This window comes from Pedobacter ginsengiterrae (assembly GCF_039537385.1).
Classification (GTDB): domain Bacteria; phylum Bacteroidota; class Bacteroidia; order Sphingobacteriales; family Sphingobacteriaceae; genus Pedobacter; species Pedobacter ginsengiterrae.
Window position 1 is genome coordinate 346,029 of record NZ_BAABAK010000001.1, and the last position, 115,343, is coordinate 461,371.

Consider the following 115,343-nt stretch of genomic DNA (forward strand, 5'->3'; position numbering starts at 1 on the left):
ATTCAAACGCCTCCAGGTTCAACACTTGAGCGTACTGACCAGATTGCAGAAAAACTACAAAAAATGTGCGAAGGTATTGATGGCGTAAAATCAGTATCATCATTAGCTGGTTACGAAATTTTAACAGAAGGTACAGGCTCAAACTCCGGAACTTGTTTAATTAACCTGAAAGATTGGGATGAACGTAAAAACTCTGCTCAGGAAATTATCAAAGAACTTGAAGAGAAATCAAAATCAATTCCTGGAGCAACAATAGAGTTTTTCCAACCACCAGCAGTACCTGGTTATGGTGCAGCAGGCGGCTTCGAACTTCGTCTTTTGGATAAAGCAGGTAGTGGTGATTATAAAAAGATGGAAACCGTAGCTAATGATTTCGTTAGAGAACTTAACAAACGAAAAGAGTTATCATCGGTATTTACATTCTACAGTGCAAGTTTTCCTCAATATATGTTGAAGATCGACAATGATATTGCACAGCAAAAAGGAATAACAATTGATAATGCGATGAATACGCTTTCAACTTTTGTAGGTAGTAATTATGAAACGAGTTTTATTAAATACGACCGACAGTATAAAGTTATGGTACAAGCCTTGCCACAATATAGAGCCTTGCCAGAGGACATTCTAAAATTATCTGTTAAAAACGATAAAGATGAAATGGTTCCATTCTCTGCATTTATGAAAATGGAAAAGGTTTATGGTCTTTCGGAAATTACCAGACACAATATGTATAATGCTTCTGAGATCAGCGGTCAATCGGCACAGGGTTATAGTTCTGGTGAAGCAATTAACGCAATTACAGAAGTAGCTAAGAAAACACTACCAAGAGGTTTTGGTATCGATTGGGCTGGTATTTCTAAAGATGAGGTATCAAGAGGCAATGAGGCAATTTACATCTTTTTAATCTGTTTAGGTTTCGTTTACCTTGTGCTTGCAGCCCAATATGAAAGTTTTATATTGCCTTTATCGGTAATCCTTTCTTTACCTGTTGGTATTTTCGGGGCCTTCTTATTCTTAAAGCTTTTGGGCTTAGAGAACAACATTTATGCACAGGTTGCAATGGTTATGCTAATTGGTTTGCTCGGTAAAAACGCCGTACTAATTGTAGAGTTTGCAACACAACGACATGCTCAGGGCGCGACCATACTTAAAGCTGCTATGGAAGGTGCCAGTGTACGTTTCCGTCCGATTTTAATGACATCCTTTGCTTTTATTGCTGGTTTAATACCATTAATGATTGCCAGTGGACCAGGTAAAATTGGTAACAGGACTATTGGTTCAGCGGCAGCAGGTGGTATGCTTTTCGGTACCATTTTCGGAGTAATTATTATCCCGGGATTATACTATGTATTCGGAACAATAGCTGCCAGACATAAGCTTATTAAGATTGAAGAAGAACATCCGTTAACTGAAGAAATAGAAGATAATGTTTAAGAAAAATATTTATAAGTACGTTGGTTTAATGTTGATATGCGCTGCATACTCAGCATGTAAAGTACCTGAGTTTGCTCAACGTAGTGAAAATAAAAATGTACCTGCGAGTTTTAACAACTCGCAGGATAGCACAAATACCGCAAGCTTAAAATGGCGTAGTTTCTTTACTGATCCAAAGTTGGTTAATTTGATTGATACTGCATTGAAAAATAATCAGGAGTTAAATATAACCTTGCAGGAAATTGAAATTGCCAAAAACGACATAAGAGCTAAAAAAGGCGAACTTTTGCCAATGGTTGGTTATGGTGCTGGAGCAGGATTCGAAAAAGTTGGCCGTTATACCAGTTCAGGTGCGGGTGATGCTTCTACCGATATTACACCAGGCAAAGAAGTACCAGATATATTACCAGATTACAGATTTGGCTTGCAGGCTAATTGGGAAGCCGATATTTGGCATAAGTTAAGAAATGCTAAAAAAGCAGCTGTAACACGTTATTTATCTACAGTTGAAGGTAAAAACTTTGTTGTAACTAACCTGGTGGCCGAAGTTGCCAATTCCTATTATGAATTGCTTGCTTTAGATAATCAGTTTGATATTGTTAAGAAAAATATCGCTTTGCAAAGTAATGCATTGGAACTTATGAAAGTTCAGAAGCAGGCTATGCGTACTACTGAATTAGCAGTAAGAAAATTTGAGGCAGAGGTTTTAAGTTCTAAAAGTTTAGAATTTGATATTCAACAAAATATAACAGAAACTGAAAACAAAATTAATTTCCTGTTAGGTCGTTATCCACAACCCATTCCAAGAGATAAAAGTAATTTTATCAATCTAGTTCCGCCTACCGTTCAGGTAGGTTTGCCAGCTCAGTTATTGGCTAATCGCCCTGACATTAAACAAGCTGAGCTTGATTTAACTGCAGCTAAACTCGATGTTAAAGTTGCAAAGGCGCAGTTTTACCCATCTTTAGGCATTTCTGCGACCATTGGTTATCAGGCTTTTAATCCATCTTACTTATTGAGAACGCCTGAATCTTTAGCCTATTCTTTGGCTGGAGATTTAGCTGGACCACTGATTAATCGTAACGCAATAAAAGCAGAGTATTTAACTGCTAATGCGAAACAGTTACAAGCTGTTTTTAATTACGAGAAAGCGATTTTAAATGGTTACGTTGAGGTTGCTAATCAATTATCGAACATCAGCAACCTACAAAAAAGTTACGATTTGAAAGCAAAACAAGCCGAAGCACTTACGCAATCTATTGATATTTCTAATGATTTATTTAAAGCAACCAGAGCTGATTACTTTGAAGTTTTAATGACCCAACGCGATGCGCTTCAATCAAAATTAGAATTGATTGAAACTAAAAAACAGCAGTTAAATGCTGTGGTAAACATTTATCATGCTTTGGGTGGTGGCTGGAACTAATGTAATGCAATCGTTCCAACTTATTTAATATTCCTTTTTACGAAGAAAGCCTTTTAAGTAATCTTAAAAGGCTTTTCTTTTGTGTTTTATAAGCTAATTAGCTTTTGATTTTTCTTTTGTAAAGTATGCAGTTAATTTAGTTTAAAGCAAATATCCAAAAGGAAAATCTTACTAGGCAAGTCTAACGTTTGTTGCAGTTGGACCTTTTTTACCTTGAGAAATTTCGAATTCTACTGTATCGTTTTCAGCGATTTCATCTACTAATCCAGTTACGTGAACGAATACTTCAGAACCGTTATCGATTGTTATAAATCCGAATCCTTTTTCCTTGTTGAAAAATTTTACTTTACCTTGTGCCATTTCTTTGATAGATTTTGTTTTTAATAATTTTCTCCCAATATAGAATAAATAAGTACATCTTGCAAGTGAGTTAAAAAAGTTAATTATTTGATTTCAAATTCATAACTACCTGCTGATATTTCAGTCTTGTTTTGAATCGTTTTACCATTCAGATAAACCTTTTTGCCTTTCACATTAGGAATTTCCAAACTTGCCGTAGAGTTTGCTGGAATTTTAACATTATATTTTATTCCTTCTCCTACCCTTTTCCATGAGGAAAGAATTTTACCGTACGGACCATCATGACTTGCTGTAAAATGATCTAAACCTGCTACAAAATGAGGGTGCAGCAAAATGTTTTTAAAACCAGGGTGTTTTTCGTCGATTTTGATGCCGCTAATGCCTTTAAAAAACCATCCACCAATTTCACCAAACATCATGTGGTTATCAGAAATATCTCTTTTTGCTTCCATATCCCAGTTTTCGTGCAAAGTTGTAGCGCCATTTGCAATCCACCATCCCCATCCTGGATAAGTATCTTGTGCGGCAAGTTTATAAGCTGTTTCTGCTTGTCCGTTATCGCTCAAAGCATTTAACACCGCTTTTGCACCCAGAACGCCAACATCAATGTGCATACCATCTGCAGCAACACGTTTTGCTAAATTTTCAGCAACTTTTTGTCTGTATTCATCAGCTACAATATTCCATTGTAAGGCCATACTTAATTCTGTTTGTACACCAGAACCATAAATAGCAGTTTCAGCATGAAAAAATTTAGCATTAATTGCCTTTTTAATTTTTTCAGCTAAAGCACTGTACAGCAAATAATCGTTCTGGTTACCAAATATTTTAGCGGTTTTTGCTAGAATATCTGCATCAACATAGAAATAAACGGATGAGGTATATTCCAAATTAGAAGTTGATTTAACAGGAACCCAATCTCCGCGACCAAAAGTAGTTAAACCATCTACGCTTATGCTGTTCACATAATTTACATATTGTTTTATGTTTTTGTAATTATCTGCCAATGCTTTTGTATCGCCATAAAACATATAAATATTCCATGGAATTATAGCAATTGTACTGGTCCAGTCTGTTCCGTTTGCTGTTCCATAACCCCAACCACCTGTCGGAATAATATCGGGCAATACTCCATTGGGCTGCTGTTCATCACGGTGGTCGCCCATCCATTTTTCATAAACTGTTATTCCATCGAAATTGTAAAAACCTGTTTCAACAGCAAAATGTCCGTCACCTGTCCAACCATTTTTTTCCCGTTGCGGGCAATCTGTTGGAAAACCAAAGAGATTGGATAGATAAGAGTTATTCGTTGCCGACCAAATTTTATCAATTAATGGGTTTGATGAGGATATTTTCCCTGCAGCTGGTACATCGCTATGCATAAAATATCCAGTAAGATTTTGAGCTTCAAGCTTTATCGGATTACTTGTTGTTACTTCAACATATCTAAATCCTTTGTAATTAAAAAGCGGCATAAACTCTTCTGTTCCATTTCCGTTTAAAATGAAAATATCGGTTTGAAAAGGGTCAGTATCATCCTTCGGGCGATAATAAACATCAATATTAGATAAATCTGCACGTCCGTTGGCGTATAAGCGCTCGGTATGTTTTAAACGGATTATAGTTCCTTTAGGTCCAGCAACTTTTATTTTAGATACGCCTGCAATATTTCTACCCAAATCAAATAGATAGGTTGTATCATTAAATTTGCGCATATCCTTAACCTTTATTTCCTCTACATTGCGTATTGGATGCATGGTTTGTGAAACAATATTAGTTGAAGGTGTTGCCCTTAAACTAACACCACGCCATTTCGAATCGTCGAAATCGGCTTTGTTCCAACCTTTTTGTTCTAACCTCGCATCATAATGTTCGGCAGTATAAATATTATTTGAAACAATGGGACTTAAACTTGTTTTCCAATCGCCACCAGAGGTAATAACTTCAGTTGAACCATCGGTATAAGTAATTCTTAAATCTAAGCAAAAAGCGGGTCTTGCCCGCCATGGCGCCTTATCGAAGTTCCAAACAGCTAAGGCCTGGTGATTATACCAACCATTACCTAGTAAAACACCTACTGCATTTTTTCCCTGCTGAAGATTTGCAGTTACATCATAACTTACGTACAAGTTTCGTCTGTCGAAACGAGTGTACATTGGGTCTAATCGGTGGTCGCCTACTTTTTTACCATTTAAATATAACTCATACAAACCTGCAGCCACAACGTATGCTCTGGCAGATTTTATCTGTTTTACGGGTTCAAAAACTTTTCTAAAATAAGGAGCTGGTCGAGTGTTGATATCATTTCTATCGCTAATCCAAGTTCCTTTCCAATTCTCCATCCCCATCATCCCAGTTTCAAAACTTGATGTAGAAGCAGTTATGCTTTTGTTGTTTTTATCCCAAAGTTCAAGCTTCCAGAAATATTTAGTAAACGGTAATAATGCCCTGCCTTTATAGGTTATCAAATTATCACCTGAAGTAATTTTACCAGAATCCCATTGAATATCTTGCTTAGCAGATAACTGAGTGGAATCGGTACCAATTACAATTCGATATGCAAGCTGAACAGCTCCTTTCCTGTCATCATCCATTATCCACGATAACCTTGGTTTTGGATTATCTATTCCAATTGGCCTGATTAAATGTTCGCATTTTAAACCAGTTATACCAATTGCCCAGGAAGATTTACCGCTGATAACAAGTAAAAAAGAAAGAAGGAAAAGTTTGAAGAAATTTGATTTGAATGTGTTCATGTTCTTGTATTAGCAATAATAAATTTGGTTATAGTGTGTTTTTACTTAATTATTTTGATACCCTTTGGTGCAGAAATATCACTTTTTATTGTTCCGTTTACTATTTTGGTATGTTTTATTTTTACAATTCCTAATGGAGTTGGAAAGCTTCCTTCTACAAATTTTAAATCACCAAGATGAGGCTCGATTTTAATTATTCTGCAACCTGGAGCCATGATTTTAACACCCAAAACATTTTCGGTAAGCCATGCCGTTGGGCCTGATGCCCATCCGTGTGCAAGACTATTACGATAACCTTTATAGCTATATGAACCATATTTTGCATGTAAATCGATTTTACCCTTAGGTACAAGCTCATCAATTCTGCCTGCATTTGGGATCCAATCCATATTAAAATCTTCCCAAAAGCTGGTTGCACCTAAGTTTAGCATAGCGCCCCAAAACTCTCTTATGTTATCTATTCCACCCTTATAATTACCTGCCTTGGCCTTTGCTTTAAGCATGTAAAAGCCATAAAATGTAGAAAAATCTTTTACGCCCCCAGCAGATATTATTTTATCTGCTTCTTTAGGAGGTAACAAACCCGACAAGGATAATAGTGAAGCAACTTGTTTAGAACCTCTAGAATCTGGAACATTCGTTTTAAGTCTTTTAACTGTTGCTAAACATTTTTCAGCAGTTTTTTGATCACCTAGAATAATGCTTAATTCTGCGCCAGCTTCGAGTGTTATTAAAAGCATAGCTTGCAAACCTCCGTGTATCGCTTCTGGATTATCACTTGTTGGCCAATCTAAAAAACGCCAACCTTTGGTTAGCTTTTCGCTATTTTTATCATCGATTTGTGCAGCAAAATGATTCAGCAAACCAGAAAGATATTGTTTTTGCTTTTTAAGATATTCTAAATTGCCATTTTGCATATACCAGTCTTTCTGAATAATTACCCACCACATCGAATAAGAAGATATACCATTCATATAATCGGGCAGCGGTGTTAAATCTCTAACTAAATCCAGGCTTTTGGGTACAACCTCATTATTGCCAAAAACAGCTGCAATTGTGGAGGTCTCAGGATGCATATCTCCTATCCATACTAATCTATCTCTTTTTATTCCATCCCATAAGTGCTCCTGCATATTCAAATGAGCGGTATAAGCCCCTGTCTGCCAGATTTTGTTTAGCAAAGTATCGTTACTTACAAAAGAACCCAAATACGGAATATCGCGAAAAACAGCAATTGCATTAACTTCTTTAAGTTTTAAAGCTACACCTGTTTCTAAAAGGTCTATACGAACAAATCGAAACCCCGTATTTCCAACTTCGAGTTTCCCCAACCAAGGTAACATGGCTTCAAAATCACGCATAGCATGGTCATTTGTTGCGTTATACATAGAATCTATTTCTGACATAGCTTCAGCTGCAGATTCTCCGAAGCGTATTCTAACCTTTATAGGTTTATTTCCTTTATAAATTCCTGTAATTAATTGTAAGCCTCCATGAATCTCTTTTCCAAAATCTAGTAAAATGGCCGACTGAGAGGCGCCTTTATTTTCCATAGAACAAATGATATCTGAGGAAATTTCTGCTTGCCCGTTTCCTTGTTTTAGAAGCTTATCTTCATGTTTAACATCTCCGTTTTTCCATAAAATTCTTGTTGGTGTAACAAACCTTCTCACCATTTCTTCATTCCTTATAAGTTTGCTTTTTTCAAATGCTCGCTGTTGAGCACCTACTGGATTTAGATAAGCAATACCACACATTAAGAAAAAAGTGATGAGAAAAAACTTCATAAATTGTTTTTATTATTTGAGTTAGCTTAATTTATTAAACAAGTAAATCGTTTTATTAATTGTATAAATAAACAAGTTTTCGGCTTTCATATTTGGTTAACTGTAAATAATAATGATATTTTATGTTGTTTAATTACATGCAAAGCACGGCTTAATTTCTAGAAAAGTAATTAATACTGATTAGTATTCAATATCATAATATTTTAAATTTTTCTGGCATCTGTAGCATTAATGTTTCTTATCAACTAAAATTCTTTTTCCTACGCTCAAAAATATATTTCTCCAAAAAATAAAATTAGATTATTTTATTAATCTCGGTTTTAATTTTTTGGCAATTCGACTATACATTTTGATATTTAAATCAGCAGCTGAATTTCAAATCCCCTTGTCCAAAATATATATTTCATTTATCAAATTATCTATTTATAGCCTCGAGTGATTGCCATAGTTTTGATTTCAAAGTAAAACCAAATAATTAAATAATATGAGTAAAAACAACACCAGCATACACTCAAAAGTTAAAGTTGGTTTATTTGGCATTGGTCTTCAGGCTTACTGGGAACAATTCTCAGGTTTAAAAGATAGGTTAACTGGTTATATAAATATTATTGCAAATGGGTTAGAAGCCTTTGATGCAGATATCATAAACCTTGGCTTAATTGACACGCCAGAGATGGCTTTCGAATCGGGTAATAAGTTTAAAGCGCAAGATGTGGATATCTTATTTTTATATGTTTCTACTTATGCACTCTCTTCAACAGTGTTACCCGTTGTAAAAAAAGCTAAGGTTCCTGTTATCGTATTAAATTTATCGCCAGAGGCGAGCATTGATTATAAAACTTTTAATAAGCTCGAAGACCGAACAAAGATGACTGGCGAATGGCTGGCTTATTGTTCGGCCTGTTCGGTTCCTGAAATTGCAAACGTTTTTAACCGATGTAAAATTCCCTTTTTCCAGATTACGGGTATGTTACATAACGACCCTCACATTTGGAAAGATATCGAAGAATGGGTTGAAGCCGCTAGAGTTGCTAAAATAATGTACTACAACCGATTGGGCATAATGGGCAATTATTATGGCGGCATGATGGATATTTATACCGATTTAACTTTACAAGCTGCAACATTCGGAGGCCACATGGAAGTTTTAGAAATCGACGAACTATCGCATTTGCGTACAACCGTAACCAATCAAGAAACGGAGTTAAAACTTCAGGAAATACATAATCTGTTTGATGTACAGTCAGATTGCGCCGAAGACGAACTTAACAGAGCTGCCGTAACTGCGGCTGCATTAGATAAACTTGTTGCAAAATATAACCTTGGGTCTTTAGCTTATTATCACAAGGGTACTGGAAACGAAGCCAACGAAAACACCGCGACTTCGGTAATTTTAGGCAACTCTATTTTAACAGGAAAACATATTCCAGTTGCTGGAGAATATGAAATTAAGAACGCACAGGCCATGAAAATTATGGATAGTTTTGGTGCAGGTGGTTCTTTTACCGAATATTATGCCATGGATTTTAATGATGATGTGGTATTAATGGGTCACGACGGGCCGTGCCACCCCCAAATAGCAGAAGGTAAAATAAAGGTTAAACCATTACAAGTTTACCATGGCAAAGTTGGAAATGGTCTTTCAGTAGAAATGTCGGTAAGCCACGGGCCAGTTACCTTACTTTCGGTTGTTGAAACTGGAGATGGTGACTTAAAATTATTAGTGGCAGAAGGAGAATCTGTTCAGGGCGATATATTAGAAATCGGAAATACAAATAGCAGATACAAATTTTCTCTCGGCGCACGTAATTTTGTAGAAGCCTGGAATAATGAAGGTCCTGCGCACCATTGTGCCATTGGTAAAGGTAATATCGCCTCAAAAATCCATAAACTTGGTAAAGTCTTAAGTATCAAAACGGTTCAGGTTTGTTAATCTAAACTGTTTCGCAGCAGGTTATTACTTTAAATCATAATACATTTTCATTAACCACAAAATACTAACATAATTAGTAAGAACAAAAGAAAGATTGTACTTTTGGGTTCAATTGCATAGGCTTTTATCTATGCTTAAATTCGATAGATTCCCATTTGATGCACGAACACCAGCTTATTCTTGATTTCTTAAAGTCGACCAATCAATCTATTTTTCTTACGGGAAAAGCAGGAACTGGAAAAACAACCCTGCTTAGACACATAAGAGAAACTACAAAAAAGAATTTTGCTGTTGTTGCGCCAACTGCTGTAGCCGCAATAAATGCAGGTGGAGTTACCTTACATTCCTTTTTTCAAATACCTTTTGGGCCTCTTATTCCAAATCCCGACGCTGGTGAAGCTATAAAATATTCTGCTGATAAAATAAAATTATTAAAGTGCCTTGAACTGCTAATTATTGATGAAATTAGTATGGTTAGAGCAGATATTTTGGATTTTATTGATCACGCATTAAGAAAAACCAAAGCATCTCAATTGCCATTTGGCGGTGTGCAGGTTTTAATGATTGGCGATTTATACCAGCTTTCGCCTATTGCGCACGATGCGTGGCATATTCTTCGAAATTATTATACCAGTCCTTATTTTTTCGATAGTTTGGTAATCAAATCAAACAAGCTTACTACTTTTCAACTTGATAAAGTTTACCGTCAATCCGATCCAATATTTTTAGATATTTTAAACGGGATAAGAGAAAATACGCTTAGTGTTAATTTACTTGAAAAACTGAATGAACGCTACGATTCGGAAATGAATGAGGTTAATAAAGAAGAGTACATTACTTTAACCACGCATAATAATCTGGTTACGCAAATCAATCAAGAGTATTTAGAAAAACTTGATGGAGAAACCCATCTTTTCAATGCAAAAATTACAGGAGATTTCCCTAAAGATGCTTATCCGGTTGATGAAGTTTTAGAACTTAAAGTTGGTGCAAGAGTCATGTTTATCAAAAATGATTCTTCGGGTAAGAAGCTTTATTACAACGGTAAGGCCGCTGTAATTACAAAAATCAATAATGATGGCATAAAGGTTCGTTTTAATGATGAACATAGCGATTTGGATGTAAATCAAGAAGAATGGCAAAATATAAAATATAACCTCAGCCCTACCGATAATAAAATTAATGAAGTAAATACAGGGAGTTTTGCTCAATACCCTTTCAAACTGGCATGGGCAATTACGGTTCATAAAAGTCAGGGTTTAACTTTCGATAAGGCAATCATTGATGTTAGTTCGTCTTTTACACATGGCCAGGCTTATGTGGCTTTGAGTCGTTGCAGAAGTTTGGAAGGTTTAATTCTGAAATCGCCAATTAAGGTAGAAAACATTATTACCGATGATAAGGTGATCAAGTTTACTAATGAGGCCGTTTTCACAAAACCTGATGCTGTTGCTTTAGAAAATGCAACTCAAGCATATGAATGGAGTCTTATTCGTGATTTGTTAGATTTTGAATCTTTAAGAAGAAACTGGATAATTTTAAAAAAATCGAGCTTTGGAAATAACTCTGGCAACACCGCATTTCACGAAATTGTTGATAAAAGTGCTAAAATTTTGGAAGAAGAAATCATTAGTGTTGCTGCCCGATTCATTAAAAAAGAGTTAACAGGAGTTGTGAGAACCAAATCTGTTAACGAAGAAGAAGAGTTTATAGACCGATTAACAAAGGCTTCAACCTATTTTATTCCGAAGTTAGAAACGGTTTTAAACGATATTGATAAATTTAACGAACTGAATGTTTATATCGACGAGCGCTCGGAAAAGATTTTAAACAGGATTACAGATTTATTAAATGAACTCACCATTAAACTCACTCTATTTAAAATTCAGTGGAATGATTTTACTGTTGATGAATATACGAGAATCTATCATCGTGCTGGCAGCAGATATGAACCCGTTCAAACTGGACGGGCGCCAAAAGTTATTATTCCAGCTAAAGAAATCGCAAATTTAAAATTGTTTCTGGAGCTTACAGCTTTAAGAAAAACAATAAGTGACCAAAGAAATGTTGCAGAGCACAATGTACTTTCTGATGTTGCGCTACAATCTATCTCAGCCAAATTACCTAAAACTACCGAGCAGCTTGCAGCAATTAAAGGCGTTGGCATCGGCAATGCAGTAGAAATCGGGAAAGAAATTTTAAAAGCAGTAAATAATTATTTAGGTACAAGCGAGTTATTTTAAGTAAATAAGCCTTTTCTATTTTTCTCGATTAAATAGCATTAAGGCAAATTTATTATAATTGGTATTTTTTTATGCTGAGCTTATTGAAAAGTACTTAATGTGAGGCATTTTGACAGGCGCCATGTAATAAAGAGAAATTTTTCAAAGATTCTCGACTACGCTCGAAATGGCGGTTTTCTTAAAACAACAATCGATAATTTATAGGCTTACCGAAGTTTTTTAAACCCGGTAGAAGCGGAAATACTTTTTGTTGCTAATACTTTAAAAAACCCATTTACGATAATAAAAAGATTGAAGCGAATGGCGGGACTATCTGAACCGAAGAGTTACTGGAACTGCTTTTCAAAAAAAATATAAATTTTTAAAAGAAATCTTTGAGTCAATAAATTAAACTCAAAGATTTCTCGGTTTCACTCGAAATGATGGTTATGAAATCAACCTAAAAAGCATCAAACCAAAGTTTGGTGGTTAATAAATCAGCGCCTTGACTACCCACAGCGTTTTTGTAACTCTGTCCGTTTAGCGATTGCTCGGTACCTGGATAAATAAAGCGAACAGGAATTTGTCCGTTTAGCACCGTATTAACCGATGCAGTTAATTGTGGATAATCTAATCTTCTTCTCTCTGCCCAAGCTTCCAAACCTTGACCAAATAGTGCAAGCCATTTTTGTTCGCCAATAGATTTTTTATAGTTAGCGGCATCGTATTGAGCGGCTGGCTGCGCAACATAGGTATTTGCTAAGGCATCAGAAATGTTGTATTGTTTTAACGATGCTTTAATTGCCTGTTGATATAAATCTGCTGCGTTTTCTGTTGTAAAACCTCTGGCCGCTGCTTCTGCCCTATCGAAAAGTAACTCTGAATAACTAAAAATTACAGCTGGTGCCTGAGGCAACAAAAAGTAAGCGCCTGGTTTAGATGTTTTTGCAAAACCAAGAATACTAGCTTCAGAGTTTGTTAATCCATTAGGTACACCGATATATTCTTCGGGCGTAGCCGTTTGGGTTTTACTTGCATAAATAGGAAGCCTCGGATCATTTAAAGCAAAAAGCTTATCAACAATTGTTTTGCTTATACGATAATCATCTCTGGTTTCGAACAAAGCACTTACGGGGTTTTGCTGTGGAGAAGTTAAGTACACAAGCTGTGCATTATCTGCATTATCGCTTATGTATGCATCACCTTCAGCTTTAATTTCATCTAAAACCTGCTTAGATTTTGCAGGCTCTTTATCGGCAATACGCAAAGCGATTCTAAGTCTTAAAGAGTTTGCAAGCTTCTTCCACCTGGCAATGTTACCATTATAAATTACATCGCCTAAAATAGCTTTCGAAGCAGGATCTAAACTCAGTTTTGCTGTTTTTAAATCGTCTAATAAACCAAAATACACATCTTTTTGCTTATCGTAGGCAGGTGTTATAAACTCGCTAATTTTGCCAGCCTGCGAGTAAGGAATATCGCCATAAGCATCGGTAAGTAATAAAAAAACCCACGAACGTAACACCAAAGCCACACCTTTATAGTTTGGATTTGCCTGTGCATTTCCTAATTCAATAATTTTGTTGAAAGCAGTTATACTTTGAGAATATCCGGTAGACCAAAGTGCTGTAAAACTACTATTTGAATAGATAAATCGATCTTCTTCGGTATATTGAATTTTAGACCAGTGCTGTACAAACAACGAACTTGAATTCATTGTATTTGTTGTACTCCAATACGCATCGGTTGTATTTTTTATTGCCCCTGTTAACAAATAATCGGGTTGTGCATTTTCGGTTGCATTTGGGTTAATATTAACCTTATCTAATTCTTTGCTGCAAGATGAAACTGCTAATGTTAAAATTGACAACAAGTATATTTTATAATTTTTCATGTTAAAACGATTAAAATTTGATATTAAGGTTAAGACCATAACTGCGGGTTGTTGGATTTGAAAGACTTTCCAAACCTTGTCCGTTACCCGTGTTAAAGGCAACTTCAGGGTCAATATCTTCTACATTTCTATGAATAATCCAAAGGTTACGACCAACTAAAGAAACCGAAGCGCCCTGAAGGCTAAGAGAACGAATCCATTTAGACGGTAAGTTGTAACTCAGTTTAACCTCACGAAGTTTTACATAAGAAGCATCAAAAATATTGGCTTCATCTATGGTACGAAACGACTTATAATATTGTTGAGCTGGTAATATTTTTTCATTGCGTTTTCCATCAGCAGTTACGCCATCGAAAACAATACCATCATCATAAACGGTTACGCCTGCTGGGGCTGTTCCATTTACTCTAACCGTACCGTTTGCTTTTACGTTTCCAGGATAATAATAAGAAATACCTCCATATTCTGCAGCTCTACCTGGGAGTGTTGAAGCAAGTACCCCAGTATATGTTCCTGTTGCATAAGTACCATTGTAAATAGAACCTCCAAAACTTGCATCAATTAAAACACCTAAACTCAAGCCTTTGTAACTAAATGTATTGTAAATGCCACCAATCCAATCGGGCGTATATTTACCTAAAACCCTTTTAGTTGGATCAGTTTGGGGCGCACCAGTTGCGTTAACTACAATATTGCCGTTTCCATCACGTAAAAAAGCATTGCCAAACAAAGTTCCATACGGCTGACCAACAGCTGCTATCACCTGAGCAGAGTTTGTTGCAACAACATAATTCTGCAGCAAACCAGCTTTATCTAACTCGATTACCTTGCTTCTGTTTGCCGCATAATTCACATCGATATCCCAGGAAAATTGCTTTTTAATTGGTGTTAAGCCCAATTGAATCTCAATTCCTTTATTATTAATCTTTCCTGCATTTAAAAGTTTTGAACGGAAACCTGTTGACGGACTTACATCAACGCTTAAAATCTGATCGTAACTATTGGTATTGTATAAGCTTAAGTCTAAACGTACTCTTTTACTAAAGAAGGTTGCTTCGGCTCCAAGCTCTGATGAAGTTGTTGTTTCGGGTTTTAAATTTGGATTTAAATCTGTTGTAGATGCCGTAAGTTGTGGATTTGAACCAAAAGGCGCACTAAAAACGTAAGTATTAACCGAACGATAAGGGTCTGCATCTTTACCAACCTTCGACCAGCCACCACGAATTTTTGCGTAATCAAGTACTTCGCTCTTAATATCTAGTGCTTCAGTTAATATAAAACTTCCATTAAATGATGGATAGAAATAAGAACGATTTTGAGCCGCTAAAGTAGACGACCAATCATTACGAGCGGTAATGTTTGCGTATAAATAATTTCTAAAACCGATTTGTGCCGAAGCATAAACGCTATAAGATTTTAGCTTACTATAATTATTAGAAGAAATAAGCGGGTCTCTGGAATTACTCAAGGAATATAAGCCTGCTACGGCTAATCTTGGCGCACTTTGATCGTTTTGCTCGATATAACGTGTACGAATGTTGCTACCTGCTAATGCCTCTAAGCTAAAATCTTTATTTAGTTGTTTGTTAAAATTCAAAGTTGCATCCGTGTTATTCTCACTAACTGTAAATGCACTTTCCGAATAAGAGCCAAATGGTGTTCCATTTGTACCATAAGCAATTTTTATTTTACGGCGATCGTTATAATAATCTGTTCCCGAGCTGAAGTTAAATTCCAAGCCATCAATTATTTTATAGTTTAAACCTAAACTACCAATAATACGTCCACGCTGCTGAGAAACCGTATTTTCGTAGGCTACCCAATATGGATTGCTATAATAGCTATTATTCCAGTTAAAGGTATTTCCGTTTTCATCAAGGTAATTTTTTAATTGATTAATATCGACCTGACGACCAAACCAGGTAAACTGCAACATCGTACTGGTCGATCTTGAACCACCAGTTCCAGGCAAGTTATCGGAGTTTAGTTTGCTATAATTTGCGTTAGCTGTAACACTTAGTTTTGGCGTTACCCTTAAAGTTGTGTTTAGGGAGAAAGTATTTTTATCCTGACCAGAGTTTGGAACAATACCACCTTGTTGTAAATTATTGTATGATAAGCGGTAATCGAATTTTTCAGATGCATCAGCTATTGCAATGCCATTACTTAAAGAATATCCCGTTTCAAAAAAATCGCGAACATTATTTGGGTTTGCAACAAAAGGGACTGCTACACCTTTAGAGAAAAACTGAGGAATTAATCTACCATCTAATTTTGGTCCCCAACTTTCATCAACACCATCATTAATGCCTCCTCCTTTACCATCAACGTAACTAAATTTACCTTCAGAGCCTTGTCCGAAAGCATTTTGGTAAACTGGAAGTGTTAGCAAACTTTCTGCAACAATGTTCGAATTAAGGGTAATCCCTAATCCTTTTTTGTTTTTACCCGTTTTTGTTTTAATAATGATTACACCAGCTGCTGCTCTCGAACCATACAAAGCGGCAGCATTTGGGCCTTTTAATACACTTATCGATTCAATGTTATCTGCATTAATATCAGAAATTGTATTTGCATAATCTCTGGCTCCACCAGAATTTAATTGAGAATTATCTACTGGAATTCCATCGACTACGAAAAGTGGTTGATTATTACCTGAAATCGAAGTTTCTCCACGAATCACCACTCTCGACGAACCCATATCGCCCTGGCTATTGGTAACCCGAACACCAGCAATTTTACCTGCAAGAGCATTAACTAAATTAGATTCTTTTGCCTCTGCTAAATCCTGCCCTTTTAACTCCTGAACGGCATATCCTAAAGATTTTTTTTGTCTGGAAATACCCAAGGCGGTTACAACAACCTCGTTTAAGGCATTTTCGCTCGATTGAAGTGTAACAACTATAGCGCCCGAATTTTTATTGATTTGAATTTCCTGCGTTTTAAAGCCTATGTAAGAAATAACCAATGTACTTTTATCTGGAGCATTAATCGAGAATGCACCTTTAGCATCAGTTGCAACAACTTGTTTGGTTTCTTTCAGTAAAACTGAAGCTCCAGGAATGCTTTCTCCAGATGTTTCTTTAACCGTTCCAGTTACAACTATATTTTGCGCTGTAAGTTTTTGCCCTATGAAAAGCAAAAATACAACCAGCGGTAGTTTTAAATTTTTAAACATATTTTTTTATTAATGATGAGTTAATGTTCGTAATAATTAGGCATAGCAAGCCCAGCACAGTTTTAAACTGTATTTTTTTGATTAAAAATATTGAGGGCTATTAAGAGCGCCTGTTAAAACTAAGAAGCTTTAACAGGGCTTACACATTCGGAAGAACCCGATATGTTTAATTGAAATGTTTTTTTTGAATTTGCGCTCGTCTGTCTTTTTCATTTGAATGGATTTTAATTAATACTACTTATCAGAATAGCGGGCAAAAAAAAAGCACCCCGTAAATCAGAAGTGCTCCACTTATTGTGTGGGTTTATCGCAACTGACTTAACTACCCGACATTCCTGCCAGATGGAATTAGCACCATTTCCTCATAATAAGGATGGTTGCTAAGGTTTCGTAGGGCCATTCCCTCCACCTTTCTTGATAAGTATTTTAAAATAACTGGCGCAAAGATATAATTAATCACATATACTCTATAGTTTTTATAGATTTTTTTATAAATATTTTTTCTTTGGGAAATAGCTCCTTATATTTGTCGACTAAATTAGTAGATAAAAATATCCCAATGTATAATAAATCCCTATATATTCCCTTTGCAATTGCTTTTGCAATTCCATCGATTAGCTTTGCCCAAGGGCAAAAGGCCGAATCTATTGTTCATGCAGATGCACAAGCACATAAAAATTATAACCAAAAATCTGCCGCATTTTCGCCGAATGGAAACTGGAGGGGTGTATTTAAAATTAAACCCGACCTTGACATTCCATTTAATTTTGAGATAAAAGATAAAGACGGCCTGAAAAAACTGTATTTCAGAAATGCAGAAGAAAGCTTTGAAGGTGGAGTGATTAAGCAGACGGCAGATTCTATTTTTGTAAAAATTGATCAGTTTGATAACGAACTTGCACTTGGCATTAATGGCAATACCCTTAACGGCAGTTTAAGAAAACAAAATGGTACGGGCAAAGCCACACAAATTTCTGCTGAGAAAAAAGATTACCGTTTTGAGCCAAATGGTAAGGCTGCAGCGGGTAATTATTCTGGCAGTTACGATGTGATTTTTAAATCTCCCGATGGGAAAGAAGAGAAGACTGTTGGTTTGTTTAAGCAAACTGGCAATAAAATTACTGGAACTTTCCTACGTGTAACGGGCGATTCACGTTATTTGGAAGGAACTGTTCAGGGAAATGAATTTCAACTTTCAGCATTTATCGGCTCTTCCCCTTCTTATTACAAAGGAAAATTTGAATCGGATGGAACTCTAACTGGTGAAATTTTAAGCGCAAGAGGAAGTCAGCCATTTACGGGAGTTAAAAATAAAGATGCTGCGCTTCCAGATGCATACAAATTAACCTATCTGAAAGAAGGTTATAAAACTCTAGATTTTTCTTTACCTGATGTAAACGGGAAGAAAATTTCGTTGAAGGATGATAAGTATAAAAACAAAGTAGTTGTATTAACGATTACTGGCAGTTGGTGCCCAAATTGTATTGATGAAGCTGGTTTTATAGCACCTTGGTATAAAGAAAATAAAAAACGAGGCGTAGAAGTAATCGCTCTTCATTATGAGCGTCAAACCGATGCAGAATATGCTAAAAAAGCATTAACAAATTTCCGAAATCGTTTTGGAATTGAATATGACCAGGTAATTGCGGGCAAGGCTGATAAGCAAGCTGTTGCCGAGTCTCTTCCGGCTTTAAATTCATTTGTATCTTTTCCTACAACCATTTTTATTGATAAGAGTGGTAATGTAGCTAAAATACACACAGGCTATAATGGACCAGCAACGGGTAAGTTTTACGATGAGTTTGTCAAGGAATTTAACAGCGAAATTGATGAACTGCTGAAAAAGTAGCTGGTATAACCGCTAGCGATCATCTGTTTGTAATTCATCATTGCGAAGCACAAAATATTCCTAATTTGATGGTTTTCCTTTTAAGAATGCTTCTAACCTTGCAATGACTAAAGTTTATCCATTTTGCTGGCACATTCACATAAATTAAAAAGGTTTGTTTCGATATCGAAACAAACCTTTTTTATAAGCGTTAATTTATAAAATATTTTGAGAAACTATTTTTCTGATTAAGAAAGATGCTTTGATAAGTCTTCGATTTTTTCGCAGCCAACCTGATCCATTACTTGCTTAAGCTGAGTTTTAAGCATCGACATGGTATGATTTCCTCCTTTATCACCCAATGCACCAACTCCATACATAAAGGTTCTACCTAAAAAAGTAAATTCTGCACCAGCAGAAATTGTTCTGGCAATATCCGGACCTGAGCGAATTCCACTATCCATCATCACTTTAATTTTATCTTTATACTGCGATGCAATTTGAATTAACGGCTTAATCGCAGATTGGCCAGCATCTAATTGTCGGCCACCATGGTTGGAAACAATAATTCCATCCAAACCTAGATTAATCGCCATTTGTGTATCTTCCTCTGTTGCAACACCTTTCAAAACCAACTTACCTTTCCATTTATCTCTAATAGAAGCAATCCTATCGGCATTTAATCTGCCCGAAAAGGTTCTATTCATATACAAACCAAGTTGTTTCATATTTAAACCTTTTGGCATATATGGCTTCATGGTTTCGAAAGCAGGTTGGCCATGAAATAAAGTTCTTAATGCCCATTCAGGTCTACCAACAATTTGCAACATATTTCTAACCGACATTTTTGGTGGCATAGCTAAGCCGTTACGAATATCCCTCGGTCTGAAACCAAAACTTGGTACATCACAAAGAATAACCAAAACCTTACAACCAGAAGCTTCTGCCCTATTAATTATATCATCTTTTATCAATTCTTCTGCTGGATGATATAACTGATACCAGGCATTACCTTCTGTAATTTCCATAATTCTTTCAATCGAAGCCGTACTAACCGTACTCAAAATGAAAGGAACGTTATGCTCAAAAGCAGCTTTTGCTAAAATTTCTGGTGCATTCGGCCATATTAAGCCTTGTAAACCTACAGGAGCAACACCAAAAGGGGCATCATAAGTATGCCCGAAAAGTTCTGTTTTTAACGATGCTTCTTTAAAATCTTTCAGATAATAAGGTAAAAGTTCTAAAGCTCTGATATCATCCGTATTGCGAAACAGATTTACATCTTCATTACAACCACCATCCAAATATTCAAAAGCAAAACGTGGCATTTTCGATTTTGCTTTATTTCTTAAATCATCTACAGATGGGTAATCACTATTGTATATCCAACTCATGGGTATATTTATTATTTAGGCTTCAATACTTCGCTGCAAAGCGGAGTAGTATTTTAATTGAATAATATCACTCGGTGCAGGGTTTTCATTCCAGGCATCGTGAATGGCTAAAGCAGTACCTATTGAGGTAGCTTGCGATACCGAAGAAGCGTAAACTTCTATATCTGGGATAGCGGTTGCCAACAGATGCATGTAAATTGCATTTCTTCCAAATCCACCATCTACAAAAATTCTTTTTACACCTTGATTTAGGATTAGTTTTAAAGAGTAAACCTGTTGCTTTACTAAATCTAAAATTAATTGATGATAAGCTTCTTCGGCAGTTTTAAAAAGATTTAAATCTCGATCTGGAAATGCAGAATTAGCCGAAAATTCAGTCTGGATTACCGCATTTTCAGGGATTTTATTTGCAAGATTTAAAACTAAACCAGCATTAAACTTTAAGTGCTTAAATAAATAAGCTGCCCGATCAAAATGCTCTGCAATTCTTTTCAATTGAACCTCATGTTCGTAACCTGCAAAAATCCTTGAGGCTTTAACTGCTTTTCCTTTAAAATGCATATAACAAAGGCAATCTTGCTTAAGTTCTTTTTCTGTTAAAACATCTTGATTAAAAGGATTTAAACTAATGCACCAAGTTCCGGTAGAAAGCAGAACAAACGGAGTTGTAAAATTTGCAAGATATGGTATTAAAGCTGCAGAACTATCGTGTAAACCTACACCAACATTAAATTCTTTACCTTCAAAAGTTGCTTTAACACTAGAATCAGCGGGTGTAAATTCTCCGAATTTTTCAATGAGTCCTTCAGCAGATACCCATTTATGGTACTCATTTTTACCAAAATCCCATAGCTGCGTATGGCAACCAATACTGGTAATATCGCTCATACCTTTACCTGTAATCAGATAACTTAGATATTGTGGCAAATGAAGGGCATACTTTACCTTATCAAAAATTTCAGGTTTTTCCTTTTTTAAACGATAAAGCTGCATTCCTGAATTCAGACTACCTAAAATTGGCGACGCTGTTTCTAACGAAATTTTTTCTTCACCACCATAAGTAGAATAAAACTCTTTTTTTAATTCTTCGGGATACTCCTTTAAATAATTATAAAGCGGCGTAAGTGGTTCGCCTTTTTCATCAAGATAAACAAAACTAGCGCCGTAAGTAGAAAAATTAATCGCCTTAATATCGTATTCTTTAAGTTGTAAAACCTGATTTAAAGAATCGAAAACCGAAGAGCGAAGACTTTCCAAATTCTCGCAAACTTCTCCATCCTCATCTTTTGTTTCTACAAAACGGGCCGAACGCTCGTAAACGATGTTGTAATTTTCATCGATTAAAAACAATTTTTTGTTTGTTTTCCCTACATCAAATATAGCTACAACAGCTTTGGGCATCTTTATTTCTCCTAAATTATAATCCTGTTGCAATTGTATTTAAACCTCTTGTGTTAACTAAATTTTTTCTACAATCTAAATCACGATATAAACTAATTGGCGATAATGCTGCTCCAGTTCTTAATCTAGCTTCGGCAACCAGCGCTCTCAAATCGCTACGGAAAGTATTTTGAAGAATTTCTTGTGCAGCAGCAACATCGTTATTATCCTGAGCAGCATTTAAAGCTTTTCTATCAACCAATAATGCCTGTGCATAAGCAATCATAATCGCTTCTACCGATTGTAATAAATCTTCTAACGGATCTTTCACATTGTGAGAAGCATCGATCATCCAGCCTAAATCTTTTGCATGATTCATTCCTTTTGCATCCATTCCCTCCACAAGTTCGTTAAAAATTAAGAACAATTGATAAGGCTTAATACTTCCAGCAGTTAAATCATCATCTCCGTATTTAGAATCGTTGAAATGGAAACCACCCAGTTTACCTTCCATTAAAAGTAACGACACAATCTGCTCGATATTTGCATTTGGTAAATGGTGACCTAAATCTACCAGCGTGTAAGCTTTTTTACCCAATTTATTTGCATAAAGTAACGATTGTCCCCAATCGCCGACAGTTGTAGAATAGAAGTTTGGTTCGAAAGCTTTATACTCGACAAACATTTTCCAGTCTTCTGGCAAAGCCGAATAAATTTCCTGTAAACTTTCTAAAGTATTTTCAAAAGCCTTGCGAAAATTTAATTGTCCTGGAAAACAAGAACCATCTGCTAACCAAACCGTTAAAGCATTTGACCCTAAAGCTACACCTTGTTTTATTACTTCGATATTGTGTTCAATTGCTTGTTTACGAACTGCTTTATTTACATTTTGAAGGGAGCCAAATTTATAGCTGTGTGCCGAACCAGCCTGATCCTGAAAAGTGTTGGAGTTCATGGCATCGAAGGTTAAACCATAACCTGAAGCTAAACTTTTTAAAGCTTCGGCATTTTGAGGTATATCCCATGGAATATGTAAAGAAATTGCGCCACTTGCACCGTTTAAAGCATGAAGTAAACCCACATCCTCAATTTTTTCTTCTATGGTGCGCGGCTCGCCACCAGTAATGGCAAAGCGTCCAAAACGTGTTCCTCCAGTACCTAAAGCCCAGCTTGGTATCGCGATTTGAAAATCGACAAGTTTTTGAATTATGCTTTCTAAATCAACATGCGACCACTCTTCTTTTAAAAAATTAAGCTTACGCTGATGCGAACTTATAAGGGAATCGTTATGTTTTTCTAATTGGTTCTGTTCGATATTCATCGCAATATTTGGTTAATACAACTCGTAAAATACAAGTCGTGGTTAGGTAATTTATTCTTTTTTGTTTCGAAAATATTTCAATTTAAAAGTTATTTCGGCCCGCAATGAGCCACGGGCCAGTGAAACAACTTACTAAAACTAACTTTATTATCGTACAAATGCCATGGCTACACCGCCATCAACGTTTAAAACGTTTCCTGTCGATTTTTGAAGCAAACCGCCAACAAAAGCGAAACATGCATTTGCAATATCATCAGGTAAAATAATTTGATTTAACAAAGTACGCTTTGCATAATAAGCAGGTAATTCTGCAACGGTAACTCCATAAGCTTTGGCTCTACCTTCTGCCCATCCGCCAGCCCAAATGTTACTATCGCTAATAACGGCATCTGGATTTACAACATTAACACGAATATTATCTGCGCCTAATTCTGCAGCATTTAATCTACTTAAATGCAGTTGAGCTGCTTTTGCACTTCCGTAACCTGCATTATTAGGTCCGCTTACTAATGCGTTCTTACTTACAATATTAATAATATCGCCACCAATACTTTGCTTTTGCATCGTATTTGTTGCAGCCTGAGAGATAAAAAACTGACCTTTTACCAAAACATCGTATAATAAATCCCAATCTTTTTCGGTATGATCGCCAATGGTTTTAGAAATTGATAAGCCAGCATTATTTACAACAATATCAATGCCCCCAAAAGCTAAGGCGGCAGCATCAAAAGCTGCATTAATATCTTCCTGACTGGTTACATTTAAAATTGCTGTAGCGTAAGAATCTTTACCAAATTGAGCCTTAAACTCTTCTCCAGCCGCTTCTAAGCGTTCTGCATTCATATCGTTTAAAATCACAACGCCACCTTCTGCAACAAACTTTTTAGCAATTGCTTTTCCAATTCCACCAGCACTGCCAGTAATTAAAGCAATTTTACCAGTTAAAGGTTTTGGTTTTGGCATACGCTGAAGTTTAGCTTCTTCGAGCAACCAATATTCGATATTAAAAGCCTCTTGATGCGGTAATGAAGTATATTCAGAAACAGCTTCTGCACCTTTCATTACATTAATTGCGTTTATGTAGAATTCGGCTGCAACTCTGGCTGTTTGTTTATCCTTTGAGAAAGTAAACATACCAATGCCTGGATACAAAATTACAACAGGATTGGTATCGCGAATTGCTGGACTATTGGAATGTTTACAGGTTTCGTAATAGTCTGTATACATTTTACGGTAAGCCTCAAACGCAGGCTCCAAAGTTTCTTTTAACGATTGATTATCAGATAAATCTGCATCAGCTGCTAAAGTTAAAACTAAAGGACTAATCTTAGTTCTTAAGAAATGATCAGGACAGCTGGTTCCCATTGGAGCCAAACGAGATAAATCATTTGAATTTATGAATTCTAAAACACGGCTATCATCAGTAAAATGACCAATCATATGTTGTTTTGAAGAACATAAACCACGTAAAACAGGTGCTAAAGTAGCTGCTTGTTTTTTACGTTTATCAGCTTCAGCACTTTCTATTTTTTGTCCGCCAAAAACCAAACCTTTTTTACCATAGTTTTCTTCCACATAAGCCGAGCAAATCTCAATAACATCTAAAGTATTTACATAACTTTCGTAGGCTGTTTTTCCCCAGGTAAATAAACCATGCGAACCTAACATAATACCACGAATGCCTGGATTTTCATCTAAACATTTCTTTAGCGTCAAACCTAATTCAAAACCAGGTTTCTTCCATTCTACCCAACCAATTGTACCACCAAATAACTCTTGCGTAATTTTCTTTCCATCTTTGGCTGCTGCAATTGCAATAGCTGCATCAGGGTGCAAGTGATCGATATGTGCAAATGGTAAAAATCCGTGTAACGGTGTATCAATTGAAGGTGCTTTTGAACTTAAATCGAAAATACAGTGATTAAATAATTCAACCATTTCATCTTCATGCTCAACACCTCGATAAATGTTTTTTAAACTACGAAGACGATCTACATAAAGTGCAGCTAATCCACTTTTCTTTAAAGTACCTAAATCGCCCCCCGAACCTTTAACCCACATTACTTCAGTTTCTGAACCTGTAAGCGGATCTTTTTCTAATAATTTACATGAGGTATTACCTCCGCCGTAATTGGTTAATCGTAAATCGGCACCTAATAAATTGGAGCGATAAATTAACAATGCAACTTCATCGCCAGCTAATTTTGCGGCCTCTTCTTCATCCCATAAGTAACTTACGTACTTATAATTTGTTTCTTTAACAGACATGTATATTAATATTTTACTTTTTTAAAATTTATTTAATTGAATTACCGTACCCAACAATAAGTACGGATACGATAATGGTTAAAATACCTGCAAAAACGGTGTACATAGTTTTTTTCGACACGCCTTTCCACTCTTTTAAAATTAAACCCCAAACGTTTGCAATTAAAATGATGAATGCCATGTGCAAAATCCAGGAACTGGCGCCATTACCCATTTTACTTTCGCCCATGCCGTAAAAGAAAAACTGTAAAAACCAGGTTGTACCAGCAAGTGCCGAAAAGATGTAATTTTTTAGGAGTGGTGTGCTCGATTTTGTATAATCGCCAAAGGTTTTATTACGGGCGTTAAGAATCATACACCAAATAAAATTGGTAGATAAACCACCCCAAAGAACAACAACATAAGTTACATTATTCTGAAAAAGAAAATTTCCAGTTTCCGAAGGATTAGCAGCCTTCCAGATTGCATTTGCAGCATCGGCCATTGGTTTACCCGCCTCAATACCGAAATTAAAACAAGCACTTAAAACACCTGATACGATTCCAACGAATAAGCCTAAACCAAATTTAAACTCGGTTTTCACTTCCATTCCATGTGGATCAGTAACGTCAGCTTTAATTTCTTTTTCTTTCATCATTCCTGCTTTTCCACAGATTATGATACCCAATACGCAAACAATAAGTCCGAGCATAACCATTCTTCCCCAATCTGTTTGCAAGAACATGGTGAAAGTATCTTTACCAGTTTGAGGAAAGAAATCGAAGTAAATTGATGGTAAAATAGAACCTAACACCATGCATAATCCTAAGATAATACTGCTTCCAAGGGATACACCAAGGTAACGAACACCTAAGCCATAGGTTAAACCACCTATTCCCCACAGTATCCCGAAGAAATAAGTTAATAATAAAATTTTGCCGTTTGTACTGGCTATTATATCTGTAAAGTTCGGAATGGTTAAAAATGCAGCTAAAGGGGGAACAATTAACCACGAGAATACGCCACCAACAATCCAATAGCTTTCCCAGGCCCAGCCTTTAACTTTTTTATACGGAATGTAGAAACTACCGGAGGCAAAACCGCCGATGAAATGAAAGATTACGCCTAAAATTGCTTGCATTATAATTGGTTTTATATTTGGTTTTCGAAAGTATCGATTGATTCAAACTTAACTGTTATGTACTGTCATGCTGCATAAGAAATGTGTTTTATTATATTTGAGAAATTTAATTCCTGAACCGTGAAGTCTGATAGTTTAATTAGCCATATCCTTATTGACGAATATTCTGCAACCCCAAAGTATAAGCAGCTGGTAAATGCAATTTTGTATGCTATTGAAACTGGAAAAATTGAGAAAGGAAATTTGCTCCCTTCTATAAATGAACTCAGTTTTGTTTTAGAAATATCAAGAGATACTGCTGAAAAAGGATATCGGAGATTGCGCAAGTTGGGTGTTATCGAATCCATTCCAGGCAAAGGCTATTTTGTAATCAACACCGATTTTTCGAGAAAATTAAAAATCTGTTTGCTTTTTAATAAGCTCAGTACCCATAAAAAAATCATTTATGATTCGTTTACAAAAGCAATTGGCGAGCAAGCCGCGATAGATTTATATGTTTATAATAACGACTTTTCACTTTTCAGAAGTTTATTAAATAATAAGAAAGACGACTATACGCACTATGTTATCATTCCTCATTTTAACGAGGGCGACGAAAAAGCACAGGATCTAATCAATGCAATACCAAGAGAAAAACTGGTTATTTTAGACAAATTACTTCCAGGGATTTCTGGAGATTATGCAGCTGTTTACGAAAATTTCGCATTAGACATTTACAATGCTTTAGAACAAGCACTTGTCCCGCTTTCTAAATACGATACATTAAAAATTATCTTCCCGAAAAGCAGTTATTTTCCTAAAGAAATATTAGATGGATTTTATAAATTTTGTCAGCAATATGCCTTTAATCATCAAGTAGTAGATAAAATTATTGATGAGGAAATTAATAATGGTGAAGTTTATATCAGTTTAATGGAAGATGATTTAGTTACACTTATTGAGAAAATCATCTCACTGGAGTTGGAAGTTGGTAAGGATGTTGGTGTAATATCATATAACGAAATACCTTTAAAAAGAATAATTCTTGATGGGATAACCACTATCTCTACAGATTTTGCAATGCTTGGAACGCAAGCTGCAAATTGTATTTTAAACAACATCACAGAAAAAATTCATGTTCCATTTTACTTGAGTTTGAGGAAGTCGCTTTAGTTTCTCATAATTTCCAGCAGTTTTAAAATGATTTTCTTTCTTATCTGCGAAAATCTGCGTTCCTATATTTTTAATCTGCAAAAAACACCTTCAAACATCGCCCAAAATCATTGTTAAAAATTATAAACGTCAAAAACACGTTAAAATATTTTTTAATTCAAATAAATAAACGTTAATTAGACATTTATTTATTGTTAGTTATGAGCACAGCAAACTATGTAATCGGTGTAGATTACGGGACGGATTCTGTCCGCTCCGTTCTGGTAGATACCGCAAACGGAAAAGAAATTTCAGCTTCTGTATTCCTTTATCCCCGATGGCAAAAAGGTTTATATTGTAAACCTTCCCTTAACCAATTCAGGCAACATCCTTTAGATTATGTAGAAGGTTTAACCCATACAATTAAAGATTGTATTGCTAAAGCTGGCGGTGAGGCTATCGTTCCATTTATAAAAGGAATTTCTGTTGATACCACGGGTTCTAGCCCTGTTGCAGTTGATGAAACAGGAACGCCACTTGCATTAAAGCCCGATTTTGCTGAAAATCCGAATGCAATGTTTGTGTTATGGAAAGATCACACAGCTGTTCAGGAAGCCGCAGAAATTAATAAACACGCCGAAAAATTTGAAGTGAATTACCTGAAGTATGTGGGTGGAATATATTCATCTGAATGGTTTTGGTCGAAATTGCTTCACATACTAAGGGTTGATACTCAAGTTAGAAAAAATACAGTTTCGTGGGTAGAACATTGCGATTGGATTCCCTTTTTACTTTCTGGTAAAACGGATGTTAAAGAAATGAAACGCAGTCGTTGTGCAGCTGGACATAAAGCTTTATGGGCAGAAGAATTTGATGGATTGCCTCCTGAAGAATTCTTTAAAACCTTAGATCCATTGTTGAAAGGATATAGAGATTTATTATTCAAAGATACTTATACATCTGATGTTTCTGCAGGAAACTTAAGCGCCGAATGGGCCGAAAAGCTTGGCCTTAATACCGACATAGTTATTGGTGTTGGCGCTTTCGATGCACACATGGGCGCTGTTGGCGGCCAGATAGAACCCTATTATTTAAGTAAAGTAATGGGCACGAGTACTTGCGATATTTTAGTTGCCCCTAATAAAGACCTGGAAGGTAAATTAATTAACGGTATTTGCGGGCAAGTTGATGGTTCTGTTATTCCTGATATGGCTGGTTTAGAAGCTGGCCAGTCTGCGTTTGGCGATGTTTATGCCTGGTTTAAAAATCTGATCAGCTGGCCAATCAATAATCTCTTATCAGAATCGACCATAATTGATGAGCATACCGCTAATGCTTTAAGAGAAGAACTTGAACACAAAATACTTGCAAATTTAGCTAAGCAAGCTTCAGAATTACCCGATGATGATTACTCGGAACTGGCTGTTGATTGGTTAAATGGTAGAAGAACACCCGATGCAAACCAAGAGCTAAAAGGTGCCATTACTGGTTTGGGCTTAGGTACCGATGCTCCAAGATTTTTCAGGGCGTTAGCCGCTGCAACTTGCTTTGGTGCTAAAGCAATTGTAGATCGGTTTAAGGAACAAGGCGTACCCGTTAAAGGTATTATTGGTATTGGAGGTGTGGCTAAAAAATCGCCATACATTACGCAAATGATGGCCGATGTTTTGGAAATGCCAATCCGCATACACCGTTTTGAGCACACTTGTGCTTTAGGTGCTGCCATGTTTGCGGCTGTTGTTGCAGGTATTTATCCAGATGTTGAAACGGCAATGAAAGCGATGGGAACTGGTTTCGAAAAAGAATATCATCCTAATATTAAGAAACAAAAACTTTATCGTCAACACTATCAGCAATATTTAAGCTTGGGTAGATATTTAGAAAAGTTTAATAAAAAAGATGTAAAACCATATTTATCATGAGCAACTATCAGGATATAAAAGAGCAGGCTTATGCTGCTAATATGCAATTGCCAAAGCTAGGTTTAGTGCTTTTTACTTTTGGAAATGTAAGTGCTGCAGATAGAGAAAAAGGTGTTTTTGCAATTAAACCAAGCGGAGTTCCTTATGATGAATTAACAGTTGATAGCATGGTGATTGTGGATTTCGATGGCAATACTGTTGAAGGAAACTTGCGCCCATCATCTGATACCAAAACCCACGCTGTGCTTTACAAAAACTGGGAAAACATCGGCGGTATTGTACATACACATTCTACTTATGGAACAGCTTGGGCCCAGGCGCAAAGAGCCATTCCAATTTTTGGCACCACGCATGGCGACCATTTAACCGTAGATATTCCTTGTGCGCCGCCAATGGATGATGAAATGATTAAAGGAAATTATGAATATGAAACTGGTTTCCAGATTATGAATCATTTTGATAGCCTTGGTTTAAGCTATAAGGAAGTGGAAATGATTTTAGTTGGCAACCACGCTCCTTTTACCTGGGGAAAAACAGCAGACAAAGCTGTTTACAATAGCGCTGTTTTAGAAGCAGTTGCGCAAATGGCCATACTTACCGAGCAAATTAATGCGAATGCACCGAAGTTAAAGGACTCTTTAATAAAGAAACATTACGAGCGAAAACATGGCTCGGATGCTTATTACGGGCAGAAGTAGATTAGAAGTTTTTAGCACCATTTTAGGTTAAATAAACCTGATTGAAGTGAGAATGAAGGCTAATTTTTTATTAGCCGAATAAAACGAAAAGCAGGACTATCGGAACCGATAGAAAGCCGAAGCTTGCTTTTCAAATAAAATATAAAGATTATAACTAAAAATATAAGAGCAATGATTGATTTAAAAAAATTACAGGTTTGGTTTATTACGGGTACGCAGGATTTATATGGCGAAGAAACTTTAAAACAAGTTGCGATTCATGCAGAGCAAGTTGCAAAATCGTTAAATAACAACCAAACAATTTCTGTTTCGGTAGTTTTCAAACCAATTGTTAAAAATACCGATGAGATTTTTGAAACCCTACAAAGCGCTAATACCGATGAAAATTGTATTGGGGTTGTAACTTGGATGCACACTTTCTCGCCTGCTAAAATGTGGATTAGAGGTTTAAATGTTTTACAAAAGCCATTGCTTCATTTACATACTCAATTCAATCGTGATATTCCTTGGAATACCATTGATATGGATTTTATGAACTTAAACCAAAGTGCGCATGGCGATAGAGAATTTGGTTTTATGGTTACGCGGATGCGAAAAGATAGAAAAGTTGTTGTTGGCCATTGGGAAGATGAAGAAGTTGCTTCGCAAATTGATACCTGGTGCAGGGCTGCTGCTGGATGGCATGATTGGCAAGGCGCAAAATTTGCCCGTTTTGGTGATAATATGCGTTATGTTGCGGTAACGGATGGCGATAAGGTTGAGGCTGAAATGAAGTTTGGTTTCTCGGTAAATACTTATGGTATTGGCGATTTAGTTGCTGTAATTAATGCGGTAAGTGAAGATGATATCAAAGCTTTGGTACAAGAATACGAAGCGACTTATGATATGGCTGATGATTTGAAAACTGGTGGTGCGAGACATTCTTCAGTTTATGATGCCGCTAAAATTGAGTTAGGTTTAAGGAAATTTTTAAAAGATGGGAATTTTAAGGGTTTCTCGGATACTTTTGAAGATTTACATGGAATGATTCAGTTACCAGGAATTGCTGCGCAACGTTTAATGGCCGATGGTTTTGGTTTCGCTGGTGAAGGCGATTGGAAAACCGCAGCTTTAGTGCGTGCTTGTAAAGTTATGGGCGCTGGCTTAGCGGGTGGAAATGCTTTTATGGAAGATTACACTTACCATTTCGATCCTGCAAACTCAATGGTTTTAGGTTCGCATATGTTAGAAGTTGATGCTTCGTTAGCAAAAGGTAAAGCAAGTTTAGAAGTTCATCCTCTAGGTATTGGTGGCAAGGCAGATCCAGCTCGTTTGGTTTTTAATGTTGCTGGCGGCGATGCTTTAAATGCTTCACTAATTGATATGGGCAATCGTTTCCGTTTATTGGTGAACGAAGTTAAAGCTGTTGAAGCCGAAAATGATTTACCAAACTTACCTGTAGCTCGTGTACTTTGGAAACCACTTCCTGATATGAAAACTGGTTGTGCAGCCTGGATTTATGCTGGGGGCGCGCATCACACAGCTTATAGCCAAAATTTAACAACTGAGCACTTATCTGATTTCGCAAATATTGCAGGTATTGAGTACATTAATATTGGCCCTGAAACTAAAATAAACCAATTTAGAAATGAGCTTCAATGGAACGAAGTTTTCTATAAATAATTAACTATAACCAAATTAAAACCAAATTATGAATAATTTTTCGACGGTCGATTACGCCGTTTTTATCTTTTACTTTATCCTAATCTCCAGTTATGGATTTTGGATATACAGTAAAAAGAAAAATAAAGCTACATCGGGAAGTCACGACTTCTTTCTTGCCGAAGGCTCTTTAACGTGGTGGGCCATTGGTGCCTCACTTATTGCGTCGAACATTTCTGCCGAACAATTTATTGGCATGAGTGGTCAGGGTTTTCAGGTGGGTATGGCGGTTGCAGCTTACGAATGGGTTGCCGCAATTGCATTAATTATTGTTGCAGTTTGGTTTATTCCAGTTTATCTGAAGAATAAAATCTTTACAATGCCTCAATTTTTGCAAACGAGGTATAATGAAACCGTGAGCTTGATTATGGCCATTTTCTGGTTATTCTTATACATTTTTGTAAACCTTACCTCGATTTTATACTTAGGTTCGATTGCCATTAGCAGCATGATAGACCCTGCATATTTTAAATATATAGTTATCGGTTTAGCTGCATTTTCTTTAATTATTACGCTTGGCGGAATGAAGGTAATTGGCTTTACAGATGTAATTCAGGTTATTGTTTTAATTGCTGGCGGTTTGGTTACCACTTACATTGCCTTAACTATGGTAAGTGATCACTTTGGTTTAGGTAAAGATGCTATTGCAGGTTTTAAAATGCTGATGAAAGATTCTCCAGATCATTTTAAAATGATTTTAGACAAACCAACAGCAAACTCATCGCAAGAATATGTAAATAAATATTTAGCGCTTCCTGGTATTGCCATGTATTTTGCTGGTCAATGGATTGTGAATTTAAACTATTGGGGTTGCAACCAATACATTACACAAAGAGCGTTGGGTGCGGATTTAAAAACAGCCAGAACAGGTATTTTATTTGCAGGATTTTTAAAATTAGGTATGCCAATTATTGTAATGTTACCTGGTATTGCAGCTTATGTTTTACACAGAAATGGTGCATTGCAGCATGAAATGGCTCCAGATGGTAAAGTAATCGCAGATAACGCATACTCTGCGGTATTAACTTTTTTACCTAACGGATTAAAAGGTTTATCATTAGCAGCTTTAACGGCAGCCATTGTTGCCTCTTTAGCTGGTAAAGCAAATAGTATTTCTACCATTTGGACATTAGACATTTATAAAAAATACATAAATAAAAATGCAGACGAGAAAAAGTTAGTTGTTATTGGTCGCTTAAGCATTTTAGTGGCAATTGTAATGTCGGTAATTTTAACCTGGGATGATTTATTAGGTATAGGTGGCGAAGGTGGATTTACCTTTATCCAAAAATATACAGGCTTTATTAGCCCTGGTGTATTTGCAATGTTTCTTTTAGGGATGTTTTGGAAGCGTACTACAGGTACCGCAGCAATTGCAGGCTTAGTTACTGGATTCTTGCTTTCAGTAGTTTTTAATAATTATGCACCGATATGGTTCGGTCACGAAAACTTTTTATACACGGCTTATCTAAACAAAGATGGTGTTTATGAAATTCCATTCTTAATCTGTATGGGCTTATCGTTCTTATTTACCATGATTGTAATGGTTGGATTAAGTTTATTAGGTCCTAAAGTAAATCCTAAAGCATTCGAATTAGATAAATCGATGTTTAAAGTTGCGCCATCTACACTTGTGTTGATTGTTGTAACCTTACTCTTAATTACACTCATTTATGTTAAGTTTTGGTAGCTTGTGATTAAAATAAAAAAGGGCAATTTCTTCGTCAGAAATTGCCCTTTTTTATATATCCCAAAAGATGCTAAAATAAATCTACCAAAAAGAAAAACTAATCCTCCATCTTAACCATCGCTTTAATTACACCATTTTTCGGATCTAACCAGCTTTCGAAGTTATCTTTCACTTTATCAAAATCTACCTTGTGGGTAATGTAAGTTGTAGGTTTTACTAAACCAGCTTTCATTGATTTAATTACATGCTCGAAATCTTCGATATTGGCATTTCTACTGCTCATTAAAGTCGATTCTCTTTTGTGAAACTCTGGATGATTAAATATTAAATCACCTTTTTGAAGGCCAATCAATACAAATCTTGCGCCATGAGCCATGTAGTTAATGGCATTGTTTATTGCTTTTTGATTTCCAGTTGCATCGATTACAACTGTTGGCATATCGCCATTTGTAATTTCACTTAATTGCTCGGTAACATCTGTAGATAAAGCATTTATGATATGCGCTACGCCTAATTTTTCTTTACAGAAAGCTAAACGGTCGTCGTTAATATCTAAGGCAATTACGTGTCCACCAGCAATTCTTGCGAATTCCATTGTACCTAAACCAATCGGACCAGCACCTATTATTAATACAAACTCACCTGGCTGAATATCAGCTCTGCGAACACCATGAGCGCCGATAGCTAAAGGTTCTACTAAAGCTAATTCATCGTAACTTAAACCTTCACCATGCAAAAGTGTTCTAGATGGAACTTGCAAATACTCACGCATTCCGCCATCGACATGAACGCCGCAAACTTGCATTTTTACGCAACAATTGGGCTTATTCATTCGGCAGGCAATACATTCGCCACAATTAAAATATGGAATGAATGTTACAGCCTCTCCTATTGAAAAACCATCAGCACCATCGGCTTCAACTAATTCGCCAGAAAGCTCATGACCTAAAACTCTTGGATAATTAAAGAAAGGTTGCGTGCCTTCGAAGGCATGTAAATCCGTTCCGCAAATGCCAATTCTTTTAATTTTCATAATGGCGTGGTCTTTTTTCAATTCAGGTTTATCAGTTTCTGAGTATTCAAAAGTTCCAGGTGTTGTACAGGTAAGGGTTTTCATTTTTTATCGTTTTTGTCAGCTTGATTTTTTTGATCATTGCGAGGCATGAAGCAATCTCCTTAGTTAAGTAAAAGGAGATTTCTTCCTGCCTCACCATCACGACAGCAGATTAAAGATTTACTAATTTATGCGTTTGCTAAAGCTCTATCTAAGTGAACATAACCACCATCAACATGGATAATTTGTCCTGTGGTATGGCTTGATTTATCAGACATTAAAAAAACCGTCATATTTGCAATTTCTTCAGCCGTAGTCATTCTGTTTTCCAACGGAATTTTTGAAGTTATTTCATCTAATTTGGCTTGAGCATCTGGTAAAGTTTCAATCCATGTTTCGTAAGCTGGTGTCCAGCATTCGGCTACAACCACTGCGTTTACACGAATTCCATATTTTAAAAGCTCAACTGCCCATTCGCGGGTTAAAGCATTTCGTCCTCCATTTGCCGCCGCATAGGCTGAAGTATTTCCTTGTCCTGTTTCCGCTGTTTTTGAAGTGATGTTTACAATTGCACCTTTACTTTTAATTAATTCTGGCAAAGCATGATGTGCCATTAAATAGTAATGCACTACATTTTTATGCAACGAAGCCATGAAATCTTCATAGTTTCCACTTTCTAAACCTACACCGTCGTTTACACCTGCATTGTTCACCAAACCATCAATCCTACCGAATTGGTTTATAATTTCAGCGACTACTTTTTTGCAATCATCAGGATTGGATAATTCTGCTACAAACTGAGCTGCCTTACCACCTTGTTCCTCAATTGCATCAACCACTTTCTGGTTATCGTTGGCTTTTCTTCCTACAATAACTGCAACAGCGTTTTCTTTTGCAAAAACCTCTGCTATGCTTCTACCAATGCCTTTTGCAGCGCCAGTAATTATGATAACCTTTTCTTTTAAATTTAAATCCATTTCAAAATATTTTTATTCTTTATCAATTCGTCTTCCTGCTCCCAAAGGGGATAAAAGATGCTAACCTTGCAGAGTTTTATTTCAATTCAATATCACAGATATGAGCACCAATTAGCAACATGTCCCTTTTTATCTGTGGTTAATTTATTTAATCATATTCATTACATCTGCCTTTCTTGATTCTGGCAATACTTTTAAATCTATTAATTTCCCATCTTTTAATGTTCCCTCAACCGTAGTTTGATAAGGTGCATGCAGTTTGAAATGCACATTCCAATCTTTTGGCCATGCAGGGAAAAGAAAAATTTTCTTCCCATCCACCTGCATTAACATTTCCTGTAAGCCAATCATTCCAGAACCGCCCCAATTATGATCAGGTGTCCAATCGAAACCTGGCCCCCAAAATGCTGGAAATCTTCTACGTGAATCTTTTAATTTATCTGTTGTTAATTTTGCAGCATCTTCTGTTAAACCCAATCTAGCGGCAAAAATATTATCTTGTTTCCAACCTACATAACTTCTAAATTTAAGCACATCAGTATCATATTTAAAAGTATTAATTGCAGTATCTAGTCCTGGCTTTCCAAGGCCATAAATCCCCCATGGATAAACTGGGTACAACTGCGGACTTTCGGTATTATTAATCCGTTCCCATAATTTTGCAGGTGCAATTGTTGGTTTGCCATCAAAATTTCTAAAGCTAATTGATGGAATGGTTTTTAACATTTCAGTCCATTCTGTTTTCTTTTTTTGAGATAGATTAGGTTGTTCAATCAATCTTTCTAAAACCGTTTTTAAGGCAGCAATTGTAGATGTAGAATTATAAGCCATTTTATAAGTTTCAGCGCCAGAACCTGGATATAAAACCAAATGACCATCTGCATCTAATGCTTTTGCACTGCGTTGCTTGGCTAAATATGTATAATGCTCTTTAAAAAAAGTAAGTGAACTTTCAATCAAAGGAAGATATTTTTCAATGTTTCGGTTGTCGTATCTTTCGGTTTCCAAAATCATCATACAAAATTCTAAAACCGTGTCCCACTCATATTCTAGCCAGGCATTATATTCCATGCCTTTGTTAAAATCAGCAGGTCGTTTCCAACCATATTCAGCAGGATTTGGTAAGCCAAAGTTTTCTAACTGTTCGGTGAAACTTGCACCTTTATGGCCCCAAGCAGCTTCCGTTCTAACTTCAGCATTTTTTAGTAAATCGAGATAGAAATCAAATTGAGGCTTCATCATATCGAAATCGCCACTTTTAAGCATTGGCCAATAAACCAAACGTTGATTTTGCGCTGTATGAGTTCCACCACCCCAGTTTCTAAAATCTGGTGTGTATTTTAAGGAAGAATCAGTTAATTGTGGATCGTAAGTAAATAAGCCACCGTTAAACTTTGTAGGATATTTACCAAAAGCGTTGCAACCCAACATGTAGCGAAACAACTGATAGTTTGTAGCTGATTGATCGGCAGCTTTATCATCAGAATTGATGTATATAAAGCTCTTCTTCCAGTAATCATTCCACCATTTTATACTGGCTTTTTGATTTGATTTTCTTTTTGATAGATTAGTTTCTCTTTCCCAATCTGCTACTGTTGCTGCTTTTCTCGTATTTAAACTTATCGTTATGTTTTGTGATCGTGATGGCGATTTGCTTTTTAAAGCCCATGCTTTAAATGGTGTATTAAGATAAATGCCTGTGTAGTTTCCAGCCGAAGCCATATTATCGCCTTGCATTAAACCGCCAAAAATTAGATTATTTAAAGGATTGAATAAATCTGATTTTCTGTCTTCTAAACCTTGTTGTTTCACAGCCACATCAAAAACGGTTTCTGTTTTATTTTGGTGGTAAAACTGAATACCATTATTTTTAAAAGCGATTTCATCTTTTAAAGTTTTCACAACACCTTGTGGTGCCCATTTATAAGAATTCTGGTTATTTTCTTTGCCTTTCGTAATTCGGTCTTCAAAACGCCAGGTTTCATAACTTGCTTCAGTTATAATTTTTTGACTTGAATTGATATCGATATGAATAACTGGATTGAAAACATCAACCCATACTTTAATTAGCGTATTTAATTCACCATTTGAACCGCTGATTTGTGCAAAACCATCTTTTAAAATCAACTCTTGCTTAAATGTTTTGCCTTCGAACGGATTTGGGCTAAGTTTTAGTTTTACCCTACCCAACTTCAATAGCGTATTGTTTTCGTCAAAAGTGCCGCTTTTTGATAAATAAAAATAAACTTCTCCTTTTTCTACCCAAAGATTTAAGCCGATATCACCGCCACCAACTGGCATCGATTCAGATGAATTTTGGCTCTGGCTAGTCCACACAACGTTTTCTTGTGCTTGAGTTGTTGTGATAAACCATAAAGACAAAAAGGACACAACAAAGATATTAGTATTAAAAAAAGTCGACCATCTGAGACAACCAAGGATATCTAAGTTCTTGTTGTAAGTAATATGTGTCTTTGTGGTAAAAATCATTATTCTATTCTTTCTAATTATCCCAGTTATCAGTTCTAAATGATGAAACTGGCAAGCCTTCATTTCCAAATAAATCACCAACAATAAAATCATTAAATGCGTAACGAACCGCAACTGGATTTTTTACTTGCTCTGAAGAAACATTAATACTGCTGCCTTTTATTACTGCTTTTGCAGGATAAAATTTCTTATCAGCGCCAGCAATTTCGAATAAAGATAATTCTTTACTAAATGAAGTTAAGCCATTTGGTACATCTTTAAATTTAACGACGGCTTCATTTTTTTCAATCGTAATCGATTCATAAAGCGGACTGGTTGCGCTAAATCCTTTTATGCCATAAGTTTTGGCCAATGCTAAATAAGCCAATCGTTCGCCACCTTGTTTTTTCTTTGAAGGATGAATCATATTTTCCTCGCCAATATCCATCAAAACAGCCATCGCCGAATTTGATATTTTAGATAATGATTTGCGTTGTGCATCTCTCAAAAATGCAGAATTGTATTTTCCACCTTTATGAAATGGTGCTAACTGAGCATAATTGTATGGTGCAATTTGTGCATAATAAAAAGGAAATTCACCATTATCCCAATTCTTTCTCCAGCTTGAAACCATCGCAGGAAATAAGCTCTCGTATTGGTCGGGGCGCTCGTAATTAGATTCCCCTTGATACCAAATAGCACCTTTTACGCTGTAGCCAATTACTGGATAAAGCATTCCATTATATAATGTTGTTGGGGTTCGGCTTACTTCTTTTATCGAATCGCCTTTTGAAGGAATTTTTATTTCTGGAAAGGATTTTAAATCTTCTGGCGACATCCAGGCTTCGATTGAGGAACCGCTATAACTATCATTGATAATACCAACTGGAACATCTAAAATTTCGTTTAAAAGTGTACCAAAGTAATAAGCTGTTGCGCTGAAATTTGCTACAACTTCTGGCTCACTAAGTTTCCATTGTGATGGTTTGCTGTTTTCTTGTCTTTCTGTAATAGATGAACGCGGTACAGTGTATAATCTGATATTCGGATTTTTCGATTTTAAAATAGCCTCATTACTACCAATATTTGGCTGACCTTTATAACCTTTCATCGGCAATTCCATGTTCGATTGTCCGCCGCAAAACCAAACCTCGCCAATTAATATGTCAGATAAAATCAATTTCTCTCCATCATTAAATTCGATGTTGTAAGGTCCTCCAGCTGAAGGTGTAGCAACTTTAACCTTCCATTTGCCTTTTTGGTCTGTTGTAATCGAATAGTTTTCTTTATTCCAAGAAGTGATTATTTTTACTTTGACTGATGGTTTTGCCCAACCCCAAATGGCCACATTACTTTGTTGTTGTAACACCATGTGGTCGGTAAAAATAGATGCAGGTTTAACCGTTGCATTTGCAGCAATAGCAAATACGATTAGTCCAAAAGTTAATATTTTTTTAAGAAATTTTACGTTCATTTTCTTCTTCTTTTAATGCTTTTCTTCTCCAATAATTAGCTAAGATTGAGCCCGAAATATTCATCCATGGACTAAAAACCGCTGCCGCTAAACCAACTGTACCCAATTTACCCATTCCACCTGCTAAGCCCGATGCCATTCCTCCGTTTTGCAAACCAACTTCAAAAGCAACTGTTCTGGCAGATTTTTTATCCAAACCAAATACACGACTGAGGATGTAGCCAAATAAATAACCAGCGCCATTATGAATAACCGAGGCTAAAAACAACAGAAAGCCGACTTTTAATAAATTATCTCTTCCAGCAGCGGTTGTTACCGTTGTAAAATACACAATGCCAAACATAGATACATAAGGCATTAAATCGTCGAGCGTTTTAATTTTCAACGTAATTAGGTGATATAAAATTCCGACCAAAAATGCGCCTGTAAAAAAGCTAAAAATCTCTACAGAATGCATGGCATCTTCAGGTAATTTTTGCTCCAAACTATTCCAAAGCCCAAATGGAAGTGCTAATAACCATACTATGCAAAAAACAGCGATCACCTTAACAACCTTTACGCCCTTCGGAGTTGCTCTTTTTAAATAATCATGAATTAACGCAGCACCAATCGGAACGATAACGATTTTAATGATTTCCATCATCATGTTAATGAATTTGATTTCAATTAGAGTTCCAGCCAGCAACTTCATTAACAATGGCGTCATAATGGGCGCTACTAATGTTGCTATCGCCGTTACTGCAACCGATAAAACCAAATTTGCCCTCGCTATGTAAACCATTACATTCGAAGCCAAGCCACTAGAACAAGAACCAATTAAAATTATGCCTGCAGCAATTTCGGTTTCAAAATGGAACACTTTAACCAACAATAAACCCATTAAAGGCATAATTGAGAAATGACAAAGTAATCCGATGAGCACGCCTTTGCCACTATTTGCCAAACCTGCAAAATCTTTTAAGCCCATTTGTATGCCCATACCGAACATTACAAACTGCACAACCACCAAAATAAGCCATTTATTCCTTAAATCTACGCTGCCCCATTTTAAAAATGCCGATGGATAAATCATACCTGCAACAACCGCAGTAATGATCCACGCGGTGTATTGATAGTTTTTCAAACTTTCTAAAGCACCAATACCAATGGCTAAACTTACCGCTAAGATTAAAGCTGCAGGTTGCCAGAGCGTTTGATTAGACACAAACAAACCTGCAAGTAAAACCAAAAAGGCGATACCTCCTACATATAAAAACAGCTTACGAATGTTTTTCATAGCCGTTTATTTTATAAGTTCGGCAATGTGCTGTATGGCCAAAGCAGGACTAGCTAATATTGGAATACGTTTTTCTGATTCCTGCAAACCATCCACCACACGCGACATAGATGCTTGCGCCAATACAATCACATCAACTTCTGTTGAGAGTTGCCTTAAAGCCGCTGCAACCATTTCATCATGCTTTTCAGGATTTCCACCCATTAGTGCCTCAAAAGCACCTTCGCACAATTTAGAAGTTAATTCAATTTCTTTTCCAGCAGCCGCTGCTCTACGCTTCACCAAATCACTTGTTGGGCCTAATGTGGTTGGTAAAGTTGCAATAACACCAATTTTTTTTCCCGTTTGTACTGCTAAATCTGCCATTGGTTGATCAACTCTTAAAACAGGAACGCCAGTTAACTCTGCGGCAGCTTCTACAGCCGAACCAATAGACGAGCAGGTTACTAAAATATAATCGGCACCAGCCAAAGCAGCCGAACCTACATGGTCTACCACTCTTCTTGCTGTTAACTTCGTTAATTCGTTACGCGTAATTACGTCTTTTATCAAGCTATCATCAACAATATTAAAAACGTTAACATTAGGCAAATGCGTTGCACATAACTGTTGAAAAACAGGAACTAATGTTGCAGAAGTATGAACAAGTCCAAGGGTTTTAGTTTTCATATTTGGTTTTTTACTGAGTTTATTTTATGTTAATTATATCTTTCGAGGCCTGAACAAAAAAATCTTGTTTTCCTACCTGACCACCTTTAAAAACAACGTGTAAATTATTTATATCTGAATTTGTTGAATGCACTTTGCATAGCGGAGCGCCTGCGGTTAACGGCGAAATCATCTCCATTGCTTCAATTCCCATCGCTCGTGCAGCATAACTTGATGTATCTCCTCCTGCAATAACAAGCCTTTCTAAATTGGTTTTTTCTGCAACTTTTTTAGCGATTTCGCCAAGCACTCGACCGTAAACAATTGATGCAGTTGATTTATTCAATTCATTGTTATTAAATATTTTATCGGATTCAACGACTCTTAAATCATCATTACCCAAACTGGTATGTATCAAAACATTTTTACCATCAGAAATAAATTTTACAACTTGCTCAACATAGATTGAAATAAGGTTTTCGTCGATATCAGAATCTGATGAAAATCGATTAGCAAAAGCAACAGTATCTATTGCGATTTCAGCAAAACCATTATCCAAAGCATATTTAATTTGCGATGAAGTTACTGGAGAACAGCTACCAGAAATAACCAGAATCGGTTTTGAACATTTGATATTTCCCCAACCGAGTTTATCCTTAACAATGCCTTTTTCTTTCCAGTATGAACCTAAAGCCATTTCTATTCCTGATGAGCCGACCGAAAACACGATATGATCCTGTTTAGAAGACTGCGCTATTATTTCTCCAATTGGAATTAAGTCCTCTGCCTTTAAAGCATCAAAAAGAACGATTTCATGATCACCAAAATCTACATCGAAATGCTTTTCATCATAGTGATGAAGAGCTGTAATGTTAAAAAGCCCTATCTTTTTATTGGTTTGTTTGCCCAAATGCAGGCGTAAGTCACTTTCATCAGCAGGTGTAACTGGATGTTTACTCATAGATGGATGCCTGTCTAAACGATAAATATCACCATCGCTTCCAATTCCCATCCTGGCAAATAAATTACCAAACAAACAATATCTTCCTAAAGCTGGCGCTGCTACTAACAATGGGACGTAAGTTCCTTTAAAAACGGATTGGGCAACATCTATAGCTTTTCCAATGCTTCCAATAGTTGGCGATGAATCAAAAGTTGAGCAGACTTTATAATGAACGTGCTGTGGTTTGAGCTCTTTCAATGCCTCAAATGTTGGCAAAAGCTCAGCTTCCATTTTAACTGGCGATAAAGCCCTGCTTACACCCGCCACACCGATGGCTTGCAAATCGGCATAGTTTAATAACTGCTCTTTTGTTGGAACATCAATAAATAAAACCGTTTTAACGCCTGCTTTACAGAGAAACTCCAGGGCATCAGTAGAGCCTGTAAAATCATCGCCATAAAAGGCCATTAATAAGCGGTTATTTTCTTTGTTCTCCATCTTATTTTTTCCCGAAAACGGAAACTGATTGATTAAATTCTGAATATTTTTTTGCCGTATCTTCCACAGATAAACCATCTACAGCCCCTTGCCATGCTTGTTGTAAAGCAATAACTCCACCAGCAGGACCACTTGGATGCGCCATTATACCTCCACCTGCCATATACAACAAATCGACGGTTTTAGTCCTTCTATAGGTTTCTACAGCTTGCCCGCCCCACTGACCAGAGGAAACAACTGGTAATACTGAGAAGCCCCTTAAAAACGGCTTTAAGCAAGATTCAATTGAAGTCACCACAGAATCATCAGATTCCCAGAATTTGTTTTGAATACCATTAACATGGATTTGGTCTACACCTGCCAAACGCCATAATTTTTGATAAGCAGGAAATTCAATCCCCAAAAGCGGATGTCTGTTTATCATTCCCCAACCATTTCTGTGTCCATGAATGGCCAGTTCACGGTTATCGCAGATCTTTTTAACACCAGCCAATCCAACACTATTTAAGCTTATCATTGCTGATGTCCCGCCGCTTTTAACAATCTTCTCGTAGTTGCGTTGCATTTGGTCAATCTCGTCGCTCAGGTTAAAAGCATACATCACTTTTTTACCAGTTTTATCAGCATGAGCATTAATTACATTCATAATTGCATCTACCCGTTTATCAAAAGGAGAATTTGCCGACGAACCTAACAATTCATCATCTTTGATAAAATCGATTCCAGCTTCTACTAACGTTTTCACCAATTCGGCTGTTTGTTCAGGGCTCATTCCAATACTAGGTTTAATGATTGTACCAATCAAAGGTCGTCCTTCAACATTGGTCAATTTTCTACATCCGCTAATTCCAAATTGTGGACCTTTAAATACATTAGCATAAGAATCTGGAAAATCAATATCCATTAATTTTAAGCCTGTAAATTGCGTTAATTCATATAAATTGCCTTGTAAAGTTGAAATAAGTACTGGCAAATTGTAGCCAAAATTTTCTATCGACCAGGAAACTTTTATAATTGCTCTTTGATAAATTCCAGGTTTTAATTTAACGCTTGGAATAGATGGCTCCGTTGAACTTTCTAATTTTTCAATTGACTCTACCCTTGCTGCAAATCTTGCTTTCAGCTCTTCCGTCTCTCCTGGAACAGCAATAAAAGTTCCTGAAGATTGTTCGCCCGCTAAAACCAGCGCCGATTTTTCTAAATCAAGCGGTGTTTCAATGTAATATGTTGCTGTAATTCTTTCCATTTTTATTTACTTACAGGTACCCAAACCGACATTTCTGAATGACCGCGATTGCCCCATGCAAAATAAGGCACTAGTTTAATTTCAGCTTCCTTACTGCTGTTATTAACTGGACGATACAACACGTTTTTCCAGCTATTTGGTTCTACAATTTTTGCATTCCCAACCAAACTCATCATATCAGCGCCATCGATGTTAATTGGTTTTGCTTCAAATTTTGTAGTTGTTGGTATAAAGGCATTGAAAATACTTTTACCTGGCAAATCAGTCGATTCCAAACAATATACAATCGGTCCACGCTTAACGGCAATTTGATTTCTATTTTCTTCAACCAAGGGATTTGCCTCAATCAAAGTTGCTTCCATTGGAAGATTCAATTCGATTACATCGCCTTTTTTCCAAACCCTGTTTATTTCTGCATATGTTCCCGAAATCGCTTTAATATTTTCTGGCTTTCCATTAATGCTGATTTGAGCATTTTGAGTCCAGGCTGGGATTCTAAGAAAAACCGAATAGGCTTTATTTCCAATCTCTTTTACAGAGATTTTAATCTTACCATCCCAAGGATAATTGGTTTCTTCTGATAAAGAAATTTTACTTCCATCAGCTAATTTAGTAGTTAAGTTATTACCACCATATAAATTGAACCACAATCCTTTATCAGAAACACTATATGCGTAATCACTAACCTCTGCAATGGTTCTGACTACATTTGGCGGACAACAATTTGATAAACCAATGTAAGGCACTCTATCTTTCGACCAACGCTGTTTGAAAGGTAAATCATCAGATTGAGCCAGCGGATTGGTATATAAAAAGTTCTTTCCGTCAAGGCTAATTCCAGATAAAACACTGTTATGCAAAGCCAGTTCCATTACATCAGCGTACTTGGCATCGCCAGTAATTTGTAGCATTCTCCAGTTCCAAAGTACGTTACCGATGTTGGCGCAAGTTTCATTATGTGCGGTAAAGTTTGGCAATTGAAAATCGCGACCAAATGCCTGATGAATTTTCTGAACATCGGCAGGATTATACGAAGTTCCATCAGGAGAGGTCCCATCATAAAGAGAACCGCAACCACCTGTGATGTACATTTTATGCTGATTTACATCATCCCACATCAAATTCAAAGTATTTAAAAGCGAGTCTTTTCCCGTTTCGGCATATAAATCAGCAACGCCTGCATAGAGATAATTGGCTCGTACTGCGTGACCCATTGCTTTCGTTTGTTTTAAAAATGGAATTCTGTCCTGATTATCATCCGTTCCATCATCAATTTTACCTTTAATCGCGATTAAATGATTGGCTAGTTCTAAATAACGAGGATCGTTGGTGGTGCGATACATTTCTACAACGCCCATATAATGCGATGGACAAATCGCGTTTCTAGCCAATGTTGGCGATGCTGATTTGTAAAAATTATACAAATAATCTGTTGCTTTCTTGGCGATATTGAGCAAAGTCGTTTTGCCTGTTGCCCTATAATGAACGCAACCAGCGGTCATTAAATGACCAATATTATAAGATTCAAAACTTAATCTGTCTTGAAATTGATTATTTGAACCCGTTTTACGTTGTTCAATCATAGCCTTGGTGTAGATATACCCATCCTCACGCTGCGATTTTCCAATTACAACGATGGCCTTATCCATCATCTCATTCAGCTTTGGATTTTTAGTTGAGGCATATAAACTGGCTACGGCCTCTAAGGTTTTATAATAATCTCCATCATGAAATGAAGGGCCAGAATGTGAGCCCGTATCTAATCCAGCAGCAATTTCAAAGTTTTTAAAGGCATGACTAATTTTTGGGTCGTTGTAAATTGCCCACATATTTGGCACCATGGTTTCAGTCGCAACCTTAAACCGATCGGCCCAAAAACCCTTAGTCCAGGTTACATCACTCATGTTTACGCTATGCAGCTTAGCATATTTACTTTTCGAAGTATTAACAAGCGCCTTATCTTGTGCGTTTACGCATAACGATGACAGACAAATAGCAAGCAAACCAATATTAAATCTTTTCATATTCTATTTCTCCTCCAACTGTATTACAACTGGTCCAAATAAACCAGCTGCATTTAAAGGCTTTCCTTCCAACCTGAAAGGAGCCGTTGTTTTTGTAAGTCTTTTATTTTCAGGTAATCTACTATCGCCAATTAAACGATTAGCCCAGGTATTCACGACCTCTATCGTAATTTTATTTTCGCCTTTTTTGATGGCTTTGCTAATATCCAATCTATGCGGAGCTGTCCATAAAGTCCCACAACTAATGCCATTAATTTTAACTTCGGCCATACTCGAAAACCCACCCAAATCAATGCAGGCATTTTTTATATCTCCATTGTAAATGAAACCTTTTGAATAGATAGCGGTTCCAGAATAATATTTAATTAAACTATCTGAATGTTTAGTCCAATCGATTAGTTTATTAAAAATAACAGCCTTAGATGGGCCACCGTAGGCTGCATCGAATTGAACTTGCCAGTCTTTAGAGATATCCAAAATGGATTTAAACTTATTGGAATTTGGTCCAGCTTGTAGCTGAGTTAAATCTGTTTTCTCATTAAATATTACGAGCACTGAGCCATTTGCTGGTAATTTAAAATTGAAATAAGTCCTTCCATCTTTAATCGACCAGCTTTTTAAAGCGAGTGTATCATTGGTTACCGAATTATAGATTTTTGGCACCCTTCCATTTATCCTAAATGAAAAATTAAATTCTCTTTGTTTAGCTTCCTGATTTGATATGAAGTAAATATCTGAATCGCTAGTTTTTCTATGAGTGAACGTTATATTTTTCGTTGGCGGAATTACGGAGCTCAATAACATTCTCGATGTTTGAATTTCAGTTATATCTAAATCCTTTTCCAACCCCAAACTATTGAAATCGTTCCCCTCAAAAGGTGCTCTATAAATTTGCCCTAAACCGAGTTTTTTTATATAGATCGGTTTGCCACCACTTTTAAATGAATCAAAATTACCACCCCAAATCTCTTCAACCAAATCATCAAATTTTGATGACTTAATTTGCTTTAAACCAGATTGGTATAATGGTTTATCTGCAACAATTACTTTAGCACCTTTTTTTACAAGTTCAGAAAGCTTTTTAACCGCATCGAAACTCATGTATTGATAATTTGGGTTCATTTTCATCGCCCCTGGAATTACCAAAATTTTATAAGCTGCACCACTTTCAAACACAACTTCGCCATTTTTAACAGTGGCTGTACTTAATACATCGGGATTAAAACTATCGTAAGCATAACCTCGCAGTGGATTAACCCAGTTTTCAGGATCGGCCATGTTTGCTGAGTGCGTAACACCTGCAGGAATTTGCCTTAATGGTTCGCCAACATTGGCCAAACGTTTCTTTTCAGATTGTACTACATCTTCGCCAAAAATACCAGGTAAAGTTTCAACCAATCGATCTGGTAAAACCGAACGACGAGGCAATTCTTCGCCCGTAAAAACGGTAATATCAACAACTGGTTTTCCCTGCTGCAATAAGTTTTGTGTTCGCTCTGCGTAATCAACCCATGCTTTCCCAAGCTTCCACCAGGTTTGGTCACGTTGAAAATATAAACCCACTCCATCTAATGTTACACCAGGTTTTCTATCTGTAAAAGGATTTTGAACGAAAACGTGATACACCAACTTGTTAATTCCCAATGTATAATTTCTATCCTGCAAGGTTTTCATATTTGCTGGACTTTCATTCCAATCCATGCGAACAGTAGTAAAAGCTTCTGCCTGAATAATGTTTTTGCCGTAAATATGTGCACCTGAAATGGCATCCAACATATCATTTGGTTTATCGTGTGTCGGGCTATTTAACCAAAATTCACCCATCGGAACATCAACCATTTTATAATGCATTAAACCATCACTCATCATGGTTGGGGCGATACTTTCAGCTGTAAAAGTTACGCCTTGCTCTTTTGCTAACTTCGCCAAGGTTTTGTAAAACTGGTCGACAACCAACTCAGAAATTGTTTTTCTAACATCGTATAAGAAACCTTCAGACACTTGTGCGCTTTCTACAGGCAAGCCAGTCATTATAGGCAGATAAGGTGTTAAATCATAACCTCTGCGTTTTAAAAATTCGGCCTTAAACAAAGGCGACCAGTTCTGACTGCCGCATTCCCAGCTATCGACATGGAAAGCGCTTAACACTTTCTTTGCAATTTCGGGTCCGCCGTGTTTAATTGCTTCGCCATACCAACTGTTGAATTGTAATTTAACAGCTTCAGGATTAAACTTATCGCTCTCTAGTCCTTTTCCACCACCTGCCGTTGCATTGGTATGCCCTGTTGTAGTATGCCCAACCCTTAAAACCGTCCAGTTTCCTTTTGGCGCTTTCCAGTTTAATGTTCCATCTGGATTTAATTTATCCGTTAGGTTGATAATTTTATTTAATGGAACACATAGATTTTTAGCGATTTGCTCATCTGTACTTCTTTTACTTATTCTCCAAACTGAACCATTCTTGCCTTCGAACTGATTAATTTGTGCCTCTGAAGATAATTCGAGATTAACCAACTTTAAAGATGGTTTCCACTTTGCGGCATCTAAATCTTCTGCCCCTGGTTCAGAGTCCTTTTTATCGTAAATAAATCTAAAATACTTAGCTGTTGTAGGTTTAATAGAATGCGTTACATCTTCATCGGTATCTTGCCAGCCATGGCGTGGCGCTTCTAATCTTCCAATGGAGCGAAAGTTTTTCCCATCATCGCTCACTTCGATTGCCAGTCGTTGTGCCTGGTAATTATTTCCACTAATTTTGATGGTTACTGTACGGCAAGTAAAAGGTTTTTCAAATTCGTATTGAATGTAACAAGGTTCATTTGAACCGAAGCTTTTCTTATTTCCTAATTGAACCAATCCTGTTGCATCGGCACCGGTACTTGCTGTAATTTTAGGTACAATTGTTCGTGTCGAAATGCCATCCCCAATTGGCGATGGATAAGCATACACTGCAATATCTTTATAAAAATTTTCCTTATGTTCTGGTTTAGGTAAGTTTACTTTATTAATTGAATGATTGATATTTAACTTAGACCAAACTACTTTTTGCATAGAAAGTTCAGGTGTAATCCAAGGACCACCAGCAAGCGCAAAACCATCGCTAACATGCATTCCAATTTTAATGTTTAAACGTTTTGCTTCATCCATTGCAAACTCCACCAATTTCCACCATTCTGGCGTTAATTGAACTGCGGGTGGAGAATATACAGGCGTTTTATCAGGACCTTGAATACTCATTAAATAAGCGCCTGCAATTCCATTCGTTTTCATGGCTTCCAAATCAGCAGTAATACCTTCTTTAGATACCGCACCCTTTACCCAATACCAAAACACCCACGGTTTTGCATTTTCGCTCTGTTGCGCATTAAGCGTGAAGCTGAAAGCACTAAGCAGAAAGAAGAAGAAGAGTTTACAAAATATTGGTTTCATTGGTATTTTTTTTATCATTCTTAGGTCCGAAGCAATGACGGAAATGTGTTAATTATTTATGGGCAATTTTATAACCTCTTAATCCGAAATAGAGAATAATTAAATAACAAACTAATGGAATACTGTAACCAATTTGTATGTTATCGCCATACATATCTATTAGTGAGCCCATTCCAAAAGGTAATATGGCACCGCCTACAATCGACATAATCAACCATGAAGAGCCTGGCTTGGTATCTTCTCCAATGCCATCTATTCCTAATGCAAAAATAGTAGGGAACATAATTGACATGAAGAAACCCAAACCGCCGAGCGCATAGACGATCACTACACCACTTCCAGCAATGGCAACAATGCTCAATAAAACTGAAATGACTGCGTAGATAGCTAAAAGTTTATTTGACGCGATAAATTGTAAAAGTGCTGTACCTGCAAAACGGCCAACCGTAAATAACAATCCATAAATAGCTAAATATGATGCGGCTGTTTTCTCATCGAAACCACCACCTTGCTGCGCCATCCTGATAAAAAAGCTGGTTACACAAACCTGTGCACCAACATAGAAGAACTGAGCAATAACAGCCCACCTTAAATGCTTGTGGCGTAATGCTCCAAAAAAACTACCTTTCGCTTCGCCATCAACACTTTTCGTTTTGATTTCTGGCAAATGAATGAAATAAAATATCACCGCAATAACCAGCAAGATTATTCCAAGTGTAATGTATGGGGTTTTAACAGATGCTGCCTCTTCCAAAAAATAACTGTTTCGGCTGGCTTCTGTCATTGCTGCGAGTTCTTCTTTGGTATGTGATTTTCCTGAAAGAATAAAAAGGCCACCAATCAGTGGTGCAACCATAGCGGCTAACCCGTTAAAAGATGCAGCCAGATTTAGTCGGCTAGTGGCTTTTGAAGGATTACCTAATACTGCAGCATAAGGATTGGCAGAAGTTTCCAGCATGGTTAATCCACAACCAATGATAAAAAGTGCAATTAAAAAGGTGATATACGATAGATTATTAGCTGCAGGAACAAAAAGAAACGCACCGAAAGCAAAAGCTAACAAACCAGAAATCATAGTCGCTTTATAACCCCATTTTTTTAAAATCATACCAGCAGGTATCGCCATTAAGAAGTAAGCAAAGAAAACAGAAGTATCAATTAATGTAGATTGACTATTGCTCAGGTTACACGCTTTCTTCAAGTGCGGAATTAGAATAGAATCTAAATTATGTGCCATTCCCCAAAGAAAAAATAAGCTTACCACTAAAATAAATGGTAATAAATACTTCTTTCCTGATGATGGGTCTCCTTCGGTAACGATTTCTGGTTGTGTGTTGTGGTTCATTATATTTGGTTTATTTTGGGTTCATTAGTTCAATGGTCAATAGTTCATTGGTTAGATTAGGCATTTTGGCTAATAAACAAGTGAACCAATGAAAGATTGATCTATTTCTTCTTCACTACAAGTAAATGGTCGCACACTAAAACGACTTCTCCGTGCTGGTTAATGATTTCTACGTGTTCTGTAACCGTTCCGTATTCTGGTCTTTTGCTCTCTCCTTTTTCCGAAATCGTGATTTCTGAATGGATCGTATCGCCAATGAAAACAGGTTTTACAAAACGTAATTTGTCATAACCTTTCGACATTGCTTCCGGATTAATTTCTGATGCTGTTAAACCGATTCCAATGCTAAAAATCATGGTTCCGTGGGCAATACGTTGTTTAAAAGGTTGCGTTGCGCACCATTCGGCATCCATGTGGTGCGGAAAAAAATCGCCTGTATGACCTGCGTGAACCACAAAATCGGTTTCCGTTATCGTGCGACCTAAGGTTACACGTTTATCTTGTAATTGATAATCTTCAAAAAATGTTGATTTGAAATACATAATTTTAATTCTTTATAGCATGATATTTTGCAACCATTTATTCTTTTCATGTCTTAGCCAGACGGGCTTTTTTCTTTTAACCGCAAAAGAAACAAAACTCCCAGCTTAAAATTTTTCTCTTGAAGGCAATGCTGTGGCTTTGACAATGCATCCCGAAAAATTTGTTAGGCTGGATTTTAGCAGAACGATTTTTAGTGATTTGGCCTTTCAATTTGCAAATAGCGTGTGCACCAAAACTGTTGATTTTTAACTTTCAACTTTTAACCTTTAACTTTCAACTCAAAACCCGAAACCTTAACCCCTCCAATATCACTCGATTTGTAAGCACTTTCAACAACCGCCATTGTCTGTATCACATCTTCCACGCTGGTATGCAGCACAACATCACTTCCCTCGTTAAATCGCATTAAATTTGCCATTGTACCAATAAATGCTTCTGGAAACCACGAGCCGTCTAATTTTACCGTTTTCCATTCATGCGCTTTCCCATCTTCAACAATACAATATTCAAATACATCAGGCACACCATGAGGATAATCCATTAACAAACCTATTTTAGCAATGATTGCACCTTTTGTTCCCTCCCATTTGATATAGCTTTCCTGATGGTTTGGACCGAAATCGTGATCGTGGTTAGTGTTAATGACCGCATGCATCGTATCGCCATAATCGAATAAAATTGTTGATCGAGATGATGATAGATTCTTAGCAGGATGTTTTAAAGTTTTAGCCAAAACACTTTCTGGATTGCCCAAAAATGAACGAATCAAATCAACATAATGAATGCTGTGGTACTGAATTTCCAACCTCGGATGGATAATCACGTGAGGGAAAATTTCCCAAGGCGTTTTGATCGTCACGCGAACTTCCATATCATACAGTTCGCCGATTAAACCAAGATCAATCAAATATCTCGCAGCGCTTACAAATGGGGCAAAGCGTAATTGAAAATTTATGGCAGCTTTTAAATTCTTCTTCCTACATAGTTCCAAAATTTCATTTGCTTGTGCAAAATCATCACCCATTGGCTTTTGGATTAACACAGCACTTCCATCTGGCAATTGATTTAAAGCATCAATATATTGTGCTGGCATGGTTGTTAAATCATAAACTGCATTTTCAGGGGCATTTGCTACAGCTTCAGCAACCGTATTAAATACATTCGGGATACCAAAAGTATCGGCTAACTTTTGTGCTCTTTCCTTAGTTCTATTAACAATTCCGAAAACTTCAAAGCCTGCAATTTTATAAGCTGGCAAATGTGCATCAGCAACAATTCCTCCAGCACCAATAATAATGATGGGCTGGTTCGATTTTGGTAATTCTGGCTTATATTTTATATCAATACTCATTTATCAATTTCGTTAATTTGGTTTTGAGCAAGCTGAATAAGTTCTTCAGCTGTTGTATCCGAATTAATCGCCTGCAAAACCATTTTATCAATTATTGCTGCAATTGCAGCCCAATTTTGTTTTTGAGGAAGTGTTCTCGCCACTTCATGAAGCTGTTCTAATTTATGATAGTAAGGGATGATTTCGTTGATTTCAGCATCTTTCCATGTCGAGATTCTGCAACCAATTCCACCCTCTAAGGTGAGCTGTTTATCTTGTTCTTCAGTTAACGCGAAGCGAAGAAAATCGTATGCAATTGTTTTGTTTTTACTGCCTTTGGCGATGGTATAAAGCCAGTAAACATTTAAAGATGCGGAATTTTGACCAGTTCCCGATGGCAATAAATCAACATCAATTTTACCCTTAACTTTTGAATTCCCATCTACTTCGCACATGGCGGCAAAACCAAACCAGTTAATCATCATGGCTGCTTCGCCTTGCGAAAAAGCGATTCCTGCAGCTACAGATTCAAATTCAGAAGATTTTGGATGAACCGCAGTTTTATCGTTTACGATTGTTCGGTAAAAATTTAACCCATCAACTGCGGCTTGAGTATTGATTTGTATGTAGCCGTCTTTATCGACCAAACCTCCACCTCTGGTCCACAATTGCAAACAAAAATCAAAAACCGCGTTATGCCCATCAGGGTAACAGGCAAAAATACTTCCATATAAATTATCCGCAGGGCGATTAAAAAATTGCGCTACCTGATGGAAATCTTCCCAGGTTTTAGGAACTTCTAAAGCTTTACCGAACTGTTCCTGATAACTTGCTTTTTCCTTTTCATTATCAAATAAATCTTTTCGGTAAATGAAACATTCAGGACCATCATGAAATGGAAATCCTACTACTTCCCAACCGAAGCGTTGCAAACCCAATAGCGACTTGCTCCATCCTTTGGGAAAATCTTGTGGCTTATTTTTATTGATGAAAGGATTTAAAACTTCAAAATCCTGATTGGAATAGCCTTCCAAAATCCAATCCGTGCTAATGTGGGCGATATCGAAATCGCCATTGGCCAGGCCTTTTTGAGTGATGGTGCGATCGTAAAGTTCATGCAAATCCATCACAACCATTTCCAGTTTCAAGGTACAGCCAGAAAATTCACAGTATTTGTCCCAAAATTTCTGCATGGCAGATTCAAATGGTGCAAATTTGCGAACGGCTATTTTGAAAGTTTCTATTTGGTTATGCATTTGCAATTGTATTCTGTGTGATGAATTCTTTTATAATCTTTTCATTATCCTGCCCTAATTTTGGCGAACCTTTTGATGAAGTAAGCAACTCGCCATCAATGCGAATTGGGCATCTGGTGGTTTCATATTTGTAACCATCTACCATTTCCACTTCTTGTATCATATTCAAAACCTTGAAACCATCGTGAGCCATTAACGCATTCCAATTCAAAACATCTGCACACCAAATATCGGCTGGTTCTAATATAGAAAGCCAATTTTCGGTGGTGCTAGATAAAAGATGTTCAGCTAAAATTGCCTTAATTTCATCACGTTTATCAAATGCCTCACTTAATTCTATGTAGTCTTCCAATTTCTCGCAAGCTAATAATTTACCAAGCTGTGGAATTGAACCCATTGCCAAAGCTAAATATCCATTTTCTGTTTGATAAATACCATATGGAGCACCCAAATAAGCATTTGCATTGTTGTTTTTAGAACGTTCTGGCAATGCACCGCCGTCATTCATAAAAGTGGTAATTGTTTCAAATTGAAAATCGTAAGCCGATTCCATCATGCTCACTTGCACAAAGCCACCTTCATTTTTTATCGCTTTGCGATACAAACAAGCTAAAAGACCTTGTGCCAAATGTGCGCCAGCCAACATATCTACAATGGATAAACCCATTGCTACAGGGCCGCTATCGGCATTTCCAGTGAGCGAAGTCAAGCCTGTAACCGATTGGAGCAACAAATCCTGGCCAGGCTTATTTTTCCATTCGGTTTCCGTTCCATAGCCCGAAATTTCGCCATAAATAATTGATGGATTTAGTGCAGTAACCGATTTATAATCGAAACCCAAACGTTCCATTACACCAGGACGGAAATTGTGTATCATTACATCTGCTTTTTTGAGCAGCTCGCGAACCATTTCACAATCTTCTTCACTCTTTAAATCGACTTCAAAGCTTTCTTTATTTCTATTGATGGCATGAAAAACAGAAGATTCGCCATTCATAATCAAGTTTGAAGTGTATAACGTTCGGCAAATATCGCCCACGCCCAAACGCTCAATTTTAATTACACGGGCACCCATATCGGCTAAGCGCAAACTCGCCGATGGCCCAGAAAGAAACTGGCTGAAATCGATAATTAAATAATCTTCAAGCGGTCTCATAATTTTATTTATTTCTATAATCTTGCTGTCATTCTGAGAACAACGAAGAATCTCTAGCCGAATAGCATACTATAATTATCACACACTATTCTGTGGTTTAATTAAGTTACTTTTTCATCGCTTGCAGATTCTCCACTGCGTTCAGAATGACAACTGTTTATAAATATTTTCTAATTCAATTCTCTATTAATATAAACCAATTGTCGCTGTGAACTCTTTCCAAAGGTTTACCTATCCCATTTCACTTCAGTCAAAACGACGACAGATTTACTTCACTTTATCATCAGGCTGGTCAAGGATATTTTCTTTGACTTAATGAAATGAGGATTTTAAATCCTCAAAACAATCAATCGAGATTACAAATCTCGACTAACAACCTAGTTTAATTCAACAGGGATTACAAATCTCGACTAGCAACCTATTTTAATTCAAACTCTTTATTAATCTCTTCCGTATTAATACCTAATTTTGGTGCAGCTTTTGCCGCAAATAATTTCTCATGATCTAAGCGTATCGGACTAACCGTAGTCTTTATTTGCTTTCCATCACTCAACTCCAAATTCTGTTCAATTTGTAGTTTTTTATAAGTATTCAACTCCGTTGCAGCTTGATAATTTAATACTTCTGCACACCAAATCCCACTACTTTCTAAAAGATTAATCCAAACTTTAGTATCATCTTTCTTAAATGTTTCCGCTAAGCGAACAATCAATTTATCTCGATTCTCGAATGCCGAACCAGCTTCAACGTATAAATCACTAATGTCGCAATTAATTATTGCACAAATATTTGGAAGATTTCCCATCGCCATTGCAATATAACCATCTTTGGTTTCGTACATCCCGTAAGGTGCACTCAGATACGCATGTGCGCTACCTTTTGCTCCGCTTCTATCGGGAAGTTTCCCTCCATCGTTCAGATAAGTTGTAATCACTTCAAACTGAACATCCAAAACAGATTCTAGCAAACTAACCTCAACAAGTACACTTTTATTGGTTTTTGCTCTTTTGATTAATGCCGCCATAATGCCTTGTGCCAAATGGTTTCCGCACATAATATCAGAAACTGATAAACCAAAAGGAACTGGTCCATCGGTATCAAGACCTGATAAAAAAGTTAAACCTGAAACGGCCTGTACCAACAAATCCTGACCAGGTTTATTTCGCCAAGGTCCTTCATTGCCATAACCCGTAACCATTCCATAAATAATTTTCGGATTGATTTGCTTAACATTTTCGTAGTCTAAGCCAATTTTCTCCATCACACCTGGACGAAAATTATGTGTCATTACATCAGCTTTGCTGATGAGCTTTTTCAATTTTTCTAAATCTTCAGGATTTTTTAAATCAGCAGCATAACTTTCTTTATTGCGATTGATGGTATGAAAAAGCAAACTATCTTCATCAACAAAAAGATTTTTGATGGATAATTGGCGACAAGCATCGCCAGTATTTGGTCGTTCGATTTTGATTACACGAGCACCTAAATCAGCTAATTTCAATCCAGCGGATGGACCTGCCAAAAACTGGCAAAACTCTAAAACCAATAATCCTTCTAACGGTCTGTTCATGATAAAACCAAAGTTTTAGATTTCTTATATAATTCGTTCATTTGAGCTAAAACCTGAATTTCATCTCCGCCATCCATTAAATAATCTCGAACCACATCGCCTGCATGGTCTTGAAAATACATAGAACCATGGTAACGTGGACGAAGAAAAGCACGCTGTAAGGCGGGCAAAGTGTTTGCGAAATAATTCTGGCTCTGGCGATTTACTTCGTCGTTTTTCCAGGCGGCTAAATGCCCTGGTTGTCCGCCATTTTCGAAAAACAGTGTTGATTGACAAGCTGGAGAACCCACAAATTCTACATATTTCGCAGCAACATCCATTTCTTCGCACTTAGAAGAAATAGCCAAACCTGTTCCGCCCAAAGTGCTTCTTAAATTGGTTTTACCATCCAAAGAAATCATATCGTGAAAATGCAAAACCTTCCGGGCATAGCCATTTCTTGAATAATTTGAATAACCATAAGCAAAAGGACAATAAGCAATTTCATCCGTTATAGTCATCGCCTCATAAACCTGAATTGGGTTTCTGTTGAAGTTTGCCTTATCCATTTTAGAGGCCAGCTCACGGTACATTTTCAATACTTTAACACCTAACTCCTGCGAAACAACTTCTTCATCGTTTTGGCAAGGGTCTTCTCCTAATGAGCAACAAAGTGTATAAAAGTTCATTAAAACATCTATCGGAATACCTGCGAATGCAACTAATCGTTGATCGGCAAGTGCTAATAAATCTTCAAAATTTTTAGGTAATTGCAACCCTTTTTCTGCTAATAAATCTGGTCGAGATGCCGCCACAGGTGTTGCCGCATCAATTGGCAAGGCCCATAAATGTTCATCGTAAAAATAACTTTCATAAGATTGACCAACTGAATTTCGTTCATGATCTTTCAAATAATCATCAGAAAGGTAAAAATCCAGCGCAACAATAGATTTTGTTTTCGAGGCAAACCCTGCCCATGGATGGTCAATCACCAACAAATCAAATCGCTCTGCTAATTCCTGAATGGAAAAATCGGCAAATTGCTGCAAACTTCTTTTCTCCCAGGTAATGTTAACATTTGGGTATAATTCAGAAAATCGCTGCGCTGTTGCAACCATCGGCAAAAGCCCACGACTGTGGTTCCATGTTATTCCTTTTAAATTAATCGTCTTCTCCACTTAATTTCCTTTTTTATTTATTGCTGTCATTCTGAACGCACTGAAGAATTCCTGACCGACTAAACACAAGCTCGATTTGAGTTACTGCCATTTTGATGACTGCTTTTTATCGTTTACAGATTCTTCGTTCCTCAGAATGACAATACCTAAAATTTTATTCGTTTCATCTTATTACTAACTTCTTCCTTTTTACCATCAAAAGGGAAAAGATAAAAACTGTATTTATAATTTTTTGATGGAATTTGATATTGCGGTAATGGTGCTGCAACATCACTCCAACTATCGTTGCCACCAACGCCCATTTGAATTAAATCTACATTAACCGTTAAAAACCCTGCATCTTTTAATTTGTTAGTATGTTTTGCTGCTTGCACATTTTCATCGGTATAAGAACTAGCGCTCATGCTCAGCAAACTGTCTGCAACAAAAACTAAACCTTGGTTTTTTGCAGAGTTAGAAAAGTACATCCAACGTACGTCGGTTCGATTTCCATTCTCTTGCGGAACCGCATAGTGCTCCATAAAATCGTTAATTGGTTCGCTGTAAATTGCCACATCTGCACCATAATTTTTATCGATATAATTCTCCATCGGACCTTTACCATACCAAGAAATATTATCGTTTTTGCGTAGGATACCTAGCTGCATTCCAACTTTTGGAATATTTGGTAAACCTGATTTTACCTCTAAAGCATAATTAACTCTGATAATTCCACTTGATGAAATTTGATAATTTACTTTAACCTTGGCACTATCGTTAATCAAACTATAATCGCTGGTAATTAACAATCCAGAACCATCTTTAGCATCAAATTTTCCAGCAGAGCTTGAAATGAATTTCAAGTCTTTAGCATACCATTGCTTTAATTTTTTGTTCGATTTCCAGCCACGTTTATCATTATCCGTTAACGGACGAGTAAAATTCGGCAACAGCGGAGCAAAAATTTGTTGTTCGCCTTTCCATTTATAAGAAACCAAAGCACCATTCTTTTTGCTGATGCCAATTTCGAAATTTTGACCTAAGAAAATATCTAATTCGGCATTACTTGTATATTTTGGTTGAGCAATCTTATCAACTGATTTAGCTTCTGCCAAACCTGTTAAAGCAAATTGGTTTGCTGCAACTTCGAAGCCTTTCTTTGCCCAAAGTTCATCTTTGCTCAAACAGAAATGAATATCAGCCAAATATTCAGAACCAGATTCCATTTTTGGCAAATACTTGGAAATATTTAGCAAAGTATCCTTTCCTGCAGCTAAATTAATCGCTGGTAATATTTTCTGACTAACAACCATACCATCTTTCCGTACAAATAGAGTAACCGTATAATCATTTAAGTTTTTTACCGAATGGCGATTTGTAATTTTAATTATTGCTTTCGATTTATCACTCAGCTCAATTTCTGCACCTTGATAAACACGTTTACATTCGAACATTGCGCCTTTTGGTTTACCGTCAGAATTTACAACGCCTTTAATGGTGAAATTATCGAAATACTTTTCACCAAAATCTCCGCCGTAGGCATAAAATTTATTTCCAGCACTATCTGTCTGTAAAATTCCCTGATCTTTAAATTCCCAAATCGCACCACCAATTATACGAGGCGTAGCACGAAAAACATCCCAAAAATCTTTCATATTCCCAACCGAATTACCCATCGCATGTGCATACTCGACAAAGAAAATAGGTCTATTATCACCATTCTTTTGCTCAGCTAGCATTTTCGGCGTGTAGATACTTGGATACATCCTGCTCACAATATCAATATAAGGTTGGTCTTGAGGATTTTGCAACCTGTGAGAATGGTCGTTAGCTTTTAAATAAGCTGGGTTGCTTGGATCCATATAGCCTTCTAAACGTGGATTACCCATTGCTGGTTCATAATGAACTGGCCTGGTGATATCAAAATCGTGAATCCACGCTGCCATAGCTGCATGATTCGGTCCACTACCCGATTCATTTCCTAAACTCCAGATTATAATACTTGGATGGTTTTTATCACGCATCACCATTCTACTGCTGCGTTCTAAATAGGCAGAAGTCCAGGTTGGGTCGTTGCTTAATTTACCACCCAAGCCATGTGTTTCCAGGTTCGCTTCATCAATTACTAAAATTCCAAATTCATCGCATAAATCATACAAATAAGGATCCATTGGATAATGGCTAGTGCGAATGCAGTTGAAATTAAAACGTTTTATCGTTAAAACATCTTCCAAAATATCCTCTCTATTTAATGCTTTTCCCTTTGTTGGATGATGATCAGGGCGATTAATACCATATAAATAAGTTTCTTTTCCGTTGATTAAAAGCTTTCCGTTTGTTTTAGAAAATTCGATACTACGGAAACCAACTTTGGTGCTTTTTACTTCTAAAACCTTTCCTAAACTATCTTCTAATGAAATGGTAAGCGTGTAAAGATTTGGAACTTCATCGCTCCATTTCAATGGATTTTTAACCTTCGTTTCAAGCAAACCAAATTTTACGTTATCTAATCTTGGCCAGATTTCATTTATAATGCTTTCTGCACTTCTTTCTAAAGGATTTGCAAAAACTTCCTTGCCATTTTTATCAAAAAGCGAAGCTTTAACTTTGTAGCCTTTCACTTCTTTGCCAGTCAGGTTTTCAATTCGCGGACGAATGCTTAGCGTTGCATCTTTGTAATCCTTATCCAACTTAGTTTGAACAAAGAAATCGGCGATTCTAAGTTTTGGTTCTGCTAAAAGTATAACTTCTCTGTGGATGCCACTTAAACGCCAGTGATCTTGGTCTTCAAGAAAACTACCATCCGTCCAACGCATTACCTGTACCGATAATATATTTTCTCCAGCTTGTAAATAAGGTGTAATATTAAACTCAGAAGAAAGAAAACTATCTTCGGCATAACCTAAAAACTTACCGTTTAGCCAAACTTTATAACCCGAACTTACCCCACCAAAATGCAGTGTAATGTTCATGTCTTTCCAATTTTCAGGAATAGAAAAAGTGCGTTGATAACTGCCCACTCCGTTATAATCCATAGGCGGATTTGGGGGATTAACTGGACGAAACGGATAAACGGCACTTTTATAAATTGGCTTATCATAACCTTTCATTTCCCAGTTTGAGGGCACTTCTATCTTTTTCCATCCGCTAACGCGTGATTTATAAAAATCAGTTGGCGCATCGGCAGGTTTTATCGCGAAATTGAAATCCCAATCGCCGTTTAAAGAAATCATTCTGGTTGATTTATCGCGATTGCCATTTTTTGCTTCAGCTATGCTGGTAAAGGAATAAGCCGTTGCCCGAGAGGCATCGCGATTTATTCCACTAACCAATTGGTCTTCCCAAGGTTCTTTGCTATAAATTTGAGGCGCTTTTTGAACGGCCGTTGGTGTTTTATCAACAAGCTGAGCAGACGCCGAAGTCGCTAACAGGGTTAAGCATATTAATTCTAACCGTCTAAAATACTTAAGAACATCTAAGTTTTTCGAAACTGAAAAGCTTTTGCAAAAAGATTGCTTTGTCAAACTTCCTCTCAATGACGACAATGGGAACGTCATTGCAAGGCATGAAGCAATCTTTATATAACTAGGTTTCTTCATCATTTTTCAGTATTAATTGTAATTGATGAAGAAGATAAACCGTTAGATGTGGCAGTTAATTTAATATTCCCGCTTTTTTCTGTTGATTGAAGAATAGCCAGACACAAACCGTGAAATGCTTTGCGGTAATTGGCTTTAAAAGGCTCTAAACTCGCCTGAAAACCATTATCAACGCCTGCAATAAATCCACTACCTTCGACTTTAAAATCAACTAAATTATCTGCATTAGGCACTACATTTCCATTTTCATCTAAAATTCGAACAGTAATAAAAGATAAATCTTTACCATCAGCTTTAATATTTTTTCTATCAGCGATTAATTCAATTTTTGCAGGAGCTCCAGCTGTTTTTACTTCACGTACCAAAACTTCCTTGCCATTTTTTCTGGAGATCGCTTTCAATGTTCCAGGTTCAAAATTTACATTCCAAAGCACATGTAAATCATCGTTTTGCTTAATTTTTTTACCTAAAGATTTTCCGTTTAGATAAAGTTCAACCTCATCAGCATTGTTGTAATAAGCCCAAACCTCAATCGATTTTCCTTGCTCCCAATTCCAATGTGGCAGTATGTGCAAAACAGGCTTGTTTGTCCATTCACTTTGATACATATAATAAGAATCCTTCGGGAAACCTGCTAAATCAACGATTCCGAAATACGAACTTCTGGCTGGCCAGGGATAAGGCAAAGGTTCGCCAAGGTAATCAAAACCTGTCCAAACAAATAAACCCGAAACGTGGTCGTACTTTTTGGCTGCCGCCCAGGTTTCTTCATGTGTAGAACCCCAATAAGCAGAAACGTTATCGTAAGAAGATGCAGACCATTCTTTATTGCCCTCAACAAATTTTGTTTTACCATCTCGCGGCCAGCGGCGAATGGTATCTGCTGTATCATAAAAACCTCTTGTTTGTAAGCCAGATGTAGTTTCTGTAGCCAGGAATTTCACACCAGGATAGTTTTCCTGGAAATCGGCGTATTTTTTATGGTTATAATTTAAGCCATAAATATCTAAAGCCTTAGCCTGATAAATAAAGTTTTTAGTCGAATCAGTTTCTGTTAAAGCCGAAATTACAGGACGAGAAGTATCCAAATTCTTAACAATTGAAACCAATTCTTTTGTAAGCGCAATACCTGTGCTGTCAAATTGTTCGCGAATTTCGTTTCCAATACTCCATAATATAATTGATGGATGATTTCTGTCACGAAGAACCATATCTTCTAAATCACGTTTGTGCCATTCTGGAAAGTTTAAATGATAATCATTTTTGGTTTTTTTCTTCGCCCACATATCAAAAGCCTCATCCATTACCAGGAAACCCATTCTATCACATAAATCTAAAAACTCTGGCGCAGGTGGGTTGTGTGCAGTCCGTATGGCATTCACACCCATTTCTTTCATAATTTCCAGCTGGCGTTCCATCGCTCGAACATTAACCGCAGCACCTAATGCGCCTAAATCGTGGTGTAAACAAACACCGTAAATTTTCATCGGTTTGCCATTTAAAGAAAAGCCTTTTGCCGCATCAAAGTTGAAAGAGCGAATTCCGAACTTGGTTTCGTAGGAATCGATTATTTTACCGTTTTGAAGAATCTGAGTAACCAATTTATACTGATTAGGATTTTCTACAGACCAAAGCATCGGATTTTTTAAATCGAATAGTTTGGTAGACATATCTTGTTCTTTGCCTAATTTTTTAACATTGTAAGTTAAATTGCTTACTAATTTACCGTTTGGGTCATATATTTTCTCAATCACATCAGCTGACTGAATCCTACCAGTTTCATTTATAATCTTTGTATTTATTTCAACAATAGCATGAGGATCTGGATAATGTACATCTTTTGCATTTGCTTTAACAAAATCAGCTCTTACGGATGTTCCCCATTTTGCTACAGCAATTTTAGCTGTTGAGGTTAACCAAACATTTCTATAAATACCTGAACCTGAATACCAACGGGAATCGGGCTGTGCAGAATTATCAACTTTAACGGCGATAATATTTTTTCCCGCTTTTAGATATTTACCAATCTCGTAAGAAAACGATGAATATCCATACGGCCGTTTGCCTAAATATTTTCCGTTTATCCAAACTTCGCTATTTTTGTAAACGCCATCAAATTCAACGGTTATTAACCTGCTTTGAAAATTAGCAGGTGCGATAAATTCTTTTCTATACCAACCAATTCCAGTTGGCAAACCGCCACCTTCGGGTTTTGCAGGGTTTTTCTCATCAAATTTCCCTTCAATACTCCAATCGTGTGGCAAAGTCAATTTTCTCCATTTTGAATCGGTAAATGCAGGAGATTTTGCACCAGGTTCATCGCCTAAAAAGAATTTCCAACCCATGTTAAAGCTTTTTCTGGTGCGTGGTTCGTGAGCAGTCGTCATTTCGACTGGAGCAAAGCGGAACGGAGAAATAACAACTGTTCTATCGGTTGATGTCTCACCTACCGAAAATTCGTTTGCATGGCTGGTGAGACACCAACCATTAGGAAGAAAGCTTGTTATAGAGCGAAATTCAGAAATTGTATTTACTGGAACAGTCGTCATTGCGAGGCACGAAGCAATCTTAATGCGGTTAATATTTAAACTCTTAGTTGCTAGATTACTTCGTGCCTCGCAATGACGTGGTGCAAAAAACATCACGAACACCAAAAGCATCAAACCAAACATTCTATATTTAAACTGAGGCATCTTCATTTCTAATTATTGAACAAAATTCACTTTACTTTTACCTAAATCTTTCGACGTTGCAACGGCAATACCGCGTTGATCTTGCTTGTTAACAGCGCAATAGAAGTGATAAACTACTCCTTTATATTTAAGCACAAAAGATTTATGTGCATATAATTCATCGTATTTTTCTGATGATTCAATTAGGTTTTCTCCAGTCCAATCGGTCCAGTTTACCAAGTCTTTAGAAACCGCAAAGCGATTAAAAGACCCTTTTCTATCCTGCCAAAAAGCGCCAAAATAAAACATCACATAGTTTTTACCCATTTGCTGAATCACAGCATCGCCAGTAATTCCAACTGGATGATGAACAACTGGATCTTTCTGAAAACGATTCCAATTTATCATATCATCAGAAACCGCCATGCCAATCCGCTCATACCAACGTGTTTTTTTATTATTAGTTAACGAATCGCCAACGGCATTGTAATACATCACAAATCGATGCCCTGTTAACCTCTTCTTATCTTCAATTACAGTGCTTTTGAAAAGTTTGTTGCGGTTTTCCCACCAGCGAACATCTGTATCTGAAGAACTTAAAACTGGCTTATCCAACCTTTTCCATTCCTGTACGATAGATGGGTGCTGGTTTGTAAAAGCCATCCCGATAGATAATGGTTCAACTTCGTAACCTTTCTCTTTACCGCCGAAATACGACATCCAATATTTTCCATCAAATGTTTTAGCGTGATAACTTCCGCCCCATTTCGTATCCAATAGTGCATTGTAACCCGCCTTTTGATTATCATCCCATTTACCAGATTCTTCAAAAGACATTATTTTGCCAAGGGTTTCCCAATGCAATAAATCTTTGCTTTTTGATAACCAGGTTTCGTAACCACGACCGCTAAAAATCAGGTAAGTCATGTACCAATCTTTACCTTTTCTAAAAATCGTCGGGCAATCCATTTTATAGTCTTTATCCTCAGGAACTAAAACCAAACCATATTTGTAAGGCGTTTTTACTTCCTGATAAATTTTTTCCATTTCAGTTTGGGAAACAGGATTTTTAATCTCCTGAGCAAATGCGGAAAAGCTTAATAGCGCAACAAATACGTAGATCCAAATCGCTCTCATCTATTTCACATTAAATTTATAAGTGCCCGAACCTATTGAAATTTTTGTCTTTCCCTGCTCAGACCCAATCGTTTGGAAAGCCACATTGTTTATTTCGCTAACTTTTTGATTAACCGATACAGGAAGATAAACATCCGCGGTTGTATTTGCTGGAATATTTACTTCCAATGTAAATTCTTTACCTGTTTTTTTCCATGAAGAGGAAATTTCCCCGTAAGGAGAATTGTAACTTACATCAGCCGAAGTTAAATCGCCAACTATCTCAGGTTCAATTTTAATATTTTTAAAAGCCGTAGAATTTTCTGCTTGGCGAATACCACCGATGCCGCTATAAAGCCATTCCATTAAATGCCCGAGCATAAAATGATTATTTGACACGGTTGGAAGTGCGGCCCAACTTTCGGTTAAAGCTGTTGCACCTTTGGCTATTTGCATCCCATAACCTGGAACATCCGAACGACTGTTCATATCGAAAATCACATCAGATTTCCCTGCATCTTCCAACACACGCAAAACATAACGATAACCGATATCACCAGCTGTTAAACTATTTTTTCTATCTCTGATGTCTCTTACCAAATTATCAATTACGGCAACTTTATCTTTGTCTTCAACCAAACCCATATAAACAGCCATCGCATTTGCAGCTTGAGAACCTGTAGCATACTGGTTGGTTTTGCTATCGAAAAACTTATTATTGAATGATTTTCTAACTTCAACAGCTAATTTTGAATAAGTTATAGCATCTGCTTTTTTACCTAAAAGCGTAGCCATTTTCTCCAAAATCTTTAAATCATAATAATAAATAGCAGTTCCAGTAACACCCATCGGCGTTAATTGAGAAACGCCTGGTGGTTTCGGACCTAAATCGTACCAATCGCCTAATCCTTGAGATAAAATATGATGGTCAGCTTTAGTGGCCAAATAGTTGATATAACGTTGCATCAATGGGTAATAATCTACCATTACCTGTTTATCGCCATACCACTGATACAAATACCAAGGTAATAAAATGCCGCTACTGCCCCATTCAGGCGAATCGCGAAACATATCACCACCCCACTCAAATTTTACATACTCAGGTGCAATTTCAGGAATTAATCCGTTTGGCAATTGCGAGTTTTTCATATCCTGCAAAGCTTTTTTGAAAAGCGGTGCAGCATCGTAATTATAACCAACTGAGTTACCCATTAAATGCAATTGCTCTAGCCAACCCAGTTTTTCGCGGTGCGGACAATCGGTAAAAACACTTACCATATTGCTTTTTATCGACCAATCTATCAGCTTAAAAGTTTTGTTAAATAACTCATTAGATGATGAAAATTTCCCCACTGGCTCTGCTGCATTTCTTATATGCAATGCTCTTAAATCTTCAATTACGGCTTTGCCTGATGTATTTCCTTTTCCAGTTGGAACGCCACCTTTAACTTGTAAATAGCGAAAACCTGTATAAAAGAATTTTGGTCGCCAGGTTTCTAAACCATCGCCTTTTAAAATATAACTGAAGTAAGATGGACCGCCTATATTTTTCTGTGTAACTGAACCATCTTCCTTTATTAATTCAGCTGGCGTAATTTTAATCGTATCGCCTTTTTTACCACGAACTTTTAATTCAATTATAGCCGATGAGTTTTGTCCTAAATCGTAAACCCATTCTCCATTAATTGTACTAGTAATATTTTTTGCAGAAAAATTATCGAAAATCTTAACAGGTTCTTCCTTTTGAGCATTCAATTTTGGCCCATCAACAATTAATGATGATTTCCAATTACCATCATTAAAACCTGATACATTCCATCCCTTTTGTTCGAGATTTGCGTTGTAATCTTCGCCTCCGTAAATGCTAGAAAAAGTTACAGGAGATTTATCGGTTTTCCAATTCTGATTGCTGATAACATTTTCAGATGTGCCATCAGTATATTCAACCAAAACTCTACAAATCATTTTTGGGTAACCATAAGCAACCTTTAATTTTCTGTATCTATCTTTTACTGGCGGAACGTAATAAAAGCCGTTACCAAGCATTACGCCAATGGCATTTCCGCCTTTTTTAACTTGTTTGGATATATCGTAAGTAACATACAAAGCCTCCTTATCGTACTTCGTCCAGCCAGGAGCAAGAAAATCATCTCCAACTTTCGCTCCGTTCAAACTCATTTCGAAATGCCCTAAGCCAGAAATAAAAGCTGTAGCTTTTTTAATCGTTTTCGTTACCGAAAAATCTTTACGAAACATCGGCAAAACATTATTGGCATTGAACTTATCCTTCTTACCATCCGTTGGCAGGATATTTACATTTGAATCGGCTAATTTATCAAACGCAATCCATTTAGCACCTTTCCAATCTTCAGCATTTAACAAACCCATTTGCCAAAAAGCAGTTTTGCTCCAGGCAGATTCATTTTTATAATTATCCCAAACCCGAATTTTCCAATAATAGGTTTTAGTAGATAAAAGTTTTGCACCACTATATTTTACCTGAATCGATTGAGATGAATTTACTTTTTTAGTATCCCAAACATCACCAATATGCTTATCTAAATTAGCCTGACTGCTCGAAACCAAAATCTGGTAAGCGGTTTGCATCACATTGTGTTTTGATGATTCTAATTTCCAGCTCAAGTTTGGAGCAATAAAATCTACACCGATTGGATTTACCAAATACCCACAAGTTAAACGATTTACGCTAATATCCTGACCTAAAGCATTTTTGCTTGAAAATACCAGAAACATCAATACAAATAGCACTGATAAAGCTTGTTTAAACAAGTTTCTACAGGTAACTAAGGCAGATAATTTATTATAATATATTTGGTAGAGCATAGGCTTAACTACAAAAATAATGGAATGTAACGGGTGTTTTTTATATCAAATTAACCTTGTGTTGTAATATCTTATCATCAAGTTTTATTCAAAGCTGGAACTAATTATAATCCCAGCTCTGTATATATTTTAATAGTTTGGATTTTGAACCAACTTTGGATTGTTATCTAACTCTGATGCTGGAAATGGCAAAACATAATTTTTAGTTTCAAAAATCAGTGTCGTTCCTGCTGGTGTACGTAAAGTTGGTAGCTTTATATGTGCAATATTCCAGCGTTTTAGATCATTGTAGCGCTGACCTTCAAGTGCAAACTCAATTCGTCTTTCGTGGCGAATGTAGTTTCTAAGCGCAACTTGTGTACCGTATTTTGACTGATCGGTTAATGGCATTGCAATACCAACTCGCTGCCTAACATCATTAATTGCTTTGTAAACGGTTGCATCTGGTCCACTAACTTCATTTTGAGCTTCAGCATACATTAATAATATGTCTGCGTAACGTAGATGAATATAATCCTGATCTGTAAGGGTAGCTGTTGCAGATGTAATTGGAGCTCTCGATAAATCAAGGTATTTCTCCATTAAAAATCCTGTAAAAGATTGCGTAAATCCATTCCAGATTACATTTGTAGAATTCCTCCAAATTTCGTTTGGCAATTTCATAGTTAAATCTAAACGAGGATCGCGATTTGCATAAGGATTTGCAGCACTGAATAGTGGCGATTCTGCGCTTGGTTTTCCATCGGTCATTTCATAATCATCAGCTAAATCTTTATATGGCTGAATTAAAGAAAACCACCCCAATTCAATATCCATTCCACCAGCACCAGGAGAGGTTCTTTGCGGATTTGTTGGAGCAAGATATTGGGTAGAAAACATAATTTCGGTATTAACAGCAGCAGTAGCTTGTCCGCTGGTTTTAAATAAAGCCGCATAATTGTTAGAAAGTGCAAATTTATTATCGGTCATAATTTCTTTCAAAACTGGAACTGCTTCTGCCCATTTCTGCTGCGTAATTAAAACCCTTGCCTTAATACCTTGTGCACTGCCTTTAACTGCGTGTCCATTATATTTTTCGTTAGGTAAGTTTGCGATTGCAAAGTCTAAATCTTGCTGTATAAATGCATAAACCTGCTCTTTAGTACTTTTCGGAATTTTAACTTCATCAACCGTTTTCGGATAATTAGTGTTAATTGGAACTCCACCAAAATTTTGAACCAAATCGAAATACGCTAAAGCCCTTATAAAACGAACTTCTGCTTTATAAACATTTTTCTTTGCTTCGGTAACAGGAGCGCGATCTACATTATCTAAAAAGTAATTACAAGAAGTAATCGCTCTATATGGAGATGAATAAAGATTTGGTAAAACACCTCCCAATCCAGGCGATATACTTCCTGTTGTCATTTCCAGTAAGTTTGCCTGATTGGTATTTTGATATGGGAAAGCATTATCACTCAAAGCATCTAAATACACCCTTTCGTAACCTAAAAAGTTTTGCTGCAAGCGAGAATATACACCAGATAATGCGGTTTGAACATCAGTTTCTGATGCCCAAAAAATTTCAGAAGAAACACTATTTAATGGATTTTTATCTAAAAAATCTTTTTTGCAAGATCCGAATGTTAATAATCCGAATACAGCACACCATATTATATTTTTATTTTTCATGAGATACACCTTAGAATTTAACATTTAAACCAACATTAAAAATTTTCGTTTGCGGATATTGCGCCAGATTTCCTGTAGAACTTGCTCTTTCAGGATCACCTCCTTCATACTTTGTGATGGTGAATAAATTGTCGGCAGATACATAAACATTTAAATTTTTAATTCCTATTTTAGAAATAGCACTAACTGGTACATCGAAGCCAAGCATTACATTTTTTAGGCGTAAATAAGATGCGTCTTGTAAATAATAAGTAGATGCTGCATAAGGCGCAACTCCGCTATAACCAGCAACATAAATTGCAGGCACAGTATTACTCCTGTTTTCAGGTGTCCAGGCATTTAAAAACTTAGTGGTTGGCGCTGTACCTTGTTGAAAAGGATCGACACCCCAGTTGTTTACACGATTTTTTATGCCTTCAACTCCTTGAAAAAATGCACTGAAGCTAAATCTTTTATAACCTAAATTTAGACCGAAAGAATAGTTAAAATCAGGATAAGCGCCGTCTACTACTACTCTATCGTTTGCATTTACAATTCCATCGCCATTAACATCCTTCATTTTTAAATCTCCAGCTTTTGGATTACGATTTAACTCATGTACAGGCACACTTGGATTGCCAATATCTTCAACCTGGAAAATGCCATCCCATTCATATAAATAGAAAGAAGAATAAGGTAAACCAACTTCGTTTATTGTACTACCTTTAGCTGGCGTTCTAAGTTCAATTACTTTATTTTTGGCTGTAGAAATTAATGCATTTAAGCTGTATGTAAATTCGCCAATTCTATTTTGGTGGGTTAAGGCTAATTCTACACCTTGACTCCTCATTTTTCCATCGTTAACTGTTGATGCGCCTAAACCTAAACTCAATGGAACGGTTGGTCTTGCTAAAATATCGAAGGTAGAACGCCTGAACCAATCGAAAGTAGCACCGAATAGTCCATTTTTAACGTTTAAATCAAAACCTACATCAATACTTCTGGTTGATTCCCATCTTAAACTAACATCTTTAAAATCGTTAATAACACCGCCTTGTTGTAATGCACCATTACCAAATGGATAATTTACGTTATTGATGATGATATTATCTTGGTATAAATAAGTACCGATATCCTGGTTACCAAGTGTACCGTATGAACCTCTAATTTTGAAACTACTTAACCAGCTTAATTTATCTTTCAAGAAACTTTCTTCTGAAACTAACCAGCCAGCAGAGAACGATGGAAATACACCCCATCTGTAATCAGGAGAAACTTTAGAGGTTCCGTCGTAACGTAAATTAGCTTCTAATAGATATTTACCTTTATAATCGTAATTAATTCTTCCAAATAACGATCTCATTCCCCACTCAGATGGTGCAGCCAAAGATGGTAATCTTGGATGTGTAAAATATAGAGATTCGCCCGATGCAGAATAACCTGTAAGATCTTCTAAAACTGGAGCTACCGTACTAATTCTTCTTCCTCTTAAATTTTGATTTTTATAAGATAACTGTTCAAAACCAGCTAAAGCCTTCAGGTTATGACCAGTACCTAAAGTTTTCTCGTAAGTTAAAGTCGAATAAACGGTTGGATTTAAAACTTTCGAATACTGATCGGTAACACCTAAAATATCAGGACCAAAAGAGTTTGCAACATATTCATTTGTTACTGCTGCCCTATCCTGAAGTAAATACGCCGAATATGGATGCTGATACATTTTATAATATTCATCAACATAGTTAATAGCTACCTTCGAACTCCATGTTAAGCCTTTAAATGGTTTAATATCGATGTAAGCCTGAGCGTTTACATTGTATTCCTTTGTGGTTTGCTCACCCATTGCATAAGCCTCTTGCGGATTCCTATTTCTACCTTCATTTGCATATGCTCTCGAAACAATTCTTCCACTTCCATCTGGTAAAAACGGACCATAAAGCGGACCAGCAGCGTAAACCAATAAAGCCATATTCTCACCAGTAAAAGGTGGTTCTTTACGGTCTTTATAAGTCATGTTGATAATAGTACCAACACTTATACTTTTGGTTAGATTGTTATTATAGTTTAGTAAAGCATTATAACGTTTAAATTTATATCCTTCAAAAACAGCATTTTGATCTAAGTAACCAGCTGAAATATTAAATGTGCTTTTATCACTTCCACCAGAAATAGACAGGTTATGCTGCATCACATTTGCAGGATTAATATAATAATCCATATTATCAAAATCTGGATATTGTGCCTTATCTGGCGAATTTCTGTATAAATCAATATCTGCCTGTGGATATCTGAAAGCGATACCAGAACGAGCCGCCGCAGTATTATACATTTCCATATACTGCGCAGAATTAGTAATCAAATCTGGCAATGCAGTTGGCGTATGTCGGGCAAAATTTGTGCGGTAACTAAAAACCGTTTCGCCTTTTTTACCTTTTTTGGTAGTTACTAATATTACACCGTTAGCAGCTCTAGCTCCATAGATCGCAGCAGACGATGCATCTTTTAACACCGTTACATTCTCAATGTCATCTGGCGATAAATTATTAAACGAACCTGCAACACCATCAATTAATGTTAATGGATCGGTACTACCACCATAAGTAGATCTTCCTCTGATTAAAAAATTTGGATTATCTCTTCCTGGTTCGCCCGATGGCTGCGTAACTTGAACACCTGTAATACGCCCTTGTATTAAATTAGCTGCATTCGGGGCGGGTCTTTCTGTTAAGGTTGCACCACTTACCGTTGCAACGGCACCAGTTAAGTTTATTTTCTTTTGTGTACCGTAACCCACAACAATTACTTCATCCAGGTCATTTTGCTCTTCAGCAAGTTTTACATTAATGTTATTGCGATTGTTTACTTCTACTTCTTGAATGGTAAAACCCACAAAAGAATAAACTAAAGTTACATTACCCGAAGCAGCAGAAATTGAATATTTTCCGTCGTTATCTGTCGTCGCCCCAACACTTGTCCCTTTCACCTTAACGCTCACACCAGGTAATGTTTCGCCCTTTTGCGATGTCACTGTCCCTTTAATAATAAATGTACTCGGTAATGTCTGGGCATATCCAGAAACCGCGACAAACATCATAATAGCTAAGAGTTTGGCGATTAATACATAGCGTAGCCTAAATCGGCAATAGCTTTTGCGTTTAATTGGGTTCATAATCGAATTTTAATTTGGTTAGGTTATTTTTTGATAATCCTTAGAAGATTATCTGAGTTGTGTTTAAGAAAATAGTAATGATTAGTTAGGGTTAATATTTTGTTAACATCTTATCAGATATAGGACTTACCGCACAATTTGTGCAAGGCTTAAGGCTCATACTCTTTTCCGTATATCTGATTAACTCAAATATAAATATATATTTCATATATGAATGTAACTTTTATAATGAACTTTCTATTCATATATAAATTATTTTTTTTCATCCAAATCATTAAGTTTGTTTAAATTACCTCCAATGAATAACGATACTAAATACCAGGCCCCAGCATTAGATAAGGGGTTAGATATACTTGAATATTTGTCTGCTCAGTCAGTTCCATTATCGCAAACCGAAATTGCTACAGGAATTGAAAAAACACCTAATGAAATTTATAGGATGTTGATGAGTTTAGAAAGCCGTGGTTATATTCTCCGTGATGAAGTTTCGGGTAAATACCGTTTATCACTTAAGCTTTTCTATCTTTCCCACCGTCACTCACCGATTGATGAATTAAGAAAAGCAGCACAATTTCCTTTAGAAGAGCTTGCAAATACCATTCGCCAGTCTTGTCATTTAAGTATTTTCTACATGAATCAGGTAATGGTAATTATCCATGCTAAAAGCCCTGGGCCAATTGCGCTTTCTATAGAAGAAGGAAATTTATTCCCTTTGCCTTTAACCGCATCTGGTAAGGTTTTATTGGCTTATATGCCCGAAAGTGAGCGAAGTACAGTTTTAAAAAACAACAGTATCTTCAAAAAATATGCTAAACAACAACAAGAAGATTTTTTAACTTCTTTGTCAGAAATCCAACAAACAGGCTCATATTTTAAAAATAGCGACTCGGTATCAGGCGTAACAGATATTTCTGTTCCAATCGGTGTTGCCGATAAAAACGGAATCATAGCTTGTTTAACCATTTCTATGTTAAATGCCTTAAATGCAGATAAGGCAATTGAAAACGACGTAATTTTAGAAGAAGCCTACAAATGCGTTAAAAAAATTGAACAAAGGATTGGGGTTTAACCTTAATTCCTCAAGTTTTAAATTTATTTGAAAAGCTATAGCTATGCTAATCGGTTACAGCAGTCCCGCTTTTCGTTTCAATCTTTTAATAAAACTTTTGTCATGCTGAGGCACGAAGCATCTGCAATCGATGAAACAGATGCTTCGTGCCTCAGCATGACAGCATATTCAAGGTTGCTGCTATTTTAAAAGTATTTCCACTACAATCGGGTTTGTTTTAGTTAGGTTTGGTTTTTCAAAATCCATTTCCTTTATCAAACTATCGTCATTGCGAGGTACGAAGCAATCTTACTACTAAGGTTTTCTATCTAGCGTTTTAAGATTGCTTCGTACCTCGCAATGACGGTAATAAGCTTCTAACCGCTGTACTTCACCAAATAATCCTTACCTTTTTCTATCGTAATTTCATACTTACCTTTTGAAACCTCCTTAACTTCGGTGCCTTTAACAACTGGCTTCGATTTACTTTTGATTTTAAGCGTGCCTGTTCCCACGGCCGAACTAACTTTAATTTCCTTTTTGTTCATGTAAACAGAAATATCGCCGTTTACAGTTGGTACTTTACCTTCCATCCATTCTAAACCACCTAAACTTGGTTCAATGTTGTAGGTTTCGTAGCCCGCAGTAACCGGACTCACCCCTAAATAATATTTCCCTAATAAATAAATCGGACTTGCGCCCCAGGCGTGGCAAAGGCTTTTTCCGTATGGGCGACCATACATTTCTAAATGCTCTACGCCTTTTTTATCAGGATTATATTCTTCCCAAAAGGAAGTGGCACCGAGTTTTAACATCCCACCCCAATAGCTTTTCATTTCTTTTAACACATAGGATTGCTCGCCCATTGCACATAAGGCTTCGAGTTCATAAAAGCGCATGTATGGTGTAGTAATTTTTGCGATTTTATCATTTAAAAGCACATTTTCTTTTACAGCAATCTTTTGCTCTGGCGTAAAGTAATCGAAGAAAATACCAAACATATTGGCATAACGCGTTACATTATCTGTAGGCTTATCTTGAACACGACTATGTACTAACGCCTGCTTATTTTGATTCCAATATAGTTCGAAAATCTTTGCTTTTAATGCCTTTGCTTCAACATCGTATTTAGCTGCATTTTCTGAATCATTTGCTAATTTAGCGCACAAAGCCATTGTTTCTAAACTTCTGGCGTATAATAATTGCTCAAAACTTACCTCTCCATCTTTGCTTAATTTATCGGCCCAATCAATAAAAATCCAATCGCCTGGCATCCATTCTAATAAACCATTTTTATTTTTTCTACCATCAATGTAAGTCATAAGTGATTGCATGCGGGGATAAATATCCTGTACAAATTTTTCATCGCCAGTATATTTATAGTAATCGTAAATCCCTAAAAACCAATAGAAAGAATAATCCATAATGGTATTAATATGCGCTGTTACGGGGTCTTTACCGCGTTGGGCAAGCAATGTTCTTTTAACTGTTGGTGCATCGAAAAATGAATAATAATTCATTAAATAACTTTGATAAGCATCTCCGCTCCAAACCCAACGGTCGCGTTTTATGCCATCGATAAAAAACTCACGCGTGTTTAATTGGAAAGTATATTTAGCTACATCATAAATTTTATTTAACTCTGTATCAGATGATTTGAAACTTCCACGTTCGGTAACAGGCGCATATTCGTAAAGCATTGAAATAGAATCTGCTGTAACGCCGTTGTCTGGTTGAAAATTTACATACCTGAAAGCTTTAGAGAGTGGCATGATGGAATCCTTTTTCTGCGCTAAATCTATATCCAAGAAATCTAGTGTTTCACATTTATCAATTGATAAAGCCTCTTCTTTTGATTCTCCATAGTACAGGTTTAGTTTTCCCTTACCTTTTAAGCCATGTACTTTAATGAAACCAAAAGTTTCTTTACCAAAATCGGCAACATAACCCTTGCCTGCAATTTCTTTTTTAGTAGCAAAATGTGCTACCACTGGTAATTTAAATTTTGATGGCAAAACATTAGGGTCGGTTAAATTCCAAGAACCAGCAGTTACGAAAGTTGTACCCGATTTATCCGAAACCTTGCCACTTTGATCTATCCACTCCTTATCTTCAAAAGTAGTTAACCAGGTTTCATCAGAAACTACGGTTTTACCCTGTACAAAAATGGCGGGTAGAGCTCCCTGACTATATACTTTTAAGCTCAATTTATGTTTTCCTGCAGGAATTTGAATGGTTTTTGGAAATCCCGAAATCGCCTGACCATCAATTTTTACATTGTAAGTTCCCTCTACAAAAAGCTTAACTTCTTCGGGTTGGCTAAGTGTAAATTCCTTATGGAAATCGACCAAAACATAATGACTATCCATTTTCCAAAATACTGGAAAAAACGAGCCACGTTCCGTTCTGCGATTTTGCATCACGTTGCTCATGTAAATATCAAAATCGCCGGGGTACCAAATCCATGATGCTTTTTGAGCAAAAATCGGATATGTTAAACAAGTAAAAATTGAGAGTAAAAGTATTTTTTTTAAGTTTTTCATAATGTTATTTAATCTAAATCTTTGAACTTGAAGTGAGCTAGATTCAAGGATTTCTCTATTACGCTGCGCTTCAATCGAAATGACGACTTATCTTGTTACTTAGTTTATTTAATGTCCGTTAAAGAAAATATAAAGCGCAACCATAACCACAGCAAGTGCGATCCACGAAATCCAGACTGCTTTATCGGGTTTTTCAATGTTAGATTGATGTTCCTCATTTATAGTGTAAATACTTGGGGTTCTATCTAATAAAGAAATCAGCATAGCGATGACCAATAATCCTGCAAAAATGAAAAAAGAAAGCATCAAATAATGTGGCCAAAATGGATACTTATCTGGAGGTAGAATCCATAAATAAGTTACGCCAACACCCAAACTTAAGATTGAACCGATTGAAAGTGTAAAGTTTACAGCCTTCCTTGTTGTTCTTTTCCAGAAAACAGTAAGTAAAAACACAACAGAAAGTGGCGGAGCAATAAAGCCTAAAACCGATTGAAAAACATCAAACAAATTCAAACCTTTGATATTATCGATAGCCAAAACGACAATTACTGCAAAGATGCAACCTGCTACAACTGCCCATCTTCCAATATTAATAATCTGTTTATTACTGGCTTGCGGATTAATTTTCTTTACATAAATATCCATCGTAAAAACGGTACTCAATGAGTTTAAAGATGAACCAATTGTACCTACCAAGACAGCAATGAGCACCACGATAACCAAGCCGTTCATTCCAGGGGGAAATAAATTGGTAACCATAGTCATATAAGCCTCATTTGGGTCTTTCAGGTTTGGAAAGAGCACGTAACAAAGTATTCCCGTCCCGATAAAAAGCGGCAAGGAAAGAATTTTTAACCAACCAATAAAGCTCACGCCTAGCTGACCTTGCTTTAAATTTTTAGCGCCCAAAACCGACTGAACCATAGATTGGTCTGTACAGAAAAATGCGACTGCAGCAACTGGATAACCTAGTAGAATTGCATACCATGGATATTTCGGGTCGCTTGCTGGCTGAATTAAATTCCAAAAATGATGCGGTGTTTTTGCATATAGAGCCGAAATTCCTCCAACCTTATTTAACCCCAAGAGCATCAGCGAAAGCGAAACCGCAATCAGTAAAATCATCTGAAAAACATTCACTTTGGCAATGGCTTTTAAGCCACCGAAAAAGGTAAATAGACCAGCGAAAGCGACTAAAACTGTAACCGATTGCCACATTGGGATTCCTAAAATCTGCCGGACCAAAAAGCCTCCAGCAAATAAGCCAAGAGATAGCCAGGATATTAAAATCTTTACCAATGCATACCAGGCTAATATATTCTGGGTCGAATCGCCATAACGATTCCCCATAAACTCTGGCATGGTACTTACTTTTGCAGCTAGATACTTCGGTGCGAAAACTATCGCCAACAAAAACAAAAATATAAAAGCATACCAATCGAAATTTACAGCAACAATGCCTGTACTGTAACCAATACTAGCAAATGCAAGGAGCATAGATGGACCAACATTGGTACCCCACATATTAAAGCCAATGCTCGACCAGTTCAGGGATTTATTCGCTAAGAATAAGGTTTCATCTTCTCCTTTCTTCTTAGAGAAACTGGCTCGATACCCGATTATAATCAATATAACAAGGTAAGCGACGACTATAAAGTAATCTAAATTAGTTAAACGTTCTACAATGTTTCCCATTGATTTATTTGGTTAGTTTGGTTTAAGTTTTGCCCCGGAAACACAGAATTCACGGAGCTGTTTTTTATGCGCCCCGTCATTGCGAGGTAAAAAGCAATCGTACAATTATGTGTATGAATAGCACACCTATTAAGATTGCTTGGTACCTCGCAATGACGACCGTTTTAATTAATTATTAATTCAAATTTATTCCGTGTTGTTAATGTTTCCGTGGCAAAAAAATAAAATTCTATTGCCTCGATGCGTGTCCTTACTGACCGAAATTACAATCCTATTGATTCCCTTGTAATGTTATTGGCTTTCAAAATCTCATCAATTTTTACTGGCAAACCTATCTCCATTGATTTATCCATAGCTTGCAACAGTGCAACCGTTCCGATTCCCTCTTTTAAATCTGGATAAGCTGTAAATTTATTATTGATGCTATCTGCAAAATAATCAAGGTAGTTTTGGTATTCGCCTGCATGATGGCTTTGGCCTTCGAAACGGAAATAATGTTTCAAGGTTGAATCGCCCCAGGTAATAATTTTTTCTTCGCCCGTTTTGGTGGTAACAGAATAACGTAATTCGTGATAATCGGCCTGACTAGCGCCTTCTGTTCCACGTAGAATGCAACTCATTCCACTATCGCGACTTGCAGGCTGCGTAGGTCCTGTGTATGCTCCACTTACTCTCGCAATTCTGCCGTCTTTCGCTTTGAAAATAAAGTGCATGGTATCAACATTTTTTATCCCAGCTTTTAAACCGTTACTACTTAACATGCCATAACCCATTACTTCTTCAATATCGGGCATATACCAGCGGATAAAATCTACAGGATGGCTTAAACCGCCATAAAGCCATTTGAAGGATTGTTTTAGAGACCAACCTTTTTCTAAAAACCAGCGATGGTCTGCATGGTAGTGACTTTCTATTGTAATCAATTCGCCAATTAAACCTTTATCAAAATCCTTTTTTTGTCGCATCGCTGGCTCAAAAAAGCGTGAACTTTGACCGACAAAAATTTTCTTCCTTGATTTCTTTGCCAGTTCCAATAACTCATTTGCCTGAGCCAAATCATCAATAAAAGGTTTAGTACAAACCACATGTTTTCCATGTTGCAAAGCCAATTTGATATGCTCGAAATGCAAGTGATCTGGTGTATAAATCGCAATCATATCGATTTTATCACTAGTTAACATATCTTCATAACTGGTTGTCCAATTTTGGAAATCAAATTCCAAAGCACGTTCTTCACAAAGCTTTTTATTGGCATCGCAAATTTGAATGAGCTTAAATTTTTTGCTCGCCAATGATGCAGAAATTGTACTTCTGCCCTCTCCTAAACCTAAAATCCCTAATCTTAACATGATATTATTTTTTATTTCTTAAGTCGTCATTGCGAGGTACGAAGCAATCTTAATTCGCAAAGAATACGATAATTGTAGGATTGCTTCGTGCCTCGTAATCACGAGTGTTTTACTTTATTTTATTGGTTTAAAAAACACCCAAACCTCATCAGGTTTTGTACCTTCAATACCTTCCTGGTATTTTTTCATTATTGCATTCCATTCATCTACCTTAGGATTATTCAAGGTAGTTCTTGGATTCAAATCATCTAATTTCTTTCCTTTCGGAATACTGATAATCAACATCAATTGCCTATCCTTTTTAAAAATCGCTAATCGCTGAAATTCAGCATTACAGAACCCTTTTGATATTTCCGGCCACTTTTCAAACTGAGTTTTGTGATAATCCAGATACTCTTTTTGCATCTTTTCATCCTCAACCAAATTAGCAGATAAAATAATGTTATCCCATTCCGCTACAGGTTTGTTTCCACAGTTTTTTTCTCTGTTGAAATCATAAAACAAGTTATCATAAAGCTTTATTTCTTGCGCATTCAAGCGTTTCAAAGTTTGCTGTAAACTCTCTACTTTTAAGCTAGAAGTATAAATAACTAACCGATTATTCCATTTGTAAATAGAACTTGCTTGCAGATTGTTCTCTTTTGCAAAGTTTTCCAAATCTTTATTTCCTGGCAGATTATCATTTTTGAAAATCAGTTCAAAAACTACCGATTTATCTTCCGCTTGATTTATTCCACGATTTGAATAAACAGATTTCTCTTTTAACAAAAATTGAAAAGGTTTTTCCAAACCTGCCTGTTGCTTAATCCTTTCAGAAACTTTTGGTCCATTGTTTTCCCATAAATTATTTGGTCCGTTGGCATTTTGAAGATACTTTTCGCTTGGTGTCCAATTATTTTTTATGGTGAAATACGATGAACCTTCATCCGTATATAGATAAAACCAGTGCTCAGGAAGATGCGCATAAGGCGCTTTGTAAATACTATCGATTACGTTTTCTGTGATAAAAGATTCTGGCTGCGCCGATAAAGTATAAATCCCTGCAACATCGTACATATGTTTTCCGTAGTGATGGATTTTGTTAGCGCTTATTGTATTATCTTTCATCGCATTTTGGGTTTTAGTCCAACCCCAACCCATGCTAATGCCTGAATAAGAAACATCGCTAATTTCGTTATGCAAAATTTTAATGCCTCTTACATAACCTGCGCCAATACCAACTGCACCCCAATCTTCATTGGTTACATCAGTAATTAAATTATTTTCGATTCTATCGTTTGTAGAAATTTCTCGCTTATCTGATGGATTGTAAGGCAAATGCACTTCAGTTGCTTCATCGGAAAATGTTCCAATCAAAATTGCCGATCCTCCAACATCTTTGAATAAATTACCCTGAATCAAATTATCAGATGTTCCTTTTTTGTAGTCTAACCCTGTCGAAGCCAAGTGTTCAAATCGACAATTTTCAAACGAAGTATGATTTGCGTAAGTAACTTCAACTGCTGATGCTGGTCGGCCAACCCAGGCCTGATTTTCCAAAGCAGCCTTGTCAGGCGTTCCTGCGGTTTTGAGTTTATAAGCATCGAGCATATACATACCTGCCTGATGCGGCACATGACCATGTTTTGATGGCCTTAACCAGGTAGAATGCTCAAAAGAAATTCCTTTAAAGTTTACAAAAGAAACAGGATTGTCAACCGTTCCCTCAATTTTCAAAAGATTTTCAATGGCCGGCGCTATAACTTCTGCATTCAGCATATTTTCTGATGATTTTGGCCAATAATAGAGTTTGTGATTTTTCAAATCTCCGAACCATTCTCCTGGCTCGTTTAAAAATTGGATGGCATTGAAAAGGTAAAACGCAGAATTTCCCGTTTGATCAGAAATCCATGGTGCAGGCCAGGGATGTTCGGATTGAATGCGGCTTTCTGGTTGCATGAAAGAAAGTTCTGCTTCTTTTCCTACTACTTTTACAGATTTTACCCTCAAATTAGCAATTGCCCACCACTGATGAATAAGCATTTCCATGCCTTTAACATTGGCTAAATTAATACCTTTTTGGATTGGAATTTTACAGGTTTCAGTTTCTTTATTCCAGGATAAAATCCTTCCCATTGCATCGCCATTGTAATTTTTTGCCCGAATGGCTTTATTTCCATTTACCCAAAGCTGTCTGAATTGCAAATCACTTCCATCAAAGTTTGGAACATCTGTTACCCAAACTTTTCCTATGGATTCTTTTGGCAAACCAACAACATTTCCGCTTAGCTTTTTCCAGCCTTTGATTTTCACGCCACCACTCAAAACAACTTTTTCATTCGCAATAATTTCGGTAGGACTATCCTTCGTTCCCGAATCTTCAGGGCGAAGAACTACAGGTTCATGAAGTTGGTAAATGCCCTTACCCATAATAATCTTGACTCCATTTTTTATCGAAGAATCATTTAAACGCCTTAATTCGCGGGCTTTTCTAATCGCAGCATGAAGTGTTGCTAGTGGTTTTTCTTTGGTGCCTAAGTTTGTATCTATGCCTTTTAAGGATACGTAAATATCTACAGCACTTGCTTTGAAGGATAATAAAAATAAAAGAATTGCAATGAAAAATGGTTTGTACCTATTGGTTCGTGAGGACACGAACCAAGGCAAGCGCACAAAGTCTCGGTAAGCATACCCAAAGCCATGGTACGTGTCCTCACGTAACATTAAGTTACAAAAGCCATAAATTATGTTGAAACAGATTTTTAGCCTATCCATAAATTATTTCGGTTGAAAAATCGATTTTAGGCAATTCGTATTGGCACTAAAATTATATTTTACGTTTGTTGGCTGACTTGCATCTCTACTTCTTTCCACCACTAACCAACCTTTCCAACCGATATTATCCAGGGTTTCTTTCACTTTTTTCAAATCAATTTTCGGGTCGTTTTGCAGCCAAACGCCATCTTCATTAGTTGCATGAATTTGAATAATATTCTTCTTGCCCAAAATCCTAAGCTCCTGATGTAAATCTCTTCCATTTTTAATTGCATTGGAGAAATTGAAATAGCTTTTCACATATTTGGAGCCTACATCTTTCAATAACTTAAGTTCGCCTGTCGCATCTAAAGATGTTTCAATTCCAATCACAATACCCGCTATTGAAGCCAATCTTCCAGCTATTTTCAACCTGTCAACAATAGGTCCGCGTAGCTCTGGGTTTTTAACTAAATCGCCCTGAACACCAAGCGGAAGAAACACCACTTTAACGTTCATTGCCTTCGCTGTATCCAAACAATCCTGAATCATTTTTTGATAAGTTGGTCGAGTAGCGAATGATTGCGCATAAAAGCCAGTCATTGCCAATGAGCAAATCTCCAAATTCAATTCTTTTGCTTTATCTAAATATTCTTGTCTAACTTTTGGGTCGGCCAGTTTATTATCAAAAGTTTCTCTGTTTCCCAAACCTCCCATATCAATTTCCAATCCGTCGGCACCAATTTCTTTCGCCAGCGGCAACGCACTAATTTTCTGACGTTTTAAAATCATCAAATCAATTACCGCAACTTTGTATGTGTTCTTTTTCTCGGCTGCAAATAGCAATTGATCAGGAATCATTAATGCCCCAGTTAATAAAGCAACATGACCAATAAAAGCCCTTCTATTCTGGGGTTTGTTCATCATTTTACTTCATCCCATTTAGTGGAAATAACTTTTCCAAGTTCTCAAATCCCATCACAGCATTTTTAGGCAATTTTTCGCCCTTATCTCCGAAAACATACATTGCACTTTCTTTCTCGATGGTTACTTTACTTTCGTCGTATTTCCCTGTTTTATCTTTTACAGTAGCACCATTAAGCTTGAAGTTTTTATTTAAAAAATCGTAAAGTGCAATGCGCTTGTTAATGCCGAAATCGTGTTTTTCATTAGGAAGATGCACATTCTCGACCTTATCTTTCACACCATAATAACCGTACATTTTTTGTAAGTAGGGAAAATCATGTTGTGGAGTATGAGCTGTCCAGTCGCCACCATCCGATACCAATAACTGTGGACGAGGAGCTGCCATTGCAGCCAATTCTACATTATCTGTTCCACCTCCACATTGATGGATTGGCATACCGCTTTCGCAAGGACAACCGCCATAGAAATATGACGACATCGCTACAACGGGTGCACTCAACTTAATCCTGTCATCCATGGCCGTCATTAAAATTGAATGACTTCCAGCTCCAGAACCGCCGCTTATACCTATTCTACTTGTATCTGTTTCTTTTAAGGATGTGAAATAATCCAAAATTCTTATCCCACCCAAAGTTTGAACGGTTTGAGCTAAACTTCGGCGATGATCTTCGTATTTAAACTGAAGCATCGATTCGCCCCACGCAAATAAATCATAACTAAATGCCATTGCCCCCATTCTGGCAATTGTAGCACAGCGAAGCTGACAATCGGCTCGGTAACGCTGCTTTTCCCAATGCCCATCGGGACTTAAGACCACTGGAATTTTACCCTTTGCATTTAATGGCTTGTACAACGAACCATTTATCCAAACACCTGGAAGTATTTCCAAGGCGATATTTTCTACTGAATATCCATCGAAAATCCGTTTTGCCGTAACAATTGGTTTCGAATTTATTTTTGCTGGTAATGGCGATAACATCAAAGCTTTGTAAAGCTCTGGCTTGATTTCCGCTTTGCGTTTTTCCCAGCTGGCTTGGTCAGTATATTTTGTACCCAACTGATCCAAATAGGCCCATCCATCCTGAACTTCCCAACGATAATATTCGTATTCTTTCAGTTTATAAACGCCTGGCTTTTCTTTGTTTACTTTCATATCCAAAGGTGTAAGCACATTGGCGAGTGTTTCATCTACATCAGCACGAAAACGCCAATCGGCGTAGTTTACCCACTTATCTTTTACCTGTGGCTCAGAATATTTAATCTGAACCTTAAAACGCGTTTGAATTTCTTTTAGAACATCAACAAGTGGTTTTTTATAAAATTTATCTGTGTTTTGGGTTTGGGCGGAGAGGTTTGTAAAAAGGAAGAAAGAAAAAATCACTAAAGTAAATTTTCTAAAAATCCCTCCCCCTGCCCCCTCCAAAGGGGAATAGCATGATGCAGATAATGAACGTACGCCATTTTGAACTTGTTTTAGGGTCTTAAATGAATAGACATATTGCTTTAAAGATGCTGAGATAAATTCAGCAAGACGAATGCAAAAACCATTGCTAAAACATTTTTCCACTGCGGTCGAAATGACGGTTTGAAAAAATGAAGACTTATCTAATCTCATGGTTCTTCGCTTTTAGTTTCCGTAATTACTGGTGCAGTGTAACCGTTCAATTTTGGCCAAACACCATTTTTAATTTTCTTCAATTTCAACTTTGATGGATCGACAATCACATGCTTGATTTTTTCCCTTCTCCAGGTATAAATAAAGTGTAACATACCATCAGCAGTTTGAATTACAGCAGGGTAAGAATATTGGCTAATCGGCGAATCTTCTAAAATTAAGGCTGCGTACCATTCTTTTCCATCTTTAGAAAGCGAAACATTCAGAGGAGTTCTTGCGCCTTTGGCTAAATCGCCTGGAGGCAAAACATGGTTATAAACCAATACATGTCGACCATCTTTCATAGTTACGGCATCAGTCCCAGAGTTATTATTAGGTAAGGAGGTTTTGGTCATTGGCGTCCAGGTTTCTCCGTTATCCTCCGACCATGATTCTGCAATTGCCCGATTAGCAGTTCTGGCTAAAATCTGTAACTTCCCATTACCATGCTGCAGAATACTTGGTTGAATAGCTTTGATTCCGTTTTCAACCAACGGACCAACTGTTCTCCAGGTTTTACCGTTGTCTTTTGTTACCTCAAAATGAATTTTCCAGCCATCGCCCTCTTTACTTGATGGCGCAAAAAGATTTCCATTGCTTAATAAAATAGGTTTATTTTTAACAGGACCAATATTTCCATCTGGTAATTTTGTAGCTTCCGACCAAGTTATTCCACCATCTTTTGATGTTTTCATTAAGCCCCACCATTCTGATGGTTTGGGTCCGATTTTATAAAACAATACTAAATCTCCGCCAGGAACCTGATATAATACAGGATTCCAGGTTGGTAATCTTTTGCCATCTGGTTGAACACCATTTGCTACAGAAACTGGTGCTAACCACTTCCCATCAACAAAACGACTGATGTAAATCTCCACGTCAGGGTTTCTTTCTTTTGTTCCACCAAAGAAAGAAGCTACTAAACCTGTCGAAGTTTCGGCAATGGTTGCAGAATGGCACGACGGAAATGGGGCTTTATCATATAGATATTCTTGTTTTACAACTCCAGTTTGCCATTTTTCTACCTGAGCCTTAGCGCTTGCTGCAAGTGCAAAAGCAAGTCCTAATGTGATATATATTTTTCTTTTTAACATAATTTTATTTAAATCAACTATCTATCTACGGTCGTCATTGCGAGGTACGAAGCAATCTTACTACTATAGTTGTAGCGACCGCTTTAGGATTGCTTCGTGCCTCGCAACGACGATAAGCCTAAGCAAAATGTTTACTGCTTTGCCTTATTTGCTTTCTCCTCTTTTATCTTTTTAGTGTAAGCACTGTAAAGCGCTCTCCAGCTGCGTCCGTTATTGTTCAGCATTTGCTCTGATTTCGTTTTATAGATTTCAAAAATTGCAGAAATTTGTTTCATATTTTTATAATCAACAGCCTGTTCTCTAGCTTGCTTCAAGAAACCTGAAATCTTAGCCTCTTCATCAGCCGTTAAATCTGGAACAATGGCTTTGTAACCTTTCATTGTAAATTCTACTTTCCCAATGGTGTATTTATCTAGGATAGTTTCAACTTGTTCTGGAGATAGATTCTGGTTCAAACCATCCATTAAAGCCTGATGAACACTTGAAGGCATGGCCGAATCGGCAATAATTTGCTTATCCAAATCACTTAATTTATTTCCAGTAACAGGGTTTATCCCGTCAGGAACGGTTGATGATGGATGTTCGTTATGCCAATCTCTTATTGTTGTTAAATGAACTGCAATAGCATTTTCTGCTGCAGTCTTTTTCTTAGCATCTGTTAAATTTAACGCACCAACCCATTCTTTTGCTTTAGTTAGTATTTCCTCGGGCACTACCACATCTTTTGTTTGACTAAAGACATTCACTGTGGTTAGCAGCAAAGTCAGTAACATTAGTGGCTTTAAAAACTTTCTCATAATTGTATTTCCATTTAGGTTTATCAAATATTTTTAAACGTTTTATATAAACGGTCGTCATTGCGAGGTACGAAGCAATCCTAATGCTGTCGTTGTAAGATTGCTGCGTACCTCGCAATGACGATGAAACGAAACAAATCATTACTCCTTCCCCATCATTTCCACCATGGTGGAGAAATCTTTTAACCTTATTCAAATGATTTCCCTGCTTTGATCCAGGTGTTGTCATTCTGAGTGCAACGAAGAATCTGCAACCGATTAGCACTTAGAGCACTCTTCCATCGCTTGGAGATTCTTCACTATGTTCAGAATTACAAAGCAAATTACTTCCCTTCCACAACAAAAGAATAATCTCCCGAGCCAACCTCATAAATTGCGCTGTTATCTTCCATTTTTATAAATTTTAGATCCTTAACTGATTTCAATTTCTCTGTAACTTCATTTTTATTAGCCGCAGGAATGTAAAGCAAAGCTGTAGTATTTGGTGGAATGGTAACATTCCAGTTAAATGCTTTTGTTGTTTTACTATAACTGCTTTTTATTGTTCCATAAACTGAATTATAGCTTGCATTCACCGAACTCAAACTGTTTATCATTTCAGGCTTCATGATAATTTTTTTAAAAGCTGCGCTTTCTGATTTAATTCCCGCAAGGTTTTCGTAATACCAGATTAACAAATCGCCAAGCATCATTACATGGTTTTGCGAATTCATTTTCGGGTCGGCAGTATTGCCATTCCATAATTCCCAAATCGTTGTTGCACCATTATCAACCATATATCCCCAACTTGGATAAGTTTTTTGAGTCGCAACCGTGTAAGCCAAATCTGGTCTACCATAGTCATTCAAACAGCGCATTAGCCACTGAATACCAACCAAACCATTGCTCAAATGTCCTTTATTGGTAACCTCAACTGTGTATGTAATATTTTTAAAAACTTCCTCAACTTTATCTTTCGGAACCATGCCAAAATAAAGCGGAATAATGTTATCCGTTAAAGCATTGGAAGCATAATAACCTTTATCATTATAATATTTCTTATTGAAAGCTTCCTTGATTTTGTTTCCCAAAGCCTGGTAATTCTTAACATCCTCTTCATTTCCAATCGCTTGTCCAAACTGAATCATCAACTGTGTAAAATGATAATAATAAGCTGTTGAAATTAATGCGGATGGATATTTTTTATCGGCACTTTTCCCTCGACCGAATTCAATGGTAATTGGAGGCATGCACCAATCGCCGTAACTATCTTTGGTTAAAATATAATCTTGCATGTAGCGGCTCTGCATGTAAGCAAGCCATTTTTTCATCGCTGGATAATTATCCCGCACCGCAGAAATGTCTCCCGTTTGCTTGTAAACCATTTCGGTAACCAAAAGCATTGCACCAGGCCACGTCATGTTATCGCTATAATATCGCCAGAACGCTGGTGCAACATCAGGAATAGCGCCATCTTCCTTTTGCGAATTTCTGATATCCTGTAACCATTTGGTATAAAATCGTCCGTTATCAAAAACAAAACTTTCGCCGTAAGCCACCGCACCTCGATCTCCCAACCAAGGCATACGCTCGTTTCTTTGCGGACAATCGATTGGAATTCCCTTGTAATTCCCTGCAATTCCCCACCAGGCATTTTTAAAAATCTGGTTAGTTAATGCATCCGAAGTTTCGAAAGTTCCAACAGTTTTAATGTTATCGTAAATCATTTTTCCTACAAAATCATTTACAGAAGGTTGATAAGTGTAACCCGAAAGTTCTACATATCTGAAACCACGATAGGCAAAAGTCGGTTCCCAGGTTTCTTGTTCGCCACCTTTTAGAGTGTATAAATCAGTACATTTTGCGTTGCGAAGATTGGCTGTAAAAAGTTCGCCATTATCTTGTAACGATTCTGCAAAACGCAGTTTAATTTGCTTTCCTTTTGAGCCTTTTACTTTGATTTGCAACCAACCAACCATGTTCTGACCCATATCAAGAATGTATCTATCGCCAGAAAGTTTTTTAATTGAAACAGGTTTCAGCATATTCATCACACGCATATTTTCATTCATTTGCGCTTCAATCACTCCTGTAGGTTCCTGAACAAATTCTGCCTTTGCCCATTTGCTATCATCAAAACCAACATTATTCCAACCTGATACCTCTTTCGTTGCATCATATTCTTCGCCATCATATTCATTGTTGGTTCTGATTGGCCCATCTGCTGTGCCTTTCCAACTGTCATCCGTATCAATGTTGGCAGTTGTTCCATCGGTATAAACAATATTGATGTTCATCAGCATCTTCGGAAAACCAAATGTTTTAATTTTATAAGGTTTTTCATTTTGGCGCATGGCGAAAAACCGACCATTGCCTAATATCGTTCCAACTGCATTTTTACCGCTTTTGATATAAGATATTACATCATAAGTATTGTATTTTACATTTTTAGTGTAATCTGCTGGCGATGGAGATAAAACATCCTCCCCAACTTTTTTCCCATTGATATAAAGTTCGTACAAACCCAAACCTATAATGGATGCCGTAGCAGATTTTACAGTTTTTGTGCTTTGAAATTCCTTTCTAAAATATCTTGCAGATAAGCGTGAATCCGTTTTAATATTATCCCATGGGAAAGCCCTTTCGAAACCAATCCAACCTTTTGGCCAATCTTTATAGTACAATAAACCCATCGAAAAGTAGTTATTAGCCGACCATTCGCTTGGCCCAGCGGTGGTCCAAACTTTAACTTTCCAATAAGCCTTTAATCTGCTTTTAAGTTCTTTTCCAGTATAATTTACATGAATCGATTCGGCAGAATTTACCTTTTCAGAATCCCACAAATCGCCTTCATTGGCATTTAATTTCTCTATCGATGAAGACACCAAAACCTGATAAGCAGTTTGCATCACATTTCGTTCTTTTGAAATGATATGCCAGGCAAAACGTGGCTTTTGAACATCAATCCCTAAAGGATTTGTTAGCATCTCGCAGGTGGTATTTTGCAACGAGACTTGCGCCACCACTTTGTTAAGCGGCAGTAGCCAGATGCTGATTATTGCTATGTAGATTTTAATGTTCATTTACTTTTAATTGAGGGAATAGAAGGTAAGAAATAGGAAATTGACATGCAAATTAAAGCCTATTAACCATTTCCTATTTTCTATTCACAATTCTCCATTTTCAATTCCCTATTCTCTATCTTACCGAAAAATCAAAATACAAAGTCATATCCAACGCCCTACTCGGAGCTTTATCAAAATCATAATAAATATTTTTCATTCCCATCGGACCAGTTGTTTCTGGCTTTTGTGTTTTAGTTCCAATTGCCGAAATTCCATTCATAAACGATATATCGCCAGTTGGAAAGGTCGGACTCATATTATCATACTCTGTATCTTTCGATTTCTTTGGCGTAAATAGCCTTAAAAAAACATCTTCTCTATCCGTTACTACTTTAAAAGTCTGCGATTTGCCTATAAATTCGCACCAATACATATTTGAGTGGTAACCTTTAAATTCTGGATATTGCCAAGCTGGTTCACCAGTTGCAGAATCGTTATAATCCTTTTTCCAAATTCCGAATTCAGTACCTTTCATACGATTTTTCCAAACACGGTAAGGCCCGTTTCCTTTGTATTCAACACTTTTAATTTCCGTTTCGGGATATGAAAAATTCAACCCCACGAATGTGGTAAAGTATTCAGAAGGGAAATATTTTACCTCCATTTTTAACCATCCCGATGGATAAATCGTCCACTGCAAAGTATTCCAGCTTTCCTTTTTATCAAATTTGGATGAAATAACCAGATTTTCGCCATCCATTTTGGCCGTAAAATTTTTGAAATTATTTACGCCTTCTTGTAAAACAGGACCATTAGAAAAAGGAACCACACCCTTCGCATTTTTAGCTTGTTGTAATAATCCAGTAATTTTATCGAATGTTAAATCGATGCCATTTGCCAAAACCTGATAAACCTTTGCATCTTCTTTTAAAATCACTTTTGATGAGGCTGTTTTCACGACAATTTTATCTGCATCAGCAGCCGGCAATGTAATTGGAAAGCTCCAGGTAAATAATTCTTTCCCATAAACATCCTTTACTGTTAAATATAATGCATCAAAACTTTTCCAATCTGCGGGAAGATCAACTTGTAATTTTCCTTTTTCGAAAGGTTTAATATTTGGTGTATCGGCTTTACCTGCTTTAAATTCTGCATCAGCGCCTGCTTTAAGTTTCTTCAATCTCCACTCGAAAGTGCATTGGTTAAGGTTTGTAAAAGCATAACGATTTTCCAATAAAAATGAGCCATCAAAACCAGCGGTAATTTCTCGCTTCTCTATAAAAACAGGACTCCAAACCTCTTTAATGGTATAAAAACTTCCTTCTTTTTCATGATAAGGGCCAACAATTCCATCTGGACCGTGATTTCCGTCGGTGTCCAGCTCGCCAGCTTTATCGGTACGCACCACGGCCTGGTCGGCAAAATCCCAAAGAAAACCACCTGCAGAAAGCGGATTATTCCACATGGCATTCCAGTAGTCTTCGATTCCTGCACCATGGCCGCCATCCCACATGCCATGTAAAAACTCAGTAGGCATTAAAATATTATGACCGTGATCGTAATTTCCAATTCCGTAATTAAATTCACGATAATGCGTTGTTTCAAATCCTCCAAAAATTTCCCAGGGATGAATTAAAGGACGTTTTTGAATATCATTATCTGTAAAAAGATGGTCAAGCTCGCGATTATGGCCACCTTCATTTCCATTCGCCCAGAATATGATTGATGGGTGATTTTCATCATTCAGCATCATTTCTTTAAACAATTTCGTTCCTGTTGGCGTATCGTAATTTCCGTGCCACCCTGCTAATTCATCCATCACGAATAAGCCTAATGAATCGCAAACATCCAAAAAGTGTCCATCTGGCGGATAGTGCGACATACGCACAGCGTTCATATTCATCTCTTTCATCAGCTCAACATCAGCTATGCTGATCTTTTTGCTTGTTGTTCTGCCAGATGTTGGATAAAAAGAATGTCGGTTTACACCTTTGAATTTCATTTTTATGCCATTCACGTAAACACCGTCACGTTCTTTAACTTCAACCGTTCTAAACCCTATTTTTTTAGCAATCTGATGAATTGGTTTTCCGTTTTTACTTAAGGTAAAAGTTGCAGTATAAAGGTTTGGAAACTCCGACGACCAAAGTGATGGACTCTTAAACTGTTGTTCGATTTTGGTTAAACCCGATGTAATTTTTGCGGTAAAGTCATTGCCAAATTTCTTACCATCTTTGTCTGTCAATTCAATTGAAATTTTATCAGCCTGACCTTTAGTGAAAACATTAGCCGTTAAAACACCATTTGCTTTAGCATCAAGTTGCACCCGATCGATGTAAGTTTGGGGCAAAGCTTCCAGATAAACAGGTCTGAAAATACCTCCAAAAATCCAGAAATCGGCTTTCCGTTCTGCTTCATTAACCGATTGATTAGCTGAATGTTTAGAGACTTTTACTTCAAGCAAATTTTCTCCCGACTTTAATAGTTTAGAAATATCATATTTAAACACATAAAATGAACCTTGATGAATTTCCCCCGCTAATTCTCCGTTAATTTTAACTTCAGTATCCGTCATCGAACCCTCAAAAACAATATTGATTTTTTGGTTTTTCCAATCAGATGGAACGGAGAATTTGTATTTATAAAGTCCTTGTTCCTTGCCTTTATTGGCTTCTTTATTGAAACCGTAATTGTACTTTCCAAAACCTTGTAATTCCCAGTTTGACGGCACAGGAATAGTTGTCCATCTGCCAGAATTCATTCCTTCGGTAGAAAAGAAATCCCAGTTAACAGTGTTGTCATTTCCCGTTCCCGATAGATATAATTTTTGCGTTTGCTGTGCTTTTACAAAGCAGAACATCGTTATTAAACACAAGAAAAGTATAAATCTGCGTTTCATTAATTAGTTTTAAATTGGTTGGTTAATGGATTATCAGTACGGAAAGGCAAAGCTGGCAAGCCATTGTAGTAAAAATTTCCCATTGGATTTTCTGTCCAGTTGTAACGTACGGCTTTTGGTTCTGCAATTTCTTTGGAGGATACGATAACCTTTCCATCCTTCAAAATCGCATCTGCATTAACGAACTTGCCGTCTTTTGAGGCAATTGTGAATCCTGTTAATGAAGATGAATTACCTGAATCTGTATAATCAAAATCAAGGAAAGCTTTACCATCTTTAAAGGAAACAGCTTTGTAAATCGGTCCAGAGAATGCTATTTTTTGATGGTAAGTTTTACCTAAAGCCAAAAGTGCCAATCTTCTCCCCACTTCCCATTTATAGGTTGGGTGCAAATCTCCACCGTTATCGTTCAAATCATTGGTCGATATCATTCCCGTATTTGGCAAGCGTAAAACTTGTTGCTGCGCTTCCCAAAAGTTAGGTTCCGTGTCGGTTGTAAGCACAACTTTGTCGCTCTTCTGTTTGCTGTAATCGAAAGGTGCAATCTGCACATAATAGAATGGCAATTGTTCTCCCCAAGCTTTGCGCCACAGGTTTACCAATGTTTTTAGTTTGTAAGAATAACTAATAGTCTCATTTAAAAAGCAGTTTGTTTCGCCTTGATACCATAAAAAGCCTTTTATCTTAAATTTCGAAAGTGGCTCAATCATTGGCGTATAAAACTTGCCTGGGTCGTTGCTTACTTTTACATTTTTAAAATAAGGATCTTGTGCAAATGCATCTGGAGCAACCCATGGCTCAATCGCACTTCCAGAAACCGAAGAAGAAATCATCCCGACAGGAATGCCTAATTTTTCCTGAATTTCTTTCGCGAAAAAATAACCAACAGCAGAAAAAGCCTTCAATGCTGAATCTTGCGCTACCGCCCAACTTTTATGAGTAGAATCTGGTTTTGCCAACTGTTTACGATTAACCAGGAAAATCCTGATTTGTGTATTTTTTGCTTTCTCTACCTCATCCGCAGGAAAACCTAATTTTTCATTTTTTGGTTTAGGGATTTTCGCCAGCTTCCGCATTTGATACTCCATGTTCGATTGACCTGAGCACACCCAAACTTCGCCAACCAAAATATTGGTTAATTCTATTTTATTAGAACCAGCAATAATCATTGTTTGTGGCTTCGCTGATGTTTTCAAAGGCACCAAAATCACCGACCAATTTCCGTTTTTATCGGCCACTGTTTGCTTTTTCTGACCAGCAAAAGAAACTTCGACTTTTTCACCAGCTGAAGCGAAACCCCAAATATTTATCGGTTTCTCACGCTGTAAAACCATATTGTTTGATAAAATTTGAGGCAAAAGAATTTTGGCATTGGCAGAGAATCCAATCAACAATAACAATATAACAAGTTGGAACTTAATATTTCTAACCATCCTAAAACCCCTCCGTTTTTAAATATTTAATCGAATAAACGGCTTCTTTTTTCTCAGATTCTCCAGCATTTTTCAAATCGTAAGTTTGGTCTGCTGGCGTATCCACATTAGGAAAACGACGAACCGCTCCAGTACGAAAAACAATACAAGAAACATCAGCAATCGGCTGAAAAGCTAAACTTAATGAAGTTTCTTTTCCGTTAACTGTAAGCGAATAGAATCTGGTGTGCGCATCTAATTTCAATTTAATATCATAGCTTTTTCCAGCCTCATATTTCATGAAGTTTTTATAACGGGCACCAGCTTTTCCACTTAAATTGCCAGTGGAATCAAATGTCAAACGAACACTTGCCATTCCTTTTGCATCCTGCAATTCAATTTCCAGTAAACCGAAATCGTTTTGCTTTGGCGTAACCGAAAATGAAGTAATTATTTTTTTAGATACAGGAAATAAGCGCTCTGCTTTTGCATAATCAAACGGATCTTTGTCTCTTAAAACCAAAGCACCATTTTCAACTTTTACAGGCGCCCACAGCGGACTGTAAATATTCCAATTTTCTAGTGCTTTTTCTTTAGGAAGTTTATTGAACTCATCGTTAACATGTTTTGTAGCCAAATCATTAACAGGCAAAGGAACCGAAGAAACCCAGATATCTTCCTTGTTCATACTGTAGGTTACCCATAATTTGCCATCGGCAGGTTTCCCATTTCCTTCGATAATGCCACGTACATATTGCGGACCGTAAGATTTATAATTGCCGCCATAACGCATCGGCGTGATTTCCCCATTGATCAACAATAAATTAGTGTAATCTAAACCGTTTTTACTGGTTGAAATGGCTAATGGCCATCTGTATTCTGAAGGATTATAAACCGTTGCGTAATTTCCATCAGCAGTTTTTTGTCCCCAAATTTTTGCATTGCTATTTACAAAACCTGGAGCACGAAAAGCACTCTCTGGCCAGCTTTTTCCGTTATCGGTGCTAATTGCCGTTAAAGCATTTTTCCATAATCCCACAACTCTTCCATCAGGTAAATGGTAATAACTGAAAGCTTTATATTGTTTCTGCAAAGTGATTAGTGGGTCTTTTCTGTCTGCCTCTTCATTCCATTGCTGCGTCATTAACTTATTCGCTAACAATTCATTACAAGCAGTAACAAAAGCTTTATTTTTACTATTTGTGAAGTATGGATATTTTGTGTTTTTTTCCGAATAACCTGGATTGTAGTGAATAAAATAAATTGGACCGTATTTTCCATCTGCCTGAATTTCACGCACCGCTCTACCAATTCCATGACCATCATTCGGATCGTCCTTTGCATCGAAGCTGATGGCGTAGAAACCTAAAACAAGAAATACATTTTTTGTGGAAACGTAAAATCCCATACGTTGGTGCATTACGGCATCTAAATCTTTAGCTACATCGGTTCTACCTTCTTTAGTTGTACCATCTGCAATTCTATAAATAGGAAAAATCACATCAGGTTTCGTCCAATTGTAGCCATCAGGCGATGACTGCAATAAGGTTTGTCCTGGCGGGATGCTTTCTCCCACCTTATCACTCAAATATTCTACATAAAACTTATTATTCCAATAGGCTAACATTGGAGCATGGTTATAAGTCCAGCCAAAGTCTTCTGCCAATTCTGGATGTTCCCTGTTTGCCCTGAAAGTTTGGATATTATGCACCCCCATTACTGGCGAAAGCTGCCCGTGATGATAATCGGCATTAACCAAAGTTTTGCCTGTATAACGAACAGTATCCTGTGCCTGCGAAATTGATATCGCAAGTGTAAATGGTAGTGTTAAACAAAGTATTTTAAATATTTTCATTCTTTAATTTTAAATTCTGTCATTCTGACGAAGGAAGAATCCGCAACCGATAATCACTGCCTGTTTTTTTAACCACTAAAATAATTCAGTGATATTTCAGAACCAGTCTTTCATGGCTTAGAGATCCTTCGTGCCTCAGGATGACAGCAGTATTAATCTGTCCTCTTCAACCCTTCAATCACTTTTCTTTTAACTTTTATAATTGTTCCATGCTTGTGCCCTTCAGGTATCGAAACTTCAGCAGTCACATCTTTAAAACTTTTAAAATCGGAAGTTTTATAAGCCGAATAAATCTTCTGACCATAAGCATCGAAATAAATCAACCAGTCATTTTTCACTTTTACAACAGTTGGTCCTTCGGTCAACTTCGGACTAAAAGTGTCTGAAACGTTTTTATACGGTCCCAAAGCATCCTCTCCAAAAGCTACTTTCAAATTTCTGTTCGGGCGGGTATTATCTTTTAAAACCAACACATAATCTTTCGCTGCTCTTTTCACAATCACTGCATCTATTACGCTGAAACCAGGATCTAAGAATAATTTTGGTTCAGAAAAAGTTACAAAATCTTTCGTCGTTATCGAATACATTCGGTGATTGTTTTCTTCCTCTTCTATTCCCTTCGCAAAACGAAATGGAATGGTTGATGCCCAGATAATTACGAATTCTTTTTTCTCATCATCGTAAAAAATTTCTGGCGCCCAAACATTTACAGTTTTGGGTTCGTTTTCCATCACCGGAAGAAATTTTTGCTCGCTCCAGGTAATTAAATCTTTAGAACTTGCATAACCAAAGCCTTTATCACCTTTCCAGCTGCACGTCCAAACCAAATGAAATGTTCCATCGCGTCCTTGAACGATAGATGGGTCACGCATTACTTTCTGTGTTCCAACTGCTGGCTTTAAGAAAGTTTTGTTTAAATCAGTCCAATGAAAGGCATCGTAACTGTATAAAAATCTCAATCCTTCTGTTGCAGGTTCGTGAAATGAGGTAAATAAATAAGCTTGTTTCGAGCAAGATGTTAATCCGCAGAAAGCCAAGCCAATAATGGCTAAACGAAATGATGATATGAACTTTAATTTATGCACTTTATTTTTTAATAGTTATTTTTCTTTGTTCACGGTTAGGTTTGTCATTCTGAACGCAGTGAAGAATCTGCAACCCATAAAGCACAATCAGCAATTGCCCAATGTCTTAAAGCAAACATGATATATGTTCGGGCAGTGTTAATCGGCTTCAGATTCTTCGTGCCTCAGAATGACAGCAATTAATGCTTGCTCTAATTTAGATTACTTCGTCATTCCTGCTCCCAGTAACGACCAACCTATAACTTATCTAAAATCAACACCCAGTCATTACCATTTGCTGGTTCTCCCGGTGGGTTAAATTCTTTAATCCCTTTATTTTCAAATTTCCCTAAATCCGTTATCTTTCCCGTTCTTGGGTCAAACCAAGAAGCTTTCACTTCATCGCCATCCGTTTTACCTAACTGTGCATTGAAAGTCCGGCCTGTGTAGGTGTAAAACATGGCGTATTCTTCACCACGGGTGGCTAAAATTCTATCGTATTTTTCTCCATTTGAACCAGCAACCAAAGTTTGATCTGGAACGCGGTCAAAATATGAGCGAGAAAGCATTAAATCTTTCAGGTAACGCATTTGGACTGCACCAGGAGCATTTATTGCCGTAATCCACTGATCTTTTGGACCATAGGCAGGTTTTAAATCGGTCTTTTTATACATCTGCATCACAGAGTTATGCCCGTAAGTGTAACCGAAAGCACCTGCAAAAACCGACCAATAACCATATCGTCTCACATCTGCATCATTCCATCGAGGCTGTGTTGTATCATGCAAACCTTGGGGAATATCTTCGTACGATGGTTCTCCATCAATAGTAGGTTTTGTAGGTTTTAATTTATAATCAGATTCAATATATTTCCAATTATCTTCTCCGTAATGTAATTTCTCCTTTGCCGAAGTATCTTGATCATAACGGCGATGACCAGATTGAATCATATCAAAATCACTCCATTTCGAATTATGAAACCATTGTGAACCAGCCGTTCTTCCGCGTGGATGAAAAGTGATTAAGTGATTGGGGTCATTTGCTCTTAGCGTTTCGCCAATAGCATTCCAAACTTTTAAACCGTCGCTACCTTTAATATCGCCACCATTTAACCAGATGATGTTCCATTTATCTTTATATCGATCAGCTAAAAACTTTGCGTAAACTTTAGCTTGGGCTTCTTTAACTTTACCATTCTTCACATTAGTTCCCCAAACAGGTACCAAAGCCATGTAAAGTCCTTTTTCTGCTGCCTTATCAACCACGTAATCGATATGATCCCAATAATCGTAAGCAGTAGAATCTTTAGGATTGTTGCCTGGCGTAATCATTGGTTTTGAAACATCAGCGTTTACAAGCGATGAATCTAAGTACACATTTCTAGATGGCACATCATGTAAAACCATTACCTGAATCACGTTAAAGCCTTTTTGCTTTCTATCTTCCAAATATGTATTGGTTTCCTCGCGATTTAAGCGACTAAATAATAACCAACCCGTATCACCTAACCAGAAAAATGGTTTTCCGTCTCCAGTAGTAACATATCTGCCGTTTTCAGAAACCAAAAGACTTTTATCGCCAAAATGAGGTTTGTCCTTACAACCAAAGGCAAGAATTGAAACTACAGCAAGTAGAAATATTTTAGATTTTAAATTCATGTATTAAATTTTATTGATAATGATTACCTCATCTCCAGTTCCAACTTTATTAATTTTTGCAATAGTATTACCGTTAATTTTTTCTTCTTTGATGATGGCTCCAGTTTTACTATTTAATATTTTCACAACGAATTTTCCTGCCGTTTTGGTCAAATCTAAACTAATGGCTTCTGCCGATGCATTATAAAAAAGGTATGTTTTGCCTGCATTTTCTAAACCATATTGCTGTTTTTTATCGTTTGAGATAATTGGCTTTAAAGTTGAAATTGCATTTGCTATTGATTTATCAAGATTTTGAACATTTGATAAGGAACCTCCAGCCATTAAAACTGCCCAACCAAAAGCATCAAAATTATCTCCAGAGTAAATCACTGCTTTTTCTGGAAATTTGGTTTTATATTCAGAAACGGCGTGATAAACCTCTTCAAAAGATGTTTTCTTTGGCTTTAACAAACGGGCATGTTGGCGAGGTGCCAGGCTCTGCCCGCCTTGTGGTGCATAAGCAGTTCCATCTGCCTGGTAATGCCAATATCTGATATCGATTAAATCGATTACTTTAGCTCTTGTTGCATCAGCTAAAATTGCATCCTGAACATCTTTAGTAACACTTAAACCAATAATTGGATGTTTGCCAGTTTCCTTCTCCCAATCTTTAATGGTATCAATCCAAAACTGAACGAAATGCAACGGACCAGTAAATTCGGCACCAATCTGTTGAATTACTCCAGAGTTTCCATCGAAATTCTCCAAACATTTTCTAATGTAGGCTTTGTGTATCGCCTTGCGGTTTTCATTGCTGATATCGTAAAATTGCTCAGCCATAAAAATACGTTTATCGCCAGCATAAGGTACAGGTTCTGGAAAACCTGTGTTGTTGATATTGTTTGCGGTTCGCCAGGGAAAATCGGCATAATGTGCTCCTGCTTCAATAATATTGTGCTGAAAATAATTCTCGTGGATTAAAACCAAGCCTTTTTGGTCGGCCAGGTTTGCGAATTGTTTTAACCTATCCCAATACCAAAGATTATACTTTGTAATATCGTATTTGCTCAATCCATCCCAAGCCTTATCTTGTCCGCTACGGGCAAAAGGCAGCTCATAAAATGGTGCCCAAACCTCGCCATCCATTCTGCGAATGCGCTCGTGGTCATCTCTCCTTCTGTCGTACCAAAGGCCATAATTGTGATCAAGAATCTTTACCGAACTATTTTTCATCGAATCGGTAATTTCTTCCAAACCATCGGTTAAGCCATTGCCTTCGCGACCTGGAACAAATCTAGTTACATGAAATTTGGTTTTCTTTAAACCATAAGGACGAGCACTTCCATTCCACCATGGCACATCCTGACGATTGCCGACCACGATTTCGTTTCCGCGAACCAACCAACCATTTTTAATGGTCATTGCATCGGCTGTTGCTGATTGAGTAACTTTATCTAATCCAATTTTATCGATACTTTTTGCTTCTTTAGATTCTGTTGATATTTTGTTTCGATCCGAAGCCGCATCAATATATTCGGAAACCGTTAAAGCAGGTTTATAAGCGAGTTTGGTTAACTTTTGTGCAACATCAACAGGAGGACTGCTTGACGCTTCCGTTTCCACAGGTAAAACAAAAGCTCTGGAATCAATTTCATTTCCCAATCTATCTTTTAGCTGAGCATAATACAAACTCCGCGGTTGGATTTGCTCGTTCGACATATCCCAATAGCCATTTCCTGAAAATTGCGCCCAGGTACCAAAAGCCCAGTTTTGCGCTGTTGGTGGCTGTGGATTATCGACTCTTGCCGCACTGCACTGCCAAAAAACACTATTTGCCGCACTCCAACCCGCACCTTGCCCATCCTGACCACGGTTTAAATAACTTAAAGCTTGTCCATCCACATTTACAATATCAAACAAAACGCCAGATGCCCAGCTATCAATTGTACCGCTGAAACTGAACGGCAAATATGATTGGCATTGCACAAAAACGTTTGGTCCAGGTGCACAAAAACCTACCGCGAAATCATGGTAACCGTATTCTGAATATAACCTTTGAAAAAGTGTTTGTTGTCCTGTAGTATAAAAAGTATTCCGACGTTCGCCACCGATTTCAGAAATTGGAGCAAGCGACTTACAATCTTCGACAGTAATTCTTTTTGCTGTTTCTAAAACATTAACTGCAGAACCTGCAAAATGTTCAAAAACAACCTGACGAACCCATGCATCTTCCACATTTTCTAAAGAAATGGCGGTCCAGCGGTGGTATTCATCTTTAATATTTTCTTTGTGATAATCTGACTCAAGTTTTAAATTTTCAACACCAGATTGGGAGATTCTTCCATCCCATTGATATTTTGATACTGTTGCGCCCCCAAATTTAGCGTCTAAAGCAGTTGTGATTGGCGCATCAAACGTTACGGTATTGCCATTGACTGCTACAATTTTTCTATCAAAATGAATGTCCCTGGTTCCAGGTTTCCAACCCAAAGCACTTTCGCCACCACCAAACTCAACTGTTTTTAGTGTTTCAATCCATTCTTTTGTAGAAGGACGGTGGATGACGATGTTATCTTCGACTATGAAACCATTTGCATTAGAAACAGTAATTTTATTCGAATTAACAGGCACATAAGTATCGCTGATAGCAACTGTTGGCAATTCAACTTTATTGCTCTTACCCAGAATTCTGATTACTCCAATTCGATCCAAACCCGTAGCAAAGATTTTGGTTCCATTATCTCCCATTCCGCTGCCACGAAGCACAACACCAGATGCAGAAATCTTTAAAGTTCCTGCTACTTCATAAATGCCTTTTTCTAGCAGAACCGCACCACGTAAGCCATCTTTTCCAATAGGTAATTTTGAAACGTAGTTGATGGCAGATTGAATTCTTAAAGTAGCATCGCCTTTTGAAACTGGAACAATAACTTTAATTAAAGCGTTTGGAATAGCTTTTTCTCCAGCCATATAACCTGCATAAGAAAAATCAGGAATGCGATTTCCTTGTTCATCCGCTGTGTAAGCCAATTTACCATCCTTACCTTTAAATATAGGTTTGGGTGGCTCGACTGGCTTTGTTTTCTGAGCGAAAGAAAAGTTTGTAACCAAAAAAAGGAATGCCAAAATCGGCAGTACTTTAATTTTATATATGTGGTTAGTTTTTGGCATTGGTGTTTATTTTTTTTCGTTGTCGCATTTGCTTTACTCAGTTCCAGTATTCCATGGCTTAGAGATTCTTCGTTCATCAGAATGACAGAGAAAAGTTTGTCATGCTGAGGCATGAAGCATCTGCAACCTAATATTTACTATTTCTGCCTACTCTTATCCGTTGTTGGCAGTAAGTTGGCAACGTTTTATTTTTATCACTTAGAGATTCTTCGTCCCTCAGAATGACAGAGAAAAGTTTGTCATGCTGAGGCACGAAGCATCTGCAACCTATTATTTACTATTCCTGCCTACTCTTATCCATTGTTTGCAGTGGGTTGTTAACTTCATTTTCATCACTTAGAGGTTCTTCAATCTCAGAATGACAGAGAAAAGTTTGTCATGCTGAGGCACGAAGCATCTGCAACCTATTATTTACTATTTCTGCCTACTCTTATCCATTGTTTGCAGTGGGTTGTTAACGTTTTGTTTTAATCGCTTAGAGATTCTTCAATCTCAGAATGACCGAGAAAAGTTTGTCATGCTGAGGCACGAAGCATCTGCAACCCTATTATTTACTATTTCTGCCTACTCTTATCCGTTGTTTGCAGAGGGTTGTTAACGTTTTATTTTCATCACTTAGAGATTCTTCAATCTCAGAATGACAGATAAAAGTTTGTCATGCTGAGGCACGAAGCATCTGCAACCTATTATTTACTATTTCTGCCTACTCTTATCCGTTGTTTGCAGAGGGTTGTTAACGTTTTATTTTCATCACTTAGAGATTCTTCAATCTCAGAAGGACAGATAAAGTTTGTCATGCTGAGGCACGAAGCATCTGCAACCTATTATTTACTATTTCTGCCTACTCTTATCCGTTATTTGCAGTGGGTTGTTAACGTTTCATTTTCATCGCTTAGAGATTCTTCAATCTCAGAATGACAAGTTGTTGTAATTTTATCTCTCGAGAATTTCATCATTTAAAAATCTCCAATCAGGATTATCAATTTCAATCAGTTCATTCTTCTTTTGCCTTTTCCAGCCCTTAATTTCTTTTTCTCTTTCAATAGCATGCTCGATAAATTGATATCTTTCGTAAAAAATCAAGTAATAACAATTGTATTTAAATGTAAATGCAAATTTATTATCTTTATTTTCAGTATGTTGTTTAAGCCTAATTTCCAAATCATTTGTTACGCCCGTGTACAAAACAGTTTTGTTTTTATTTGTTAGGATGTAAACGAAATAATTATGGCTCATGCTTTATTAAAGTTTTGTTTTCGTCGCTTGCAGATTTTTCGTCCATCAGAATGACAAATTCTTACTGTCATGCTGAGGAACGAAGCATCTCTGACCTATTATTTAACATTCCTGCCCATTCATTTCCGTTGTAGGCAGTGTTGTGTTGTTAAAGTTTCGTTTTCATCGCTTGCAGATTCTTCGCTGTACTCAGAATGACAAAATCAACTTTCAACTCCCCTAAGGCCTCACTTTACTCACATCCACTAAACTATTCAAATAAACTTCGATATTAGCATAACCAGATTTCGAAATTTTTGAAGCATCTTTTGCATCTTTTGGATTCAATCCGTTTTTAATCTCCCACGCATCAGGAATACCATCGTTATCAGTATCTACATAAGGTTTTCCCTTATATTCTGGATAACCACCGACTTGTGCAATGTCTGAAATAATACCTTGTTTATAAGAATCAGCTGGTAAACGACGTTTCACATAACTTTGCTTCGCAGGCAACTTTCCATCTGCTACATGTTCTATTTTTCCTGTAGTAACTTGTTTAATAATACGTTGATCCACGGCATCGCGAACGGGTAAACTTGCACCTGCATTTGCTAAAACATAATCGTAAGCTTTTTTAGTGTCGATAATTGAAATCTTCGCCATTGGTAAAGGTTTATCAGTACGAATGGAATCTAGTAACTTTTGTTTATCACGCTTGCTTTCTGGTTGCACGCCTCCATCCCAATTATTACTGGTTACTTTTTCATTGCCTTCAATAATGTTTCCAGTTACATAAGCTCTGCCAAATTCATTTCTAAATTTAATGTCTCTGCCAGATTCTGGCTTTAAAATGCGATAAGAAATGGGCTCGCCAGCAGGGGTTATTGGTCCAGGTTTGTAATAGTTATTTATAAAACTATAAAATGATGCATTATCGCCACCATCGGCACTTCTATTCCACCAGTTAAAAATAACGTTATTGGCGAAACCAAAATCGCCATACATGCCTACTGAAGGATTACGACTAATATTGGATGCCCAAAGATTACGCATGAAAGTAGAGTTCAATCCACCGATTGTACTTCCGAAGGCATGGTTGTAAGTATCCAGCGCCTCAGAGAAAATGGAGTTTTGAATGGTTACATTTACTGTAGGTAATTTCTCTGGTTTAGAACCATCTTTTTTATCATAAACATGGCGATAAATCGACATATTTTCGTCTAACCCCCAGCTTGCAGAAACGTGGTCTATAATGATATTTCCTATAGGATTGCCGCCAATGGCATCATCTCTACGGGTTACATCAGTTTCTCCACGACGGAAACGCATATAACGAATCACAACATCGTGTGTATTAATCCAAACCGATTCTCCTGCTACACAGATACCATCGCCAGGTGCACTTTGACCTGCAATTGTAATATATGGAGCACGAATAATTAATGGCGATTTTAACCTAATAATTCCTGAAATATTGAAAACAATTGTTCTTGCGCCACCCTGTTCACACGCTTCACGCAAAGTTCCTTTGCCTGAATCTTCAAGACTATTTACCACATAAACCTTTCCGCCTCGGCCGCCAAAAGCATACGCTCCACCGCCCTCAGCACCAGGAAAGGCAACTAATTTTGATTGAGGTAAATCGCTTGGCTTTGCTGCCCATGGAATATATGGTTTACCTTGTTTGGCTTCCGCATCAACAATAGGCTTTACCTTTAAAAATTGTAATTCAGATTTCTCTTCAATACTTTTTAATAAAGAATCGGCCTTTTTCTCCATCGCTTCTGGAATAACAGGATATTGCGCGTAGGCAATATTTCCAATTCCACAAAGCGCAATTATGCTCAAAAAAGAATTCCAGTTCCGCATATTAATTAGGTTTTACTATAGAAACAGGAACCACACTATTTAAATACACCTCGATGTTTGAGTAACCACTTTTAGTAATTTTCGTAGCATCAGATGCATCCTTCGGATTCAATCCATTTTTAAGTTCGTAAGCATCTGGCATACCGTCATCGTCTGAATCTTTGTAAGGTGTGCCTTTATATTCTGGATAACCACCAACCTGTGAAACCTCTGTAATAATGCCCAGTTTGTAAGAATCGCCAGGTAACCTACGATGCTCAAATTGAAATGCAGATGGTTTAGCATCAGGATGAACCTCAATTTTCCCTGTAGCTACTTGTTTAATTACACGAGTATCAACAGGATCTCTTTTTGGTAAGGTTGCACCCACATTTGCCAAAACAAAATCTTTTGCCTGCAGAGTTGGGATAATCGAAATTTTAGGCATTGGGAAAGGTTTTTTAGCTTTCATGGCTGCAAAATATGGACTTGCCTGTTCGAATGACATTAGTCTGCCTTTTTTATCTTCTACCTGAACGCCGCCATCCCAGTTATTTGCTGTAACTTTTTGATTGCCATCAATAATATTTCCATCTACAAAGGCTCTGCCAAAAACCACGTAAGGCAATTTACTACGTCCAGATTCTGGCTTTAAAATTCGGTAACTAATTGGGTCTTTTAAATCGGTAACCGGACCTGGTTTATAGTAGTTATTTATAATATTGTATTGAGCAGTATAATCACCACCATCTGTAGAACGGTTATTCCAGTTGAAAACCACATTATTGGCGAAATTAAAGATTCCGTTCCAGCCAATTGAAGGATTACGGGCACCGTTATCTGCCCAAAGATTACGAACAAAAGCACAATTTTCGCCCCCTAAAGTACTTCCAAAAGCATGATTCCAATAATCTAAAGCTTCAGAAAAAATCGAATTTTGAATCGTAATATTAACCGTTCCTAATTTGTCTTCGATTTTACCTGTACTATCGTTGTACATGTGGCGATACATCGACATATTTTCGTCTAAACCCCAGCTCGCCGAAACGTGATCAATCATGATATTTCCTACTGGATTACCACCAATTGCATCATCGCGACGACCAACAAAAGTTTCTCCTCTTCTAAAACGCATGAAACGAACGATCACATCATGTGTATTTAACCAAACGGATTCGCCAGCAACACAAACACCATCACCAGGAGCAGTTTGACCCGCAATAGTAATATAAGGTGCACGAACAATTAATGGCGTTTTTAATCTGATGATACCTGCAACATTGAAAACTACAATTCTTGCTCCACCCTGCTCGCAAGCATCCCGTAACGAACCTGGACCACTATCGTTTAAGTTTTTTACAACGATAACCCTGCCACCACGACCACCGAAGCTATAAGCACCTCCACCCTCAGCTCCTGGAAAAGCTAACAATTCTGATTGAGGCAAATCATTTGGCCTGCCTGCCCATGGTATATAAGGTTTTCCTTGTTTAGCTTCTTGCTCCATGATGGGTTTAGCCTTTTCCCAGGCAATATCTGAATGCCGAGTTGCTGCCTTCATCATAGAATCTGATGTTTTTTGAACATCTAATGGTATTTTTGGATATTGTGCAAAAGCTGATCCAGCTGAGAGAATTAATGCTGATGAAAATAGTAGATTTAATAAGTTCTTTTTCATTTGTGTTTTGCTCGTTAAAGAAGCAAAAGAAATTAAGCAAATATTTCGGATAGTAAAAAATTTAGGCTCAATTCTATTGGTATCTTTTGGTTAAAGTTTGGTTAGAAAGTATATTATCTTTCAAATTTGCAATCAAAATAAGGCTATTTACTGTATAATTTTCGCTATCTTTTGTACAATATTATCAATTGAAAAAATTAAGCGTAACAATGTAAATTCATTATATCAACGACGTTACAAGATATATATAAAATTCATATATAAATGTAACATTCTTAAATAAAAAAAGGAAGCAATAAATTGCTTCCTTTAAACCAAATATACTTAATAATTCAGGTGTTGAGATTCACCTGTTTGAGAGCGGTTAAATCTTCTATTTCAATGGATCGAATGTTCCTGCTCCTTTTAAACTATTCCAACCAGTTGTTTGTTCCAAATATGGAGATGAACTCAAAATATTTTCATTTAATCCGAAGAAATAATATTCAGGATACCACTTAAATTTCCAGTCTGCAGGATTAGTTTTATCCAAATCATCTTTAACAGTTATTACAAAAACGTTATCATATAGATAATCTAGATAAGCAGCATAATTGGCGCTTCCGTTTGCCGTAGGATAAGTTGCCGGATCGCGATCTAAAATTGGCGCATTACCTGTTGCTGGTTTCAATAAAGGATCGGCAGTACCAACATATTTAACGCCCGCAACAGATTTTACTGTAATAAAATAGCCTGTTCTGCGAGTGCCATTTAAAGGTTTTATGCCTAAACGAGCAGCCGTTGGAGAATTTTCTTCGAATAACATCCAACGTCTTAAATCGAAAAAGCGTTTTCCTTCATAAGCAAATTCTATATTTCTTTCATTTAACACAGCTGCAAATAATTGATCTCTGCTTGCAGCACCAGCCAATCCGTAAGAACCATCAAGATTTTCTACACCTGCACGCTCGCGTATTGATTTAATGCCTTCCAAACCTTCAGCTAATTTGTTAGAACCAATTGCAGATTCTGCTAGGTTTAAAACAACTTCAGCAAAACGAAGTTCCATAAAATCCATACCGCTTTGACTAAAGTTTCCGTTAGCATTACTTGCATTCGGATCTGTAGCTTTCGAAATATAAATAGCACTCGCATTAGCACCTTTAAGCTCTGTTGTTAAGCTTGGCGTTGTTTCTGCTGCTGTTCTATACCATTTATAAGTCCATTGTTTAAAGGTTGTAGATTCTTTGTAAGGCCAGATTGCACCATTATAAACGAAAGTTTTGTAAAAACGTGGGTCTCTGTTTTTATAGAATTTTTTGGCATCATAAATATAAGTTGAAGCACCTGCCATTTTACCATCTTTCATAGGGAAAGCGTCTACAATTTCCTTTGTAGGAGATAAAGAACCACCACCGTTGATTTCCTTCGAGCGTGCAGCTTGTTCCCATCCGCTATTTTTAGTTGTATTACCACCAATTGCCAAGTTGTTAAAGCCGTAAACAATAACTGCTTCAGGGTTATTTACTTCTGTAAACCACATATTACCCCAAGCAGTTGCATTTGCAGTTCCGCCTGTTTTGAATAAGCCAAAACCATTTGCTTCTAACAAAGTTTTAGCGGCTAAATTCGCTTTGTATGCATCTTCCCAACGAGTTAAATCGTCGGTACGATTAAATAAAGGGCTCGCCCAAGTTAATAAAACACGCCCTTTTAATGCAGCAGCACCGCCGCTTGTAATTCTACCCCAATCTGCAGAAGCCCATTTACCTGGAAGTAATGTCATTGCTAAATCTAAATCTGCGGTGATTTGTTTTATGCAAGCAGATGAAGATGACCGAGGAATTTGCAAATCATTGCCATCAGCAAGAATAGGATCCTGAGGAGTTAAAGCCAAAGGAACACCTCCATACAAACGAACAAGATCAAAATATTGCCACGCTCTCCAGAAAAGCATTTGGCCTTTTAATTTATTACGAACATCTTCAGGCAAACCGTACTTATCTATTTCTGCAATGAAAATATTTATTTGTTTTAACCTGGTATAAGGGTTATTCACAATACTCGTTGTTAACCTTGCACCTAAATAGTTTAAAGCATGCGTGTTGGTATAACTTATAGATGTCCAGATTTTATTAAAATCCGTTTCTCCTGCAAATTCATCAGTAGTTTTTGCGAAAGTATCGTTATTTGTGGCAATATTCCAGGATAGCGATTGCGCATTATTTGCAGGCAAGAATAAGCCATAAACATAATCAACATATCCCTGAGCAAGAGCAGCATCTTTAAACACTTCCTCATTGTATCCCGCCAAATCTCTTTTCTCCTCAAGAAAAGCATCTTTACAGCTAGCCATTATGATAACTAATGCTGTAATTAAGTATAATATTTTATTTCTTTTCATCTTTTTATAGATTATTGAATTTACATTTTTTTATCCTTGCTTACAAGGTTACATTTAATCCGAATGAAATTGTTCTTAAATTTGGATAGGCATCCCATGCACCATCAGGACCTTTATAAGTATATGGGTTATATAGGTTTGCAGGGTTTAAAGCTGAAACGAAAACTCTTGCATTATTAATTCTTAATTTTTCTACTAAACTTTTCGATAAAGTATAGTTTATATTAAAACTTGGAATTCTTAACCTAAACGAACTTACCTTATAGAAATTAGATGTTGGCGTAAGGTTGATATCTGCAAAATTAGGGTTTGGCATTGTGCCGCTAGGATTAATAATAGGATCATAAATATTACCCCAGATATTTGGTAAACTGGTAAAGTTTCTGGCAATAGATACATTTAATGCTTTTCGCTCATCAATTTCCGACCATCCGCCGAATGAACCTGCAAGTACTGCATCAACACTAAAACCTTTATAACCTGCTTTTAATGTTATTCCGAAACCGTAGTGGTTACTTGCTTTTTTAGTTAATTGAACCTGGTCATTTTCGTCAATAATTCCATCAGGGCCAGCAAAAGTTCCGTTACTTTGTAATGGACCTCTAACATCTCTGTAATACAATGTACCTGGTTTTAATTGCGCTGCAGGCGTACCGAAAACCTGAGTAATTTTATACTGATTTACATAGTTTGTAACCTCATCGGCAGTTTTAAACATACCTAAATTGTCATATCCCCATTTTCCGTTATCAGAAGATGCTCCTGGTTTAGGGTTCCATGGTTTTAAGATATCATTATCGTTAAAGTTACCTACCAATACCTTGTCATCGCTCCAACCAAAACGAACGCCAACACCGTATCTGAATTCTTCGCCGATTTTATCATCCCAGTTTAAACCTAGTTCATAACCGTAATAGTTTGCCGAACCAAAATTTTCTGATGCACTGGTACCGCCAACGCTAAAAGGAATATTTGCTGTTCTTTCTAATAAAATATTTCTGGCTGCGTTGAAGTAAGCTTCAACATTAAATGATAAACGATTATTTAAAACTCTGCCATCGATACCTAAGTTGTTCTTATATTCGGTACTCCAGCTTGCATCTCTGTTTGGCGATGCTTCCATTTTTAAACCAGTTGAACTTGCTGTGTTGCCACCAAATACAGCACCTTTACCATCTTGTGTAGTATATCTTTGTCTCCATAACCAAGGTTTAGTCTGGTCATTACCGAGCACACCTGCGGCATATCTGATTTTTAAATAGTTAATAGCAGGAACTTTGAAAAAACTTTCTTCTGATACAACCCAACCAATTGAACCTGAATAAAATTGACCCCAGTAGTTTTCAGGAGCAAATTTTGTTGATGCATCCGTTCTGAATAAAAATTCAGCTAAATATTTATTAGCATAAGCATAGTTAGCTCTACCTACATAAGATAATGTACCTGCTTCGTTTGCTGATGTAGAACCATCAATTGCACCGAAAGCAGAACTGAACTGACCATTTGTTGCCGCTATCGGACTGGCTTTGAAAACAACCTGATTTTGATTGCTCGATTCAGAACGCTCTACTGTAAATAAACCGCTAACAGAATGTTTACCAAAATCTCTGGCATAATTTACCACAAAGTTAGTTTGCTCGCTTTTCGCATTTGTATTAGAATAATACAATCTATCTCCATTGGTTACCCTTAAAGAACTTAATACGGTTGCGCCTTCATAAATATGTTTATTCTCTCCTAAACGATTAAACTCGTAAAGTGTATAAAAAGTACCTACCTGGCTACCAACGGAGTTACTTGTGTTTCTTGCATAAGCTAATCTTGCTTTTAATCCTTTTATAAATGGAAGCTCATATTCGGCGTAACCATTAACTGTATATTGATTACTTTCTGTAGTTGCAAGGTTATTTAATCTGTCTATTTCACCAAAGTGATATTTAGATAAATCACTAGTTGTTCCTGGTAATTTTACAGGTAAACCATTAATATAATCAGGTACGTATCTTGGTGCTAACAGTAAATTTTTATAATCGTCTTCTACGCCTTCACCCGATACCTTATTAAAAGTTTTAACCAAATTACCATTGTTACCCGACACCTGTAAACCTACTTTGAAATTTGTAGCAACGGTTACATCAGTTCCTGCTCTAAAATTCCACCTGTTATAATTAAGGGTGGCTAAATTACCATCTTGCTTATTGTATGATACATTGGCAAAATAAGTTGCACGTTCTGCACCACCACTTACACTTAGCGTTTGTCTGAAATCGTAAGATGATTTCCACGCTTCTTCCAGACGATCGTAATCAATATTTTTAAAATGCTCTAACTCATCATTTGTAAAGAAGTTATCTACGCCTGCAGCTTTATTACCGCCGTTTGGTCCGTTCATTATATTAAAATATTGTCCGAATTCATAAGCACTCATCATTTTAGTACGATAAGCCTCATCATTTAAAGCATAGTTGGTACTTACACTAATTCTTGGCTTACCAATTTTACCACGCTTGGTTGTTACTAAAACAACTCCGTTACCACCTCTTGTACCATAAATGGCTGCAGATGCATCTTTTAGAAATGATAAACTTTCAATTTCGGAAGCATCAAGATTTCCAAATTGTGTTGCATCAGGTTTTCCTTGTCCGTCAACCTGTATCACACCGTCTATAACATATAAAGGGTCTGTTGAGCCACCATCTTTAGAGAAAATCGTATTCGGATTTCTAATTGTGATTTTAGCAGGCGAACCAGGGCGAGAAATACCACCACTAACACCCACACCTAACAATCTGCCAGCTAATGCTGCAGCAACGTTGGTTCCTGGTAAATCTTCAACTTCCGAAGCTTTAATATCAACAACAGCACCAGTTAAACTTGTCCTTTTCTGAGTTCCATAACCAACAACAACTACGTCGTCAAGGTTTTTATTATCTGAAACCAACTTTACGTTAATATTAGTTTGTGTGCCTACAGTAATTTGCTGTCTAACAAACCCAATGTAAGAAAACACCAGTACATCGGTATTAGACTTTACCTGAATCGTAAATACACCGTCTGCGTTAGTGCTAACATTACTAGGCAATCCTTTGACACTCACATTCACACCTGGTATTGAAGATCCGTCAGACTGATCGACTACTTTACCCGTAACCTTTCGATCCTGAGCAAAGAGAATTGTACTTGCTAATAACATTAGTAGCAAAGACAATGAAAATTTGCGTAAAAATTTTAAGTTCATATTTATTTATTTGGTTAGTTTTTAATCTTGGTTAGTTAGTTTTTGCTTTTCTTCGTTTCTCCCATTCTATCCCCTCTTTTTTTAAATCGTAGCCTGCGGCTGATAAGTAATTGTTTATTCTGCCTTTATATTTACCGAACCAGGCATGTTTCTTATCCGATGATTCCGCATCAATAGCTCTTTCTCTTGCCTCGGTAAGCCAAATCAAAATTTGTTTTTTTTGATCTGCTGTTAAGGTTAAAATTTCTTCCTGATAAGCCTTATAAGTAATTGGAAGGATATTGTATGTCATTCCGTTTTTAACGCCCTCAATCTGTTCGTTATTTAAACTTGATGATAACTTCGAAACATATTTTTTATGGAGTTTGGCCAATGCAGCATCTGTACTACGATTTTGTTTAGCGATTGCCGAGTCTCGTTCTACTTTATTATCAGCATTTTTTTCTTTGATCTCTTTTATTTTTGAATCGCGAACCGTGTAAATATCATTCAGACTGCTATATTGATCTCTTATTATATTTCTAACTTTTTCTGCTTTACTTGCATCGGCAATGTTAAGTGGAGTTACAATTTTATCTGCACGTTCGGTTATTACTTTTAAATATTTTGCCTTATCCTCGTCAGATACGGCATTATTCTGCGCAAAAGTTCCTGCAATATTCGAGAGTATTAGAAACAGAATTGTAATTGATAATTTCATTATATTATAGTTTAATTAATTTCTTTTTTTTATCAGTTTAACATCTCCGCAAAAATGAACCTTTAAGCCCAATTCATCCATGGCAGCAGCTTTAATTCTGCAAGCTTCGTGTGCGTTGGCTTCATAATTTGTGTACACTACATGAATGTGGTTGGCTTTATGTCTGGCCATCATCTGATCTCTGCTTATTCCTTTTAAAACCGCATGCATAATTGGCCATTCTGGAGTTGTACTATTCCAGCGTTTTTCTGTTTCATTCTTTGGCAAACTTACCACTTCGCCAATGCCTAAATCGCAATGTAATTCATTATCCATTACGTAAACCCGACTCCAAACAATAAAACCTGGTTTGCTAATTCCTTTAAGTGAGCCACCACCTAAACGAAAATACATTGGTGGCTGCCTATCGCTACTTGCTCCTTCATAACCTCCAATAAAATGAGCGGGTGGCGCTGCACCAGAAATTAAGAAAAGCCAAACAAAATCGTCAATTCCTTCTCCTTTATAATGTGCACCCCAGCGAATATCGTGTAAAGTATTTTCGCCCGTCATTCCTAGTTCTTTCCAAAGGCAATAGGTTAATAAAGCATCTAATCCAGCACATTCATCTACTTCATTAAAATGAGGAAGTGCATGGTTGGCATATAATTCTTTACCCGTTTTTGAAAATGCAGGTGGTCTATCCTCGTTATTTAATAACCCTTCTACCAAATCGCTGGCAACGGTTAAATCTTTAAGTCCTTGTTGATATTGTATGCCAATGGTATCGCAACTAAAATCATCTGCAATACGCAATGCAGCGATATACATTTTGCATTGCTCTAAAGTTTGCGCTTTGGTTAACTCGGTTTCTTCATTGGTTCCCCAATTAAACTGCATTCCTTTGTTCAGCAACCAGTTTAAAATAGCTTCTGCTTCTTTATTAGTAACCTGCAACATTTCGGCGTAAAGTGCCGATTGACTTAAGCGTTCTTTAAAGAATCCAGTTTTATGTAATAATTCATCAGGAATGATAGCATTGTACATACCCATACAACCTTCATCAAAAACGCCCATGATCACTTTACGCTCTTTTAACGCCCGTGCAAATGCCCTACCCTTTTTTTCATCCGTTAAAGGAATCTTACTCAAGGCAAAATCTTTAACATGGCTTTGATCGTAACTTATTTTTTCTGTTGATAACCATTCCTGAAGACCTTCTGTGAAGAAGTCATCGGTAAAGTTTTCGCTCCATAAACTGCTGTACGAAATACCTGCCTTAGTCAAGCAGCCATTTAAATTTAACATACCAACTAAACCTGGCCATTGTCCGCTCCAGTTGGCCACAGTTAAAATCGGACCTTGATGTGTAGTTAAACCTGCAAGTACATGATGAGAGTATTGCCAAACACTTTCGGCAACAATTAATGGTTGCTTTGGGTCGATATTACGAAAGATATCCATACCCATTCTTTGAGAATCTATGAAGCCGTGTTTTTTCGTCGAATTATAGGGATGAGCACGTTTAACTTTCCAGCCAAATTTCTCAATTGCTGCTGTTAATTTCGTTTCCATTTCGAGTTGAGCAGCCCAGCAATTTTGATTTGCAGAAAGCCTTAAATCTCCACTCGAAACCAATAGAATTTCGCTTGTTTTACCCTGTATCATAATTCATTACTGAACAAATTATTTATATAAAAATAATTTGTCGGTTTATATTTTGGTTATAGCCCATAGAGCCATATACAAAACTCAACAAACAATATAGTTAATTACTAATAGTTTTTAGCAAATTAATATAGGATATTATCATAAATAAACTTAGCTTTAGCCCTGCAACGCTTATGATTTACCAAACATAATGCGGAAACATAACCAAATATTTATAGATTAACCATGAAACCTCATTTTCATAAAGTTCCGGTAACGCTGCAAAGCTCTTTCAGTATTCGACATGATATTAAGCCCGATTTCGGTAACATTTGGCACTATCATCCAGAATTAGAATTGCACTACGTGATCAAGGGAGAAGGCGTTCGTTTTATAGGCGATAACATCAGCAACTTTGCTCCTGATGAAATGATTCTTTTGGGCGAAAACCTACCCCATACCTGGCGATGTAAAGATGAGTATTTCCAGAATAATTCTGATCTGCATACGGAAGCCATGGTTGTTCATTTTTTGCCCGATTGCCTTGGGAAATATTTAATCAATTTACCAGAAGCTTATCTAATTCCTAAACTATTCGAAAAAGCTAAAAGTGGTATGATTATTCATGGAAAGGCAAAGGAAAAATTAATTGATTTAATGAGGCTTGCGGTTGACGCAACAAACCTGGAAAGAATAATTATTTTACTTTCTATTTTGAAAACACTTGCCGAAACCGACGAATTCGAGACCGTTGTAACCAGTAAAAACACCTTTTATCAATCTAACGAATCGGAAACCCTTCGGATAAATAAAATATGCACTTACACTTTAACCAATTACAAGAAAGATATTAC

67 protein-coding genes and 1 riboswitch (2 of these 68 cut by a window edge) are annotated in these 115,343 nt (G+C 36.9%); of the genes, 12 read left to right on the top strand and 55 right to left on the bottom strand.

Going from position 1 to position 115,343, the window contains the following annotated elements; genetic code table 11:
* Positions 1–1,434, top strand: the 3' portion of a protein-coding gene (locus ABD692_RS01400; protein WP_316758238.1) for an efflux RND transporter permease subunit. Its footprint begins 1,737 nt before the window's first position; 1,434 of the gene's 3,171 nt are visible here — the last part of the coding sequence; its start codon lies beyond the left edge, outside the window; it ends in the stop codon at positions 1,432–1,434.
* A complete protein-coding gene (locus tag ABD692_RS01405) occupies positions 1,427–2,860 on the top strand; it encodes a TolC family protein (RefSeq protein WP_344764331.1) in 1,434 nt (477 codons plus the stop codon). Before ABD692_RS01400 ends, ABD692_RS01405 begins: the two co-directional genes overlap by 8 nt.
* 171 nt (positions 2,861–3,031) lie before the next feature.
* On the opposite strand, the gene ABD692_RS01410 is transcribed toward ABD692_RS01405, so the two are convergent.
* The 3 genes from ABD692_RS01410 to ABD692_RS01420 form a co-directional block, all read right to left on the bottom strand.
* The gene (locus tag ABD692_RS01410) at positions 3,032–3,220 is read right to left on the bottom strand and encodes a cold-shock protein (protein ID WP_316758234.1); all 189 of its coding nucleotides are present in this window, start codon (positions 3,218–3,220) and stop codon (positions 3,032–3,034) included.
* An 83-nt stretch (positions 3,221–3,303) separates the two neighbouring features.
* The gene (locus ABD692_RS01415; RefSeq protein ID WP_344764333.1) at positions 3,304–5,976 is read right to left on the bottom strand and encodes an alpha-L-rhamnosidase; all 2,673 of its coding nucleotides are present in this window, start codon (positions 5,974–5,976) and stop codon (positions 3,304–3,306) included.
* 41 nt (positions 5,977–6,017) lie between these two features.
* A complete protein-coding gene (locus tag ABD692_RS01420; RefSeq protein ID WP_344764334.1) occupies positions 6,018–7,763 on the bottom strand; it encodes an alpha-L-rhamnosidase-related protein in 1,746 nt (581 codons plus the stop codon).
* Positions 7,764–8,247: 484 nt separating this feature from the next.
* Between ABD692_RS01420 and ABD692_RS01425 the strand changes: the two genes are divergently transcribed.
* Both ABD692_RS01425 and ABD692_RS01430 read left to right on the top strand, forming a co-directional pair.
* Complete coding sequence (locus tag ABD692_RS01425; protein WP_344764336.1) at positions 8,248–9,696, top strand: arabinose isomerase; 1,449 nt, start codon at positions 8,248–8,250, stop codon at positions 9,694–9,696.
* A gap of 158 nt (positions 9,697–9,854) precedes the next feature.
* A complete protein-coding gene (locus ABD692_RS01430) occupies positions 9,855–11,939 on the top strand; it encodes an HRDC domain-containing protein (RefSeq protein WP_344764338.1) in 2,085 nt (694 codons plus the stop codon).
* 439 nt (positions 11,940–12,378) lie between these two features.
* On the opposite strand, the gene ABD692_RS01435 is transcribed toward ABD692_RS01430, so the two are convergent.
* Both ABD692_RS01435 and ABD692_RS01440 read right to left on the bottom strand, forming a co-directional pair.
* Complete coding sequence (locus ABD692_RS01435) at positions 12,379–13,812, bottom strand: SusD/RagB family nutrient-binding outer membrane lipoprotein (RefSeq protein WP_344764339.1); 1,434 nt, start codon at positions 13,810–13,812, stop codon at positions 12,379–12,381.
* 10 nt (positions 13,813–13,822) lie between these two features.
* Positions 13,823–16,990: a SusC/RagA family TonB-linked outer membrane protein gene (locus tag ABD692_RS01440; protein ID WP_344764341.1), complete on the bottom strand. Its 3,168-nt coding sequence runs from the start codon at positions 16,988–16,990 to the stop codon at positions 13,823–13,825.
* Positions 16,991–17,305: 315 nt separating this feature from the next.
* A riboswitch (SAM riboswitch) is annotated at positions 17,306–17,414 on the bottom strand.
* A gap of 135 nt (positions 17,415–17,549) precedes the next feature.
* Here ABD692_RS01440 and ABD692_RS01445 point away from each other — a divergent pair.
* Entirely contained in the window at positions 17,550–18,839 is a 1,290-nt protein-coding gene (locus ABD692_RS01445) for a peroxiredoxin family protein (RefSeq protein WP_344764343.1), read from the top strand.
* Positions 18,840–19,066: 227 nt separating this feature from the next.
* Here the strand turns inward: ABD692_RS01445 and ABD692_RS01450 are convergent, their stop codons facing one another.
* From ABD692_RS01450 to rhaT, 5 genes are all read right to left on the bottom strand, one after another.
* On the bottom strand, positions 19,067–20,212 hold the full coding sequence (locus ABD692_RS01450) for an alpha-hydroxy acid oxidase (protein WP_344764344.1): 1,146 nt from the start codon (positions 20,210–20,212) through the stop codon (positions 19,067–19,069).
* 15 nt (positions 20,213–20,227) lie between these two features.
* A complete protein-coding gene (locus tag ABD692_RS01455) occupies positions 20,228–21,613 on the bottom strand; it encodes an FGGY-family carbohydrate kinase (protein WP_344764346.1) in 1,386 nt (461 codons plus the stop codon).
* A 16-nt stretch (positions 21,614–21,629) separates the two neighbouring features.
* On the bottom strand, positions 21,630–22,913 hold the full coding sequence (locus ABD692_RS01460; RefSeq protein ID WP_344764348.1) for a sugar isomerase: 1,284 nt from the start codon (positions 22,911–22,913) through the stop codon (positions 21,630–21,632).
* Positions 22,914–23,060: 147 nt separating this feature from the next.
* A complete protein-coding gene (locus tag ABD692_RS01465) occupies positions 23,061–25,181 on the bottom strand; it encodes a bifunctional aldolase/short-chain dehydrogenase (RefSeq protein WP_344764349.1) in 2,121 nt (706 codons plus the stop codon).
* Positions 25,182–25,209: 28 nt separating this feature from the next.
* The gene (gene rhaT / locus ABD692_RS01470; protein ID WP_344764351.1) at positions 25,210–26,301 is read right to left on the bottom strand and encodes an L-rhamnose/proton symporter RhaT; all 1,092 of its coding nucleotides are present in this window, start codon (positions 26,299–26,301) and stop codon (positions 25,210–25,212) included.
* A 120-nt stretch (positions 26,302–26,421) separates the two neighbouring features.
* On the opposite strand from rhaT, the gene ABD692_RS01475 reads away from it, so the two are divergent.
* The 5 genes from ABD692_RS01475 to ABD692_RS01495 all read left to right on the top strand — a co-directional run bounded on the left by ABD692_RS01475 (position 26,422) and on the right by ABD692_RS01495 (position 33,443).
* A complete protein-coding gene (locus ABD692_RS01475; RefSeq protein WP_344764353.1) occupies positions 26,422–27,453 on the top strand; it encodes a GntR family transcriptional regulator in 1,032 nt (343 codons plus the stop codon).
* Between the two features lie 200 nt (positions 27,454–27,653).
* Positions 27,654–29,354, top strand: a complete 1,701-nt coding sequence (locus ABD692_RS01480; RefSeq protein ID WP_344764355.1) for a ribulokinase — start codon at positions 27,654–27,656, stop codon at positions 29,352–29,354.
* Positions 29,351–30,052 (top strand): L-ribulose-5-phosphate 4-epimerase, encoded by a 702-nt coding sequence (locus ABD692_RS01485; protein WP_344764357.1) that lies wholly within the window; start codon positions 29,351–29,353, stop codon positions 30,050–30,052. Before ABD692_RS01480 ends, ABD692_RS01485 begins: the two co-directional genes overlap by 4 nt.
* A 171-nt stretch (positions 30,053–30,223) precedes the next feature.
* Entirely contained in the window at positions 30,224–31,714 is a 1,491-nt protein-coding gene (gene araA / locus ABD692_RS01490) for an L-arabinose isomerase (protein WP_344764359.1), read from the top strand.
* A gap of 28 nt (positions 31,715–31,742) precedes the next feature.
* Positions 31,743–33,443: a sodium:solute symporter family transporter gene (locus ABD692_RS01495; RefSeq protein WP_344764361.1), complete on the top strand. Its 1,701-nt coding sequence runs from the start codon at positions 31,743–31,745 to the stop codon at positions 33,441–33,443.
* 97 nt (positions 33,444–33,540) lie between these two features.
* On the opposite strand, the gene ABD692_RS01500 is transcribed toward ABD692_RS01495, so the two are convergent.
* The 23 genes from ABD692_RS01500 to ABD692_RS01610 form a co-directional block, all read right to left on the bottom strand.
* The gene (locus tag ABD692_RS01500; protein ID WP_344764363.1) at positions 33,541–34,560 is read right to left on the bottom strand and encodes a zinc-binding alcohol dehydrogenase family protein; all 1,020 of its coding nucleotides are present in this window, start codon (positions 34,558–34,560) and stop codon (positions 33,541–33,543) included.
* Positions 34,561–34,685: 125 nt separating this feature from the next.
* Positions 34,686–35,474, bottom strand: coding sequence for an L-fucose dehydrogenase (locus ABD692_RS01505; RefSeq protein ID WP_344764365.1), 789 nt, complete (start codon positions 35,472–35,474; stop codon positions 34,686–34,688).
* A 144-nt stretch (positions 35,475–35,618) separates the two neighbouring features.
* A complete protein-coding gene (locus ABD692_RS01510) occupies positions 35,619–37,865 on the bottom strand; it encodes a DUF5703 domain-containing protein (RefSeq protein WP_344764367.1) in 2,247 nt (748 codons plus the stop codon).
* A 112-nt stretch (positions 37,866–37,977) separates the two neighbouring features.
* Positions 37,978–39,417 (bottom strand): sialate O-acetylesterase, encoded by a 1,440-nt coding sequence (locus ABD692_RS01515; protein ID WP_344764369.1) that lies wholly within the window; start codon positions 39,415–39,417, stop codon positions 37,978–37,980.
* Entirely contained in the window at positions 39,398–40,693 is a 1,296-nt protein-coding gene (locus ABD692_RS01520) for a bile acid:sodium symporter family protein (RefSeq protein WP_344764371.1), read from the bottom strand. Before ABD692_RS01520 ends, ABD692_RS01515 begins: the two co-directional genes overlap by 20 nt.
* A gap of 6 nt (positions 40,694–40,699) precedes the next feature.
* A complete protein-coding gene (locus tag ABD692_RS01525; RefSeq protein ID WP_316758185.1) occupies positions 40,700–41,362 on the bottom strand; it encodes an aspartate/glutamate racemase family protein in 663 nt (220 codons plus the stop codon).
* 19 nt (positions 41,363–41,381) lie between these two features.
* Positions 41,382–42,782, bottom strand: coding sequence for a four-carbon acid sugar kinase family protein (locus ABD692_RS01530; RefSeq protein WP_344764372.1), 1,401 nt, complete (start codon positions 42,780–42,782; stop codon positions 41,382–41,384).
* Between the two features lies 1 nt (position 42,783).
* Positions 42,784–44,028 (bottom strand): ribulose-bisphosphate carboxylase large subunit family protein, encoded by a 1,245-nt coding sequence (locus ABD692_RS01535; protein ID WP_344764374.1) that lies wholly within the window; start codon positions 44,026–44,028, stop codon positions 42,784–42,786.
* A gap of 2 nt (positions 44,029–44,030) precedes the next feature.
* Positions 44,031–46,052, bottom strand: a complete 2,022-nt coding sequence (locus ABD692_RS01540; protein ID WP_344764375.1) for an aceric acid hydrolase — start codon at positions 46,050–46,052, stop codon at positions 44,031–44,033.
* A gap of 3 nt (positions 46,053–46,055) precedes the next feature.
* Positions 46,056–49,481 (bottom strand): glycosyl hydrolase, encoded by a 3,426-nt coding sequence (locus ABD692_RS01545; protein WP_344764377.1) that lies wholly within the window; start codon positions 49,479–49,481, stop codon positions 46,056–46,058.
* 52 nt (positions 49,482–49,533) lie between these two features.
* Complete coding sequence (fucP, locus tag ABD692_RS01550; protein ID WP_316758175.1) at positions 49,534–50,826, bottom strand: L-fucose:H+ symporter permease; 1,293 nt, start codon at positions 50,824–50,826, stop codon at positions 49,534–49,536.
* A gap of 101 nt (positions 50,827–50,927) precedes the next feature.
* On the bottom strand, positions 50,928–51,368 hold the full coding sequence (locus ABD692_RS01555) for a MaoC/PaaZ C-terminal domain-containing protein (protein ID WP_010603407.1): 441 nt from the start codon (positions 51,366–51,368) through the stop codon (positions 50,928–50,930).
* Between the two features lie 260 nt (positions 51,369–51,628).
* Positions 51,629–52,720, bottom strand: a complete 1,092-nt coding sequence (locus tag ABD692_RS01560) for a Gfo/Idh/MocA family protein (RefSeq protein WP_344764380.1) — start codon at positions 52,718–52,720, stop codon at positions 51,629–51,631.
* Complete coding sequence (locus tag ABD692_RS01565; protein ID WP_344764381.1) at positions 52,717–53,955, bottom strand: extracellular solute-binding protein; 1,239 nt, start codon at positions 53,953–53,955, stop codon at positions 52,717–52,719. The genes ABD692_RS01560 and ABD692_RS01565 overlap by 4 nt, the downstream gene beginning before the upstream one ends.
* Entirely contained in the window at positions 53,948–55,111 is a 1,164-nt protein-coding gene (locus ABD692_RS01570; protein WP_344764382.1) for a CaiB/BaiF CoA transferase family protein, read from the bottom strand. The genes ABD692_RS01565 and ABD692_RS01570 overlap by 8 nt, the downstream gene beginning before the upstream one ends.
* 418 nt (positions 55,112–55,529) lie before the next feature.
* Positions 55,530–56,681, bottom strand: a complete 1,152-nt coding sequence (locus tag ABD692_RS01575) for a CaiB/BaiF CoA transferase family protein (protein ID WP_344764384.1) — start codon at positions 56,679–56,681, stop codon at positions 55,530–55,532.
* Positions 56,678–57,838: an ABC transporter substrate-binding protein gene (locus tag ABD692_RS01580; protein ID WP_344764386.1), complete on the bottom strand. Its 1,161-nt coding sequence runs from the start codon at positions 57,836–57,838 to the stop codon at positions 56,678–56,680. Before ABD692_RS01580 ends, ABD692_RS01575 begins: the two co-directional genes overlap by 4 nt.
* A 146-nt stretch (positions 57,839–57,984) precedes the next feature.
* A complete protein-coding gene (locus ABD692_RS01585; protein ID WP_344764387.1) occupies positions 57,985–61,419 on the bottom strand; it encodes a glycoside hydrolase family 2 TIM barrel-domain containing protein in 3,435 nt (1,144 codons plus the stop codon).
* Positions 61,416–64,115, bottom strand: coding sequence for a beta-galactosidase GalB (galB, locus tag ABD692_RS01590; protein ID WP_344764389.1), 2,700 nt, complete (start codon positions 64,113–64,115; stop codon positions 61,416–61,418). The genes ABD692_RS01585 and galB overlap by 4 nt, the downstream gene beginning before the upstream one ends.
* 6 nt (positions 64,116–64,121) lie before the next feature.
* Complete coding sequence (locus ABD692_RS01595) at positions 64,122–65,225, bottom strand: glycosylase (RefSeq protein ID WP_344764390.1); 1,104 nt, start codon at positions 65,223–65,225, stop codon at positions 64,122–64,124.
* A complete protein-coding gene (locus tag ABD692_RS01600; protein ID WP_344764392.1) occupies positions 65,226–68,048 on the bottom strand; it encodes a family 78 glycoside hydrolase catalytic domain in 2,823 nt (940 codons plus the stop codon).
* Between the two features lie 129 nt (positions 68,049–68,177).
* A complete protein-coding gene (locus ABD692_RS01605; protein WP_344764393.1) occupies positions 68,178–69,719 on the bottom strand; it encodes a RagB/SusD family nutrient uptake outer membrane protein in 1,542 nt (513 codons plus the stop codon).
* 10 nt (positions 69,720–69,729) lie between these two features.
* Positions 69,730–72,867 carry a SusC/RagA family TonB-linked outer membrane protein gene (locus tag ABD692_RS01610; RefSeq protein ID WP_344764395.1) on the bottom strand — a complete coding sequence of 1,046 codons (3,138 nt, stop codon included), beginning with the start codon at positions 72,865–72,867 and terminating at the stop codon, positions 69,730–69,732.
* Positions 72,868–73,165: 298 nt separating this feature from the next.
* On the opposite strand from ABD692_RS01610, the gene ABD692_RS01615 reads away from it, so the two are divergent.
* Positions 73,166–73,936: an IclR family transcriptional regulator gene (locus tag ABD692_RS01615; protein WP_316758152.1), complete on the top strand. Its 771-nt coding sequence runs from the start codon at positions 73,166–73,168 to the stop codon at positions 73,934–73,936.
* Between the two features lie 356 nt (positions 73,937–74,292).
* Here ABD692_RS01615 and ABD692_RS01620 read toward each other — a convergent pair whose 3' ends face one another.
* The 22 genes from ABD692_RS01620 to ABD692_RS01725 all read right to left on the bottom strand — a co-directional run bounded on the left by ABD692_RS01620 (position 74,293) and on the right by ABD692_RS01725 (position 114,507).
* Positions 74,293–76,458, bottom strand: coding sequence for an alpha-L-rhamnosidase-related protein (locus ABD692_RS01620; RefSeq protein ID WP_344764397.1), 2,166 nt, complete (start codon positions 76,456–76,458; stop codon positions 74,293–74,295).
* Between the two features lie 108 nt (positions 76,459–76,566).
* Positions 76,567–78,156 (bottom strand): sodium:solute symporter family transporter, encoded by a 1,590-nt coding sequence (locus ABD692_RS01625; RefSeq protein WP_344764399.1) that lies wholly within the window; start codon positions 78,154–78,156, stop codon positions 76,567–76,569.
* Positions 78,157–78,419: 263 nt separating this feature from the next.
* Positions 78,420–79,505 (bottom strand): Gfo/Idh/MocA family protein, encoded by a 1,086-nt coding sequence (locus ABD692_RS01630; protein WP_316758146.1) that lies wholly within the window; start codon positions 79,503–79,505, stop codon positions 78,420–78,422.
* Between the two features lie 114 nt (positions 79,506–79,619).
* Positions 79,620–82,259, bottom strand: coding sequence for an L-rhamnose mutarotase (locus ABD692_RS01635; protein ID WP_344764401.1), 2,640 nt, complete (start codon positions 82,257–82,259; stop codon positions 79,620–79,622).
* 3 nt (positions 82,260–82,262) lie between these two features.
* Complete coding sequence (locus tag ABD692_RS01640) at positions 82,263–83,165, bottom strand: sugar phosphate isomerase/epimerase family protein (RefSeq protein WP_344764403.1); 903 nt, start codon at positions 83,163–83,165, stop codon at positions 82,263–82,265.
* Position 83,166: 1 nt separating this feature from the next.
* Positions 83,167–84,780, bottom strand: a complete 1,614-nt coding sequence (locus ABD692_RS01645; protein ID WP_344764405.1) for an acetylxylan esterase — start codon at positions 84,778–84,780, stop codon at positions 83,167–83,169.
* On the bottom strand, positions 84,777–85,913 hold the full coding sequence (locus ABD692_RS01650; protein WP_344764407.1) for a sialidase family protein: 1,137 nt from the start codon (positions 85,911–85,913) through the stop codon (positions 84,777–84,779). Before ABD692_RS01650 ends, ABD692_RS01645 begins: the two co-directional genes overlap by 4 nt.
* A 131-nt stretch (positions 85,914–86,044) precedes the next feature.
* Positions 86,045–86,710, bottom strand: a complete 666-nt coding sequence (locus ABD692_RS01655) for a DUF3826 domain-containing protein (RefSeq protein ID WP_344764408.1) — start codon at positions 86,708–86,710, stop codon at positions 86,045–86,047.
* A gap of 323 nt (positions 86,711–87,033) precedes the next feature.
* Complete coding sequence (locus ABD692_RS01660; RefSeq protein ID WP_344764410.1) at positions 87,034–89,772, bottom strand: alpha-L-rhamnosidase; 2,739 nt, start codon at positions 89,770–89,772, stop codon at positions 87,034–87,036.
* A 115-nt stretch (positions 89,773–89,887) separates the two neighbouring features.
* The gene (locus ABD692_RS01665; RefSeq protein WP_344764412.1) at positions 89,888–92,653 is read right to left on the bottom strand and encodes a glycoside hydrolase family 2 protein; all 2,766 of its coding nucleotides are present in this window, start codon (positions 92,651–92,653) and stop codon (positions 89,888–89,890) included.
* Complete coding sequence (locus tag ABD692_RS01670) at positions 92,653–93,987, bottom strand: sialate O-acetylesterase (protein ID WP_344764414.1); 1,335 nt, start codon at positions 93,985–93,987, stop codon at positions 92,653–92,655. The genes ABD692_RS01665 and ABD692_RS01670 overlap by 1 nt, the downstream gene beginning before the upstream one ends.
* A gap of 100 nt (positions 93,988–94,087) precedes the next feature.
* A complete protein-coding gene (locus ABD692_RS01675; protein WP_344764415.1) occupies positions 94,088–95,920 on the bottom strand; it encodes a sialidase family protein in 1,833 nt (610 codons plus the stop codon).
* 152 nt (positions 95,921–96,072) lie between these two features.
* Complete coding sequence (locus ABD692_RS01680; RefSeq protein WP_344764417.1) at positions 96,073–97,005, bottom strand: glycoside hydrolase family 43 protein; 933 nt, start codon at positions 97,003–97,005, stop codon at positions 96,073–96,075.
* A gap of 236 nt (positions 97,006–97,241) precedes the next feature.
* Complete coding sequence (locus ABD692_RS01685) at positions 97,242–98,642, bottom strand: glycoside hydrolase family 140 protein (protein WP_344764418.1); 1,401 nt, start codon at positions 98,640–98,642, stop codon at positions 97,242–97,244.
* A gap of 3 nt (positions 98,643–98,645) precedes the next feature.
* Positions 98,646–101,795 (bottom strand): DUF6298 domain-containing protein, encoded by a 3,150-nt coding sequence (locus ABD692_RS01690; protein ID WP_344764419.1) that lies wholly within the window; start codon positions 101,793–101,795, stop codon positions 98,646–98,648.
* A gap of 933 nt (positions 101,796–102,728) precedes the next feature.
* Positions 102,729–103,031 carry a GIY-YIG nuclease family protein gene (locus ABD692_RS01695; RefSeq protein ID WP_344764421.1) on the bottom strand — a complete coding sequence of 101 codons (303 nt, stop codon included), beginning with the start codon at positions 103,029–103,031 and terminating at the stop codon, positions 102,729–102,731.
* Between the two features lie 219 nt (positions 103,032–103,250).
* Positions 103,251–104,882, bottom strand: a complete 1,632-nt coding sequence (locus tag ABD692_RS01700) for a polysaccharide lyase (RefSeq protein WP_344764422.1) — start codon at positions 104,880–104,882, stop codon at positions 103,251–103,253.
* A gap of 1 nt (position 104,883) precedes the next feature.
* Positions 104,884–106,539 carry a pectate lyase family protein gene (locus ABD692_RS01705; protein WP_344764424.1) on the bottom strand — a complete coding sequence of 552 codons (1,656 nt, stop codon included), beginning with the start codon at positions 106,537–106,539 and terminating at the stop codon, positions 104,884–104,886.
* 373 nt (positions 106,540–106,912) lie between these two features.
* Positions 106,913–108,922: a RagB/SusD family nutrient uptake outer membrane protein gene (locus ABD692_RS01710; protein ID WP_344764425.1), complete on the bottom strand. Its 2,010-nt coding sequence runs from the start codon at positions 108,920–108,922 to the stop codon at positions 106,913–106,915.
* 40 nt (positions 108,923–108,962) lie between these two features.
* The gene (locus ABD692_RS01715; RefSeq protein ID WP_344764427.1) at positions 108,963–112,160 is read right to left on the bottom strand and encodes a SusC/RagA family TonB-linked outer membrane protein; all 3,198 of its coding nucleotides are present in this window, start codon (positions 112,158–112,160) and stop codon (positions 108,963–108,965) included.
* Between the two features lie 31 nt (positions 112,161–112,191).
* Complete coding sequence (locus ABD692_RS01720) at positions 112,192–112,860, bottom strand: DUF3826 domain-containing protein (protein WP_344764428.1); 669 nt, start codon at positions 112,858–112,860, stop codon at positions 112,192–112,194.
* Positions 112,861–112,875: 15 nt separating this feature from the next.
* Positions 112,876–114,507 carry a fucose isomerase gene (locus ABD692_RS01725; protein ID WP_316758110.1) on the bottom strand — a complete coding sequence of 544 codons (1,632 nt, stop codon included), beginning with the start codon at positions 114,505–114,507 and terminating at the stop codon, positions 112,876–112,878.
* 228 nt (positions 114,508–114,735) lie between these two features.
* On the opposite strand from ABD692_RS01725, the gene ABD692_RS01730 reads away from it, so the two are divergent.
* Positions 114,736–115,343: the 5' portion of a helix-turn-helix domain-containing protein gene (locus ABD692_RS01730; protein ID WP_316758108.1), read on the top strand. Its footprint extends 262 nt past the window's final position; the window shows 608 of its 870 coding nt (coding positions 1–608); it begins with the start codon at positions 114,736–114,738; its stop codon lies beyond the right edge, outside the window.

What these genes read in the sequence shown, in the direction of transcription:
- ABD692_RS01545 (WP_344764377.1), bottom strand. Translation starts at nt 49,481, where the DNA reads ATGAAACCAATATTTTGTAAACTCTTCTTCTTCTTTCTGCTTAGTGCT.
- ABD692_RS01725 (WP_316758110.1), bottom strand. Translation starts at nt 114,507, where the DNA reads ATGATACAGGGTAAAACAAGCGAAATTCTATTGGTTTCGAGTGGAGAT.
- ABD692_RS01670 (WP_344764414.1), bottom strand. Translation starts at nt 93,987, where the DNA reads ATGGTTTTACAGCGTGAGAAACCGATAAATATTTGGGGTTTCGCTTCA.
- ABD692_RS01540 (WP_344764375.1), bottom strand. Translation starts at nt 46,052, where the DNA reads ATGAAAAGATTTAATATTGGTTTGCTTGCTATTTGTCTGTCATCGTTA.
- ABD692_RS01650 (WP_344764407.1), bottom strand. Translation starts at nt 85,913, where the DNA reads ATGTTAAAAAGAAAAATATATATCACATTAGGACTTGCTTTTGCACTT.
- ABD692_RS01595 (WP_344764390.1), bottom strand. Translation starts at nt 65,225, where the DNA reads ATGAGAGCGATTTGGATCTACGTATTTGTTGCGCTATTAAGCTTTTCC.
- ABD692_RS01535 (WP_344764374.1), bottom strand. Translation starts at nt 44,028, where the DNA reads ATGGAAAGAATTACAGCAACATATTACATTGAAACACCGCTTGATTTA.
- ABD692_RS01525 (WP_316758185.1), bottom strand. Translation starts at nt 41,362, where the DNA reads ATGAAAACTAAAACCCTTGGACTTGTTCATACTTCTGCAACATTAGTT.
- ABD692_RS01435 (WP_344764339.1), bottom strand. Translation starts at nt 13,812, where the DNA reads ATGAAAAATTATAAAATATACTTGTTGTCAATTTTAACATTAGCAGTT.
- ABD692_RS01415 (WP_344764333.1), bottom strand. Translation starts at nt 5,976, where the DNA reads ATGAACACATTCAAATCAAATTTCTTCAAACTTTTCCTTCTTTCTTTT.
- ABD692_RS01720 (WP_344764428.1), bottom strand. Translation starts at nt 112,860, where the DNA reads ATGAAATTATCAATTACAATTCTGTTTCTAATACTCTCGAATATTGCA.
- ABD692_RS01610 (WP_344764395.1), bottom strand. Translation starts at nt 72,867, where the DNA reads ATGAACCCAATTAAACGCAAAAGCTATTGCCGATTTAGGCTACGCTAT.
- ABD692_RS01450 (WP_344764344.1), bottom strand. Translation starts at nt 20,212, where the DNA reads ATGAGTTGGATATACAATAGTGATTACCCATCTGTAGATGATTTAAGA.
- ABD692_RS01430 (WP_344764338.1), top strand. Translation starts at nt 9,855, where the DNA reads ATGCACGAACACCAGCTTATTCTTGATTTCTTAAAGTCGACCAATCAA.
- ABD692_RS01700 (WP_344764422.1), bottom strand. Translation starts at nt 104,882, where the DNA reads ATGCGGAACTGGAATTCTTTTTTGAGCATAATTGCGCTTTGTGGAATT.
- ABD692_RS01675 (WP_344764415.1), bottom strand. Translation starts at nt 95,920, where the DNA reads ATGAAAATATTTAAAATACTTTGTTTAACACTACCATTTACACTTGCG.
- ABD692_RS01520 (WP_344764371.1), bottom strand. Translation starts at nt 40,693, where the DNA reads ATGAAAAACATTCGTAAGCTGTTTTTATATGTAGGAGGTATCGCCTTT.
- ABD692_RS01570 (WP_344764382.1), bottom strand. Translation starts at nt 55,111, where the DNA reads ATGAGACCGCTTGAAGATTATTTAATTATCGATTTCAGCCAGTTTCTT.
- rhaT (WP_344764351.1), bottom strand. Translation starts at nt 26,301, where the DNA reads ATGCAAGCAATTTTAGGCGTAATCTTTCATTTCATCGGCGGTTTTGCC.
- ABD692_RS01460 (WP_344764348.1), bottom strand. Translation starts at nt 22,913, where the DNA reads ATGAATATCGAACAGAACCAATTAGAAAAACATAACGATTCCCTTATA.
- ABD692_RS01410 (WP_316758234.1), bottom strand. Translation starts at nt 3,220, where the DNA reads ATGGCACAAGGTAAAGTAAAATTTTTCAACAAGGAAAAAGGATTCGGA.
- ABD692_RS01560 (WP_344764380.1), bottom strand. Translation starts at nt 52,720, where the DNA reads ATGAGTATTGATATAAAATATAAGCCAGAATTACCAAAATCGAACCAG.
- ABD692_RS01710 (WP_344764425.1), bottom strand. Translation starts at nt 108,922, where the DNA reads ATGAAAAGAAATAAAATATTATACTTAATTACAGCATTAGTTATCATA.
- ABD692_RS01565 (WP_344764381.1), bottom strand. Translation starts at nt 53,955, where the DNA reads ATGCATAACCAAATAGAAACTTTCAAAATAGCCGTTCGCAAATTTGCA.
- ABD692_RS01455 (WP_344764346.1), bottom strand. Translation starts at nt 21,613, where the DNA reads ATGCCCAAAGCTGTTGTAGCTATATTTGATGTAGGGAAAACAAACAAA.
- ABD692_RS01660 (WP_344764410.1), bottom strand. Translation starts at nt 89,772, where the DNA reads ATGAACATTAAAATCTACATAGCAATAATCAGCATCTGGCTACTGCCG.
- ABD692_RS01405 (WP_344764331.1), top strand. Translation starts at nt 1,427, where the DNA reads ATGTTTAAGAAAAATATTTATAAGTACGTTGGTTTAATGTTGATATGC.
- ABD692_RS01695 (WP_344764421.1), bottom strand. Translation starts at nt 103,031, where the DNA reads ATGAGCCATAATTATTTCGTTTACATCCTAACAAATAAAAACAAAACT.
- ABD692_RS01465 (WP_344764349.1), bottom strand. Translation starts at nt 25,181, where the DNA reads ATGTCTGTTAAAGAAACAAATTATAAGTACGTAAGTTACTTATGGGAT.
- ABD692_RS01715 (WP_344764427.1), bottom strand. Translation starts at nt 112,160, where the DNA reads ATGAACTTAAAATTTTTACGCAAATTTTCATTGTCTTTGCTACTAATG.
- ABD692_RS01635 (WP_344764401.1), bottom strand. Translation starts at nt 82,259, where the DNA reads ATGGATAGGCTAAAAATCTGTTTCAACATAATTTATGGCTTTTGTAAC.
- ABD692_RS01575 (WP_344764384.1), bottom strand. Translation starts at nt 56,681, where the DNA reads ATGAACAGACCGTTAGAAGGATTATTGGTTTTAGAGTTTTGCCAGTTT.
- ABD692_RS01480 (WP_344764355.1), top strand. Translation starts at nt 27,654, where the DNA reads ATGAGCACAGCAAACTATGTAATCGGTGTAGATTACGGGACGGATTCT.
- ABD692_RS01615 (WP_316758152.1), top strand. Translation starts at nt 73,166, where the DNA reads ATGAATAACGATACTAAATACCAGGCCCCAGCATTAGATAAGGGGTTA.
- ABD692_RS01485 (WP_344764357.1), top strand. Translation starts at nt 29,351, where the DNA reads ATGAGCAACTATCAGGATATAAAAGAGCAGGCTTATGCTGCTAATATG.
- ABD692_RS01585 (WP_344764387.1), bottom strand. Translation starts at nt 61,419, where the DNA reads ATGATGAAGAAACCTAGTTATATAAAGATTGCTTCATGCCTTGCAATG.
- ABD692_RS01645 (WP_344764405.1), bottom strand. Translation starts at nt 84,780, where the DNA reads ATGAGATTAGATAAGTCTTCATTTTTTCAAACCGTCATTTCGACCGCA.
- ABD692_RS01515 (WP_344764369.1), bottom strand. Translation starts at nt 39,417, where the DNA reads ATGAACGTAAAATTTCTTAAAAAAATATTAACTTTTGGACTAATCGTA.
- ABD692_RS01640 (WP_344764403.1), bottom strand. Translation starts at nt 83,165, where the DNA reads ATGATGAACAAACCCCAGAATAGAAGGGCTTTTATTGGTCATGTTGCT.
- ABD692_RS01655 (WP_344764408.1), bottom strand. Translation starts at nt 86,710, where the DNA reads ATGAGAAAGTTTTTAAAGCCACTAATGTTACTGACTTTGCTGCTAACC.
- ABD692_RS01620 (WP_344764397.1), bottom strand. Translation starts at nt 76,458, where the DNA reads ATGAAAAACTTAAAAAAAATACTTTTACTCTCAATTTTTACTTGTTTA.
- ABD692_RS01705 (WP_344764424.1), bottom strand. Translation starts at nt 106,539, where the DNA reads ATGAAAAAGAACTTATTAAATCTACTATTTTCATCAGCATTAATTCTC.
- ABD692_RS01505 (WP_344764365.1), bottom strand. Translation starts at nt 35,474, where the DNA reads ATGGATTTAAATTTAAAAGAAAAGGTTATCATAATTACTGGCGCTGCA.
- ABD692_RS01630 (WP_316758146.1), bottom strand. Translation starts at nt 79,505, where the DNA reads ATGTTAAGATTAGGGATTTTAGGTTTAGGAGAGGGCAGAAGTACAATT.
- ABD692_RS01495 (WP_344764361.1), top strand. Translation starts at nt 31,743, where the DNA reads ATGAATAATTTTTCGACGGTCGATTACGCCGTTTTTATCTTTTACTTT.
- galB (WP_344764389.1), bottom strand. Translation starts at nt 64,115, where the DNA reads ATGAAGATGCCTCAGTTTAAATATAGAATGTTTGGTTTGATGCTTTTG.
- ABD692_RS01685 (WP_344764418.1), bottom strand. Translation starts at nt 98,642, where the DNA reads ATGAATTTAAAATCTAAAATATTTCTACTTGCTGTAGTTTCAATTCTT.
- ABD692_RS01500 (WP_344764363.1), bottom strand. Translation starts at nt 34,560, where the DNA reads ATGAAAACCCTTACCTGTACAACACCTGGAACTTTTGAATACTCAGAA.
- ABD692_RS01420 (WP_344764334.1), bottom strand. Translation starts at nt 7,763, where the DNA reads ATGAAGTTTTTTCTCATCACTTTTTTCTTAATGTGTGGTATTGCTTAT.
- ABD692_RS01555 (WP_010603407.1), bottom strand. Translation starts at nt 51,368, where the DNA reads ATGTATTTCAAATCAACATTTTTTGAAGATTATCAATTACAAGATAAA.
- ABD692_RS01625 (WP_344764399.1), bottom strand. Translation starts at nt 78,156, where the DNA reads ATGGGAAACATTGTAGAACGTTTAACTAATTTAGATTACTTTATAGTC.
- araA (WP_344764359.1), top strand. Translation starts at nt 30,224, where the DNA reads ATGATTGATTTAAAAAAATTACAGGTTTGGTTTATTACGGGTACGCAG.
- fucP (WP_316758175.1), bottom strand. Translation starts at nt 50,826, where the DNA reads ATGAACCACAACACACAACCAGAAATCGTTACCGAAGGAGACCCATCA.
- ABD692_RS01665 (WP_344764412.1), bottom strand. Translation starts at nt 92,653, where the DNA reads ATGAAACGCAGATTTATACTTTTCTTGTGTTTAATAACGATGTTCTGC.
- ABD692_RS01530 (WP_344764372.1), bottom strand. Translation starts at nt 42,782, where the DNA reads ATGGAGAACAAAGAAAATAACCGCTTATTAATGGCCTTTTATGGCGAT.
- ABD692_RS01425 (WP_344764336.1), top strand. Translation starts at nt 8,248, where the DNA reads ATGAGTAAAAACAACACCAGCATACACTCAAAAGTTAAAGTTGGTTTA.
- ABD692_RS01445 (WP_344764343.1), top strand. Translation starts at nt 17,550, where the DNA reads ATGTATAATAAATCCCTATATATTCCCTTTGCAATTGCTTTTGCAATT.
- ABD692_RS01690 (WP_344764419.1), bottom strand. Translation starts at nt 101,795, where the DNA reads ATGCCAAAAACTAACCACATATATAAAATTAAAGTACTGCCGATTTTG.
- ABD692_RS01605 (WP_344764393.1), bottom strand. Translation starts at nt 69,719, where the DNA reads ATGAAAAATAAAAATATAATATGGTGTGCTGTATTCGGATTATTAACA.
- ABD692_RS01600 (WP_344764392.1), bottom strand. Translation starts at nt 68,048, where the DNA reads ATGCTCTACCAAATATATTATAATAAATTATCTGCCTTAGTTACCTGT.
- ABD692_RS01440 (WP_344764341.1), bottom strand. Translation starts at nt 16,990, where the DNA reads ATGTTTAAAAATTTAAAACTACCGCTGGTTGTATTTTTGCTTTTCATA.